Source organism: Lentzea sp. NBRC 102530, assembly GCF_030269365.1.
GTDB lineage: Bacteria > Actinomycetota > Actinomycetes > Mycobacteriales > Pseudonocardiaceae > Lentzea.
Genome location: NZ_BSTF01000004.1, coordinates 220,052 through 331,899 on the forward strand (window position 1 = coordinate 220,052; position 111,848 = coordinate 331,899).

108 protein-coding genes, 1 tRNA gene and 2 pseudogenes (2 of these 111 running past the window's edge) are annotated in these 111,848 nt (G+C 69.6%); 55 read left to right on the plus strand and 56 right to left on the minus strand.

Annotation, left to right across the window (positions count from 1 at the left end; all coding sequences use genetic code 11):
* Together QSK25_RS12520 and QSK25_RS12525 are read left to right on the plus strand one after the other, a co-directional pair.
* A protein-coding gene (locus QSK25_RS12520) for a MoaD/ThiS family protein (RefSeq protein WP_285638114.1) crosses the window boundary here: on the plus strand, positions 1–254 show its 3' portion. It extends 19 nt beyond the left edge of the window; 254 of the gene's 273 nt are visible here — the last part of the coding sequence; the start codon falls outside the window, past its left edge; it ends in the stop codon at positions 252–254.
* 8 nt (positions 255–262) lie between these two features.
* Positions 263–1,213, plus strand: coding sequence for a PLP-dependent cysteine synthase family protein (locus tag QSK25_RS12525; protein WP_285638116.1), 951 nt, complete (start codon positions 263–265; stop codon positions 1,211–1,213).
* 157 nt (positions 1,214–1,370) lie between these two features.
* On the opposite strand, the gene QSK25_RS12530 is transcribed toward QSK25_RS12525, so the two are convergent.
* Positions 1,371–3,443, minus strand: coding sequence for a helix-turn-helix transcriptional regulator (locus tag QSK25_RS12530; RefSeq protein WP_285638118.1), 2,073 nt, complete (start codon positions 3,441–3,443; stop codon positions 1,371–1,373).
* A gap of 12 nt (positions 3,444–3,455) precedes the next feature.
* Positions 3,456–4,316: an SMP-30/gluconolactonase/LRE family protein gene (locus QSK25_RS12535; RefSeq protein WP_285638121.1), complete on the minus strand. Its 861-nt coding sequence runs from the start codon at positions 4,314–4,316 to the stop codon at positions 3,456–3,458.
* 33 nt (positions 4,317–4,349) lie between these two features.
* Between QSK25_RS12535 and QSK25_RS12540 the strand changes: the two genes are divergently transcribed.
* From QSK25_RS12540 to QSK25_RS12555, 4 genes are read left to right on the plus strand one after another with little or no spacing between them, the layout of a single operon-like run.
* Positions 4,350–4,961 carry a rhomboid family intramembrane serine protease gene (locus tag QSK25_RS12540; RefSeq protein WP_285638123.1) on the plus strand — a complete coding sequence of 204 codons (612 nt, stop codon included), beginning with the start codon at positions 4,350–4,352 and terminating at the stop codon, positions 4,959–4,961.
* 11 nt (positions 4,962–4,972) lie between these two features.
* Positions 4,973–5,722 carry a glutamate racemase gene (murI, locus tag QSK25_RS12545; protein WP_285638695.1) on the plus strand — a complete coding sequence of 250 codons (750 nt, stop codon included), beginning with the start codon at positions 4,973–4,975 and terminating at the stop codon, positions 5,720–5,722.
* A gap of 1 nt (position 5,723) precedes the next feature.
* Positions 5,724–6,491 (plus strand): MBL fold metallo-hydrolase, encoded by a 768-nt coding sequence (locus tag QSK25_RS12550; RefSeq protein ID WP_285638125.1) that lies wholly within the window; start codon positions 5,724–5,726, stop codon positions 6,489–6,491.
* On the plus strand, positions 6,488–6,904 hold the full coding sequence (locus QSK25_RS12555; protein ID WP_285638127.1) for an OsmC family protein: 417 nt from the start codon (positions 6,488–6,490) through the stop codon (positions 6,902–6,904). Before QSK25_RS12550 ends, QSK25_RS12555 begins: the two co-directional genes overlap by 4 nt.
* On the opposite strand, the gene QSK25_RS12560 is transcribed toward QSK25_RS12555, so the two are convergent.
* Positions 6,862–7,356, minus strand: coding sequence for a DUF2231 domain-containing protein (locus tag QSK25_RS12560; protein ID WP_285638129.1), 495 nt, complete (start codon positions 7,354–7,356; stop codon positions 6,862–6,864). The genes QSK25_RS12555 and QSK25_RS12560 overlap by 43 nt on opposite strands.
* Positions 7,357–7,405: 49 nt before the next feature.
* Here QSK25_RS12560 and rph point away from each other — a divergent pair, with 49 nt between their 5' ends.
* Together rph and rdgB are read left to right on the plus strand one after the other, a co-directional pair.
* Positions 7,406–8,173, plus strand: a complete 768-nt coding sequence (gene rph / locus QSK25_RS12565; RefSeq protein ID WP_285638131.1) for a ribonuclease PH — start codon at positions 7,406–7,408, stop codon at positions 8,171–8,173.
* On the plus strand, positions 8,170–8,769 hold the full coding sequence (gene rdgB / locus QSK25_RS12570) for an RdgB/HAM1 family non-canonical purine NTP pyrophosphatase (protein ID WP_285638133.1): 600 nt from the start codon (positions 8,170–8,172) through the stop codon (positions 8,767–8,769). The genes rph and rdgB overlap by 4 nt, the downstream gene beginning before the upstream one ends.
* Here the strand turns inward: rdgB and QSK25_RS12575 are convergent.
* From QSK25_RS12575 to QSK25_RS12600, 6 genes are all read right to left on the minus strand, one after another.
* Positions 8,766–11,711: an NACHT domain-containing protein gene (locus tag QSK25_RS12575; RefSeq protein WP_285638135.1), complete on the minus strand. Its 2,946-nt coding sequence runs from the start codon at positions 11,709–11,711 to the stop codon at positions 8,766–8,768. The two genes, rdgB and QSK25_RS12575, sit on opposite strands and share 4 nt — an antisense overlap.
* A 10-nt stretch (positions 11,712–11,721) precedes the next feature.
* Positions 11,722–12,060, minus strand: a complete 339-nt coding sequence (locus tag QSK25_RS12580) for a DMT family transporter (protein ID WP_285638137.1) — start codon at positions 12,058–12,060, stop codon at positions 11,722–11,724.
* Positions 12,061–12,344: 284 nt separating this feature from the next.
* Positions 12,345–12,812, minus strand: coding sequence for a thioredoxin-dependent thiol peroxidase (gene bcp / locus QSK25_RS12585; protein ID WP_285638139.1), 468 nt, complete (start codon positions 12,810–12,812; stop codon positions 12,345–12,347).
* Positions 12,813–12,822: 10 nt separating this feature from the next.
* On the minus strand, positions 12,823–13,350 hold the full coding sequence (locus QSK25_RS12590) for a hypothetical protein (RefSeq protein WP_285638141.1): 528 nt from the start codon (positions 13,348–13,350) through the stop codon (positions 12,823–12,825).
* Between the two features lie 336 nt (positions 13,351–13,686).
* Positions 13,687–14,715, minus strand: coding sequence for an LLM class flavin-dependent oxidoreductase (locus QSK25_RS12595; protein WP_285638143.1), 1,029 nt, complete (start codon positions 14,713–14,715; stop codon positions 13,687–13,689).
* A gap of 7 nt (positions 14,716–14,722) precedes the next feature.
* Positions 14,723–15,457 (minus strand): hypothetical protein, encoded by a 735-nt coding sequence (locus tag QSK25_RS12600; protein ID WP_285638145.1) that lies wholly within the window; start codon positions 15,455–15,457, stop codon positions 14,723–14,725.
* Between the two features lie 89 nt (positions 15,458–15,546).
* Between QSK25_RS12600 and QSK25_RS12605 the strand changes: the two genes are divergently transcribed.
* Positions 15,547–16,596, plus strand: coding sequence for an FAD-dependent oxidoreductase (locus QSK25_RS12605; RefSeq protein WP_285638147.1), 1,050 nt, complete (start codon positions 15,547–15,549; stop codon positions 16,594–16,596).
* Positions 16,597–17,264: 668 nt separating this feature from the next.
* On the opposite strand, the gene QSK25_RS12610 is transcribed toward QSK25_RS12605, so the two are convergent.
* Positions 17,265–17,879, minus strand: coding sequence for a DedA family protein (locus QSK25_RS12610; protein WP_285638149.1), 615 nt, complete (start codon positions 17,877–17,879; stop codon positions 17,265–17,267).
* A 433-nt stretch (positions 17,880–18,312) separates the two neighbouring features.
* Between QSK25_RS12610 and QSK25_RS12615 the strand changes: the two genes are divergently transcribed.
* The gene (locus QSK25_RS12615) at positions 18,313–19,428 is read left to right on the plus strand and encodes an ATP-binding protein (protein ID WP_285638151.1); all 1,116 of its coding nucleotides are present in this window, start codon (positions 18,313–18,315) and stop codon (positions 19,426–19,428) included.
* 14 nt (positions 19,429–19,442) lie between these two features.
* Here the strand turns inward: QSK25_RS12615 and QSK25_RS12620 are convergent.
* Positions 19,443–19,516: transfer RNA gene (locus QSK25_RS12620), tRNA-Leu, on the minus strand.
* Between the two features lie 109 nt (positions 19,517–19,625).
* On the opposite strand from QSK25_RS12620, the gene QSK25_RS12625 reads away from it, so the two are divergent.
* Complete coding sequence (locus QSK25_RS12625) at positions 19,626–19,847, plus strand: DUF3618 domain-containing protein (protein ID WP_285638153.1); 222 nt, start codon at positions 19,626–19,628, stop codon at positions 19,845–19,847.
* Here QSK25_RS12625 and QSK25_RS12630 read toward each other — a convergent pair.
* From QSK25_RS12630 to QSK25_RS12640, 3 genes are all read right to left on the minus strand, one after another.
* On the minus strand, positions 19,844–20,458 hold the full coding sequence (locus QSK25_RS12630; RefSeq protein WP_285638155.1) for a TetR/AcrR family transcriptional regulator: 615 nt from the start codon (positions 20,456–20,458) through the stop codon (positions 19,844–19,846). The genes QSK25_RS12625 and QSK25_RS12630 overlap by 4 nt on opposite strands.
* Before the next feature lie 223 nt (positions 20,459–20,681).
* Positions 20,682–21,413 carry a class I SAM-dependent methyltransferase gene (locus QSK25_RS12635; RefSeq protein WP_285638157.1) on the minus strand — a complete coding sequence of 244 codons (732 nt, stop codon included), beginning with the start codon at positions 21,411–21,413 and terminating at the stop codon, positions 20,682–20,684.
* On the minus strand, positions 21,410–22,537 hold the full coding sequence (locus QSK25_RS12640; protein WP_285638159.1) for a carboxylesterase family protein: 1,128 nt from the start codon (positions 22,535–22,537) through the stop codon (positions 21,410–21,412). Before QSK25_RS12640 ends, QSK25_RS12635 begins: the two co-directional genes overlap by 4 nt.
* A gap of 111 nt (positions 22,538–22,648) precedes the next feature.
* On the opposite strand from QSK25_RS12640, the gene QSK25_RS12645 reads away from it, so the two are divergent.
* Positions 22,649–23,683: a zinc-dependent alcohol dehydrogenase family protein gene (locus QSK25_RS12645; RefSeq protein WP_285638161.1), complete on the plus strand. Its 1,035-nt coding sequence runs from the start codon at positions 22,649–22,651 to the stop codon at positions 23,681–23,683.
* Here the strand turns inward: QSK25_RS12645 and QSK25_RS12650 are convergent.
* Positions 23,667–25,154 carry a flavin-containing monooxygenase gene (locus tag QSK25_RS12650; protein ID WP_285638163.1) on the minus strand — a complete coding sequence of 496 codons (1,488 nt, stop codon included), beginning with the start codon at positions 25,152–25,154 and terminating at the stop codon, positions 23,667–23,669. The two genes, QSK25_RS12645 and QSK25_RS12650, sit on opposite strands and share 17 nt — an antisense overlap.
* A gap of 115 nt (positions 25,155–25,269) precedes the next feature.
* On the opposite strand from QSK25_RS12650, the gene QSK25_RS12655 reads away from it, so the two are divergent.
* Positions 25,270–25,845, plus strand: coding sequence for a TetR/AcrR family transcriptional regulator (locus QSK25_RS12655; protein WP_285638696.1), 576 nt, complete (start codon positions 25,270–25,272; stop codon positions 25,843–25,845).
* Here the strand turns inward: QSK25_RS12655 and QSK25_RS12660 are convergent.
* The 4 genes from QSK25_RS12660 to QSK25_RS12675 all read right to left on the minus strand — a co-directional run bounded on the left by QSK25_RS12660 (position 25,811) and on the right by QSK25_RS12675 (position 29,858).
* Positions 25,811–26,518 carry a type 1 glutamine amidotransferase gene (locus QSK25_RS12660; RefSeq protein WP_285638164.1) on the minus strand — a complete coding sequence of 236 codons (708 nt, stop codon included), beginning with the start codon at positions 26,516–26,518 and terminating at the stop codon, positions 25,811–25,813. The two genes, QSK25_RS12655 and QSK25_RS12660, sit on opposite strands and share 35 nt — an antisense overlap.
* Positions 26,511–27,758 carry a MurT ligase domain-containing protein gene (locus tag QSK25_RS12665; RefSeq protein WP_285638166.1) on the minus strand — a complete coding sequence of 416 codons (1,248 nt, stop codon included), beginning with the start codon at positions 27,756–27,758 and terminating at the stop codon, positions 26,511–26,513. Before QSK25_RS12665 ends, QSK25_RS12660 begins: the two co-directional genes overlap by 8 nt.
* Positions 27,759–27,835: 77 nt before the next feature.
* Positions 27,836–28,321 carry a helix-turn-helix domain-containing protein gene (locus tag QSK25_RS12670; RefSeq protein ID WP_285638168.1) on the minus strand — a complete coding sequence of 162 codons (486 nt, stop codon included), beginning with the start codon at positions 28,319–28,321 and terminating at the stop codon, positions 27,836–27,838.
* 115 nt (positions 28,322–28,436) lie between these two features.
* The gene (locus QSK25_RS12675) at positions 28,437–29,858 is read right to left on the minus strand and encodes an LCP family protein (protein WP_285638170.1); all 1,422 of its coding nucleotides are present in this window, start codon (positions 29,856–29,858) and stop codon (positions 28,437–28,439) included.
* On the opposite strand from QSK25_RS12675, the gene QSK25_RS12680 reads away from it, so the two are divergent.
* Positions 29,857–30,417 (plus strand): hypothetical protein, encoded by a 561-nt coding sequence (locus tag QSK25_RS12680; RefSeq protein WP_285638172.1) that lies wholly within the window; start codon positions 29,857–29,859, stop codon positions 30,415–30,417. The two genes, QSK25_RS12675 and QSK25_RS12680, sit on opposite strands and share 2 nt — an antisense overlap.
* 115 nt (positions 30,418–30,532) lie before the next feature.
* The gene (locus tag QSK25_RS12685; protein ID WP_285638697.1) at positions 30,533–33,463 is read left to right on the plus strand and encodes a glycine--tRNA ligase; all 2,931 of its coding nucleotides are present in this window, start codon (positions 30,533–30,535) and stop codon (positions 33,461–33,463) included.
* Positions 33,464–33,516: 53 nt separating this feature from the next.
* On the opposite strand, the gene QSK25_RS12690 is transcribed toward QSK25_RS12685, so the two are convergent.
* From QSK25_RS12690 to QSK25_RS12715, 6 genes are all read right to left on the minus strand, one after another.
* A complete protein-coding gene (locus QSK25_RS12690; protein ID WP_502881839.1) occupies positions 33,517–34,305 on the minus strand; it encodes a chitosanase in 789 nt (262 codons plus the stop codon).
* Positions 34,306–34,464: 159 nt separating this feature from the next.
* Entirely contained in the window at positions 34,465–35,253 is a 789-nt protein-coding gene (locus tag QSK25_RS12695) for a chitosanase (protein WP_285638174.1), read from the minus strand.
* Positions 35,254–35,428: 175 nt separating this feature from the next.
* Entirely contained in the window at positions 35,429–36,214 is a 786-nt protein-coding gene (locus QSK25_RS12700; protein ID WP_285638176.1) for a chitosanase, read from the minus strand.
* Positions 36,215–36,329: 115 nt separating this feature from the next.
* A complete protein-coding gene (locus QSK25_RS12705; RefSeq protein WP_285638182.1) occupies positions 36,330–37,790 on the minus strand; it encodes an alpha/beta hydrolase in 1,461 nt (486 codons plus the stop codon).
* Between the two features lie 53 nt (positions 37,791–37,843).
* Entirely contained in the window at positions 37,844–38,560 is a 717-nt protein-coding gene (locus tag QSK25_RS12710) for a helix-turn-helix domain-containing protein (RefSeq protein WP_285638184.1), read from the minus strand.
* A 170-nt stretch (positions 38,561–38,730) separates the two neighbouring features.
* Complete coding sequence (locus QSK25_RS12715; RefSeq protein WP_285638699.1) at positions 38,731–40,431, minus strand: S8 family serine peptidase; 1,701 nt, start codon at positions 40,429–40,431, stop codon at positions 38,731–38,733.
* A gap of 245 nt (positions 40,432–40,676) precedes the next feature.
* Between QSK25_RS12715 and QSK25_RS12720 the strand changes: the two genes are divergently transcribed.
* Positions 40,677–41,759: a sugar ABC transporter substrate-binding protein gene (locus tag QSK25_RS12720; protein WP_285638186.1), complete on the plus strand. Its 1,083-nt coding sequence runs from the start codon at positions 40,677–40,679 to the stop codon at positions 41,757–41,759.
* Between the two features lie 3 nt (positions 41,760–41,762).
* On the opposite strand, the gene QSK25_RS12725 is transcribed toward QSK25_RS12720, so the two are convergent.
* Together QSK25_RS12725 and QSK25_RS12730 are read right to left on the minus strand one after the other, a co-directional pair.
* The gene (locus tag QSK25_RS12725) at positions 41,763–42,467 is read right to left on the minus strand and encodes a hypothetical protein (protein WP_285638188.1); all 705 of its coding nucleotides are present in this window, start codon (positions 42,465–42,467) and stop codon (positions 41,763–41,765) included.
* A gap of 74 nt (positions 42,468–42,541) precedes the next feature.
* Positions 42,542–42,751, minus strand: coding sequence for a hypothetical protein (locus QSK25_RS12730; RefSeq protein ID WP_285638190.1), 210 nt, complete (start codon positions 42,749–42,751; stop codon positions 42,542–42,544).
* A gap of 239 nt (positions 42,752–42,990) precedes the next feature.
* Here QSK25_RS12730 and QSK25_RS12735 point away from each other — a divergent pair, with 239 nt between their 5' ends.
* The 5 genes from QSK25_RS12735 (at position 42,991) to QSK25_RS12755 (ending at position 46,444) form a co-directional block, all read left to right on the plus strand.
* Positions 42,991–43,197, plus strand: a complete 207-nt coding sequence (locus QSK25_RS12735; protein WP_030468404.1) for a cold-shock protein — start codon at positions 42,991–42,993, stop codon at positions 43,195–43,197.
* A 110-nt stretch (positions 43,198–43,307) separates the two neighbouring features.
* Positions 43,308–44,186, plus strand: a complete 879-nt coding sequence (locus tag QSK25_RS12740) for a glutamate ABC transporter substrate-binding protein (protein WP_285638200.1) — start codon at positions 43,308–43,310, stop codon at positions 44,184–44,186.
* On the plus strand, positions 44,183–44,797 hold the full coding sequence (locus QSK25_RS12745) for an amino acid ABC transporter permease (protein WP_285638202.1): 615 nt from the start codon (positions 44,183–44,185) through the stop codon (positions 44,795–44,797). The genes QSK25_RS12740 and QSK25_RS12745 overlap by 4 nt, the downstream gene beginning before the upstream one ends.
* On the plus strand, positions 44,797–45,564 hold the full coding sequence (locus tag QSK25_RS12750) for an amino acid ABC transporter permease (RefSeq protein WP_285638204.1): 768 nt from the start codon (positions 44,797–44,799) through the stop codon (positions 45,562–45,564). Before QSK25_RS12745 ends, QSK25_RS12750 begins: the two co-directional genes overlap by 1 nt.
* Positions 45,545–46,444 carry an asparaginase gene (locus tag QSK25_RS12755; RefSeq protein WP_285638206.1) on the plus strand — a complete coding sequence of 300 codons (900 nt, stop codon included), beginning with the start codon at positions 45,545–45,547 and terminating at the stop codon, positions 46,442–46,444. The genes QSK25_RS12750 and QSK25_RS12755 overlap by 20 nt, the downstream gene beginning before the upstream one ends.
* On the opposite strand, the gene QSK25_RS12760 is transcribed toward QSK25_RS12755, so the two are convergent.
* Positions 46,441–46,881, minus strand: a complete 441-nt coding sequence (locus QSK25_RS12760; protein WP_285638208.1) for an ester cyclase — start codon at positions 46,879–46,881, stop codon at positions 46,441–46,443. The genes QSK25_RS12755 and QSK25_RS12760 overlap by 4 nt on opposite strands.
* Before the next feature lie 68 nt (positions 46,882–46,949).
* Between QSK25_RS12760 and QSK25_RS12765 the strand changes: the two genes are divergently transcribed.
* A complete protein-coding gene (locus QSK25_RS12765) occupies positions 46,950–47,579 on the plus strand; it encodes a TetR/AcrR family transcriptional regulator C-terminal domain-containing protein (RefSeq protein ID WP_285638210.1) in 630 nt (209 codons plus the stop codon).
* Here QSK25_RS12765 and QSK25_RS12770 read toward each other — a convergent pair.
* Positions 47,576–49,264 carry an acyl-CoA dehydrogenase family protein gene (locus tag QSK25_RS12770; RefSeq protein WP_285638216.1) on the minus strand — a complete coding sequence of 563 codons (1,689 nt, stop codon included), beginning with the start codon at positions 49,262–49,264 and terminating at the stop codon, positions 47,576–47,578. The two genes, QSK25_RS12765 and QSK25_RS12770, sit on opposite strands and share 4 nt — an antisense overlap.
* A 147-nt stretch (positions 49,265–49,411) precedes the next feature.
* Here QSK25_RS12770 and QSK25_RS12775 point away from each other — a divergent pair, with 147 nt between their 5' ends.
* Together QSK25_RS12775 and QSK25_RS12780 are read left to right on the plus strand one after the other, a co-directional pair.
* Complete coding sequence (locus QSK25_RS12775) at positions 49,412–50,491, plus strand: WD40/YVTN/BNR-like repeat-containing protein (protein WP_285638223.1); 1,080 nt, start codon at positions 49,412–49,414, stop codon at positions 50,489–50,491.
* Positions 50,488–50,772 carry a MoaD/ThiS family protein gene (locus tag QSK25_RS12780; RefSeq protein ID WP_285638225.1) on the plus strand — a complete coding sequence of 95 codons (285 nt, stop codon included), beginning with the start codon at positions 50,488–50,490 and terminating at the stop codon, positions 50,770–50,772. Before QSK25_RS12775 ends, QSK25_RS12780 begins: the two co-directional genes overlap by 4 nt.
* Positions 50,773–50,996: 224 nt before the next feature.
* On the opposite strand, the gene QSK25_RS12785 is transcribed toward QSK25_RS12780, so the two are convergent.
* Together QSK25_RS12785 and QSK25_RS12790 are read right to left on the minus strand one after the other, a co-directional pair.
* Positions 50,997–51,956, minus strand: coding sequence for a zinc-binding dehydrogenase (locus QSK25_RS12785; RefSeq protein ID WP_285638227.1), 960 nt, complete (start codon positions 51,954–51,956; stop codon positions 50,997–50,999).
* 70 nt (positions 51,957–52,026) lie between these two features.
* Entirely contained in the window at positions 52,027–53,493 is a 1,467-nt protein-coding gene (locus tag QSK25_RS12790) for an aromatic amino acid ammonia-lyase (protein WP_285638229.1), read from the minus strand.
* Between the two features lie 30 nt (positions 53,494–53,523).
* On the opposite strand from QSK25_RS12790, the gene QSK25_RS12795 reads away from it, so the two are divergent.
* Complete coding sequence (locus QSK25_RS12795) at positions 53,524–56,496, plus strand: DEAD/DEAH box helicase (protein WP_285638231.1); 2,973 nt, start codon at positions 53,524–53,526, stop codon at positions 56,494–56,496.
* Positions 56,489–57,316 carry an SWIM zinc finger family protein gene (locus tag QSK25_RS12800; RefSeq protein WP_285638233.1) on the plus strand — a complete coding sequence of 276 codons (828 nt, stop codon included), beginning with the start codon at positions 56,489–56,491 and terminating at the stop codon, positions 57,314–57,316. Before QSK25_RS12795 ends, QSK25_RS12800 begins: the two co-directional genes overlap by 8 nt.
* Here the strand turns inward: QSK25_RS12800 and QSK25_RS12805 are convergent.
* From QSK25_RS12805 to QSK25_RS12820, 4 genes are all read right to left on the minus strand, one after another.
* Complete coding sequence (locus QSK25_RS12805) at positions 57,313–59,496, minus strand: esterase-like activity of phytase family protein (protein ID WP_285638235.1); 2,184 nt, start codon at positions 59,494–59,496, stop codon at positions 57,313–57,315. The two genes, QSK25_RS12800 and QSK25_RS12805, sit on opposite strands and share 4 nt — an antisense overlap.
* Positions 59,497–60,277: 781 nt before the next feature.
* Entirely contained in the window at positions 60,278–60,550 is a 273-nt protein-coding gene (locus tag QSK25_RS12810; RefSeq protein ID WP_285638237.1) for a GlsB/YeaQ/YmgE family stress response membrane protein, read from the minus strand.
* Positions 60,551–60,614: 64 nt separating this feature from the next.
* A complete protein-coding gene (locus tag QSK25_RS12815) occupies positions 60,615–61,097 on the minus strand; it encodes a hypothetical protein (protein WP_285638239.1) in 483 nt (160 codons plus the stop codon).
* Between the two features lie 95 nt (positions 61,098–61,192).
* Complete coding sequence (locus QSK25_RS12820) at positions 61,193–62,239, minus strand: DUF2786 domain-containing protein (RefSeq protein ID WP_285638241.1); 1,047 nt, start codon at positions 62,237–62,239, stop codon at positions 61,193–61,195.
* A 62-nt stretch (positions 62,240–62,301) separates the two neighbouring features.
* Between QSK25_RS12820 and folP the strand changes: the two genes are divergently transcribed.
* From folP to QSK25_RS12835, 3 genes are read left to right on the plus strand one after another with little or no spacing between them, the layout of a single operon-like run.
* Positions 62,302–63,126, plus strand: coding sequence for a dihydropteroate synthase (gene folP / locus QSK25_RS12825; protein ID WP_285638243.1), 825 nt, complete (start codon positions 62,302–62,304; stop codon positions 63,124–63,126).
* A 14-nt stretch (positions 63,127–63,140) separates the two neighbouring features.
* Positions 63,141–64,079 carry a hypothetical protein gene (locus QSK25_RS12830; protein WP_285638245.1) on the plus strand — a complete coding sequence of 313 codons (939 nt, stop codon included), beginning with the start codon at positions 63,141–63,143 and terminating at the stop codon, positions 64,077–64,079.
* A 48-nt stretch (positions 64,080–64,127) separates the two neighbouring features.
* A complete protein-coding gene (locus tag QSK25_RS12835; protein WP_285638247.1) occupies positions 64,128–64,412 on the plus strand; it encodes a hypothetical protein in 285 nt (94 codons plus the stop codon).
* Here QSK25_RS12835 and QSK25_RS12840 read toward each other — a convergent pair.
* Positions 64,369–65,421: a cytochrome P450 family protein gene (locus QSK25_RS12840; RefSeq protein ID WP_285638249.1), complete on the minus strand. Its 1,053-nt coding sequence runs from the start codon at positions 65,419–65,421 to the stop codon at positions 64,369–64,371. The genes QSK25_RS12835 and QSK25_RS12840 overlap by 44 nt on opposite strands.
* An 84-nt stretch (positions 65,422–65,505) precedes the next feature.
* On the opposite strand from QSK25_RS12840, the gene QSK25_RS12845 reads away from it, so the two are divergent.
* Genes QSK25_RS12845 through QSK25_RS12855 form a run of 3 tightly spaced genes read left to right on the plus strand, consistent with a single transcriptional unit; the run spans position 65,506 to position 69,484 of the window.
* Positions 65,506–67,788, plus strand: a complete 2,283-nt coding sequence (locus tag QSK25_RS12845) for a helix-turn-helix transcriptional regulator (RefSeq protein WP_285638251.1) — start codon at positions 65,506–65,508, stop codon at positions 67,786–67,788.
* An 8-nt stretch (positions 67,789–67,796) separates the two neighbouring features.
* On the plus strand, positions 67,797–68,969 hold the full coding sequence (locus QSK25_RS12850) for an exonuclease domain-containing protein (protein WP_285638253.1): 1,173 nt from the start codon (positions 67,797–67,799) through the stop codon (positions 68,967–68,969).
* Between the two features lie 17 nt (positions 68,970–68,986).
* The gene (locus QSK25_RS12855) at positions 68,987–69,484 is read left to right on the plus strand and encodes a hypothetical protein (protein WP_285638255.1); all 498 of its coding nucleotides are present in this window, start codon (positions 68,987–68,989) and stop codon (positions 69,482–69,484) included.
* Here the strand turns inward: QSK25_RS12855 and QSK25_RS12860 are convergent.
* The 7 genes and pseudogenes from QSK25_RS12860 to QSK25_RS12880 form a co-directional block, all read right to left on the minus strand.
* Positions 69,468–73,244: a TIGR02680 family protein gene (locus tag QSK25_RS12860; RefSeq protein WP_285638257.1), complete on the minus strand. Its 3,777-nt coding sequence runs from the start codon at positions 73,242–73,244 to the stop codon at positions 69,468–69,470. The genes QSK25_RS12855 and QSK25_RS12860 overlap by 17 nt on opposite strands.
* A complete protein-coding gene (locus QSK25_RS12865; protein WP_285638259.1) occupies positions 73,237–74,286 on the minus strand; it encodes a TIGR02678 family protein in 1,050 nt (349 codons plus the stop codon). The genes QSK25_RS12860 and QSK25_RS12865 overlap by 8 nt, the downstream gene beginning before the upstream one ends.
* A complete protein-coding gene (locus QSK25_RS12870; RefSeq protein ID WP_285638261.1) occupies positions 74,283–75,686 on the minus strand; it encodes a TIGR02677 family protein in 1,404 nt (467 codons plus the stop codon). Before QSK25_RS12870 ends, QSK25_RS12865 begins: the two co-directional genes overlap by 4 nt.
* Before the next feature lie 52 nt (positions 75,687–75,738).
* Positions 75,739–75,834 (minus strand): annotated as a pseudogene (locus QSK25_RS45365) (DUF2399 domain-containing protein); the annotation flags it as partial.
* A gap of 55 nt (positions 75,835–75,889) precedes the next feature.
* Positions 75,890–76,402: pseudogene (locus QSK25_RS45370) on the minus strand (DUF2399 domain-containing protein); the annotation flags it as partial.
* 435 nt (positions 76,403–76,837) lie between these two features.
* Positions 76,838–77,314, minus strand: a complete 477-nt coding sequence (locus QSK25_RS12875; RefSeq protein WP_285638263.1) for a DUF6346 domain-containing protein — start codon at positions 77,312–77,314, stop codon at positions 76,838–76,840.
* Positions 77,311–78,249 (minus strand): DUF6346 domain-containing protein, encoded by a 939-nt coding sequence (locus QSK25_RS12880; RefSeq protein ID WP_285638265.1) that lies wholly within the window; start codon positions 78,247–78,249, stop codon positions 77,311–77,313. Before QSK25_RS12880 ends, QSK25_RS12875 begins: the two co-directional genes overlap by 4 nt.
* A gap of 105 nt (positions 78,250–78,354) precedes the next feature.
* On the opposite strand from QSK25_RS12880, the gene QSK25_RS12885 reads away from it, so the two are divergent.
* On the plus strand, positions 78,355–78,522 hold the full coding sequence (locus tag QSK25_RS12885) for a hypothetical protein (protein WP_285638267.1): 168 nt from the start codon (positions 78,355–78,357) through the stop codon (positions 78,520–78,522).
* Between the two features lie 34 nt (positions 78,523–78,556).
* Here QSK25_RS12885 and QSK25_RS12890 read toward each other — a convergent pair whose 3' ends face one another.
* Genes QSK25_RS12890 through QSK25_RS12905 form a run of 4 tightly spaced genes read right to left on the minus strand, consistent with a single transcriptional unit; the run spans position 78,557 to position 81,099 of the window.
* Positions 78,557–79,858, minus strand: a complete 1,302-nt coding sequence (locus tag QSK25_RS12890) for a WXG100 family type VII secretion target (RefSeq protein WP_285638271.1) — start codon at positions 79,856–79,858, stop codon at positions 78,557–78,559.
* 43 nt (positions 79,859–79,901) lie between these two features.
* Positions 79,902–80,342 (minus strand): DUF6346 domain-containing protein, encoded by a 441-nt coding sequence (locus QSK25_RS12895; protein ID WP_285638273.1) that lies wholly within the window; start codon positions 80,340–80,342, stop codon positions 79,902–79,904.
* Positions 80,343–80,344: 2 nt separating this feature from the next.
* A complete protein-coding gene (locus tag QSK25_RS12900; protein ID WP_285638275.1) occupies positions 80,345–80,650 on the minus strand; it encodes a hypothetical protein in 306 nt (101 codons plus the stop codon).
* Positions 80,647–81,099 carry a YbaB/EbfC family nucleoid-associated protein gene (locus tag QSK25_RS12905; protein ID WP_285638277.1) on the minus strand — a complete coding sequence of 151 codons (453 nt, stop codon included), beginning with the start codon at positions 81,097–81,099 and terminating at the stop codon, positions 80,647–80,649. Before QSK25_RS12905 ends, QSK25_RS12900 begins: the two co-directional genes overlap by 4 nt.
* Positions 81,100–81,155: 56 nt before the next feature.
* Here QSK25_RS12905 and QSK25_RS12910 point away from each other — a divergent pair, with 56 nt between their 5' ends.
* The 8 genes from QSK25_RS12910 (at position 81,156) to QSK25_RS12945 (ending at position 89,401) form a co-directional block, all read left to right on the plus strand.
* Entirely contained in the window at positions 81,156–81,710 is a 555-nt protein-coding gene (locus QSK25_RS12910) for a type VII secretion system-associated protein (RefSeq protein WP_285638279.1), read from the plus strand.
* A 44-nt stretch (positions 81,711–81,754) separates the two neighbouring features.
* The gene (locus QSK25_RS12915; protein ID WP_285638281.1) at positions 81,755–82,675 is read left to right on the plus strand and encodes a DUF6346 domain-containing protein; all 921 of its coding nucleotides are present in this window, start codon (positions 81,755–81,757) and stop codon (positions 82,673–82,675) included.
* Between the two features lie 260 nt (positions 82,676–82,935).
* Positions 82,936–83,136 carry a hypothetical protein gene (locus tag QSK25_RS12920; protein ID WP_285638284.1) on the plus strand — a complete coding sequence of 67 codons (201 nt, stop codon included), beginning with the start codon at positions 82,936–82,938 and terminating at the stop codon, positions 83,134–83,136.
* Positions 83,137–83,219: 83 nt separating this feature from the next.
* Positions 83,220–83,831 (plus strand): hypothetical protein, encoded by a 612-nt coding sequence (locus QSK25_RS12925; protein ID WP_285638286.1) that lies wholly within the window; start codon positions 83,220–83,222, stop codon positions 83,829–83,831.
* A gap of 115 nt (positions 83,832–83,946) precedes the next feature.
* Positions 83,947–85,260: a purine-cytosine permease family protein gene (locus QSK25_RS12930; RefSeq protein ID WP_285638288.1), complete on the plus strand. Its 1,314-nt coding sequence runs from the start codon at positions 83,947–83,949 to the stop codon at positions 85,258–85,260.
* A gap of 1 nt (position 85,261) precedes the next feature.
* Positions 85,262–86,803, plus strand: coding sequence for a hydantoinase/oxoprolinase N-terminal domain-containing protein (locus QSK25_RS12935; protein ID WP_285638290.1), 1,542 nt, complete (start codon positions 85,262–85,264; stop codon positions 86,801–86,803).
* A 10-nt stretch (positions 86,804–86,813) separates the two neighbouring features.
* Positions 86,814–87,875: an S-methyl thiohydantoin desulfurase family protein gene (locus QSK25_RS12940; protein WP_285638291.1), complete on the plus strand. Its 1,062-nt coding sequence runs from the start codon at positions 86,814–86,816 to the stop codon at positions 87,873–87,875.
* Positions 87,872–89,401: a helix-turn-helix domain-containing protein gene (locus tag QSK25_RS12945; RefSeq protein WP_285638293.1), complete on the plus strand. Its 1,530-nt coding sequence runs from the start codon at positions 87,872–87,874 to the stop codon at positions 89,399–89,401. The genes QSK25_RS12940 and QSK25_RS12945 overlap by 4 nt, the downstream gene beginning before the upstream one ends.
* Here the strand turns inward: QSK25_RS12945 and QSK25_RS12950 are convergent, their stop codons facing one another.
* The gene (locus tag QSK25_RS12950) at positions 89,402–90,457 is read right to left on the minus strand and encodes a sensor histidine kinase (protein WP_285638295.1); all 1,056 of its coding nucleotides are present in this window, start codon (positions 90,455–90,457) and stop codon (positions 89,402–89,404) included.
* Positions 90,458–90,543: 86 nt separating this feature from the next.
* Positions 90,544–91,251 (minus strand): class I SAM-dependent methyltransferase, encoded by a 708-nt coding sequence (locus tag QSK25_RS12955; protein WP_285638297.1) that lies wholly within the window; start codon positions 91,249–91,251, stop codon positions 90,544–90,546.
* Between the two features lie 237 nt (positions 91,252–91,488).
* Here QSK25_RS12955 and QSK25_RS12960 point away from each other — a divergent pair, with 237 nt between their 5' ends.
* Positions 91,489–91,944: a MarR family winged helix-turn-helix transcriptional regulator gene (locus QSK25_RS12960; protein ID WP_285638299.1), complete on the plus strand. Its 456-nt coding sequence runs from the start codon at positions 91,489–91,491 to the stop codon at positions 91,942–91,944.
* Here QSK25_RS12960 and QSK25_RS12965 read toward each other — a convergent pair.
* Positions 91,941–92,774, minus strand: a complete 834-nt coding sequence (locus QSK25_RS12965; protein WP_285638302.1) for a DUF4082 domain-containing protein — start codon at positions 92,772–92,774, stop codon at positions 91,941–91,943. The genes QSK25_RS12960 and QSK25_RS12965 overlap by 4 nt on opposite strands.
* Positions 92,775–92,884: 110 nt before the next feature.
* On the opposite strand from QSK25_RS12965, the gene QSK25_RS12970 reads away from it, so the two are divergent.
* The 11 genes from QSK25_RS12970 (at position 92,885) to QSK25_RS13020 (ending at position 103,745) form a co-directional block, all read left to right on the plus strand.
* Entirely contained in the window at positions 92,885–95,098 is a 2,214-nt protein-coding gene (locus tag QSK25_RS12970; protein ID WP_285638304.1) for a xanthine dehydrogenase family protein molybdopterin-binding subunit, read from the plus strand.
* Positions 95,099–95,107: 9 nt separating this feature from the next.
* Positions 95,108–95,563: a (2Fe-2S)-binding protein gene (locus tag QSK25_RS12975; protein ID WP_285638306.1), complete on the plus strand. Its 456-nt coding sequence runs from the start codon at positions 95,108–95,110 to the stop codon at positions 95,561–95,563.
* A gap of 94 nt (positions 95,564–95,657) precedes the next feature.
* Positions 95,658–96,890 (plus strand): SLC13 family permease, encoded by a 1,233-nt coding sequence (locus QSK25_RS12980; RefSeq protein ID WP_502881844.1) that lies wholly within the window; start codon positions 95,658–95,660, stop codon positions 96,888–96,890.
* A gap of 2 nt (positions 96,891–96,892) precedes the next feature.
* On the plus strand, positions 96,893–97,324 hold the full coding sequence (locus QSK25_RS12985) for a universal stress protein (RefSeq protein WP_285638310.1): 432 nt from the start codon (positions 96,893–96,895) through the stop codon (positions 97,322–97,324).
* A gap of 55 nt (positions 97,325–97,379) precedes the next feature.
* Positions 97,380–98,366, plus strand: coding sequence for a glycoside hydrolase family 113 protein (locus QSK25_RS12990; RefSeq protein ID WP_285638312.1), 987 nt, complete (start codon positions 97,380–97,382; stop codon positions 98,364–98,366).
* Positions 98,367–98,409: 43 nt separating this feature from the next.
* The gene (locus tag QSK25_RS12995; RefSeq protein ID WP_285638314.1) at positions 98,410–99,195 is read left to right on the plus strand and encodes a TIGR02452 family protein; all 786 of its coding nucleotides are present in this window, start codon (positions 98,410–98,412) and stop codon (positions 99,193–99,195) included.
* Positions 99,196–99,387: 192 nt separating this feature from the next.
* Positions 99,388–99,909 carry a ribbon-helix-helix protein, CopG family gene (locus QSK25_RS13000; protein WP_285638316.1) on the plus strand — a complete coding sequence of 174 codons (522 nt, stop codon included), beginning with the start codon at positions 99,388–99,390 and terminating at the stop codon, positions 99,907–99,909.
* A gap of 69 nt (positions 99,910–99,978) precedes the next feature.
* Positions 99,979–100,821 carry a DUF4097 family beta strand repeat-containing protein gene (locus QSK25_RS13005; RefSeq protein ID WP_285638318.1) on the plus strand — a complete coding sequence of 281 codons (843 nt, stop codon included), beginning with the start codon at positions 99,979–99,981 and terminating at the stop codon, positions 100,819–100,821.
* Between the two features lie 10 nt (positions 100,822–100,831).
* The gene (locus tag QSK25_RS13010) at positions 100,832–101,758 is read left to right on the plus strand and encodes an ATP-binding cassette domain-containing protein (RefSeq protein ID WP_285638320.1); all 927 of its coding nucleotides are present in this window, start codon (positions 100,832–100,834) and stop codon (positions 101,756–101,758) included.
* Positions 101,755–102,537, plus strand: a complete 783-nt coding sequence (locus QSK25_RS13015; protein ID WP_285638322.1) for an ABC transporter permease — start codon at positions 101,755–101,757, stop codon at positions 102,535–102,537. The genes QSK25_RS13010 and QSK25_RS13015 overlap by 4 nt, the downstream gene beginning before the upstream one ends.
* 14 nt (positions 102,538–102,551) lie before the next feature.
* Entirely contained in the window at positions 102,552–103,745 is a 1,194-nt protein-coding gene (locus QSK25_RS13020; protein ID WP_285638324.1) for a cytochrome P450, read from the plus strand.
* A 3-nt stretch (positions 103,746–103,748) separates the two neighbouring features.
* On the opposite strand, the gene QSK25_RS13025 is transcribed toward QSK25_RS13020, so the two are convergent.
* From QSK25_RS13025 to QSK25_RS13035, 3 genes are all read right to left on the minus strand, one after another.
* Positions 103,749–104,450 (minus strand): SDR family oxidoreductase, encoded by a 702-nt coding sequence (locus QSK25_RS13025; RefSeq protein ID WP_285638330.1) that lies wholly within the window; start codon positions 104,448–104,450, stop codon positions 103,749–103,751.
* Between the two features lie 51 nt (positions 104,451–104,501).
* Complete coding sequence (locus QSK25_RS13030; RefSeq protein WP_285638333.1) at positions 104,502–106,343, minus strand: hypothetical protein; 1,842 nt, start codon at positions 106,341–106,343, stop codon at positions 104,502–104,504.
* Positions 106,344–106,415: 72 nt separating this feature from the next.
* The gene (locus QSK25_RS13035; RefSeq protein WP_285638335.1) at positions 106,416–107,420 is read right to left on the minus strand and encodes a fatty acid desaturase family protein; all 1,005 of its coding nucleotides are present in this window, start codon (positions 107,418–107,420) and stop codon (positions 106,416–106,418) included.
* 211 nt (positions 107,421–107,631) lie between these two features.
* Here QSK25_RS13035 and QSK25_RS13040 point away from each other — a divergent pair, with 211 nt between their 5' ends.
* On the plus strand, positions 107,632–108,780 hold the full coding sequence (locus tag QSK25_RS13040; RefSeq protein WP_285638337.1) for a 4-hydroxybenzoate 3-monooxygenase: 1,149 nt from the start codon (positions 107,632–107,634) through the stop codon (positions 108,778–108,780).
* Between the two features lie 19 nt (positions 108,781–108,799).
* Complete coding sequence (locus QSK25_RS13045; RefSeq protein WP_285638339.1) at positions 108,800–110,452, plus strand: methyltransferase; 1,653 nt, start codon at positions 108,800–108,802, stop codon at positions 110,450–110,452.
* Between the two features lies 1 nt (position 110,453).
* Here the strand turns inward: QSK25_RS13045 and QSK25_RS13050 are convergent, their stop codons facing one another.
* The 3 genes in view from QSK25_RS13050 to sigK are tightly spaced (at most 45 nt apart) and all read right to left on the minus strand, a layout consistent with a single transcriptional unit that may run on beyond the window.
* Positions 110,454–110,804, minus strand: a complete 351-nt coding sequence (locus tag QSK25_RS13050) for a VOC family protein (protein ID WP_285638341.1) — start codon at positions 110,802–110,804, stop codon at positions 110,454–110,456.
* A 45-nt stretch (positions 110,805–110,849) separates the two neighbouring features.
* Positions 110,850–111,569, minus strand: a complete 720-nt coding sequence (locus QSK25_RS13055; protein WP_285638343.1) for an anti-sigma factor — start codon at positions 111,567–111,569, stop codon at positions 110,850–110,852.
* Positions 111,566–111,848 carry the end of an ECF RNA polymerase sigma factor SigK gene (sigK, locus tag QSK25_RS13060; RefSeq protein ID WP_285638345.1) on the minus strand. The gene runs 317 nt beyond the window's last position, so only the last 283 of its 600 coding nucleotides appear in the window; its start codon lies off the right edge, out of view; its stop codon occupies positions 111,566–111,568. Before sigK ends, QSK25_RS13055 begins: the two co-directional genes overlap by 4 nt.

Genomic DNA, 111,848 nt, shown 5'->3' on the forward strand with positions numbered 1-111,848 from the left:
TCCCGACGATCCTGCGCACCCACACCGGGGGCGAGAAGTCGGTGTCCGCCAGCGGTACGACGCTCGCCGAGATCATCGACGACCTGGAGAACAACCACGGCGGCCTCAAGGCCCGCCTGGTCAAGGAGGGCACGCTGCACCGCTTCGTCAACGTCTACGTCAACGACGAGGACGTGCGCTTCTCCGGTGGCCTCGCGGCCGAGGTGAAGGACGGCGACAACGTCACCATCCTCCCGGCCGTCGCAGGCGGCTGATCTCCGACATGGCCCGCTACGACTCGCTGCTCGACGCGCTCGGCGGAACGCCGCTGGTGGGCCTGCCGCGCCTGGCGCCGTCCGAGAACGTGCGCATCTGGGCGAAGCTCGAGGACCGCAACCCGACCGGCTCGATCAAGGACCGGCCCGCGCTGGCCATGATCGAGGCGGCGGAGCGGGACGGCGTGCTGCGTCCCGGCGCGACGATCCTCGAGCCGACGTCCGGCAACACCGGCATCTCGCTCGCCATGGCCGCGAAGCTCAAGGGCTACGGCCTGGTGTGCGTGATGCCGGAGAACACCTCGACCGAACGCAAGCAGTTGCTGCAGGCGTACGGCGCGCGCATCGTGTTCTCGCCCGCCGCCGGCGGGTCGAACCAGGCTGTGGCCACGGCGAAGGAGCTCGCCAAGCAGAACCCGGACTGGATCATGCTCTACCAGTACGGGAACCCGGCGAACGCGGAGGCGCACTTCCGCGGCACGGGTCCGGAGATCCTGAAGGACCTGCCGGAGATCACGCACTTCGTCGCCGGTCTCGGCACGACGGGCACGCTGGTCGGCGTCGGCCGGTTCCTGCGCGAGGCCAAGCCGGACGTGCAGGTCATCGCCGCCGAACCCCGCTACGGCGAGCTGGTCTACGGGCTGCGCAACCTCGACGAGGGCTTCGTGCCGGAGCTGTACGACGAGTCGGTGCTGACCGGGCGGTACTCGGTCGGGTCCTACGACGCGTTGCGCCGCACCCGGCAGCTGCTGGAGACCGAGGGCATCTTCGCCGGCATCTCGACGGGCGCGATCCTGCACGCGGCACTGGCCGTGGCGCAGAAGGCCGAGGTGGCGGGGAAGTCCGCGGACATCGTGTTCATCGTGGCGGACGCGGGGTGGAAGTACCTGTCCACCGGCGCCTACGCCGGAACGCTGGACGAGGCGGCCGCCAGGCTCGACGGCCACCTCTGGGCGTGATGGAAGCCTGCTGACTCAGGCGCCCTTCCAGGCCAGATCTTCACTCATGTGCATCCCCCCAGATGCTCGTGCGGTCCGGTGAACTGCTTCTTTGTAGTTCACCGGCGTACGGGCGCACATCCGTATAAACCGCAAGACTGCCTACGTATGGCGCTCATCAACTCAGGTTGAGCCGTGCAGCGATCATAACGCGGTTCTTGACGCCCAGAGCTGCGAATATCTGCTGCACTTGGGTCTCGACAGTGCGCTGCGACTTGTGCAGCCGGACCGCGATCTCGCGGTTGGTGAGACCTTCGGCGACGAGTTTCGCCACCTCCAGCTGCGCCGGGGTGAGCGGACCGGTGTCCTCGCCGAGCGCGACCGCGAAGATCTCGTCGAACGACCTCAGCCCCACGCCCGCCGCGTGCTCCCGGCGGTACTCGGGGTCGCGTGCCCTCGCCACGGCCTGCGCGCGTTGCCGACGGAACGTCTCGTGGCTCGCGAGCGGACGGCCGGTCAGCCGTTGCGCGGCCTCCGCGGCGCCGAGCAACCGGGCGGCCCGCCGTGCCTGCCCGCTCGCCGCCGTCGCCCAGGCGAGCGCCTCGACGGCCCAGACCGGGCCCCACTGGTCACCGCTGTCACGTTGCCGGGCGAGGGCGGTGCGCAGCAGGTCGGCGGCCTCGTCGGGGGAGCCGAAGCGCAGTTCGGCGACGCCTCTGGCCATCAGCAGCCCGCCGACGGCGATCTCGTTGCCCTCGGCGGTCGCGGCGAGGTCGGCGATGTCCGCGCGCGCCTCCGGTTCGTCGGCGAGCAGCGCGGACGCCATCGCGACGTGCACGGAGAAGATCACCTGGCGCTCGGGCTCGAACCGGGCGCGTGCCTCGCGCATGGTGGCCAACGCCGCGTAGTCGCCGTGCAGCAGCCACTGGCGTTCGCCGCGCACGTAGAGCACGGCCGCGAACTCGCTGTCGAGCCGTTCGGCCTCGGCGAGCAGTTCGGCCGACTCGTCGTGGCGGCCGAGCGTGAGGGCGAGCGACGCGGCGAACGTGAGCGCTTCGAGGTGCCAGCGGTCGTGGGCGCCGCCTTCGAGCGCGCGCCGGAGCCTGCGGTACTGCGCGGGCCAGCCGCTCGCGAAGAACGCGCCGTGCATGCGGGCGAGCTGGAACTCGAGCTCCAGCGCCCGGCCGGGTTCGCGCAGGCTCGTCTCCAGCGCGGCCTCGACGTTCGCCATCTCCACCCGCAGCACGTCGACCAGCGCGGTGTCGGTGAGCCAGCCCGCCGAGACGTGCCGGACGAGCTCGCCGTAGTGGTCGAGGTGGCGCTTGCGCACGGCGTCGCGGTCGGCGCCGAGGCGTTCGGCGCCGTACTGCCGCAACGGTTCCAGCAGGTGGTAGCGGTCGTGCTCGAACGTGACGATCGACTTGGCGACGAGCCCGTCCAGGTCGTCCAGCACGGTGTCGGAGTCGCTCACGGCTTCCGCCGCGCCGAGGTCCCAGCCGCCCGCGAACACCGACACCTGCGCCCACAGCCGTTGCTCGTCCGGCGTGCAGAGGTCGTGGCTCCAGTCCATGACCGCGCGCAGGGTCCTGTGGTGCGGCAACGCCACCCGGTCGTTGCGGGTCAGCAGCTTCATCTCGTCGTCGAGCCGTTCGACGACCTCGGTGAGCGGCATGGCCCGCAGCCGCACGGCCGCGAGTTCGATGGCGAGTGGCAGGCCCGCGACCCGGTTGAGGAGCTTGACGACGTCGGGCCAGTTCTGCGGGGTGAGCCGCCAGTTCGGCGCGCGATCGGCCAGCAGCGCGACCGACTCGTAGGCCGTGCTCATCGGGGCGTCGGCGGGCGGGACGTCGAGCGGCGGCACGACGAGGACGCGTTCGCCGGGCACGCCGAGGCGTTCCCGGCTGGTGGCGAGGACCGTGAGGCCGGGAGCGCCGGTCAGCAGCTGCTGGGCGAGGTCGGCGGCGGCGTCCCTGAGGTGTTCGCAGTTGTCGAGCACCAGCACGGTCTTGCGGTCCGCGAGGTGGTCGGGCACCGCGCTGTCCTCGACCTCCAGCGCCTCGGCGACCCCGCGCAGGAGCATGTCCGGCCGGCTGATCGTCGCCAGCTCCACGAACACGGTGCCCGCGATCTCGCGCGCCAGCCTGGTCTTGCCCGCGCCACCCGCGCCGGTCAGCGTCACGAGGCGGTGATCGGCGAGCAGGTCGTGCAGGTCGGCGAGCAACTTCGTGCGGCCGATGAAGCGCGAGAGCATCTAGGCCTTGTCCTAGCCGTTGAACGCCACGCCCGGCACCCCCTGGCCGGCATTGGTCAGCACCAGCACGGAACCGTTGAGCTGGCGGTCCATCAACGCCTGGTCGGACAGCCCGGAGCGGGCCGAGGTGACGTAGAGGTCGGTGAAGTCCTGGCCGCCGAAGCAGCACGCCGTGGGGTTGTCGACGGGCACCTCGATCTCGCGGTCGAGTTCCCCGTCGGGCGTGTAGCGGCGCACGGCCCGGCCACCCCACAACGCGACCCAGACGCACCCGTCGGCGTCCACGGTCAGCCCGTCCGGCCAGCCGTCGGTGTTGCCGACGTGGGCGAGCGGGCGGCGGTTCGCGACGGTGCCGGAGGCGTTGTCGAAGTCGAGGACGTCGATGCGGCGGGTCGGCGTGTCGACGTAGTACATGAGGGTGGCGTCCGGGCTCCAGCCGACGCCGTTGCTCGTGTTCACCTTGTCCACCATGACCTTCGCGGCGCCGTCACCGCTGATCCTGGCGAGCCAGCCCTCGTCCGCGGCCTGGTCGTAGCGCATGGTGCCGGCCCAGAGCCGGCCCGAAGGGTCGACGCCCGCGTCGTTGCCGCGCACGCCCTCGCGCGCCCAGTAGACGAGCCAGGACTTGGTGCCGTCGCGGTCGACCAGCGCGATGCCGTCCCGCAGGTTGCAGACGATGCCACCGTGCGAGCGAGGCTTGGCGGCCCCGACGTGCTGGGGCATGACCAGCACCGCGTCGTCGTCGCGCGCCGGTGCGTACCGGTGCACTTCGGAGGAGAGGATGTCCACCCACAGCAACGTGGAGCTGCTGTGGTCCCAGGTCGGCCCCTCGCCGAGTTGGGCCGACGCGCGCACCGCTACTTCGATAGCCACCCAACCACCTTAAATGCCACGTACGCTGGTCATGTGGACCGCACCGCGCTAGCGAAACGGGTCATCCCGCCGCACCCTGTGCTGTCGTTGCTCGTCGTGGCCGGGTTCGTCGGCTTCCTCTACCTCGTCGAGGCCTTCGACGTGGCCACCGGCGGCTCGCTGGAGGACGACGGCGTGCTGCCGCGGAACTTCGGCGAGTGGGACAACCTGCTCTGGATGCCGTTGATCCACGGCGACTGGAGCCACCTCACCGGCAACGCCGTTCCGTTGCTGCTGCTCGGGTTCCTCGCGACCTCGGGCGGCCTGAAGCAGTTCTTCCAGATCACCGCCGTCATCTGGCTTTCGAGCGCTCTGGGCGTGTGGGTGTTCGGCAGCCCCGGCAGCCACATCGGCGCGTCCGGACTGGTGTTCGGGTTCCTCGCGTTCCTGCTGGTGCGCGGGATCTTCGCGCGCTCGTGGCTCCAGCTGCTGATCGCAGTCGGCGTGTTCGCGCTGTACGGCGCGGCGCTGTGGGGCGTGCTGCCCGGCCAGCCCGGTGTGTCGTGGGAAGGCCACCTGTTCGGCGCAATCGGCGGCGTTCTGGCTGCGTGGGGTGTGTCTCGTGACAACCGCCGCACGAGTGCACCGGCTACATTCACGGCGTGACGATCGGGATCATGGACTCGGGCGTCGGCGGCCTCACGGTCGCCCGCGCGATCATGGACCAGTTGCCGGGCGAGTCGATCCACTACATCGGCGACACGGCGCATGGTCCCTACGGGCCGCTGCCGATCGCGCAGGCCCGCAAGCACGCGCTGGAGGTCTGCGACCGGCTCGTGGACGAGGGCGCGAAGATGCTGGTCATCGCGTGCAACACCGCCTCTGCCGCGTGTTTCCGCGACGCCCGTGAGCGTTACGACGTGCCGGTGGTCGAGGTGATCCTCCCCGCCGTCCGGCGTGCGGTGATGACGACCCGTTCCGGCCGGGTCGGTGTCATCGCGACGGTCGGCACGATCAACTCGCACGCGTACCAGGACTCGTTTCAGGCGGCGCGCGACGTGACGGTGACCGCGGCGCCGTGCCCGCGGTTCGTCGACTTCGTGGAACGCGGCATCACGTCGGGGCGGCAGGTGCTCGGGCTCGCGCAGGCTTACCTGGAACCGTTGCAGCGCGCCGACGTCGACACCGTCGTGCTCGGCTGCACGCACTACCCGTTGCTGACCGGCGTGATCCAGATCGTCATGGGCGAGCACGTGACGCTGGTGTCGAGCGCCGAGGAGACGGTGAAGGACGTGGTCCGGCTGCTGACCGAGCGGGACGAGTTCGCCGTCGAACCCGCTGTGCACCGCGTGACGTGCACGGGTCCGCCCGAGCGGTTCGCGAAGCTCGCCGCCCGGTTCCTGCCGACCTTCGAACAGTGGGGCTGACGTGCTGCTGACCGTGCTCGGCTGCTCCGGCAGCATTCCCGGACCCGGCGCGGCCGCCTCCGGTTACCTGCTGGAGGCCGAGGGGTTCACGCTGGCGCTGGAGTTCGGCAACGGCGTGCTGTCGCGGTTCCAGGAGGAGCGGCCGCTGTTCTCGATGGACGCGCTGGTGCTCTCCCACCTGCACCCCGACCACTGCGTCGACGTGTCCTCCCTTTACGTGGCGAGGAAGTACCACCCGACGCCGCCCGCTGCCGCGTTGCCGGTGTACGCGCCCACCGAGGCCCCCTCGCGGTTCGTCGCCGCCTACGCGCCCAACGCCGCCGAGCGCTCTTCGCTGGACTTCGGCGACGTCTTCGCCTTCCACGGCCTGGGGTCGAAGGTCGAGATCGGACCGTTCACCGTGGAGTCCGCGGTGGTCGCCCATCCGTGCGAGGCCTACGGGTTCCGGATCTCGTACGGCGGCGTGACGCTCGCCTACACCGGGGACAGCGGGACCTGCGACGCCCTGGACTCGCTGGCCGACGGCGCGGACGTGCTGCTGAGCGAGGCGAGCTGGACGCACGCCCCGGACCGCGAGCCGGACCTGCACCTGTCCGGGCGCGAGGCCGGCGAGCTGGCCTCCCGGGCGGGCGCCGGCCGGCTGCTGATCACGCACGTGCCGCCGTGGACGTCGCGCGAGGACGTGCTGGAGGAGGCCCGGTCGGCGTTCGGCGGGCCGAGTGAGCTGGTCGTGCAGGGCGGCCGGTACGAGGTGGGGGAGCTGACATGATCGAGATCGAGCGGGTCGGCGAGCACGAGTTCGTCGCTTCCAACGGGCGCGGTGCGTCCGTGCGGATCGGGCGCAAGGGCCAGGAAGGCTCGTTCAGCCCGGTCGAACTTCTGGTCGCGGCCGCCGCCGGGTGCGCGGTGGTCACGTCGGAGACGTTGATCCTGCGCAGAACCGGAGGCGATCAGCTGACAGCCCAGGCGGACGCGGTCCAGTCCGAGAGCGGCAACGAGGTGATCTCCATCCCCGTGACGCTCTCGTACGACCTGTCCGCCGTCGAAGACCCGGAAGCCCTCGAGGTCGTCGTCCGGCGCGCCGTGGAGCAGTTCTGCACGGTGACGCGCACGTTGAAGCAGTCGGCGACCTCGCCGCTTCAGCTCCCGATGCCGCTCCAGACGGCCTCCGACCCGCTGTGACCCGCCCGCACGGTCTGCACCGTCGTGCCGACCGCGAGCAGCACCACCAGCACCGACACCACGACTGAGATCACCCGCCACGTCTTCGTGGTGGGTGCCTCGGCGTCCCGTTCGCGGTCCGCGAGCCGCCCGGCGACCAGCAGCGCGATCACCGCGACACCGAAGCCGAGCGCGATGGGCAGCAACATCGTGCCGAGGTCCGCGTGCGTCTGGATGAGGGGGTTCTGCACACCGTTGCGCTCGAGCGCCGCCTGGAAGTCCTCACCGGCCTGCTTGGCCACCGGAACAGCGGCGACACCGGCCAGCGTGACCCCGAGAACGGGCCACGCGTACTTGCGCCGCCACTTCGGGACCAGGGCGATCGCGATCGAACTGAGCGCCGCGAGGGGCAGCAGCACGACCACCGCGTGCACCAGCAACGGGTGAAGCGGAATACCGTCGATCGTCAGCATGTCTCTCCCTACGCCGTGGCGCTCCGCAGGGTTCATTAGGGTAGGGCCCGTGGTGCGAAGCGACGGCCGATACGACGACGTGTTGCGTGACATCCGGATCACGCGTGGATATCAGACCTGGCCCGCGGGCTCGGTCCTGATCGAGTTCGGGAACACCCGCGTGCTGTGCGCCGCGAGTGTCACCGAAGGCGTGCCCCGCTGGCGGCAGGGCTCCGGCCTCGGCTGGGTGACCGCCGAGTACGCGATGCTCCCGTCCGCAACGCACAGCCGCAGCGACCGCGAGTCCGTGAAGGGCCGCATCGGCGGCCGCACGCACGAGATCTCGCGCCTGATCGGCCGTTCTTTGAGGGCGTGCATCGACCTCAGGGCCCTGGGCGAGAACACGATCGTCATCGACTGCGACGTGATCCAGGCCGACGGCGGCACCCGCACGGCCGCCATCACCGGCGCCTACGTCGCGCTGGCCGACGCGGTGACCTATCTCGGTGCCGCGGGTAGGTTGGCCGACCCGGCGCCGCTGTCGTGCGCGGTGTCCGCCGTGTCCGTCGGCGTCGTGGACGGTCGTGTGCGGTTGGACCTCCCGTACGAGGAGGACTCGCGCGCCGAGGTCGACATGAACGTCGTCGCCACCGACGCGGGCACGTTGATCGAGGTCCAGGGCACCGGCGAGGGCGCGACGTTCGCCCGTTCCACTTTGGACCGCATGCTCGACATCGCCCTGCAGGGCTGCGCGGAACTCAACCGCATCCAGGCGGAGGCCCTTTCGGCGCCTTACCCCGGCGTGCTGCCCGAGCCGAAGCCCGGTGGCAAGCGATGAAGCTTTTGTTGGCTTCCCGCAACGCCAAGAAGCTCCGCGAACTCCAGCGCATCGTGGTGGCCGAGTCTCTCGACGGCATCGAGGTGCTGTCCCTTTCGGACGTGCCGTCGTTCCCCGAGGCCCCCGAGACCGCGCCGGACTTCGAGGGCAACGCGCTTGCGAAGGCCCGCGACGCCGCTGCCGCCACCGGCCTGGTGTCCGTCGCCGACGACTCCGGTCTCGCCGTTGATGAGCTGAACGGCATGCCCGGCGTGCTCTCCGCTCGGTGGTCCGGGCGTCACGGCGACGACGACGCGAACCTGGACCTGTTGCTGGGGCAGATGGGCGACGTGCCGGACGAGCGCCGTGGTGCCGCCTTCGTTTCGGTGGTGGCGATGGTGGTTCCTGGTGGCGACGAGGTCGTCGTTCGTGGGGAGTGGCGGGGGACTTTGCTGCGCGCCCGTCGTGGGACCAACGGCTTCGGCTACGACCCGATCTTCGTGCCTGAGGGGTCTGCGGTCACCTCAGCCGAGATGACGGCGGAGGAGAAGGACGCGGAGTCCCACCGGGGCCGCGCCCTCAAGCTCCTCGTCCCGCACCTGCGCAAGCTCGCCTAATCGACCCAGTTGATCGTCACGCCGGGCCCGAGCTCATCGCGCCCGACGTGACGCTGCCTCCTGCGTAATTCGAGACGCAGCGTTTTTCCCGCGAGCCCTCGCAGGTCGATCTGAGCGCCACTTCTTACGATGAGAGTGTCGATCTCAGGGAGTTCCGGTAGGTCACCGAGATTGACGGGAGCCCTCGGGCTGTCAATCTGAAGCGTCGCCACGTGCGCCAGGCTGGAGAGAGCTCGGTAGTCGGTCCAGCCCCTGCAACTGAACGTGTCTAGCCGCGTCATTCCCGACAGAACGCTGAGATCGCAGTTTGCGGCGACCTGGCTGAGATCGAGCCTGAAGAGATCGAGCCGTCTCAGGAAGTTGAGATCGTCCCACTGCGCCCGTTGGAAGAGCGCCAGGTTCAACAACCCGAGGGGCAACTGTTCCAGGTTGAGATATCTGTCGGCCCCATTCAGCGCCAGCATGCTGAGCCTGCAGGTGGAGAGCTGGCTGAGGGAAACCTCACCGGCGACGGGCACACCCAAGAATCGTAGTCCGGTGACGGCCTGCGCGAACGAAAGATCTTGGTGGACCTCATGCTCGGGCAGGGCGAGGTCCACCGTTCTGAGGTGTTGGAGCGCCGTGAGATGAGGAAGCAAGCGTACGGACGCGACACTGATCGAGCCTTTAATCAGCGGTGCGTGAGCTAGGACCTCCTCAGCGAAGCGCCTTGGCTCGAAGTGAACCCACGCTTCCTGGAGTTCGCGTTGGACACCGCCGCGCGGATCTTGCGCGTAAAGTGTTAGCTGGCTTATCGCTTCCGGAGAACCAATCAGTCTTGCGGCGCGAACTGTTGCTTTTGCGACTTTGTCCGGTAGCCGTGTCAGGTCTTGTGGCAAGTAACGCAGGATGCGCTGCCCAACCATGGCGAGCGATGCCGCTTCTTCCAGATCGCGTGGTGGGACCAGCTGTTCTTCGATCATTCGGTTGACCCGGTCGTAGACGGTGGCGTCGAGGTCCCGCGCCGTCTCCAGGCAGGTGGCGGCGAGCAGGCGCAGTTTCCGGGAGTTCACCGGTTCGCGGTCGGCTCGGTCGAGGACCTCCGTGAGCAACTCGTTGACCTGGGTGCGCTGGCCGTGTCCGCACGCGAGCACGATCGTTTCCGCCCACGAGTCCTGATGTGCGTGCGCGACAAGGGTTTCGACCTGGCCGTCATGCATCGCCTCCGCGCCGGCCAGGTACTCCTGGAACGTGCGGTGCACGAAGTCCACCCGGCCCGGTACGGGTTCGCGGATGACGCCGCTGCGTTCGAGGAGGTGGGTGGTGATCGTGTCCGGGTCGTCGTGCACGTTGGGCATCGAGCAGACCTTGCGCGCGATGTGCTCGCGGACCCTCGCCGTCGGCAGCTGGCTGCGGTCGCCGAGGGTCAGTCGCCACGCCAGGTCGCCCAACAGCACGGTCTTGTCCGAGGTGGTCAGCATGCGGGCGAGGCCTCGTTCGGCGTCGCGCAGGTCGAGCAGCATCGTGAGCGCGGCGGCGTAGAGCTCCATGCGGGTGTGCGGTAGTTCCGACACCCGGCTGAGGTTGAGTGCGCACAGCATCGCGCAGAGGAGCGGCGAGGAGGCAAGCGCGCGCAGGTGCTGCCGGCCCGCCAGCTGGTTCGAAAGCCGGCGGTGCACTTCGTCGGGCGCTCCTGCGGCTTCGTGCCAACGTTGCAGGAAGACCTTCACGTCGGAAGGTCGCATCTGCTCCAGCTCGACTGTGCGGAAGTCCAGTTCGGACAACCATTCCCGGTCTGCGGCGGCAGGTCGCGCGGTCACCACGACCTGGGTGCTGGGGAAGGTGTTCAAGAAGGTGCGCAGCCACCGGTGCACTTTGTGGCGTTTCTCCGGCGGTACCTCATCGACACCGTCCACCAGCAGCAGGCCTCTGCCCGCGCGCAACACCCGAAGCGCCCAGCCAGCAGGCATGATTCCGGTGAGCCACCCGGTGATCAGCTCCTCCGGTCGCTCCGGCAGCGGACCGTCGGCGTACGCCCGCAGCCGGACCGGGAGAGGGACAAGGCCGTTCCACCGCTGCAGTTCGCCCGTGAATCCGCTCCTCGCGGCGGTGACCGCGAGCCAGTCCAGCAATGTCGTCTTGCCTGAGCCCGCGTCGCCGAGGACGAGGGTGCGGTCGACGAGTGCCGACTCGACTCTCACACTGGCGACCGCGCGGTGTTCGGCGTCGGAGAACCAGTTGCGCCGTTGGTCCTCCTGCCGGGCGTGACCGGAGACGGTGAGGCTCAAGTAGGCGACGCTCAGGGGCAGCCGGGACTTCTCCTTGCCGGACAGGCCGAGCAGCTCCAGGAAGTCGAGGTTCGTCGCCAGGTGACGCAGGTACTCGTCGCGGAACTCCTCGTCCGTGTCGGTGCCCTGTGGTGCGTAGAGCGAGGTGCGGGGGAGCCGGGCGAGCACCTCGTCGAGCAGCGCGGCCTGGGCGGTGGCGCGGGACAGGACCTCGGCCAGGGCTCGCGGCTGGAACGACGGCAGCTGCCTGATGATCTGCACGAGGTAGCGGCACGACTGGTCGAGTGCGACCTCGTAGCAGCGGCTGGAGTCGCTGCGCGGCAACGAGTGGCGGATGCGTTGGGCCAGGGCTTCCGGGTCCGCGTCGTCCGTCAGCAGGGCGGTGTCGGACAGGTCGACGGACGACATCGCCTCCTCCACCGCTTGCAGGGAGGAGGCGATCTCGTTGTCGGGGAAGCGTTCCAGGGCCGATTCGAGTTGTTCGGTCACCTGGTGGCCGATGTGTTGGATCAGGGTGTCGAGCTTGGCTCGTTGGGTGGGCTTGGTCAGTTCGGCTGCGGCCAGTTCGGTCAGGGACGCGGTGCGCTCGTCGGTGTGGACGGCCAGCCACTCGGTGGCGGCGCGCATCGCTACTGACTGGCCGAGACGGGAGACGGCCTGGATTTCTAAGCCCACCCAAACGAGATTAGACGGCTGCCTGGGCGTGCGAGGCCACCGACACGACGCAGACGCCCGCGGCGATCAGGGCCATGCCCGCCAGCATGGCGAGGTTCAGCGGGTCGGCGAAGAGGACGCGGCTCGTGATGGCCACCAGGGCGATGCCGGCGCCTGCCCAGATCGCGTAGGTGATGGCCACCGGGATGCCCATTCTGATCACCAGGGATTCCAGGTAGAGGGCGGTGAGGAAGCCGGTTGCGAGGCCGGCGACCGGCCAGGGTTTGGTGAAGCCGTCGGAGTATTTGAGGCAGAGGGTCGCGAAAACTTCCGCGCCCACGGCGAGGGCCAGCAGGATCCACTTGAGCATTGAATTTTCCAGCACGAAATGCACGCAGCGCTAGGCGTGCGTGTTGAAGAGAACGGTTGACTTGTGGGCGAAAAGCCCTGGTCAGCCGCCGCGCGTGGGGAAGTGGACTCGCAAGACGAAATCAGACGGGATGTCGGGGCCGCTAGGTGCCGTCAAGCGACACACGGTGTATCACCCTCACCGGAACAGGGGCGGCTTTGTTGCACGCCCTCGTCTCGACCATACCTCAGAAAGATGCCGCCGTCGCAACCAAAACGACGGCGGCAGCGCAGCTGTGGGGAAGATCAGGCGGGGAGTTCGCGCAGGAGCTTGGCCACGTGGCCGGTGGCGCGGACGTTGTACATGGCCTTGACGATCTTGCCGTCGGGGCCGACGAGGAACGTCGAGCGGATCACGCCCTGGACGGTGCGGCCGTAGTTCTGCTTCTCGCCGAACGCTCCCCACTCGGTGAGGACCGTCTTGTCCGGGTCGCCGAGCAGCGGGAAGGTCAGGCCCTCCTCGTCGCGGAACTTCGCGAGCTTCTCCTGCTTGTCGGGGGAGATGCCGACGACCTCGTAGCCGGACTCGGCGAGGACGCCGAGGTTGTCGCGGAAGTCGCAGGCCTGCTTGGTGCAGCCCGGGGTGCTCGCGGCCGGGTAGAAGTACACGACCACGGACTTGCCGAGGTAGTCGGACAGGGACACCGGCTTGCCCTCGCTGTCGGGCAGCGTGAACGCGGGCGCGGTGTCTCCAGGTTCGAGACGACTGGTCATGCCCCAGAGACTATGCCTGGCCCTCGAAGAGGGTCGGCGTGTTCTGGTCGTGGCCACCCGGCTGGATCGTCAGCTTCATCCGCACCGGTGTCTCCGGCACGGCGAACGCCAGCTGGAACTGCGTGTCGCGGCCCGGTGGGAGTTCGGCGATGGCCGAGGCGAGGCCGTTGAGGCCCTGCACGGAGTCGAGGAGCTCCGCGGCCTGCTGGTCGTCCGCTGTCGCCTTCACGGCGAGCTGGGAGGGCCGGTAGGGCGTCTTGGAGCCGTTGTAGACGGTGATCGTGAAGACCGCGGTGCGCTTGGCCGGTGGGATGGCCGTCTCGGACGGTGAGAGCGAACGCGGAGCGGACACGACGACGGAGAGGCCCGAGGTCCACACGCGTTGCGTGCCGAAAGCAGCGGCGGCGGACGCGTTGGGCGTCTCGGCGCGTTGCTCGACCGTCAGGTTCTCGTCGGGGGTGACGGCGACACCGGGGCCCGCACATCCCGCCACGGCCAGCAGCAGGCACAGGCCCGCGGCCGTTTTGGCGAACTTCACGAACTCCCCTTTCCCACCCGGCGGTGGGTGTGAGCGACTCACGTCAACTGTGACGGTGCCGAAGGGAGTAGTGCGAATGAAAGTGGCCTCTGAAGCGGACCTGGTGCCGGGCCGTGGCCGAAGTGTGATGGGCGGCGTGGGCGGCGCCACAAGTGCGCCGGCCCCACGCCGTCCTAGTGGTCGAGACCACTGGGTGAAGCTAGGGAGCGCGTCGGGGGGCGTGCGCGCTCACACCGATCATCGCCCACTGTGTGCCACGCGCTACAAGCGGAGCCGTTTATCACCCGTTCAGAGCAGCGTCAGTCGTACAAAACGTGAAGGTCACGCGTGACCGACTCACGTATGTGCGGCTGAACGGCCCATCGCAGGCGTCCGTTCGGCGATCTCGCTGAGGAGTTCGAACGAACGCAGACGGTCATCGTGCCCGTGCACGATCGTCGTGACCATGAGCTCGTCGGCCGCCGTCGACTCCAGCAACTCGTCCAGCCCGGAGCGGACCGTTGAGGGGGATCCGATGATCTGGTTGGCCATCCGGTCCTCGATCACGAGCTGGTCGATCTCGGTGTACGGGTAGTCCGCGGCCTCCTGCGGAGTCGCCAGCGGCTCTGGCCGGCCCTGCCGCAACTTCACGAATGAGAGCGCTCCCGGGCCGGCGATGTAACGGGCCTGCTCGTCGGTGTCGGCGACGACGACGGACGCGCACACCATCGCGTACGGCTCGTCGAGCACCTCGGACGGCCGGAAGTGCCGCCGGTACAGCGCGAGCGCGGGCAACGTGTTCTGGGCGCTGAAGTGGTGGGCGAACGCGAACGGCAGACCGAGCAGCCCGGCGGCCTGCGCGCTGTAACCGGACGAGCCCAGCAGCCAGATCGGCGGCTTGTTGCCCGCGGCGGGCACGGCGTTGAGCTCGGCGGTGCCCTCGAAGTACTTGATCAGCTCGGTGAGCTCCTGCGGGAAGTTCTCCGCGGAGAGCCCGGCCTCGGTGCGCCGCAACGCCCGCGCCGTCTTCTGGTCGGTGCCGGGCGCGCGCCCGATGCCGAGGTCGATGCGACCGGGGTGCAGCGCCTCCAGCAGGCCGAACTGCTCCGCGACCACGAGCGGCGGGTGGTTGGGCAGCATCACGCCGCCCGAACCGACGCGGATCGTCTCGGTGGAGTCCGCGATGTGCCCGATCAGCACGGCGGGCGCGGACGAAGCGATGCCCGGCATGTTGTGGTGCTCGGCGAACCAGATGCGCTGGTAGCCGAGGCGTTCTGCCTGCTGGGCGAGTTCCCGCGAGTTGCGCAGGGCGGTCGTGGCGTCCGACCCCGACGCGATGGGCGCGAGGTCGAGAACGGACAGCGGGATCTCACTCAGACGGCTCATACATCGATCAACACCGATACTTCGTGACTTCTTCCGTGAGCCGGGTAACTCGTTTCGAGGCCTTCTCGTAGGACGTGCCCTCGGGGTGCAGCGTCAGCACCACGACGATGCTGAACAGGCACGTCCCGGACGTGTGCAGAGCGGGCGACTTGGTGTCGAGGTCCCACTGGACCCGCGGCCGGGGCCTGTCCACGCACGGCTTCGCCGGGTCACCGAACCCCGACCAGCCCTGCTTGAACGCGGGGTGCCACGTCGCCGACGGCAACCCGAACGACTGGTCGAACCCGTCCGACGCGCACTTCTCGGCCCGCTGCAGGTGCCCCATGATCGTGTGCCGCACCTTCGGCTTCGCGTCCTCCAGCAGGTACCGGTAGACCTTCACCACGTCGTAGGCGCTCACGGCCGTGTAACCCCACATGCCGCGCTTCTCCGGTGGCCGCGTGTCCTTGAGCTCCAGCCGCTCGGCCACCCGAACGACCAGCTGCTCCCAGCCGTTCTCGACCCACAGCTCACTGGCCGCGTTGTCGTCGCTGACCCGCAACATGGGCTCGATGCGCGGATCGTCCCCACGCGTCTCCAACTGCTCGATGGCAATGAGGATCTTCACGAGCGAGGCGGATCTGATCTTCTTGTGCACGTCTCGTCCGGTCAACGTGTGCGTGATCCGGTCGTAGACCGCGTAGGAGGCTGTCGTGGTGGGGACAGGGGCCGCGAGCAACGCCATCGTCAGAAGTAGGTGCACGCCCCTGGAAGCTAGCGGTGGTCCTGACCTTTCGCCTGATGTTTCGTCGCTCACAGGGGGAGAAGGAGTGAGGCCCTCCCTCCGTTGACGTGGATGTGACGGACGTGGTGGTGATCGGCGCGGGACAGGCGGGCCTGTCCGCCTCCTACTTCTTGCAGCGACGCGGTGTCGACCACGTGGTGCTCGACGCCAACCCCGCTCCCGGCGGTGCCTGGTTGCACCGGTGGCCGAGCTTGCGGATGCGGACCGTGCACGGCATCCACGAACTGCCCGGCATGCCGTTCGAGCAGCCCTCACCCGATGAACGGGCCAACGAGGCGATCCCGTCCTACTTCGCGCGGTACGAGCAGCTCTTCGACCTGCCCGTGGTCCGACCGGTCGACGTCGCGTCTGTCGTTGACGACGGGGCTTCGTTGAAGGTCGAGACCTCCGCTGGGGTGTGGACGGCGCGTGGGCTGATCAACGCGACCGGTACCTGGCGTCGGCCGTTCTGGCCCTACTACCCGGGGCAGGAGAGTTTTGCCGGCCGCCAGCTGCACACCGCCGACTACCAGGGGCCGTCCGACTTCGCCGGCAAGCGGGTGGTCGTGGTCGGTGGCGGGGCTTCGGCCACCCAGCTCCTGATGGAGATCGCTCCGGTTGCTGCCGCGACCCGGTGGGTCACGCGTCACGAGCCGGTGTGGCGCGAGGGGCCGTTCACCGAGGACTACGGGCGGTGGGTCGTCGGGATGGTCGAGGAGCGGGTGCGGGCCGGGTTGATCCCGCGCAGCGTGGTCAGCGTTACCGGGCTGTCGTTGAACGACGAGACTCGTGCCGCCCGTGAGGCCGGGGTGTTGGAGCGCTGGCCCATGTTTTCCGAGGTCACTCCTTCTGGGGTGGTGTGGGCTTCCGGCGAGCGGTTCGACGCTGACGTGATCTTGTGGGCCACTGGGTTCCGGCATGACCTGGAGCATCTTGCGCCGTTGCGGTTGCGAGGGGCTGGGGGCGGGATTCAGGTGGAGGGGACTCGGGTGGTTTCGGATCCTCGGATCCATTTGGTGGGGTATGGGCCTTCGGCCAGCACTATCGGGGCCAATCGGGCTGGGCGGGCGGCTGTTCGGGAGTTGGTCGGGTATTTGGACGGGGTGAAGGTGGGGTAGCTGCGCTTCGTCCGTGGGGGAGTGGGGCGTGGGGTGCGGGCTCGTGGATTCTGGGGTGCGGGTTGGGTGCGGTTTTGTGGGTGGTTGCGTTGGGGTGCAAAGACAACTGCGGACGAGCCGGGTCATTTCATCGCCGCTGCGCGACGATAGGGGTTGGGGCTTGACTTCGGGGCCCTTGCGAGGTGCTGGTCGTCCGGAAAAGCCGGGCTGAAAAGCGCCCGGCCGATCCGCTAGGGGTAGCACCTCGCACCCAAATTCAAGCCCCACTCCCACGCGTACGTGGGCACGTTGAGTGGGCACGTCACCGATACCGGCTGGACGGTGTAGCCAAGACTGACGGCTCGCCTTCGGCATCGCGTTGGGCGGGAGTGTTGAGAGCCAAGAGCTCAGGACGCCTCGCCTTCGGTATTGCGCCTGGGTCTTGGCGGGCTCGGCTGCGCCATCGCGGTGCTTGCGCTCGGTCGGCCTCGCCTGCGGCTTCGTTCCCCTCAAGCCATTGGTTGCTTAGCTCTTGGCTGCCCAGCTCTTGGGCTGCCTTGCGCTTGGCCGCCCAACTTTTGGATTGCCTTGCGCTCGGTCGCCTTGCGCTCGGCTGCCTTGCCCATGCCGCTGCATTTCACGTAGCACGCCTGGGCTGATGCCTGGAGTGTGTTGGGTGAGTGGGCTGGTCAGGTGTGGGACTTGGTGCGGCGTTTGGTCAGGCGGGTGGTTATGAAGATGACCACGGCTACTGCGGCCAGGACCAGGACCACCTTGGAACCGATGCCCACGTATTGCTCCACCAGGTGCCAGTTGTCGCCCAGTAAGTAGCCCGCCAGGATCAGGATCGTGTTCCACAGGAGGCTGCCTGCGGCTGTGTAGGCGAGGAACGGGGCTAAGCGCATGCGTTCGATGCCCGCTGGGATCGAGATCAGGCTGCGGAAGACCGGGATCATGCGGCCGAAGAAGACGGCCTTGTAGCCGTTGCGGAGGAACCAGGCCTCGGTTTTGTCCACATCGGACACCCGGACCAAGGGCATCTTGGCGGCGATCGCCCGTACTCGGTCCCGGCCCAGCAGGGCGCCTATCCAGTACAGGAGGATGGCGCCTGCCACTGAGCCGAAGGTGGTCCAGAGGATGGCGTCCAGCAGGGACATCTTGCCCTGGGCGGCGGTGAAGCCCGCCAGGGGGAGGAAGACCTCGCTCGGCAGTGGCGGGAAGAGGTTTTCCAGTGCGATCGCCAAGGCCGCTCCGGGTGCACCGGCCGTGTGCATCAGGTCGGTGACCCAGTCGACGAGGTTCATGGCATCCAAGTTACGGATCAGGCGCCGGCGGGACATTGGGGTAAACCGCAGAGGTGAGGTGGGGAAAACCCCACCCCGCTCTCTAGGGTGTGGCCCTGGGCGGAGCTAATCCTTGCGTCTGAGCAGGAAGCGCGGTCGTTCTGGTTGCTGTCGTCGCTGTTCGGAACTCGTGGGGTGAGAGTCCTCACGCCGGTCACGCCGGTCACGCCGGTGGTCAGGTCGGTCGTCGAGAGCGTTCCGTTCCTCCACAGAGGACTTGGTGGGCAGCGTGCACACGTCGTTCGGCTCGAATGGTGCGGGGCGGAGGTGCTCGGCCACGTGCCGTTCGGCGGCGTGGCGACGCGCCCGGTGCGTGCGCGGTCGTGGGCCATTGGTCCACAACTCCGGGGAAAGGCCTTTCCGGCAGGTAATCGTTTGACTACGATCGGGTTCGATGGCTGACCTGGTGGGGACGTGTGCGATCTGCGGCACCGCGACCGCCACCTCCCGGCGCAGACACGCGAGGTACTGCTCGAACGCCTGCCGGCAACGGGCCTACCGGCAGCGCGTCCACGAACCCGTTACGGCACTGGACAGTTTCATCGGCCGGGGTGTGGAACTGGTCCGTCTCGAAAGGATCAGGGCGCGCGTGCTGACGCTCGTCGGGCCCGCGGGTGTCGGCAAGAGCCGGCTGCTCCGGGAGTTCGCCGGGGACGGTGTGACGTGGGTCGAGCTCGACGAGGCCGAGGACGTCGCGCGGGCGTGTGCGGAGGCGTTGGGCGAGTCGACCTCCGAACCGGTGTTGAGCACGCTCGTGGGTGCGCTGGCGACCCGCAGCACCGTGCTGGTGCTGGACAACTGCGAGCACGTCGCGCGGGAGTGCGCGGCGCTGCTGGAGCCGCTGCTGCTCGGCTGCCCCGGCCTCACCGTGATCGCGACCAGCCGCGAGCCGCTGCGGGTGCCGGGTGAGGTCCTGTTCGCCGTGCAGCCGCTGTCGATCACGGACGCCGTCGACCTGTTCACGGATCGGGCCCGCGCCAACCAGGTGGGGCTGCGGCTCGGCGACCGGAACGTCATCGCCGCCCTCTGCGCCCGGCTGGACCGCCTGCCGCTCGCGATCGAACTCGCCGCGCGCCTCGTGACCGTCCTGCCGGTGCAGGAACTGCTGGCGCGCCTGGACGACCGCCTGGAGTTGCTGACCCGCGGCAACCGCACGGCGGCCGTGCGCCACCAGAGCCTGCGCGCCGCGATCGGCTGGAGCTACGACCGGCTGAGCGCCGACGAGCAGCACGTCCTGAGGTGCATCTCGCAGAAACCGGGCGGGTTCGGCCTGGACGGCGCGGTGCAGGCGTGCGACCTGCCGTCGGACCGGGTGCTGGTGCTGCTGTCGGCGCTGGTGGCGAAGTCGTTGCTGACGTTCACGGGAGCGGGCCGGTTCGAGCAGTTGGAGTCCGTGCGGCTCTACGGCCGCGAACGCCTCGCGGAGCAGTTCGCTGGTGATACACCCGGTACCACCGCGGCTAACCTGAGGGCGGTTCGCCGCGGGCCAGCCCCCGCGGCGAATCACTGAAAATCGCTGATCAATGAGGTCGGGGGGACTCGAACCCCCACTGGCTGGGACCTAAACCCAGTGCCTCTGCCAATTGGGCTACGACCCCTCGCGGAGAAGCCTATAGGCCCTCCGCGGACCCGCTCTCGCGGGTCGCGCGAAGCCGCTGTCCTGGCCGTCCACTACGGTTGCGGGCAGAACCGCTGCTAGGAGGACATGTGGCTCGCGATCCCGACACCATCCAGCGCGAGATCGAGCAGGCTCGCGCCGCGCTGGCCGCCACCCTGGACGAGCTCAGCGAGCGCGCCAACCCGCAGAAGCTCGTCGAGCAGGGCAAGTCGTCCGTGCTCGACGTGCTGAGCCAGCCCAAGGTCAAGTACACGCTGATCGCGGTCGGCGCGGTGGTCGGCTTCGCGCTCGTGCGCAAGCTCTTCCGCTAGGAGATCCGCACCAACGGCAGGAGCACCTGCTCGACGACCTTCTCCACGAACGGCTCGTCGAGCGGGTCCCCGGTCAGCATCAGCCGGTAGATCAACGCGGCGCCCGCGATCTCGACGGCCATGCCGCGCGGCGCGTCCGCCCTGAGCTCACCGCGTTCGGCGGCCCGGTCGAGGATTCCGCGCAGCACGTCGCGTTGCGAGATCAGGAAGGTCTCCCGGAACGCCGCCGCCAGCTCCGGCTCGTGCGGGAGTTCGCCGACGAGCGCCTGGGCCGCCTTGCCGATCGGTCCCGAGAGGAACGCGGCGAACGACGAGAGGAACTCGCGGAGGTCGCCGGCCAGCGAACCGGTGTCCGGTGCCGCGAGGTTCTGCGTGGCGAGCTGGGTGCACGTGTCGATCACGAGATCGAGCTTCGACTCCCACCGCCGGTAGATCGTCGCCTTGCCCGCCCTGGCCCTGGCGGCCACGGCGTCCATGGTGAGCGCCCGGTACCCGACCTCGGCCATCACCTCCAGCGCTGCCTGACGTAAAGCGTCGTCCCTGCTGGCGTCGCGAGGACGACCCCGCTGCGGGGTCCTTCCCTCGTTGAACGCCGTTGTCGACACGGCCATGCCACCTCCTCGTACCAGGGCACGGCTCGTGCGTGTCTCCCCGCCCCTTTGGCGGGACATCCTAGGCGTCTTGCCCATCTTGCAGGGTGAGCAGCACCCGGTTGTTGTTTCATGTTGTTGTCGGTGGAGTCTTGATTGGCACGATTCAGAAGTCCTACCTTTGGTTCCGGCCCAGGCCAGGCCGTCCCGGAACGCGGTGGTGCCGTGCCGGAGAGAGGTCCGATCACCTGCGTGTCGCGGTGGCGAGCTGGGTCAGGTACGGCTTCACGACCCGGCCCCCGTAGCGGGTGTCTATCAACGACCTGATGTCCTCGATCAGCCGGTCGCGGGCCGGCAGGACGACGTGGTTCGAGTACGTGAGCAGCAGGTCGGCGTAGGCCTCGGTGTCGTAGGCCAGCTCCCACTCGAAGCGGTGGAACTCGGGGGCGTCGAAGAGATCGCTCTCATCGAACTCCCTCGGGACCGCTGCGGCGGGGGAGAGACGCAGATCCGGTGGCGTGGAGGGGTCCCAGCGCTCGTAGCACCGCTGCACGTCCACGAAGAACTGCTCGGTGCCGCCCGCCACGTGGTGGGTCGAGATCACCGCCAGCGTCCCTCCCGGACGCAACGCCGCGGCGCAGCGGGACATCCGGGTGGCCGGGTCGAGCCAGTGGAACGCCGTCGCGCACACCACGAGGTCGAACGGGTCGTCCGGCAACGGCCAGTGGTCGAAGTCCGCCACGACCACCTCGGCGGCCGGGGCGTGCTCGCGGGCCAGGGCGGCCAGCGCCGGGCTCAGCTCCACGGCCGTGACGTGGCCCAGGGCGGTCAACGGCAGCGTGGCCTGACCGGTGCCCGGCGCGATCTCCAGGACGCGCGGACCGGCCAGGTGGGCGAAGAGTTCGGGAGGGTAGGTCGGACGGGCCCGCCGGTAGCGGGCCGCGTCCCGGCCGAAGGTGGTCCGGAGGTCGGTCACCCGCCGAATTCAAGCGCGCGGGACGGGAGGGCCGCCAGGCCGTCGCGGGCGAAACCCGCCCACGTGCTCCGGATGGTCCGCCCCAGTTCGGGGTCCGGCTTGGTGCCCGCGAGCATGCCCGCGCCCAGCCACGGTTCCGGGTCGAACAGGAACGGCAGCTCCATGCAGTGGCAGGAGCCCCAAGGGCCACCCTCGGGCGCCCACCTGAACAGGTAGGTCGCCACCTCGCCACCCGCGGCCGTCCAGTCCGCCGCGAACGAGCGCGCGCCGCCGGCGAAGATCAGCTCGGTGACGGCCTCCCAGTGCTCGCGGCTCGGCACGTACGGGCTGCCGTCGTCCGCGGTGTGGCCGATGAGCAGTTCGACGCGCGACGCGGCCGCGCCCAGATCACCTTCGACGACGGGGGCGAACGGCATGCCGCCGGACGGCCCGAACTGCGGGCCCACCGACGCGACAGCGGCCGTCTGGGCCTCCAGCACGGCCGCGACGGGCGTCGAGGCGTCGACGGCGATGGCGGCCTGCAGGGCCGCGGTCATCTCGGCACGTTCCGGGCCGCGGGTGCCGAGCGGCGCGCTCTGCATGATCGCGCGGTGGAACAGGGACTCGGTGTCGGTCAGCACCAGCGCGTACACGGAGTCGCCGCCCGCGGACTGGCCGAAGATCGTGACGTTCGCCGGGTCACCGCCGAACGACGCGATGTTGTCGCGCACCCAGCGCAACGCGACGAACTGGTCCTGCAGACCGAGGTCGTCGCGCAGGTAGCCGAAGACGCCGAGGCGGTAGCTGACGCTGACGACGACCACGCCTTCCGAGGCGAGCAGCGACGCCTCGTACTTGACCGACTCCCCGCTGCCCGTCACGTAGGCGCCGCCGTGGAACCAGACCATCACCGGCAGGCCGTCGGCGCCGGCGGGCGCGGTGACCGAGAGCACCTGGCAGTCCTCGGAGAACTCCAGGCCCTCGACCGAGTTCCCGACGACGGCCACCAGTGCGGACGGCGGCTGCGGGCAGGCGGGGCCGCGCTCGTCGCCACGAACGCCGTCCCACGCGACGGGAGTCGGTGGGGCGAACCGGGAAGACGTCGCATAACGGATTCCGCGCGCCCGCACGAGGTCAGTGATCACGCCTCGATACTAAGCATGAGTAAGCAATTCCACAGTGTCTCGATTCGGCGGAAACCCGAGGACAGGAGGACGATGTAACGGTTGGGCAACGAGACACGAGGAGGGCTCGGAGTGCGGGCTACGACGATCTACGGCACCAAGGACATCCGCGTCGAGGAGGTGCCGGACGCGGCCGTCCAGGAGGCCACCGACGTCGTCGTCCGGGTCGAGCTGGCGTGCATCTGCGGCAGCGACCTGTGGGCGTACCGCGGGGTGGCGAAGCGCCAGGAGGGGCAGCGGATCGGGCACGAGTTCCTCGGCATCGTCGAGGAGGTCGGCGGCGCGGTGAAGTCCGTCAACGTCGGCGACCGCGTCATCGCGCCGTTCGTGTGGAGCGACGGCACGTGCGCGTACTGCCAGGCCGGCCTGCAGACGTCGTGCCGTGCCGGTGGTTTCTGGGGCAGCAAGGGCAGCGACGGCGGGCAGGGCGAGGCCGTGCGGGTGCCGCAGGCCGACGGCACGCTCGTCCGGGTGCCCGCGGACGCCCCGGCGGAGCTGCTGCCCGCGTTCCTGAGCCTCAGCGACGTCATGGGCACCGGCCACCACGCGGCCATGGGCGCTGGTGTCGTGCCCGGCAGCACGGTCGCGGTCGTCGGTGACGGCGCGGTCGGCCTGTGCGGTGTGCTCGCGGCCAAGCGCCTCGGCGCCGAGCGGATCATCGCGATGGGCCGCCACGAGGACCGCGCGAAGATCGCCCGGCTCTTCGGTGCCACGGACCAGGTCGCCGAACGCGGAGAGGCCGCCGTCGAGCGGATCAAGGAGATGACCGACGGGCTCGGCGCGTCCGCGGTGCTCGAATGCGTTGGCACGGAACAGTCCTGGGAGACCGCGATGGGCATCGTGCGCGACGGCGGCCGGATCGGCTACGTCGGCGTGCCGCACGAGATGCCGGGGCTGCCGTTGAACAAGCTCTTCGGCCGCAACATCGCCATCGGTGGCGGTGTCGCCCCGGCCCGCGCGTACCTGCCCGAGCTGCTCGCGGACGTCCTCGCCGGACGCATCGACCCCGGCCCCGTGTTCGACCGGACGGTCTCGCTCGACGACGTCGCCCTGGGCTACCAGGCGATGGACGAGCGGACCGCCCTCAAGGTCATCGTGCAGCCGTAGTCTTCTTCGCCGACGTCAGCACGTAGTCCTCGGCGCGCACGCGCTTGGTCCGCATCCAGTACCGCCAGGTGAATCCCGGCCACACGGTGCGGTTCACGCCCTGCGCGTCGAGGTACCAGCTCTTGCAGCCGCCCTGGGTCCACACGCCCTTGGTGAGCTTGCGCTGGAGCTCGCGGTTGAACTCCTGCTGGGCCTCCACCCGCACGTCCAGCTCCGCTGCGCGGTGCCGGTCGAGGAGCCGGAGGCACTGGGAGATGTACCGGATCTGGGACTCGATCATGAACACGACCGAGTTGTGCCCGAGTCCGGTGTTGGGGCCCAGCAGGAAGAACAGGTTGGGGAAGCCCGAGACCGTGATGCCGAAGTAGGTCTCGATCCCCGTCTCGCGCCACTTCTTCGCGAGGTCGGCACCGCCCTTGCCCTGGATGTCCAGGTAGTCGAACGAGTCGACGACGTGGAACCCGGTGCCGTAGATGATGACGTCGACCTCGTGCTCGACGCCCGCACTGTCCACGATGGACTTCTCGCGCACCTCGGAGACCTTGTCCGTCACCAGGTCCACGCTCGGGTAGCCGAGCGCCGGGTAGAAGTCGTTGGAGATCAGCACGCGCTTGCAGCCCATCGTGTAGTCGGGCTTGAGCTTGCGGCGCAGCTCCGGGTCCGGCACCTGCTTCTTCAGGTGCCGCAACGCGATTCCCTGCGCGAACTGCATGATCTTCGGGTTCACCGCGAACCCCAGCGCGGACGACTCGCGGGTCCAGTACACGAAGTTGCGGTACGCCCGCTGCGTGAACGGCAGGGCGCGGAACAGCTTCTGCTCCCAGCCGTTGATCGACCGGTCGGCCTTGGGCATGATCCACGGCGGCGTGCGCTGGAAGATCTTCATCGACGCGACCTGGCCCGCGATCTTCGGCACGAACTGGATCGCCGACGCGCCCGTGCCGATCACGGCCACGCGCTTGCCGGTCAGGTCGTGGTCGTGGTCCCACTGCGCCGAGTGGAACGCCTTCCCGGCGAAGTTCTCGATGCCCGGCAGTTCGGGGACGTTCGGGATGTGCAACGCGCCGACGCCCGCGACCAACGCCTGGGCGGTGTAGGTGTCACCCTGCTCGGTCGTCACGGTCCAGTGCTTGGCGTCCTCGTCCCACCGCGCGCCGGACACCTTGGTGTTGAAGCGGATGTGCGGCCGCAGCCGGTACTTCTCGGTGACGCCCAGCAGGTAGTCCTGGATCTCGCCCTGCCGCGCGAACATCCGCGACCACTTCGGGTTCATCTCGAACGAGAACGAGTACATGTGCGAGGGCACGTCGCACGCGCAGCCCGGGTAGGAGTTGTCCCGCCAGGTGCCGCCGATGTCGGCCGCCTTCTCCAGCACCACGAAGTCGTGCTCACCGCGGCGCTTCAGCTCGATGGCCATGCCGAGGCCGGAGAAGCCGGTGCCGATGACGAGCACTTTCGTCGTCCGGTGCATGGGGGATTCCCTCCGCTCGCGGTGCCTACTTCGCAGTAGGTTACTCGAAGTAAGTTACGAGCGGTAGACTCCGTTCGTGACTGCTCCGCGGCGCCGCATGCCCAAGGCCCAGCGCATGGCTCAAATGCTCACGGTCGCGGAGGAGATCTTCGCCGAGCAGGGGTACCTGGCCACGTCGATGGACGAGATCGCCGAACGCGTCGGCGTCTCGAAACCGATGCTGTACGAGTACTTCGGCTCGAAGGAAGGCCTGCTCATCGGGTGCATCCACCGGGCGCGCACCGAACTGCGGGAGAAGACCGCGGCGGCGATCTCGGGCGCGCGGAACCCCGAGGAGTTCCTCCGGCTGGGGCTGCTGGCGTTCTTCGAGTTCATCGACGAGCACCGCAGGTCGTGGGCGCTGCTGCGGCAGGAGGCGGCCGTGGCCGTGCCGTCGGCCCAGGAAGAGGTGGAAGGCATCCGTCAGCAACAGACGGACATGATCGGGGCCGTCCTGGCGTCGTTCACGCCGGACATCGACCCGCTGGAGGCGGAGGCGTTCGCGGAGATCGTCGTCGGGGCGACGGAACGGCTCGCGGTGTGGATGGAGCGCAGGCCCAAGGTCGGACCCGCGCTCGCAACCGACTACGTGATGAACGTGGTCTGGCCGGGTGTCGCTATGAAGCTGCCCGAACCCGCTCCGCACGCATAGCGGCGACGGCGGGCAGGTCGATCGGCGCGAGCTTCGTGCCCGTCGCCCACTCGATCAGCATGTCCGCCAGAGCGGGGTTGCGCGGCAGCACCGGGCCGTGCAGGTAGGTGCAGACGATCCGGCCCTGCACGGCGCCCTCGACGCTGCCGTCGTTGCCGGTACCGACCTTGACGTGCGCCAGCGGCCGTGCGGCCGGGCCCAGCGTGGTGCGGCCCTGGTGGTTCTCGAAGCCGATCAACGGGCCCGCGAACAGGCCGTCCGCCGGCTCGGCCACGACCTCGCCGATGGCACGGCTGCCACCCGCGTGCGAGGAAGAGTCGATCAGGCCCATGCCGGGGTGCGTGACGTTGTCGGCACGGGTGAAGCTCTCGCCGAAGATCTGGATGCCGGCGCAGACGCCCAGCACCACGGCGTTCTTCGTGACGGCGCGCTGCAGACCGGGGTGCTCGCGCAGGTGCTTGACCGCCAGGGTCTGCGCGGTGTCCTCACCGCCGCCGACGACGTAGATGTCGCACGAGTCCGGCACCGGCTGGCCGTAGTTGATCGGCACGATCTCGGCCTTGATGCCGCGCCACTTCATGCGCTTCTCGAGGACCACGGCGTTACCGAAGTCGCCGTACGTGCCGAGGAGATCCGGCAGCACGAGCGCGATCTGGATTGTCGACTCACTCATCAGCGGCAGCCCTGGCATTCAAGTCGCGGAACGCGGTGTAGTTGGCGATGACCTCGACCGCGCCCTGGGGCATCTGGTCGATGGCCTTCAACGGGTCCGGCACGATCGTGTGCTGGACCTCGGCGTACGTGAGACGCACGGCCAGGTCGGTGGCGCGTTCGCCGGCGGCGATGACCGTGCGGCCCTGCAGGCGTTCGAACGGGACGTCCCACAGCCACGACAGGTCGCGGCCGTCGGCCTCCTGGGCGTTGATCACCAGGACGGCCGGGTGGTTGGCCTCCTTGACGACCGTGAGCGTCTCGCTCCAGCCCGCGGGGTTCTTCGACAGCAACAAGCGCGCGCTGCGGCCGTTGCGCTGGATCGTGCGGTAGCGGCCGCTGACGTTGGAGACGCCGCGCAGGCGCCGCACCGCCTCGTCCGCGGGCACGCCCATCGCGTGCGCCGCCGCGGCCGCCATGACGGCGTTGGCCTGGTTGAACTTGCCCGGCAGCGTGAGGCGCAGCTCCAGCTTGCGGTGCTCCGGCGTGATCATGGCCTCGTCGGCGGTGATCCAGCTCGGGTGCGGGCGCGCCAGGTCGCAGCCGGTGCAGTGCCAGTGCTCGCCCTGCCAGCGGATCGGGTTGCCGCAACGGGGGCAGCTCGCCGAGTCGTGGTGCCAGCCGGTGCCGGTCGCGACCCAGACGACCTTGGCGGCGTTCCACGCGGCGCTCGTCACCATCACGTCGTCGCAGTTGGCGACGATCGTGCAGTTCTGCAGCTTGTTCACGGCGTCGCGCAGCGAGCGTTCGATCGTGCGGACCTCGCCCACCCGGTCGAGCTGGTCGCGCGACAGGTTCAGGATCACCGCGACCGACGGGTTGCTGGCGCCCGCGACGGCCGGGAAGTAGGCCTCGTCGCACTCCAGCACGGCGTACGGCGCGTCCGGCTGCTTCGAGAGCGCCGTGACGTGGCCGTCGGGCATGTTCGCGCCGCTGTGGTTCGTGGCGACCTCGCCCAGCGCGCCCACGGCCCTCGCCAGCATCATCGTGCTGGTGGTCTTGCCGTTGGTGCCCGTGACGACGGCGACGTTGCGGCCCTGCGTGAGGCGGCCCAGCGCCTGCGGGTCGAGCTTCAGCGCGACCCGGCCGCCGATCATGCCACCGGCGCCGAGGCCCATCTTCTGCGACAACGTGGAGCTCAGGTTGCCCAGCTTCACGGCGGCTGCGGTCCGCAGAGGGAGGCGGGCGGGGGAATCGTTCACCCCAAAGACTCTACCGGCGTTGGACTTTGCCCCTTTCCGCACGGTCGTTTCGTTGCTGTGAACCGGGTTCGGTACAACTACCGGCTCAGCCCGCGCAGGATCCTGATGAGCTCCACAGTGGGCAACTGGCACAGCTGAGCCATGTTCTCCAGCGCCGGCAGGTCGAGGTGGATCTCCGGGGACGCACCGGGCGGCAACGCGTGCAACCGTCCGGCCGCCCACCGCTTCAACGGCAGGATGCGCGGGTTGTCGCTCGCGGCGATCGCGGTGAGGCTCAGCGACAGGTGCCCGGCAGGGGTGTCGCCGAAGAAGCGTTCGTGCACACGAGCGAGGACTTCGTGCGCCGGAACGTCCAGGGCGTGGCAGATCTCCACCAGGCGCACGACGGAACACTGCCGCGTGCCCAGCTCGTACGTCGCGAGCGTCTGCAGCGAGATCTCGGTCTGCAACCGCTTGTTCAGTTCCTTGCGGGTCCATCCGCGCTGCTTGCGAAGGCTGCGGATCTCATCACCGAGCACGCGCTGGTACGCCGCTGTGTCGATTTGGCCGTTCGCAGTCTGCACTGGTCCCTCCACCCCGTGAGCGGGTCTCACGGTGATGGAAGGCGCTCGTGCTTCGTCGCTTACGCAACTTACTGGCAGAATCCCCCGAACGGGCTATACATCTCTACTCTCAGTATCAGTTCACGCAGCGCACGCCGTCTGCGGAGATGGGCGGAGGGGCCGCGGGGTCAGCCGGTTGCTGACGAGCACCATCCAGGGCGAGCACTCCGGACCCGGCGAAACCCTGCGATCCGGGACCCGAGTAGTCCGAGCCGAGGAACACGCGGGCCGCGCCGGCGGGCACGTTCACGTCCTCCTCGACCTTCACGCCGCCGAGCGCCTCGGAGACCGCGTTCGCGCCCGCCTCGCCGCCCTTGCCGTACCGGACGACGGACTTCGACAGGGCGTCTGCGTTGCCGGTCTGGCCGCCGGTGAAGCCCTTCGCGACGAGCGACTCGAGCACCGTGGCCGCGAGACCCGCCTGGCCGGAGGCGTTGCGGACGTCGACGGTGACCGAGGCCTTGTTGAACGCCGGGTCGGCGGGGGCGTTCGACGCGGGCGCCTTGCCGAGGTTCTTGACGAACGTCTTGACCTCGGCGGCGTCCACCTCGACCGCCGAGCCGTCCTCGGGCGTCTCCAGGTCCGGCCTGCCGGTCGGGATCGTCTGGAACGTCATGTTGCCGCCCGTCATGTCCTTCATCTGCAGGGCGAACTTGGTGATGTCCCAGCCGTCGTCGAGCACGATCGCGCCGCTGACGGCCTTGATCATGTCGTTGCGCTTGGTGCTGTCGGTGAGCACGCCCGCCGACAGCATCTTCTTGGCCAGGCCCGCCATGAAGACCTGCTGGCGCACGACGCGGTCGAGGTCGCCCATCGGCAGGCCGTGGCGCTGCCGGACGAACGCGAGCGCGTTCTTGCCCTCGATGGTCTGCTGGCCCGCCGGGAAGTTCGCGCCGGAGAAGCTGTCGCGCACCTTGGTGTTGAGGCAGACGTCGATGCCGCCGATGGCCTTGGTGATCTCGTAGAAGCCGACCAGGTTGACCTCGGCGTAGTGGTCGATCGTCGCGCCGGTCAGGTCCTGGATGGTCTCGATGAGGTTGTTCGCGCCCGCCTTGCGCGACTCCATCTCGATCTCCGGCCCCTGCTTGCCGCTGCCCTGGAGCTTCTCGGCCGCCTGGTTCTTGGCGTAGCCGTAGGCGGAGTTGATCTTGTGCCGCCCGAACCCGCCCGCGATCTTCACGTAGGAGTCGCGCGGGAACGAGACGGCGTACGCCTTGCCGCTGTCGTTCGGGATGTGCAGCAGGATCAGCGTGTCGGTGTTGAAACCGCCGTCGTCGCTGCCGCCCGCCTGCAGTTCGTTGAGGATCTCCTGCGGCAGCGGGTTGCCCTTGGAGTCGGTGCGGCTGTCCATGCCGACGAGCAGGATGTCGATCGCGCCGTCGGCGGGCTTCTCGCCGGCGTCGGCGAGGTTCAGGTCCTGCTTGGTGAGACCGTCGGTCAGCGCCGTCAGGTTCTGCCACGCGATGCCGGTGACCAGCAGGATCGTGGCGGACAGCATGCTCAGGAAGATCTTGGCGCCGGTGGACGCGCCGCGCTGGGCGCCGCTCGGCCTGCGGGCGGGCGCGGGCCTGGGGCGCGGACGGGGCGCGGCGGCGGCTTTCGCCTTCGCGGGCGTGGTGCGGACCGTCGGGCGGTCGGCGACCGGACGCGGGCGCGGTGCGGACGACGTGGCACGGGGAGGGTCGGTGCGGCCGACGGACGCCCGGCGCGGCGGCTCGGCGGGCGTGCGGCGGGGCGGTTCGCTCCGCGCGGCCGGGTCACGGCGCGGGGGTTCGCGGCGGGGCGGCTCGCTCCGGCTCGCGGACGTGCGGCGCGGGGGCTCGGAACGGGGCGGCTCCGACCGCTTCGGAGGCTCCCGGCGCGGTGGTTCCGCCCGGCCCGGCTGCCGGCTCGGAGGCTGGTCAGAGGCACGCGGAGGCGTCTGCGGGTGGCGTGGCCGGCCCCCCTGGGGGCGCGGGGTGGCGGAGGGTCGCCTGGGATTCCCGTTCGGGTCTCCCGGCCGCGGCGGCCGGTTGTCCACACCCACTCCTCTCAGCGAAATCGGGTACTCCAAGTAGACGTGCGGGAGGTCCACTCGGTTGTGCACAGGGTGACACAGTGGCGAAGACCACCCGATTCAGGCCCCCTGACCAGCGGTTTTGTCTGTTTCGTAGACTCGTCGCCGTGTTGACGATGCAGGACGCGCTGCTCGCGCTGACCAAGTACTGGACCGACCGAGGTTGCATCGTGGTGCAGCCGTTCAACACCGAGGTCGGGGCGGGAACGCTGAACCCCGCCACCGTGCTGCGGGTGCTCGGTCCCGAGCCGTGGCGCGTCGCGTACGTGGAGCCGTCCGTGCGGCCCGACGACGCCCGTTACGGCGAGAACCCGAACCGGCTGCAGACGCACACCCAGTTCCAGGTCATCCTCAAGCCCGACCCGGGCGACCCGCAGGAGCTCTACCTCGGTTCGCTGGAGGCGCTGGGCATCGACGTGCGCGCGCACGACGTCCGGTTCGTCGAGGACAACTGGGCCTCCCCGGCGCTCGGTGCCTGGGGCCTCGGCTGGGAGGTCTGGCTCGACGGGCTGGAGATCACCCAGTTCACGTACTTCCAGCAGGCCGGCGGCATGACGCTCGACCCCGTGTCGGTGGAGATCACCTACGGCATCGAGCGCATCATGATGGCGCTGCAGGGCGTCGACCACTTCAAGAAGATCGCCTACGCACCCGGCATCTCCTACGGCGAGGCGTTCGGCCAGGCCGAGTACGAGATGTCCCGCTACTACCTCGACGACGCCGACGTCGAGGCCAACAAGCGCCTGTTCGAGGAGTTCGCCGCCGAGGCGCGGCGGATGCTGGACGCGCGGCTGCCCGTGCCCGCGCACAGCTTCGTCCTGAAGTGCTCGCACATCTTCAACGTGCTGGACGCCCGCGGCTCGATCTCGACCACCGAGCGCGCGCGTGCGTTCGGCCGGATGCGCGGGCTGGCCCGCGAGGTCGCCACGCTGTGGGCCGAACGCCGTGCCGAGCTCGGGCACCCGCTGGGTGTCGCCGCTCTGCCGGCCGCCGTTCCCCCGCCCTCGTCCTTCGAGGACGTCGTGGCGCCTTCGACGTTGCTGTTCGAGATCGGTACCGAGGAACTGCCGCCCGCCGAGGTGCTGCGGACCGTTGCCGCGGTGCGGGAAGCCGTCTCCGCGAAGCTCGCCGCGACCCGGCTGACGCACGGCGAGGTCGCCGTGCACGGCACGCCGCGGCGCATCGTCGTCGTGGTGCCCGCTGTGTCGCCGCGCGAGCCCGATGCCGAACGGACCGTGCGCGGGCCGCGGGTCTCGGCCGCGTTCGACGCGGACGGGAACCCGACCAAGGCCGTGCAGGGCTTCGCCCGCGGCCAGGGCGTCGAGGTGTCCGCCCTGGGCCGCGTGGTCGAGAACGACGTCGAGTTCGTGGCGTTGACGAAGACCGACGCCGGGCGCGGTGCCGTCGAGGTGCTGAGCGGGCTGCTGGCCGAGGTCGTCGGGGACCTGCGGGCCGAGAAGAACATGAAGTGGAACGACCCGAAGCTGTCGTTCACCCGGCCGATCCGGTGGCTGCTCGCGTTGCTGGGGCAGACGCCGGTGCCGGTCTCCGTGTCGTCGTTGTCCGCCGGTACCTCCACGCGGGTGCACCGGACCGCTGACGCGCCGGTCGTCCCGGTGGCCGCCGCCGACGGGTACCTGGAGTTCCTCGTCTCGCACGGGATCCAGGCCGATGCCTCGGTGCGCGCCGCTGCCATCGTCGAGGCCGCGCAGGAACTGGCCGCTTCGGTCGGCGGCGTGGTCGAGGTCGACGGGTTGCTGGACGAGGTCACGAACCTCGTGGAGTGGCCGACGCCGATCCTCGGGTCGTTCGAGGAGCGGTACCTGGAGCTGCCCGCGCAGATCCTGACCACGGTGATGCGCAAGCACCAGCGGTACCTGCCGGTCCGTGCGGCCGACGGGTCGTTGCTGCCGCACTTCGTGGCCGTGGCCAACGGGTCTGTGGACGCCGACCTGGTGCGGGCGGGCAACGAGGCCGTGCTGCGGGCTCGGTACGAGGACGCGGCCTTCTTCTGGCGGGCCGATCTGAAGACGCCGCTGGAGGAGATGAAGGCCGGGCTGGCGAAGCTGACGTTCGCGGACAAGCTCGGGTCGATGGCGGACCGGGCCGCGCGGATCGCTGCGCTCGCCGGTCGGTTCGCCTCGGTGGTCGAGGTGGACCGGGAGACGTTGGACCGGGCCGGTGCGCTGGCCAAGTTCGACCTCGGCTCGCAGATGGTGATCGAGCTGTCCTCGCTCGCCGGTGTGATGGCGCGCGAGTACGCGGCTCGCGCGGGCGAGACGCCTGAGGTCGCCGTGGCGTTGTGGGAGATGGAACTTCCCCGGTCGGCCGGTGACGCGCTGCCCTCGTCGGTGCCCGGCGCGTTGCTGTCGCTGGCCGACCGGTTCGACCTGCTGGCCGGGTTGTTCGGGATCGGTGCCCAGCCGACCGGGTCGTCCGACCCGTTCGGGTTGCGGCGGGCGGCGCTGGGTGCGGTGACCGTGCTGCGGGCGTTCCCCGACCTGCGGGCGATCACGCTGCCGGTGGCGCTTTCGCTTGCCGCCGAGGGGCTCGACGTGTCCGCCGAGGCGTTGGAGACCGCACGGGAGTTCGCGGTCCGGCGGTACGAGCAGGCGTTGCTGGACGCGGGTCACGAGCACCGGTTCGTGCAGGCGGTGCTGCCGCTGGCCGACTCGCCGGTGCTGGCCGACGAGACGCTCGCGCAGCTGGAGGCGTTGGCGGGCAACGAGTCCTTCGACGCGTTGGCGGCCGCGTTGCAGCGGGTCCGGCGGATCGTGCCCGGGAACGTCGAGGCTTCCTACGACGCCTCGGTGTTGTCGGAACCGGCCGAGGTGGCGTTGCACAAGGCGTTCGACGGGGTTTCCCGCGACGTCGTCGGGCTGGCGGCGTTCGTCGGTGCGGCCGAGGGGCTGACCGGGCCGATCAACACCTTCTTCGAGGAGGTGCTGGTGATGGCCGAGGACGAGGAGGTCAAGGCCGCCCGGCTCGGGTTGCTGGCGTCGATCCGGGACTTCGCGGCACCGGTGCTCGACTGGACCCAGCTGTAGTTCTGGCAGCGGAGGAGGGGCGTCCCGGTGCGGGACGCCCCTTTTTCGTGCGGTTACTTGATTTCGAAGCTCTGGCCGTAGACCTTCCACTTCAGCGGGGTGGTGAGGTCGAGGTTGCCCGCCCTGAGCCACACGCGTTGTGCGGTGTCGACGCGGGTGGTGTCCTCGTGCGCGGGCTCCTGCTTCATCGTCCACACGCGAGCGTCCAGGAAGGCGTTGAGCCACGTGGTCTCGTTACCGCCCTGCGACGGCGGCTTCGCCTTGGCCAGCGCGCGTGTGCGGATGCCGCTGAAGTCCAGGCTGCCCCAGCCGTCTCCGTGCATCACGATCGCGTCGTAGTAAGCGAACTGGCCGAGCGCCCGGACGCCGTCGGCCTTGGCCTGGCGCACGGCGGGGTTGAAGTAGACGCGGTCGCGTTCGGACTCCTGTGCCGCTTTGAACACCGGGTCACCGGCCGCGGTCCTCCAGTCCCTGGTGTAGTTCGGATCCAGGCCGGCGTGGGAGTCGGTGCCGTTGACCCGGCGCAGTGCCGGCAGGTACTTCGCCAGCACGTTGCCGGGTTTGCGCTGCTGGTAGAGCTCGACGAGGTCCAGCATGTCGCCGGTGCCGCTGCAGAAGCCGATGATGCCGGCGGTGTAGCCGCGGCCGTCGTCGATGTCCTCGATGTAGCCGAACTGGGCACGCCAGTTCGTGGACGAGTTCTCCGCGCTGGACACGATCTGCATCGCGATGTCCTTCATGCGCGGATCGGTGAGATCGGCTGCCTGAGCGGAGCCGGTGGTCACGGTGGCGAGCGTGACGCAGGTCAGAACCAAGGCCGCGATGCGGCCGCAGATCCTCACGCGTTCCTCCCGGGTTGTCCCGGGCGGCGGTGCGGCAACGGTAAGGGCTCCCCGCCGTCGGCGGCAAGGATGTTCCGCGGATTACAAACTGGTTGCCGCAGAACGAGAAGAGGGCGCTCCCGGCAGGGAACGCCCTCGGTTTCTCATGCGTGAACGGCTTCAGTTGATGCTGAAGCTGTCGCCGTAGACCTTCCACTTCAGCGGGGTCTTGAGATCGAAGTTGCCCGCCTTCAGCCAGACGCGCTGCGCCGTTTCGATGCGGGAGACGTCCTCGTGCGCCGCTTCCTGCTTCATGGCCCACACGCGAGCGTCCAGGAAGGCGTTGAGCCACGTGGTCTCGTTGCCGCCCTGCGACGGCGGCTTGGCCTTGCCGAGGGCACGCTTGCGGATGTTGCTGAAGCTCGTCTTGTCGCCGCCGTCGCCGTGCACGACGATCGCGTCGTAGTAGGCGAACTGGCCCAGGGCGCGCACGCCGTCGGCCTTGCCCTGGGCGACGGCCGGGTTGAAGTAGACGCGGTCGCGTTCGGACTCCTGTGCCGCCTTGAAGGTGGAGTCCTTGGCCGCGGTCTTCCAGTCCTTGGTGAAGTTGGGGTCGAGGCCCGAGTGCGAGTCGGTGCCGTTCACCTTGCGCAACGCCGGGAGGTACTTCTCCAGGACGTTGCCGGGCTTGCGGGTCTTGTACAGCTCGACCAGGTCGAGCATGTCGCCGGTGCCGCTGCAGAAGCCGATGATGCCCGCCGTGTAGCCGCGGCCGTCGTCGATGTCCTCGATGTAGCCGAACTGCGCCTTCCAGTCCGTGGAGGAGTTCTCCGCGCTGGACACGATCTGCATCGCGATGTCCTTGAGGCGCGGTTCGTCGAGGTTGGCCGCCGAGGCGGTGCCAACGGTGGTGGTGAAGAGCGCGGCGCACGTCAGCAGTGCGGCCGCGATGCGACCAGTGATTTTCACGAAGTTCCCTCCGGGGCAGGGATTGTGGGGGCCCGGGCGGCGTGGGAGCAACGGTAAGGGGTCCAGACCTTTATTGGCAAGAGTCTTTACTAATTCGCGAAACGGACAATTGCCCATGCGGTCGACAATCCGGCGGAAACGCTTGTCCCGCACACGCTTCCGCCGGATCTTCAGGTCACCTGATGTCGAACTGCTCGCCGTAGACGTGCCACTGGAGCGGGCGTTCGAGGTTCAACTTGCCCTCGTTGAGGAAACGGCGCTGAGCTGTGTCGACGCGGCTGGTGTCCTCGTGGGCCGGTTCCTGCTTCATGGTCCACGCGCGGGCGTCCAGGAACGCGTGCAGCCACCGGGTTTCGTCGCCGCCCTGGGCCGGTGGGCGGGCGCCCGAGCCGAGTGCGCGCCGGCGGATGGACGAAAAGTCCAGATCGCCCCAACCATCACCGTGCATCACGATCGCGTCGTAATAGATGAACTGACCCAGAGCCTGGACGCCGTCCTGCTTCGCGCGGTTGACGGCCGGGTCGAAGTAGACGCGGTCGCGTTCGTGTTCCTGGGCGCCCTGGAACGTGCCGTCCTGCGCCGCCTGCCGCCAGTCGTTCTGGAAGCCGGGGTCCAGGCCGTCGTGCGACGGGGTGCCGTTCACGCGTTCCAGTGCCGGGAGGTACTTCTCCAGGACGTTGCCGGGGGACCAGTCGCGGTAGAGGCGGACCAGGTCGAGCATGTCGCCGGTGCCGCTGCAGAAGCCGATGATGCCGGCGGTGTAGCCGCGGCCGTCGTCGATGTCCTCGACGTAACCGAACTGTGCGCGCCAGTCCAAAGAGGAGTTCTCCGCGCTGGACACCAGCTGCATCGCGATGTCCTTGAGTGCCGGATCGTTCAGGTCGGCCGCCTGGGCGGTGCCGGGCGTGATCAACGCCGCCGCGCAGGCGAGCGTCGCGGTGAGCCTTGCAAACGTCTTCATGCCACTCCGTTCCACAATGGACTCGGCGGCGACGTTCGTGCGGGAGTCAAGCTAGCGTGGGAGCGCTCGCACGACAAGGGCCGGCCCGCGGGAAGCGGACCGGCCCGGTCGCACATCAGCCGGTTTCAGCTGCGCACTTCGTGTCGTTCGGACGTTCGCCACCGAGCAGGTACGCGGTGACCTTGTCGTTGGCGCACTTGTTCTTGCCGAGCGCGTAGGCGCCGTGACCACCCTGGTCGATGGTGATCAGCGCGGCCCGGTCGCCGAACGCGCGACGCGTCGACTGCGCACCGGCCAGCGGCGTCGCCGGGTCGCGCTCGTTCTGCACCAGCAGCACGTTGCGCGGGCCCTTGCCGGACGGCAGGACCTGCTTCTCGACCGGCTTCGGCCAGAACGCGCACGGCTGGATGTTCGCGGCCGCCGCACCGAACATGGGGTGCTTGATCCGGTCGATCGCGACGTTGCGCTCGTACGTGGCGACCGAGGTCGGCCAGGCCGAGTCACCGCAGATCACGTGCAGGCGTCCGGCCAGCAGGGCCTGCACGCGCGGGACCTCCGGGAACTCCTCCGGCGGCTGCGGCTGGCCGGTGTCGAAGGCCTGCCAGGACGTGGCCATCTTCTTGAACGTCGCCTCGCTGGTGGAGTAGAGGCGGGTGAAGACGGTGAAGCGGAACAGCTTGCCGTCGATGCCCTCGACCGACGGCTTCTCGTCGAGGCGTGCGGCCAGGTCGAAGAACTTGGCCTTCACCTGCGCGGGCGTCGTGCCCAGGCCGTACTCGGGGTGCGCCGCCGCCCACTTCGCGAAGTCCGGGAACGTGTCCTCGACGCCGCGGCCCATCAGCCGGCCGCCCTCGACGTCCCAGCCGGTCTTCGGCAGGTTGCTGTCGAGCACGACGCGGTCGGAGGTCTTCGGGAACAGCGTGGCGTACACCGAACCCAGGTACGAACCGTACGAGTACCCGAGGAACGACGCCTTCTTCTCGCCGAGCGCCGCACGGGCCGTGTCCAGGTCACGCGCGATGTTCTGCGTCGTGTTGTACGGCAGTTCGTCGGCCGTGGACGACTTCAGGCACTGCTCGGCGATCTTCTTCACCTCGGCGGCGCGCTGCCGCACGTCGGCGGAGCTGTCGGCGTACGGCGGGACGCTGCCGTCCGCCATCTGCTCGTCGGTCATGTCGCACGTCGACGGCGAGCTGTAGCCGATGCCGCGCGGGTCCATGCCGATCACGTCGTACGCGTCGAGCACGCTCTGCGGCAGCCCCAGTGCCTTGAGCAGCACCGGGAACGTCAGGCCCTCGCTCGGCCCGCCCGGGTTGGTCAGCAGGATCCCCCTGCGCTTCTGCGGGTTCTGGCTGGCGAGGCGCGAGATCATCACCTCGGTCTTGCGGCCCGACGGCTTGCGGTAGTCGAGCGGCACCTGCATCGTCCCGCACTCGAGACCCGGCGCCGCCACGTCGGACGGGCACGCGGCCCACTTGACCTCGGTGACCGGTGTGGTCGCCGACGACACCCCCGGCGTGATCACCAGCGCGGCCGCCGCGGTCACCACCGCGGCCAGCGACATCGATTTTCGCATTAGCAAATACCTCCCCGACGACGCGCCCTCTCGGCGCGCCAAACCAATGAAAGTCAGCCGTTCATGCGGACGAGAACGTCCAGCTGGGCCTTGTTGTAGAGCTCGACGATGACCTTGACGACGGTCCGTCTCGCGTGATCGGCGCCGCGCGGCGCGTCGCTGTACAGACCGGCCGGATCCGGGAACGCCGCCCGCATCTCGGCCATGTACGGCATCGCTCTCATGCCGTCCGCCACGCGCTGCCGGGTCTCCTCGTCCGCGTCCTCCGGCAGGGTGTCGAACGCCACCACCGCCGGATCCCGTGAGTAGTCCTTCAGCGTGCTCGCGTACTTCGCCAGCGTCTCCGGCGAGAGCAACTGGGCCAGCACCACCGTGAACGACCGGTCCTGCGGCGACAGGTTCGCGTCCGCGATCATCGCCGCGACGTCCGCGGGCAGATCGGTCGGCGTCTCCTGCCGCAGGACCAGTGCGAGGTCCGCGCGGATCTGTTGCAGGCGTTCGATCTGCGCGGCCAGTTCCGCGTCGAGCTCGTGCAACGCCTCGCGGGGGTGCTCGTCGCCGTCACCGAGTTCGGCGATCTGCGCGAGCGACAACCCGAGGTCGTTGAGCCGCTTGATCCTCAGCACCCGCACGAGGTGGTCGACGCCGTAGCTCTTGTAGCCGTTGGCGCGGCGTTCCGGCTCGGCCAGCAGCCCCACGTCGTGGTAGTGCCGGATCGTGCGCAACGTCGTGCCGGCGAGATCGGCCAGCTGACTGGTGCTCCACGCCACGACGTTCCTCCTCTCCGGCTCGCTGACAGGACCCAGTTGAAACCATGCCGCTACGGCACGGTCAAGGCAGAACGGATCTTTCCGACGAAGGTGTCAGGGGCAGTCCACTTTCGTCGCACGCAAAAGGCCCCCGGCAAGACACCGGGGGCCTTTTGTTGCGTCACAAGGACTTACAGGAACTGGCCACCACGGGTGACAGCGCCGTAAGCGTCCACGATGCCGTGGCCGTAGAAGCCGTTGAACTTCGCGTCACCCTCACAGGTGGCGTCGAACTCGGCCGGACGACCCACGTTGACGTACGACACGGTGCGCGGGTTCGGGCAGGCGCGCTGCGTCGCGGTCTTGAGCAGGACCTTCTCGACCTTGTCGGGGTCGAGGGTGAGGCCCGGGTTCTTCTTGTCCTTCTTGCCGTACTGGCTGACGATCAGCGCGGCGACACCAGCGGCGTGCGGGGCGGCCATCGAGGTGCCCTGCAGGAACTGGTAGTAGCCGACCTTGTCGCCCTGCACGGCCTTCTTGACGCCCGCGGCGAGGCCGTCGGGGGTGACGTTGCCGGCCTCGTCGATCGCGCCTTCGGCGAGAGCGACGTTGCGCGGGTAGGTGGACAGGATCATGTTCTCGTTGGTGCGGTACCACGGCGTGCCGAGGCCGTCGCGGAAGTAACCACCGGGAGCCGAGACCGCGGTCTGCTCGAGGCCGTAGTTCGAGTAGTCGGCCTTGGCGGTCGACGGGCCGAGCGACGACACCGAGATGACGTGGTTGCCCTCGGTCGGGAGGTTGAGGCAGGTCGCGTTGTCGACCGGACGCGGACGGGCGTGGCCCGGCGGGTAGTTCGGGCTCACGACGTCCTGGCGCGGCTTGCCCAGGTCCTCGTGGTTGTTGCCGCCGGCGCCGATCAGCGTGACGCCCTTCTTGTGCGCGTAGTTCAACGCGCGCTGGACGGACTTGATGATCGTGCGCTGCTCCAGCTGCTCCTCGGCCGTGGCCGTGGGGTCGTTGGCGCAGTTCATGTACCACGGGTCGACGTAGAACGACATGTTGATGACGTCCAGGCCGATGTCGGCGCCGTAGGTGAGCGCGTCGACGACGGGCTGCAGGAAGAACGAGCCCGCGTCCTGGCCGCCGCGGATGTTGACGAGCGACACGTTCGGCGCGACACCGGAGATGCCGAAGCCGTTGGCGGCGGCACCGATGGTGCCGGCGACGTGCGTGCCGTGGCCGCCGTCGTCCCAGTTGGCCGGGTCCACGCAACCGCGGAACTCACACGGGCCGTCGAACACGCCACCGTCGGAGTCGTTCGGGATGTCGACGGTGAAGTTGCGCGAGAGCTCGTTGTTGAAGTTCGGCGCGATGTCCGGGTGGGAACCGTCCACACCGGTGTCGAGGATGCCGACGTACACGCGCTTGTCGCCGGCCTGCTTGGCCCGCGCGATGTTGGAGCGCACCAGGTTCAGACCCCACAGGTCCCCGTCGAGCGGGTCCATGCCGGCGGTCGAGCCCTGCTGGGCGGGAGCCTTGTTCGGCTTCTCGCCCTTGTTCTCCTTCTCGACGTTGTCCTGCTTGATCTTCGCGGCCTTCGCCGCGGGCGCGTGCCCGATCGGCGTGGTCCGCGCGGCGCCGACGATCTCCTTCGAAGCGGAGACCTTCTCCACGAAGCCGTTCGCGGGCGCCTTGACCGTCAGCAGGCCGACGGCGTCGTTGCTCCGCAGGACCTCACCACCGGCCGCTTCCACGGCGTCGATCGCGAAGTCGCGGTTACCGGGTTGTTCCAGAAGGACGGTGTACTCCGTCGCCGGCCCGGTCGTGGCCGGCGCGGCCCCCGCCGCCGAAGTGCCCGCGGCGATCAGCGACACCGTTGCCGCCACCGCCATCACGGTTCTGCGCGTTCTCACCTAGCTGTCTCCTCACACCCGGTCAGGGCTGGATCCAACAACATCGGTGCGGCCCCCGATTGCCGCCCGAGTTGGACACACTGACACGAAAATTCGCCCCGCATCAGCACCTTTCGTACGGAATCGAACTGTAGCCGATCGGAAGCGGAGCGTGATGTTATGAGAAGAAATCTTGACTTAACAAGATTCAAGCGCTGGACTTCGCGATTATGCGAAGACGGGTAATGGCATCGTCGGCGTGCCTGCTCTTTCTCCTCTCTGCCTGCGGTGGTGCTGGTCAGGGTTCTCCGACGCTGCCCACGCGTGGTCCCAAACCAATCGTCGGGGTAATCCTTCCCGACCGAACGACATCCACGCGTTGGGAAGAGCAGGACCGGCCGCTGCTCACGCAGGCGTTCAACTACGCGGACATCGAACCGTTCATGGAGAACGCCGAGGGCGACGAGGCGAAGTTCGCGCAGATCGCCGACGAGATGATCCGGCGCAAGGTGAAGGTCCTGATGATCACGCCGTTGTCGGCGGCCGGCGGACTCGCGGTGCAGAAGAAGGCGAAAGCCGCGAACATCCCGGTCATCGACTACGACCGGGTGACGCTCGGCGGCCAGGCGGAGTACCACGTCGGGTTCGACAGCGTGAACGTCGGCCAGCTCCAGGCCGACGGACTGCTCGAGTGCCTCGGCAGCAAGCCGGGCGCGCAGATCATCGAGATCGAGGGCGCGCCGACCGACCACAACGCCACGCTCTTCACCCAGGGCCAGAAGTCGCGGCTGTCCTCGAAGTACGACAGCGGCGCGCTCAAGCTCGTGAAGTCGCAGCCGGTCGCCGACTGGAACAACGAACTCGGCGGGCAGCTGTTCGAGCAGATCCTGAACGAGAACGGCGGCAAGGTCGACGGCGTCGTCGCGGCGAACGACGGCCTCGCGGGCGCGGTCATCGCGGTGCTCAAGAAGAAGAACCTCAGGGTGCCGGTCACGGGCCAGGACGCCACGATCGACGGTCTGCGGGCGGTGCTCGCGGGCGATCAGTGCGTCACGGTCTACAAACCGGTGCGCGACGAGGCGGAGGCGGCCGCCCGGCTCGCCATCGCCATCGCGAAGGGCGACCTGGACGGTGCCGATGACCTCGCCACCGGCAACCTCCGGGACCCCGTGTCGCGGCGAGACGTGAAGTCCGTGCTGCTCGGCGCCACGTTGATCAAGAAGGACTCGGTGCGCGGACTGGTCACCGAGGGGGTCGTGAAGGCGGCTGAACTGTGCGCCGGCGACCTCGGACCGGTGTGCGCGCAGCAGGACATCGTCGGAGGGTGAGTCTCAGGACCTGTCCTGGTCGGGCAGGTCGTGACGGCCCGAGATGAACTCCTGCACGGCGATCTTCGCCCGGATGATCGGCTGTCTGATCCGCGCCTCCCGGCGGTAGGCGCGGGTCAGCTTCCGCGAGCCCTCCGGATACCGCCAGCGCGCCCACGGCGACCCCGGCCGCGCCAGCCGCACGGCCCCCACCGCGGGCACCACGGGGACGAGCAGCCCGAGCAGGCCCGTCCAGATCTTTCCCTTGAGCAGCGCCACGATCGCGAGGCAGAGGTTCACCCCGATCGCGATCACCCGCAGCGTGAACGTCGACGCGGGCGTCGTCTCCGGGTTGAGCTGGAGCACCTCGTCGTAGCCGAGCGGGCGCGCGCCCAGCAGGAACGTGCCGGTGAGGCCGATGGCGAGGAACACGGCGTCCACGGACAGCCTGCCCGCCTTGGTCCAGTACACGTCCCGCAGGTGCAGGATGAGCGCGAACTCGTCCAGCACCAGCGCGGCACCCACGCCGAGCCCGGCCGCGGCGGCCAGCCTGGCGCCGTACAGGTCGTCCGGGATCACCAGGCCCGTGACGCTCGACAGGAGCATCAGCACGGTGCCGAACACGACGTGGTGCACGTGCGTGTCGCCGTGCACGACGTTCCCGGGCCACCAGCGCACCTTCGCCCTGATCATGCGCACGCTGATGCGGATGAACACGAAGGTGGTCACCAAACCGATGAAGAAGAAGAGCAGTCTCTCGCTGCCGGTCACACCACGGCCCCCTGGGTCAACGACCCTCCAGGTTACCGGTTGTCGTAGTTGTTCAAGTCGCCGTGGAGGTTCGAGATCTGGATCACCGTGCCCACGACCTGGCTCTCGAGGCTGTTCTCCACGCGGTCGCGGGGGCGCTTCACCGGCCGGGCGGGGAGGTGCTTCGCGACGAGAGCGGTGAGGGTTCCGCGGACGTGGGGAGCGACGGCGACGGTGACCGACATCGTCGTCAGCTCGGACACGGGGACCTCCGCGCGATCGTTCGGGGTCTCACGGTAGCAGTGAGATTGATGGCTCGACTGCGACCAGGGAGGCGTGGTTGACTGTCCAAGGTCGTACGTTTCGTGTTCGTGGACAAACCCCGCTCGCGGAACGAGGTCGCGAGTTGTGCGGTTTCTCCAGGTTCCGGAGAAGGCGCTCTTTCGACTTGACCCGGTGGTCGCGAGCGCGATCCGGCACCTGTTAGAGGAGAAGTAGCAAGATGGCAGTACAGGGCACCGTCAAGTGGTTCAACGCGGAGAAGGGCTTCGGCTTCATCTCCCCCGACAACGGTGGCGCCGACGTGTTCGTCCACTACTCCGAGATCCAGATGAACGGCTACAAGGCTCTCGAGGAGAACCAGCGGGTCGAGTTCGAGATCGGTCAGGGCCAGAAGGGCCCGCAGGCCCAGGGCGTTCGCGCCGTCTGAGTCTGATCGATCAGCACAGCTGATCTCACGGTGAAGCCGTCTGTCCTGTATTGGACAGACGGCTTCGCTGCGTCTTGTGCCCGTTCGAACGCGATCAGTAGCTTCGGGGCATGGGGAGACTGTTCGTAGCCGCGCTGTTGCTCTTCGTGGCCGGGTGCTCCGGCGGTGCCGAGTCGGTGCCAGGGGGCTCCAAGATCGACGCCCTGCTGGCCAAGGCGCCCGTCTACGCAGGTCAGGTGACCCCTGGCTCGGCGGTGGACCGGATCAGGAAGCGGGGCGAACTGCTCATCGGTGGCTCCCAGGACGCTCCGCTGCTGTCCCAGCTCGACCCGATCAGCGGTGAGCTCACGGGCTTCGACGCCTACCTGGGCAAGCTGCTCGCGCAGTACATCGTCGGCAAGCCCTCGACGGAACTGCTCACCGCGACGTCCGAGACGCGCGAACCGTTGCTGGCCAACGGCACCGTGGACGTCATCCTCCAGACCTACACGATCACACCCGCCCGGCGGGAGCGCGTGTCGTTCGCCGGGCCGTACTACCGGTCGGGGCAGGCCATCGCGGTCCGCAAGGGCACGTCCGGTGTTTCGAAACCCGCTGACCTGGCGGGAAAGACCGTGATCGTCGGCGCGAACACCCCTGGGGTGACAGCGGTTCAGGACGCCGCGCCCACCGCGAAGATCGTCGAGTTCGGCTCCGACCCCGAGTGCGTGACGGCGCTCAAGCAGGGCCGCGGCGACGCTTACGTGCAGGACCAGGCGATTCTGGTGGCGGACGCGTCGAAGGACCCCGAGCTCGAACTCGTCGGCGAGCCGTTCACCGAGGACCCGTACGGCATCGGCATCAAGCACGGGGACACCGAGTTCACGGCGTTCGTCGACGGCTGGCTGCGCGAGATCGGCAAGTCCGGGCTGTGGCAGGAGGTCTGGCGGCAGACGATCGGCACCGTGGTCACCGGCGAGGCGCCGGCACCACCCGCGATCGCCTCATGAGCCTGGTCCTCGAAGGGTTTCTGAACACCGTCGCGCTGACCCTGCTGTCGTTCTGCGGCGCTCTCGTCGTCGGAGGGCTGGTCGCGGTGCTGCGGATCGTGCCGGTTCCGGTGTTGCGCGGGGCCGGCGCGGTCTACGTCGAGGTGTGGCGCAACGTGCCACTGCTCGCGTGGCTGGTGCTGTTCGTGTTCGGGCTGCCCGAGGTGGGCGTCACGATGCCCTTGTTCTGGACGGCTTTCACGGCGATCGCGCTGTACGAGGCGGCGTTCGTGGCGGAGGCGCTGCGGTCGGGCGTGCACGCCGTGGCGTCGGGGCAGGGCGAGGCCGCGCGGGCGTTGGGGCTCACGGTCCGGCAGTCGTTGCGGCACGTCATCCTGCCGCAGGCGGTGAAGAACGTCGTGCAGCCGCTGGCGAACATCGCGATCGCGCTGACGATGGCCACGGCACTGGCCGGTGTCGTCGGCGTGGTGGACATGACCCGTGCGGCGCAACGGATCAACCTGGAGATCGCCCAGCCGCTGCTGGTGTTCACCGGCGTCGGACTCTGCTACCTGGTGATGGCGGCGGGCATCGGGTTCGGTGCGCGCGTGCTGGAACGGCGGCTGGCCTGATGTTCGACGCTCCCGGTCCCCGGTTCCGCCGCCGGGTCTTCTGGATCTCCGCGGTGTCCGCCGCCGTGCTGGCCGGGCTGGTGGCGCTGGGGTTGTGGCGGTTCGCGGCCGGAGGCCAGCTGGAGCTGGTTCGGTGGAAGCCGTATCTGACCTGGCCGGTGTGGCGTTATCTGCTTGAAGGCCTGGGTTCGACGGTGGTGGCGGCGTGTGCGACTGGTGTGCTGGCGATGGCGGGTGGGCTGCTGCTCGCGTTGCGGCCCAACCGGTTCACGCGCGCGTACGCCGAGGTCATGCGCACTGTTCCGGTGCTGCTGCTCGTGTACGTGATGCTGTTCGTGCTGCCGTCGTTCGGCGTGAACCTGCCGTTGTTCTGGAAGCTCGTGGTGCCGCTGGCCCTGTCGCACGCGGCGTCCTACGCGGTGATCTTCCGGGCGGGCGTCGAGGCGGTCGACCCCGGGCAACGGGAGGCGGGGCTCTCGCTCGGCATGCCGGACGGGGTCGTGACACGGGTCGTGGTGCTGCCACAGGCCGTGCGGCACATGACACCGTTGCTCGTGACGCAAGCTGTCAGCCTGTTGAAGGACACCTCGCTGGGATATGTCGTGTCCTACACCGAGTTGCTGTTCAACGGCCGGGTGCTCGCGAACCACAACGGGCTGCTGATCCAGACCTTCCTCGTCGTCGCGTTCGTCTACCTCGTGGTCAACCTGGCGCTGTCCAGGCTGGCCCACCGGCTGGAGGCATCCCGTGCCCGCACTGCTCGCTGAGGTCACCCGGTCCGGGTTCGTGGAGAGCCTGCACCACGGCAGCGTCGTCGGGCTGCTGCCGTCCGGTGCCGTGGGCGTGTCGGTCGGCGCCGTGCAGGACGCGGTGCTGCCCCGGTCGTGCATGAAACCGTTCCAGGCGCTGGCGTGCCTGGCCGCGGGAGCACCGCTGGCCGGACCGTCACTGGCGATCGCCGCCGGGTCGCACACGGGGGAGAACCGGCACGTCGAGCTCGTCATGCAGCTGCTCGGCGGGTTGCCGGTGGGGTTGTTGCGCTGCCCGCCGTCGTGGCCCGAGGACGAGGACACGCGGCAACGGGTGTCGGAGCCGTCGCGGGTGCGGATGAACTGCTCCGGCAAGCACGCGGCGATGCTGGCGGCGTGCGTGGCGGCGCGGTGGCCCACGCAGACCTACCTGGAGCCCACGCACCCGTTGCAGCAGCTGGTGTTGCGCACGGTCGAGGAGTTGGCAGGGGAGTCCGTCGTGCACACGGCGATCGACGGCTGTGGAGCGCCGGTGTTCGCGTTGTCGTTGCACGGCTTGGCGCGCGCGATGCAGGGGCTCGTGCGCACGCCCGTCGCCGACGCCATGCGCGGGTTTCCCGAGTACGTCGGGGGAACCGGGCACGTGAACACCGTGGTCATGCAGCAGTTGCCGGGCGTGGTGGCCAAGGGTGGTGCGGAGGGCGTGCTGGTGCTCGCGACCGCGGCCGGGCACGCCGTGGCGGTGAAGGTGCTCGACGGCAATCCCCGCGCCACCACGGCGATCGGGCTCACGGCGTTGGCGGCCATGGGGTTCGACGTGTCGCCGGCGAAGGAATCGCTGTCCGTACCCGTGACAGGAGGTGGACAGGTCGTCGGGGAGGTCCGGGTGGTCTTCTAGAACTCCTCCGGCACGTCCAGCATCCCGAGCTGGGCCATCACCGTCGCCGTGTCGCCGTAGACCCGCTGGCAGACCAGGACGTCCTTGTCGAACAGGAAGAAACCGACCATCCTGACCTTGAACGACCGTCCGGTCACCTCCTCGCCGGTGAGACTGCCGAGGTGCGTGCCCTGCAGCTCGAACTCGAGGATCACGGCGTTGTCCGCGTGGTGGACGTCGATGACCTTGTTGCGCTGGTCGGGGAAGGCGGCGCGGGTGCGCTGCCAGTAGTCCCAGACCGCGTCCACGCCGTCGAGGACCTGCCCGGACGCCATGATCTCGTAGCGGGGGTGGGGGAACGTGTTCAGGGAAGTGTCGAAGTCGAACTGGTTCTGCGACTCCATGTGCTCCAAGACGATCGCTTCACGCAGCGCTCTGAGCGCCTTGGACTCGGTCATGCCGGCCGACCCTCCTACGTACGCCGTACGTCGCAGGGAAGCTACTCCACGTCGTATGGTCTCCGCCAGTGTCCTCCACTCGTGAACCGTTGACCCGCGACCGCATCGTCGATGCGGCCGTGCGGCTGATCGAACGCGAGGGCGTCGAGGCCGTGTCGATGCGGCGGCTCGCCTCCGAGCTCGGCGCGGGCACGATGTCGCTGTACAACCACGTGCCGAACAAGGCGGTGCTGGTCGACCTCGCGGCCGAGCGGATCATGGCGGACGCGCGGCCGTACCACGTGGACAGCGACGACTGGCGTGATCACATCCGCGCGCACGCCCGTGCGGTGCGCGAACTGGCACGGCGGCACCCCCGCGCGTTCGTGCTGCTGGCGACCCGGCGGCTGAGCTCCGAGGCGGGGTTCCGGACGATCGAGGCGGCGCTGCTGAACTTCGACCGCGCGGGTTTCCGCGGCAGGATCGCCGTCGGGATGATGCGGGCGATGGTGTCGTACCTGCTGGGGACGTTGATGCGGGAGGTCGCGACGTCGCCGGAGCTCGGCGGGATCGCGTTGTCGCAGTACGCGGACGTCGACGTGTCGGCGTTCCCGCTGTCCGCCGGGGTGATCGGCGAGCTGGCGACCTACGACCACGACCAGGAGTTCGAGTGCGGGCTCGAACTCCTGATCGCGGGTTTGGAGCGCTACCAGTCCTAGGGGCGCATCTCGTACTGCCCGGAGAGCGCTTCCACCTGCTGCCAGACGGCGTCGAAGCGGGCCTGGTCGACGTGCGGCTTGCGGATCTGGCCGACGGCCCACCGCTGCTGGGCCTCGGTGCTGCTGGCCTTGCCGTGCAGGGCGGTCGCGTAGCCCGAGAAGTCGCGGACCAGGACGTCGAAGACCTGGTCCAGCACGTGCTGGTCGGTGCCCGTGATCTTGGCCTGCTCCAGGACGAGCTGGCCGTAGACGACCAGGGTGAAGAGGTGGCCGAGGTTCAGCAGGAAGTCGAGGTCCTTCTGCTGGGCCTCGTCCGGCGCGGCCGTGGTGAGCAGGGTCTTGATGGCCTTGGCCTGCTCGTGGAACAGCGCCACGTTGGGCAGGTGGGCGTGCTCGGCGTAGATCGGCTCCCAGTCGTGGAACTGGACCTTGCCGAGGCCGCGCGCCGGGCCCTGGTGCCAGAAGAAGTCGTCGTCGCTCGCGTCGTGGCGGGTCGGGACCTCCTCGTACCGCGCGGGGTTGAAGAGGTAGTTCGGCATGAACTTGAGCACCAGGGCCAGGTTCACGTGCACGGTGCCCTCGAGCTTGGGCAGCGCGCGGATGTCGGCCGTGGCGCGGGTGAAGTAGGTGTCCTTCTCGAAGCCCTTGGCCGCGATGACGTCCCACAGCAGGTCGATGACGTGCTCGCCCTCGCTCGTGACCTTCATCTTGGTGATGGGGTTGAAGAGGAGGTAGCGGCGGTCGTTCTCGTTCGCCGACCGGAAGTAGTCGACCGACCTGTCCGCGAAGAGCTTCATGGCGGTGAGGCGGGCGTAGGCGTCCACGAAGTTCTGGCGCACGTGCGGGAAGTCCGTGACCGGGTTGCCGTAGAGGATCCGGTTGTGGGCGTGGGTGATCGCCTCGTAGAACGAGTGCTCGCAGATGCCGATGCTCGCCGTGCAGAGGTTGAACTTGCCGACGTTGACGGTGTTGAGCGCGGCGGAGAACGCGTCCGGTCCGCGGTGCAGGATGTCCGCGTCGGTGAGGGGGTAGCCGTCGAGCTTGAACTCGCTCACGAACATCTGGCTGTCGACGACGTTCTTGACCAGCTCGAACTTCTCGTGCTGGCTGTCGACCGCGAAGAAGACGTACTCGTCGGAGTCGGCGAGCTTGCCGAAGACGCTGACCATGCCGGCGACGTTGCCGTTGCCGATGTAGTACTTGCCGCCGGTGGCCTCGTAGCCGGTGCCGGTCTTCGTGACGATCATGTCGGTGCTGTAGACGTCGGCGCCGTGCTCCTTCTCGGAGAGGCCGAACGCGAAGACGGCGCCGGAGTCGAGCAGCGCGGCGGCCTTCTGCTTGGCCTCTTCGTTGCCGCTCATCCAGATCGGGCCGAGGCCCAGCACCGTGACCTGCCAGGCGTACCAGTACTGCAGGCCGTAGAAGCCGAGCACCTCGCTGAACGCGGCGTTGCGGGCGGCGTCCCAGCGCTTGGTCCCGTCGACGCTGCTCGGCGTGCAGAAGGTGGCGAAGAGCTTCTCGCGCTTCACGAAGTCGAGGAACTCGGTGTACCAGACCTTGTCCTGCGCGTCCGCGATGAGCTGCCGCTTGCCGCGGGCCTCGAACCAGTCGACGGTCGCCCTGAGCAGGCGGCGGGTCTCGTCGTCGAGGTGGGCCGGGTCGTAATGGTTCGGGTCGAGCAGCACTGTGCGCCTCCTTGCGTCTCTGCGTTCGGACGCTACCAGTGAGTAACTTGTGGGTCTACGTGGGGTTTCCCTCTCGCTCAGAAATTGTCGGACCCCCGGCGTAGCGTGCTCCGCATCACATCTTCTGCCGAGGAGGCGAGCGTTGCGATGACGGTGGTGGTGGCGATCGGTACGCGCAAGGGGCTGTGGCTCGCCCGCAGCGAGGATCGGGTCTCGTGGCAGGTCGACGGCCCGCACCACGCGATGCAGGAGGTGTACGCCGTCGCGTTCGACTCCCGCGAGGGCCTGCGCCTGCTGGCCGGCGTCTCCTCCCCGCACTTCGGTCCGGGCGTCTCCCTCTCGGACGACCTGGGCGCCTCCTGGGAGGAGTCCTCGACACCGCCGATCGCGTTCCCGGTGCAGGACGCGTCGCTGGAACGCGTCTGGCAACTCCAGCCGGCCCCCGCCTCGCAACCGGGCGTCGTCTGGGCGGGCACCCAGCCGTCCGCCCTGTTCAAGTCCACCGACGGCGGCCGCTCGTTCGAGTTCGTCGAGGGCCTCTGGAACCACCCGCACCGCCCGGACTGGGGCGAGGGCTTCGGCGGCCAGGCGGTCCACACGATCGTCCCCGACCCGGCCGACCCGGACCGCGTGCTCGTGGCGATGTCGACCGGCGGCGTCTACCGCACCGCGGACGGCGGCAAGTCGTGGGAAGCCCGCAACAAGGGCATCAAGGCCTACTTCTACCCGGACCCCTGGCCGGAGTTCGGCCAGTGCGTCCACAAGGTGGCCCAGCACCCGGCCCTGGCTTCTCGTTTCTACGCCCAGAACCACCACGGCGTCTACCGCAGCGACGACGGAGGCGACACCTGGCAGTCCATCGCCGCCGGGCTCCCCACCGACTTCGGCTTCGCGATGGTCGTCCACCCCCACGACCCGGACACGATCTTCACCTTCCCGATCGAGGCGGACGGCCGCCGCTTCCCGCCGGAGGGCAAGTGCCGCGTCTACCGCTCGACGGACGCGGGCGCCACCTGGACAGCGCTGGGAGCCGGCCTGCCGGACACCTTCTACTCCGCCGTCATGCGCGACGCGATGTGCACCGACGACGCACCGGTCTCCGGCGTCTACTTCGGCTCCCGCTCGGGCGAGGTCTACGCGAGCCCCGACGAGGGCGAGACCTGGCACCAGGTGGCGGCCCACCTGCCGGACGTGATGGCGGTGCGGGCGGTGGTGGTCCCGTCGTGAAGGTGACGGTCCTGATCCCCGGCGTGCTGCGAGGCGTGGTGGACGGCGCCGCCTCCGTGGAGGTCGACGTGCCGCCCCCGGCCACCCTGGGCGCGGCCCTGGACGTGCTCGCCGCCAGCTATCCGGGCCTGGACCGCAGGCTGCGGGACGAGCGGGCGGGGCTGCGGCGGTACGTGAACTTCTACGTCAACGGGGAGGAGTGCCGCCGGCTGGAGGGCCCGGGCACGCCGCTGCCGGAGGGGACGGAGGTGCAGATCCTGCCGAGCGTGGCAGGAGGCTGACCGCCACCGCGCCCGCCACGCTGCCGTCGGCGCACGCCACACCGCATCTCGACCGCCGACCCTCCACCTTCTAGCCTGCTCGCGGCGCTCTGTCCGCCGTCCTGACCCGCCCACCTGCCGTCAGCTCCACCTACCCCGCCGTCCCCAACCTCTTTGCCCACCAGCCGCCCCGCGAAGCCCGAGCCCGCATCCAGCCGTGCCACCAAACCCAAGTCCCGCCGCGGCTAGATCAGCAGGAGCGACTTGCCGAGCGTCGTGCGTTCCTCCAGCGCCCGATGCGCCTTTTCCGCCTCTGCCAACGGATACGTAGCACTGATCACCGGCCGGATGCGCCCCTCCAGCGCGAGGGCGAGCGCGTCAGAAAGGAGCCCCCGCACGACGTCAGCCGCCGGCGCCCCCGCCGCCAGCACGTCGTCGACGTGCACCCGCCGCCGCGAGGCTTCGGCCGGATCGATGGTGGTGAGCCCGTCCGACGACCCGTACGTGACGAACCGCCCGCCCTCGGCCACGGCGTCGAACGTGGCCTTGCCGAGCGCGCCACCCGCTCCGTCGTAGGCGAGGCCGACGCCACCGGACACCTCGCGGACCTGGTGCTGCCAGCCGTCCACCGAGTAGTCGACGGTCACCTCGGCGCCCAGTTCGCGGGCCAGGTCCAGCTTGCGCTGCCCGCGAGCGGCGGCGATGACGCGCGCCCCGGCGCCGGACAGGAGCTGAACCAGCAGTGACCCCGCACCGCCTGCCGCCGCCGACACCAGGACCCACGCGCCCGGCACGATCTCCGCCCGGCGCACCAGCAGCAGGGCGGTCGCGCCGTCGTGGATCAACGAAGCGGCCGTCGTGGACGGCAGGTCGGCCGGTACGGCGACGAGGTTCTCGGCCGCGAAGGCGACCCGTTCGGCGTAGGCCCCCGCGCCTCGGGCGATGACGCGCCTGCCCACCCACGCCGGGTCGACGTCGGACCCGACGGAGAGCACCACGCCCACACCGCCGAGGCCCGGCACGTACGGCAGCGTCAGCGGGAAGTACTCCTGGCCCCAGCCGCCGCGCAGCAGGGTGTCCAGGAAGATCACGTCGGCGACCTCCAGGGCGACCACGGCCTGTCCCGGGCCCGCCGAAGGCGCCGGGACCTCTTCCACGCGGAGCACCGAGGCCCCGCCGAACTCGTGCACGCGCACAGCCCGCATCTGCAACCCCCACCTCGAACAACCTGGTCGCAGCCCACCGTAAAAGCTCCAGATTGGTCGAGATCAAGGGTCAGACGGCGGCGAAGTCGTCGAGCAGGGCCGACGCCACCTCCACGTCCGGGCTGAGCTGGCGGTCGGACATGTCGGGGTTGAGCTTCGACTCCGCCGCCTCGAAGGCGGCCCGCAGACCCGGCGACGGGGGAACGATGCCGCGCAGGCGCAGCGCCCGGACGGCGGCCACCACCTCGCAGGCGAGCACCAGGCGGAACGCGCCCAGCGAGCGCAGGGCCTGGGACGCCGACTGGAACGCGAAGCTCGAGTTCTCCTCCTGGCCGCGCGACACCACGGCGTTGCCGATGCTCGCGGGCTCGGCGAGGGTGCGGACCTCGGCGAGCGCCGAGTTGGCGCTGTACTCGAGGATCATCACGCCCGAACTGCCGCGCACACCTTCGGCGAGGAACGGGCGCAGGCCGGTGAAGTTCGGCTCGACCAACGTGGCGAGGCGCGCGGTCGAGAGGTGGCCGGTGTGCAGCATCGCCAGGCGCAGGCGGTCCAGCGCCTGGCCGAGGTATGCGCTGTGGAACGCGCCGTGGTGGTACGCCGCGTCGTCCTCGGGACCGAAGTGGTCGGCGACGATCAGCGGGTTCTCGGCGGCGGCGTTGAACTCGACGTCCAGCACGCGGCTGAGGTCGGTCGCGGCGTCGACGGCCGGGCCGTGGATCTGCGGGAAGCAGCGGTAGCCGAACGGGTCCTGGATGCGGGCCGGTGGGAGCGGCGGTTCGCCGATCAGGCGGCGCATCTCGGCGGCGACCGCGACCTGGCCGGGGTGCGGGCGGCCGAGGTGGACGCGTTCGTCGTAGGCCTCGACGGCGCCGTCGACCGCGAGGAACGACAGCGCGGCCACGACCTGGGTCGCCTTCAGCAACTGGTGCGCGTCCTGCCAGGCCAGGCCCGCCATGCCGATCGTAAGGGCGTTGCTGCTGATCAACGCCAGCGCGTCGCCCGAGTCGAGCTCGATCGGGTCCGGGGTCTGGGTGGACCCGAGCCAGTAGCGTTCGCCGAGCAACGTCAGGCCCGTCTCGGCCAGCGCGGTCAGGTCGCCGGTGCCGATCGCGCCGTATTCGTGGACGCCGGGGTAGCAGCTGCTGTTCAACGCGGCCAGCAGCGCGTCGGCCACGGCCATCCGCACGCCTGCACCACCCGCCAGCAGCTGGTTCAACCGGACGACCATCATCGCGCGCACCTGCTCCTCGGGCAGCATGCCGCCGAGGCCTCCCGCGTGGCTGCGCAGCAGGCGCAGACCGTGCTCGGCCCACCCCTCGGTGCTGACGATCTGGTCGCGGTTCGCGCCCACGCCGGTCGTGCGGCCGTACACCTGTCGTCGCACCACAAGACGCTGGCTGGCGTGCCAGGACGCGTCGAGCCGTGCGAGTCCGTCAGCGTGGAGGGTCACCGGGGCGTGGTACCGCGCGACGCGCACCACGTCGTCGGCGTTCAGGGACTGACCGTCCAGCACGACAGGGGAGTCTTCGACCATGGCCCCAATGTGAGCACATAGGGTTCAAGGGTGCTCGTACTGCATGGCCTCTGCACGACCGACGGCGTCCTCGCGCTGTGGGCCGAGGACTCCGGGCTGCCCGCCCGCAGCGAGAGCACGAGACGGGACGCGCCCCACCCGTTCGCCGCGACGACCGAGACGCTGGCCGCCGTGCTCGGGCTGGAACCGCTCAAGGCGACCACCCGTGCGTTGCTGCTGCCGTCGTTCTCGTCCGGTCCGATGGCGTCGCCGGAACTGGTGCGCGACCCGCTCACCGCCGGACGTGCCCAGCGAGGCAAGGTGCAACTGCGGCAGTGGGGCGTGCCCACGGTCCGGCTGCACGGCACCCCGGAACGTCCCGCCGAGATGCGGCTGAGCGACTCGGCGCGGTTCGTGTTCGACGTGGCCGGATTTGCCGCTGACCTGGTCGAACGTGGCCGCGTGCTGCCCGCCGTCGCACCGGATCAGCCCCGTGCGCGGTGGGTTCCGGTGCTGTCGGGAACGGACTCGGCGCGCTTCGCCTCGTTGCAGGCCGCGATGCCGCCCGCATGCCGCTGCGAGGAGATCGCCGGCGACCCGGGCGAACTGGTCCGTGCGGCGCTCACGACCGCGGTGGACGAACAGGTGCGCGCCCGTCTCGAAGGCGTGGCACTCGCACCACAACGACGCAGGACCACCGCTGAGGCGTGGCTCGCCGCGCTCACCGGCGAGCCCACGTTCGACGCGGACCCCGTCGAGCTCTACGAACTGCGCGAGCAGCTCGACCGGTGGCGGACCAGCGCGGGCACCGAGAGCCCGGTGCGCACGTGCTTCCGGTTGCGCTCGCCCGAGCAGCGCAACGAGGAGGAGTGGGCCGTCGAGTTCCTGCTCCAGGCCGTCGACGAACCGAGCGTGCTCGTGCCCGCGCAGCAGGTGTGGTTCGCCGACGACGGTGTGCTGAGGCGCTGGATCCCCGCACCGCAGGAACACCTGCTCGCCGACCTCGGGCGCGCGAGCAAGCTGCACCCCGACCTCGACGAGGCGTTGCGCGGCCAGCACCCCTCCGAGCTGGAGGTCGGCGCGGAGGGCGCGTACCGGTTCCTGACCGCGGCGCCCGCACTGGCGCAGGCCGGGTTCGGCGTGCTGCTGCCGTCCTGGTGGCAGCAGACGACGAAGCTCGGCCTGAAGCTCACGACCAAGAGCCGCGGCACGGCCGGGACCGTCGCGAAGGAGAGCGAGATCGGCCTGAAGTCCATCGTGGACTACAAGTGGGAACTCGCGCTGGGCGCGGACACGCTGACCGACGCGGAGCTCGCCGAGCTGGCCAGGGCGAAGGTCCCGCTGGTCAAGGTGCGCGGACAGTGGGTGCAGGTCGACCAGAAGCGGCTCGCGGCCGGGCTCGCGTTCCTCAAACGCGGTGGTGGCCAGATGACCGCAGCGGAGGTCATGCTCCACAGTGGACTGACGGAGGCGGACGAGAGCCTGCCGCTGCCGCTGGTGGACGTCGAGGCGGACGGCTGGCTCGGCGACCTGCTCACCGGCAAGGCCGACGAGCAGTTGGAACCCGTCGACCCGCCGGAGAACTTCGGCGCGCGGCTGCGCCCGTACCAGCAACGCGGCCTGGCGTGGCTCGCGTTCCTCGACAAGATCGGCCTGGGTGCGTGCCTGGCCGACGACATGGGGCTCGGCAAGACCGTGCAGCTGCTGGCGTTGGAGGCGCTGAACCGCGCCAACGGCAAGCGGCCGCCGACGTTGCTGATCTGCCCGATGTCGGTCGTCGGCAACTGGCAGCGCGAGGCCGCGCGGTTCACGCCGGAGCTCAAGGTGCACGTGCACCACGGCGCGGACCGGCTGGACGGTGACGCGTTGCGCGAGGCCGTGGAGAGCAACGACCTGGTCCTCACCACGTACTCGCTGGCCGCGCGCGACGCGGACGCGTTGGCAGACCTCACCTTCGACCGCGTGGTGCTGGACGAGGCGCAGAACATCAAGAACAGCGCGACCCGCCAGTCGCAGGCCGTGCGGCAGCTCAAGGCACGGCACCGCGTCGCCCTCACCGGCACGCCCGTCGAGAACCGGCTGGCCGAACTGTGGTCGATCATGGACTTCGCGAATCCCGGTGTGCTCGGCACGGTCAACACGTTCCGCGCCCGCTTCGCCGTTCCCGTGGAGCGCCACAACGACCAGGACGCCGCCGCCCGCCTGCGCAAGATCACGAACCCGTTCGTGCTGCGGCGCGTGAAGACCGACCCGCGCATCATCAGCGACCTGCCGGACAAGGTCGAGATGCGCCAGCTCTGCAACCTCACCCCCGAGCAGGCGTCGCTGTACCAGGCCGTCGTCAACGACATGCTGGAGAAGATCGAGGAGGCGGACGAGGGCATCGAGCGGCGCGGACTCGTGCTCGCGACCATGTCGAAGCTCAAGCAGGTCTGCAACCACCCGGCCCACTTCCTGGGCGACGGCTCCCGCGTCGCGGGACGGTCCGGCAAGCTCGCGCGGCTGGAGGAGGTGCTGGAGGAGGTGCTCGCCGAGGGCGACAAGGCGTTGTGCTTCACGCAGTTCACCGAGTTCGGCAGCATGCTCGTGCCGTACCTGGCCGCGCGCTTCGACACCGAGGTGCTGTTCCTGCACGGCGGCACCTCCAAGGCTGCGCGTGACCGCATGGTCGAGCGCTTCCAGGACAAGCGCGGGCCGTCGTTGTTCCTGTTGTCGCTCAAAGCGGGCGGGACCGGGCTCAACCTCACCGCCGCGAACCACGTGATCCACCTGGACCGCTGGTGGAACCCCGCCGTCGAGGACCAGGCGACCGACCGCGCGTTCCGGATCGGGCAGCAGCGCAACGTGCAGGTGCGCAAGTTCGTGTGCATCGGCACGCTGGAGGAGCGCATCGACGCCATGATCGAGGAGAAGCGCGCGCTGGCGCAGTTGGTGGTCGGAGCCGGTGAGAACTGGCTGACCGAGCTGTCGACGGCCCAGTTGCGCGACCTGCTGTCGTTGTCGGGGGAGGCCGTCGGTGAGTGAGCACTGGTCGGGGGAGTGGCCCCGGTACGGCAGGACCATCAAGGCGGACAACGGGATCAAGGCGCGCAGCCAGCGCGGTGACATCGGCGCGACGTGGTGGTCGCGGCGGTTCATCGAGGTGCTGGAGTCGTTCGGGATGGGCGGGCGACTGGCCCGCGGGCGCAACTACGCGCGGCAGGGCCAGGTCCTGTCGCTGTCGTTGTCCACGAGCATGGTCATCGCCCTGGTACAGGGATCGCGGCCGACGCCGTACAAGGCGCGGATCGCGATCAAGTCGTTCACCGGTGCCGAGTGGCAGCGCATCGAGCACGCGCTGGCCGGGAAGGCCCTGTACGCGGCCAAGTTGCTGGCGGGCGAGATGCCGACGGACATCGAGTCGCTGTTCGCGTCGCTCGGGCTGCAACTGTTTCCCGCCACGCAGCGTGAGCTGACGATGGACTGCACGTGCCCGGACTGGGAGGTGCCGTGCAAACACCTCGCCGCGACCTGCTACCTGCTCGCGGAGTCGTTCGACAACGACCCGTTCGAGATCCTCGCGTGGCGCGGGCGCGGCCGTGAGGAACTGCTGGAACGGCTGCGGACGTTGCGCGGCACCACGCTGGCGGCCCCGGCGCGCGAGGAGGCGCCGCCGCTGACGAGGTGCCTGGACACGTTCTGGCACAAGCAGACCACGACGAGCCTGAACCTCGGTGACCCGACCGCGGAGGTGCGGCCGGACGCGGTGCTCGACCAGCTCGACTCCGTGCCCATCACCGTGGGCGGGGCCTCGCTGGCCGAGCTGGTGCGCCCGGCCTACCTGGCGTTGAAGCCCGCCGACTAGCGGACCCAGCCGAGCCGGAGGAAGACCGACTCGCCCGGCGCGTCGTCGAGGCCGTCGTTGTCGACGACGCCGACGAGGCGTTGCAGCGGCCAGGTGCCGATCACGGCGAGTCCTTCCGGCTTGTCGTGCGTGGCGGCACCGCCTGCCTCGAGCGCGGGGACGAGGTCCTCGGCGAGCTTCTTCGTGACCACCGGCTTCCCGGCACCCGCCGCGACCGGCGCGACGCGGCTGATGTCGACGCGGAAGACCTTCTTGGTCCTGGCCGCGTCACCGCGCTGGTTGTCGCGTTCGAGGACGAGCAGCGTGCGGTCGTTCAACGCCGTGATCTCGGACAGGCCGATCCACGCACCGGCCTGCGGCGCGTCGAGCGGGTACGCGGCGAACGCCCACTCGCCGGTCGCCGGCGTGTACCGGGCCAGCGTGGCCTGACCGGGCTCGTCGGCCTTCCACTCGCGCTGCACGGCCAGCCACACCTGCTCGTTCCCGCCGCTGCCGATCACCGTGACGCCCTCGAACCCGTTGCCGGTGGCCGTCTTCGCGACCGCCTCGGGCAGCGGGACCTCCCTGGTGACTGCGCCGTTCGCGGCGACCTCGAGCAGCAGGTTCGGCTTCTGCTTGCCGTCACCCTCGACCGCGATCCAGTACCCGCCGTTCTTGCGCGCGGCGATGCCCTCGCCGTCGTAGCTCGCCGGCTTGCCGTCCTTGGTGAGCGTCAGCTCCTCGCGCACCTTCGCCGGCGCCTGAACCGTGTCGATGGTCAGGACGCGGGTCGGCGTGTAGGCGGCGTCCGTGACGGACACGACGTCGCGGTGGTTGCCGGGGATGCCCGAAAGCCCGGACAGCGCACCGAAGTCGATGCCGTCCGACACGATCGACGGCGTGCCCTGGTTGCGCTGCAACGACACCGCGAGCGGCGTGCGCGTGAGCTGGTAGCCGCTCAGCGACGAGCGGATGCCGTCCTCGGCCGAGTCCTCCTCCGCCGCGACGACGAGCGTCCGGGTGGCCGGGATCGGCAGCAGACCCTCCGGCCCCACCCCGGTCGGCAACGCCTGCAGGAACTGCGGCCTGCGCGGGTTGTTCACGTCGTAGACGGCGACGAGGTTCGCGCGCTCCAGGCCGACGAACGCGTACCTGTCCCTGCCGAACGTCGCGACCGCCAGCCCCTCGGGCTCGACGCCCTTGTTGTCCGACCGCCCGTCCGGGTACTGCCCCTGCTCCACCGCGATCCGCTGCAGCTCGTTGCCCGAGGAGAACACGACCCTGCCGGAGTCGGCGTCGAACACGGTCCACGTGCGCGACCCGCCCAGGTAGTCCCCTTCGTCGGCGGTGCCGAGCGTGTGGTCGTCGAGCCACGCGACGGCGTCGGGCTCCCGCGCGGCTGTGATGGTCTCGCTCGGGTCGAACCTGCCGTCGTCCTCGGTGTCGACGTTGTGCACCGTCGCCGAGCCCGCCGGGAAGTGCTTGGTGATCCGGCCCGACTCGAGGTCCACGATCGCGATGTGGTTGTTCTCCTGCAACGTGACCGCCACCTGGTTGCGGCCGTTGATGCTCACGTACTCGGGCTCGGGGTCACGCGGAGCCACCTCGGCGATGCCGGTCAGCTCGACCTTGCGCAGCTGCCACTTCTCCGGGTCCTGCTTGATGTCCACGATGGTGAGGAACCCACCCGGCGCCTGCGGAATGGCGCCGTCGTCGACGTCCTCGTCCCGCTCGTTCTCGATGGCGATGGCCGCGTACCGGCCGTCCTTCGAGACGTCGATGGAGTCGGGCTGCCCGCCGAGCTCGTGACGCGCCACGACCCGGCGGCTCCCCAGGTCCACCACCAGCAGCGAGCCGGACGGCTCGGTGAACGACTCCGACGTGTTCACCGCCACCAGCGCGAGGTCGCCGACGACGTCCACCGACGTCGGCTCACCCGGCATCGCCAGCACCCCGTCGGGCGTCAGCTTCGACCCGGTCCTCGCGAACCCGATCCGTCTGCCCGGCGAGTCGGTGTAGACGACCAGCCTGCCGTCCGCCGTGGCGGCGGCGATCTCGGACGCCGTGTGCTCACCCGCGGAGGTGTTCCGGAACACCGACATCGTGTCGAACCGCTGGAACCGCGACGGCGCCGACGCCTGGGCGGGCGCGGCGGACGCGAGCAACACCACGGCCACCAGGCCTGTGCACAACCGGACCACTGGTCCTCCTCATCACGCTGTCGGAGGCGCGCATTGTGGCTGACGGAGTGGTCTGGGGGATGAACGTTCGCTGATCATCCGGGGTGGGCGGCCTCCTGGGGGTCGGGGCGCAACGGCCGGCGGCTCGTCACACGTGGGGTGGGCGGGCGGGAGCGGTTCGGGGTAGGGATGGTTCGAGGGCAGGATGGTGTGAGGGGTGCGGCCGGCACCTGCCCCCGAGACTGCGGAACCTTTGAGCCACCGGGCTTTCGGTGCTTCGGGTAGGAGGAGGCAGCTCGGCTCAGCCGCGCTCTACGAACGTGAAGGCAGCTCGGCTCGGCCGCGCTCTACGAACGTGAAGGCAGCACAGCTCAATCGAGCGGAGGCGGTGAGGCTGCGCCGCGTGCGAGCGGCGCGACTCTGCCTTGCTTTGGGTTGCGAAGGCGGTGGGGCCGCGCCGCGTGCGAGCGGCGTGACTCTGCCGTGCTCTTGGGTTGTGGAGGCGGCGGGACTGCGGCGCGTGCGGGTGGCGTGACTCTGCCTTGCTCTTGGGGTGTGGCAGCGGGACTCTGCCGCATGCAGGCAGAGCGACCCCGCCGTGCGAGGGCGGTGACTTCCCGCGCGCGGGCGGTACGGGCGGCGGGAAGGCGGCCGCCTCGACCCGATGAGGGCCGGCGGGCCGGGCGCTGTGGCTTGGGTGCGCTCGGCGGGTCTGGCGGCTCGGGTCTGGCGGCTCGGGTCTGGCGGCGGTGCGGTGAGGTGCGGGCGTGGGTGGGCGGCGCGGGCCGCCCTCGCCCGGTGGTCAGCGGGGGAGCTTTTGCCTGGAGCGGTTGGCCCAGAGGGTCACGCCGGCGCCGGCGAGGCCCACCTGGAGGGCCAGTTCGATCCAGTCGATCCCCGAGGTGTCGGAGACGCCCAGGACCGTGGCGGCTGCTGTGCCCAGCAGGGCGGCGACGATGCCCACGAGGATCGTCGCCGGCAGTGAGACGTGTTGCCTGCCCGGGACCACCAGACGGCCCAGGCCGCCGATGATGGCTCCGAAGAGCAGGGCTGTGAACAGGCCGCCGATTTCCACTGCGTACCCCCTGAGGCTCTGGTGCTTGCTTACTCCAGCCTCCGCCGGGGGCGTGGGCGGCGGATCAGGTCTTTCCCTGACTTTGCCCTGAGGTCGCCCCCAGCAGGGTGGCCGCCGCGGGGGAGAGTTCGCGGCCGGGCACGTCCGGGTCGCAGCCCACTCTGGCCAGGCGGGCCCTGATGGCCGTGGCGGAGCGGGCCATGTCGTCGGCGATCGACCTGATCAGTTTCGCCGCGTCCGGTTCCGGGGCGGTGAGCCACTCGGTGCGCAGCGTCGAGTCGAGGGTGTCGGTCCAGGGCTGGTTGGCGTTGGCGTGGCGGGACGGGCGGGAGCGCAGGCGGGTGTGGGCCGTGAGGACCCGCGCCAGCAGCTTGCCGACGGTGGCGCCGCCCTCCACCGGGAGGCGCAGGCGGCCGTCGGCCACCACCTCGCCGGAGTCGAGGGAGCCGAGCAGGTCGAGGACCATCGCGTCGGTCGTGTCGGTGGTCGCGCTCAGGCGGTAGTTGACTTCGCCGAGCTTGGTTTCGTTGTGGAAGGTGGATGTCATGGGGTCGACGTTAGGGAGGGGGTCTGACGGGAAATCGGGGGTGGAGGCCTCCGGACGCCCTTGGACGGCGGGAGTTCACTCGAAGGGGTGGCCGGTCAGCTCGAGGTCACCGCGTTGCGACCGGTGCCGATGTCCGCGACGTCCGCGGCGGCACGGCCCGCGCCCCACCCGGCGGCCGAGCGGACCGTCACGCGCGAGGTGCGCGTCCGCGTGAACATCTGCTCGAACAACGTGTCCACGGCCTGCTTGCGCTCGGCCAGCACCGGCAGCAACCGCTCGTCCTCGACCACCGGCGACTCCTCCACCGCCGTCAGCCGCTCGCCGATCCGGGACGCGTAGGCCACCAGGAACGACTTCCGGAACGGCCGCGAACGCGCCTCGCTGCCCTTCCCGGACTTGCCGCCGGCGGCGACCATCGCCCGGGTGGCCTGCACGAGCAGGGACGTCGACAACAGCTCCACGCTCTCCAGATCCACCTCGTCGCCCACCAGCGCGACGAACCCGAAGCCGTCGTAGGCCACCGCGCGCGACCGGAACGCCCCGGCCACCACGTGCACGAGCTGCGACTTCTCCTTGAAGTAGCTCTTGTCTAGCCACATCCGCCGCGAGGTCGCCTGCGCCGGCAGGTCCGCGTCGAGCATCGCCCGCTCCAGCGCGTGCCGGTTCATCAGCTCCTGCGCCTTGGCCGACAGCGCCTCGGCCTCCTCCGGGAACGCCGTGGACTCGGCCTTCGCCAGCAGGCCGCGCACGCGGTTGAGCACCTTCGGGTCGAGCCCCGCGCGCACGGCGGACATCAGCGCGTCACCCGGCAACGGCAGGATCAACGGCAACGACGGCAAACGACCGATGAACTTCAACAGCTCGGCAGCGGTGCGTTCGGCGTACGAACCAGTCTCGATGTGCCGCGACGCCCACGCCTCCAGCAACGGACCCTCCCACCACACGGAGGCGCCGATCTCGTCCAGCTGACGCTGCCACCGCGGGTGCACGGTGCTCGCCGCATGCGGCGAACAGGACAAAGCGATCACGTCCACCACGAGAGAGGTGGCGGACTCATCGAGAGAACGCGACACGATCTCGCGCACGTCGTACGGCAGCCAACCGCGCTCCCACAGCGCATCGACCGCTTTCACCAGTTCCACGCCATGCAGTATGAGACGTCCGCCATGTGCCAAGGTCGGGGACCACCTGGTAGACACGGGATGTGATCGAGCTCCAGTTCCGCGGCCGGACGGTCGTCCGCGACCGTGCACTGGTGATGGCGATCATCAACCGCACCCCCGACTCGTTCTACGACAGGGGCGCCACCTACGCCGAGGACGTGGCCATGGAGGCCGTGCACCGCGTCGTGGACGAGGGCGCGGACATCGTGGACATCGGTGGCGTGAAGGCCGGTCCGGGCGATCTGGTCGATTCCGGCGAGGAAGTGCGTCGCGTCGTGCCGTTCATCGCACGCGTGCGCGCCGCGTACCCGGATCTCATCATCAGCAGCGACACCTGGCGTGCGGACGTCGGCAGGCTCGTCTGCGAGGCAGGTGCCGACCTGCTCAACGACACGTGGGCGGGCGCGGACCCGCAGCTCGCCGAGGTCGCCGCGGAGTACGGCGCCGGCTACGTCTGCTCGCACACGGGCGGTGCGCGGCCCCGCACGCGTCCGCATAGGGTGAGCTACCCGAACCTCGTCGCGGACGTCGTCGCGGAGACCACGACGCGCGCGGAACGGGTGGTCGCACTCGGTGTGCCTCGCAAGAGCGTGCTGATCGATCCCACACACGACTTCGGCAAGAACACGTGGCACAGCCTCGCGCTGGTGCGCCACACGGACGCCTTGGTGGCGACGGGGTGGCCGGTGCTGATGGCGTTGTCCAACAAGGACTTCGTCGGGGAGACCCTCGGCGTGGAACTGCACGAGCGCGTCGAGGGCACCCTCGTCGCGACCGCGATCGCGGCGTTGGCGGGCGCCGCGGTCTTTCGCGCGCACGAGGTGGCGCGCACCAGACGAGTAATCGAGTCCGTCGCTCGACTGTGAGCTGGAGGTATCAGGTGGACGACGTCTTCGCCCGGTTTTCGGACGACCGGTGGGACGACTTCCTCGACGAACTCGACAAGATCCGCGTGAGCGTGGTGGATCCCGCGGAACGGCAGCAGCTGAAGGCGACCGCGCGCCGCGACGCGCGGGAGGCGGCCGCTCAGCCGTTGCTCGTGCGGATGGCGCTCGCGGACCACTACCTGAACCTGCTCGCCGTCGGCGTGTGGGCGGGCGACGAGAGCTGGCGTGCCGAACTGCGCGACCTGGTCGTCTCTCTCGTGCCCGAGGACGACGAGACGCGTGACGACGCCCTGCTGAGCTCTGTCATCGCCGTGGTGCTCGCACAGCTGCTCCAGGACGCACGGCTGCGTGGCGGTTCCGAGGCCGATGTCATCGCACGGTCGGCGTGGGAGAAGGCCCAGGAGTGGGCGGCCTACGCGGAGGACCGGCACGTCGAACGCCTCCTGCACCACTCCACGGAGGCCGGTGCGCGCGTGGTGACGGCTTCTGAGGTCCAGGAGGTCGTGGAACTCGCCACGGCCGCCGCGGACGACCAGCACGCCGAGACGATCGCCGCGCTGGAGACCGAGGGCTTCACGGCGGAGTTCATGAACGGCGTGTGGGTCGTGGAGGGTGAGTTCCGCAACGCGGTACGGGCCGCCGCGCGCGCGATCACGCTCACGGGCCACGGTTGCGTCCTCGCGCGCAACATCAAGCAGTCCACCGTGATGCTGTGGCACGAGAACACGCTCGCCATGGCGGACTCGAAGGTGCCGCGCTGGCGCGTCTACCCGATCCTCGCGCCCGTCACGCCGCAATCGAAGTTTTCCGGCGGTGAAGGCCTGCCGTTCACCCGCGAGACACACCCGTTGGCACCCGCTCCGGAAGTCGTGCGCCGGTTGGCCGACGCCGTGGGCGTCAACCTGTCTCATCTGCTGGCTGCATTGCGGTAAAGGGGTGATCTTTGCCTTTCCGCTACCTCGACTCGTTATCTTGGTGTCATGCCCAGATTTGCCGAGTTCGATGTGGAAGGCCTGCGCAAATCCAGCGCTGTTGCCGACTTTCCCTGGTCAGAGACGTGGGTCACGCTGATCCGCGTGGACTCCAAGGGAGTTGTCCGGCAGGCCAAGTCGTTGACCGAGAAAGTTTCTTTGCTGACCGTCGCGTCAGACAAGGACCTCGTCATCGCGTCCTGCCCGGAGATTTACGCTGTCGACGACCTGTCGGCCGCCCGTGCCGCCGTCAAGGCTTCGGTCGCACGCGAAATGATCCCAAGCCTCGGATGAATGACTCCCTCCACTCGGGCTCAGCGGCGAGCGCGAGTTCCGGGAAACGCCGAAGGAGCGTTGCGAAGGCGATCTCACCCTCGACACGAGCGAGCCGCGCCCCCACGCAGTAGTGGACGCCGTGACCGAACGCGACGTGTGGGTCCCGCCCCAGCTGCACCACGTCCGGATCGGAATACCGGGAAGGATCCCGGTTCGCCGCCCCCAGTGAGACGGTGACCTGCGAAGATCTCGGAATCGTGACCCCTCCGACCACCACGTCGGCAGTGGCGACACGACCCACGCCCAGTGACAACGGCCCGTCGAGGCGCAGGAACTCCTCGACGGCGTCCGGAACCAGGGCCGGCTCCTCGATCAGCGCCCGCTTCAGCGCAGGATCGCGGAGCAGCGCGAACAGACCGTTGCCGATGAGCTGCACGGTCGTCTCATGCCCTGCTGTGATGAGCAACACGAGCGTCATCACCAGGTTCGGTTCGTCGCGGAGCTCGGTGATGACGTCGTCACCGGGCTCCTTGGACGCCAGCAGCCGCTCGACGTAGGCGGTGAACCTCCCGAACGCCTCGGTCATCGTTGCGGGCTCGATCAGCTCCGCGGAGAGCGTTCGGACCTCGTTTCTGTCCTCTTCGGGCACACCTAGGAGTTCACAGATGACGGTGATCGGCAGGGGATGGGCGAACGTCTCGATGACGTCCACCTCCTCCGCGCCCTGCCACGCGTCGAGGAGTTCGTTGGCGATCTCCTCGATGCTCGGCCGAAGGGCTTCCATGCGCCGTGTGGTGAACGCGCGCGCGATGGGCTTGCGCAGCTGCGTGTGTTCCGGCGGATCGGTGTGGTTGAGCATGCCGCCGGGGATGACCGCGCTGCTGAGTCCGGGGTGGCCGAGCGCCTGCACGACGTCGTCGTAGCGGCTGATCACCCAGGACCGCCGGCCGTCCGGGGTCTCGGTCAACGCGGGCCCCTGCTCGCGCCACCGGTCGAAGTACGGGGTCGGGTCGGTGAAGAAGCTCATGCCCTCATCGTGGTGTTCGTGCTGGTCAGGGGCATGAGTAGGTGATCACCCATCTTGGCGTCGCCCATCACCTAGCCTGAGCCCATGGGGTGGCCGTTCGTGGGGAGGGACGCCGAACTGACCGCGGTCCGGCGTGCCGTGCGGGGTGCCGGGCTGATCGTGGCGGGCCCGGCGGGCGTGGGCAAGACGCGGCTGTTGGACGAGGTGGCGTGCGACGTCCGGCTGCGTGCCACGGCGGCGATGTCGGAGATTCCACTCGGGGTGATGGCGCCCTTCCTGCCGTCGGTGAACTCCTCTCCGTTGGCGATGCTGACCAGCGCACGGACCGCGTTGCGTGGACGCGTCGTGGTGGTGGACGACGTCCATCTGCTCGATGACGCGTCAGCAGGACTGCTGCACCAACTCGTGCAACACCGCGAATCCGTTGTGGTGGCGACGTTGCGGTCGGGCGAACGCGCACCCGACCCGGTGGTGGCGCTCTGGAAGGACGAACTGCTGCCGCGCATCGAACTCGACCCGCTCGGCCGTGCGGCGGTGGTCGAGGTGTTGGAGACCGTGCTCGGCGGAGTGCTGGACAGCGTCACGGCCGATCGGCTGTGGACGGCGTCGGCCGGGAACATGTTGCTGCTGCGAGAGATGCACTTCGCTGCGCAGTGGGTGTCGCACGGCGGTGTGTGGTCCTTGGACGGTCCGCTGCCGTTGTCGCCACGGCTGGTCGAGCTGATCGAGGCACACCTCGCCGTCGTGCCCGCCGAGGAACGCCGCGTGCTCGAACTGCTGGCGTTCGGTGAGCCGCTGGACCTCGCCGCGTCCGAGGCGCTGGACGGCCTCGTGACCGTGACGGACGAGGGGCTGCGGCTCGCGCATCCGTTGTACGGCGAGGTGTTGCGCGCGCAGTGCCCTCCTCTGCGCAAGCGCAACCATCAACGACACCTGGCTTCGTTGCTGGACGATCCGCTGCGGGTAGCGGTGTTGAAGCTCGACAGCGGTACGGCGGATGATCCCGAGCTCTTGCTGAAGGCCGCGCATCTCGCCAGCGCAACGGGTGGTGTTGTTCTGGCGGAACGACTCGCACGCGCCGCATGGTCCGTCGGTGGTGGTGTGGAGGCCGGTCGGGTGCTGGCCGAGGTACTGCTGTTCACCGACCGCCCGGAGGAGGCCGAGGAGGTCTTCTCGATGGTCGCCACGGACGACGACCCGATCGAGGTGCGCACGATGCGCGCTCTGAACCTGGGCTGGGGACTAGGCCGCAGCGAGGAAGCCGCCGCGATGCTGGAGATGGACCTCGCACGATCCGTGCTTCTGTTCCACGCGGGCAAGTACGACGAGGTGCGCGCGCTGCTCTCGTACGACAAGCCGGACGAAGCGGCGGTCCTCGCGATGGCCGACGTCGTACAGGGCAGCTACACGAGACCGTTCCCGGTCGTCCCGCCGACTCCCGAGGCAGGGCTCGGCCTGGAGACGATCGTGTTCGCCGAGGTGTTCGTGCACTCCATGCACGGCGATCTGGCACAAGCGGAACGTCTTGCCGTGCAGGCCTACAAGAAGAAGACCGAGTGGGATTCCATGCGGTCGACCTGGGCGGTGGCGCTCGCCGGGCTGGCGAGGGCGGGCGGACGGCTGCTGGAGGCGCGGCGGTTGCTGCTGGAGGCCCGGCCCGCGCAACCGTTCGCGCGCTTGTGCGAGCTGGCGCTGACCGAGGCGATGCTCGGCAACGACGCGCGGTCGTTGCTGGCGGAGGCGGAAGAGCGGACGCCGCAGGGGATGCGCCCGTACAGCCACGGGGTGTGGCTGGCGCGGATCTGGGCGGGCGGCGTGTCGCCGTTCGACGCGGTGGCGGACGCCCGTGCGCACGGTGAGTTCGCCTTCGAGGCGTTGCTGCTGCACGAGGCCGTGCGTCTGGGACACGCCGCCGAGTCTCACGAACGCCTGCGCGAACTCGCCGAGACGATCACGGGTCTGCTCGTACCGGTCTTCGCCGAACACGCCGAGGCGTTGGTGCGCAACGACTCCGCCGGGCTCGTGCGGGTGGCCGGGCGGTTCGAGGCAGGCGGCTTCGCGTTGCTGGCGGCCGAGGCCGCAGCGGAGTCGGGCGACCGTGCGCTGTTCACGAGACTGATGGCGCGGTGCGAGGGGGCGCGAACACCGGCGTTGGCACGGATGACGCTGACCCCGCTGACGAGTCGCGAACGTGAAGTGGCCGTGCTCGCCGCGCGGGGACTCACGAACAAAGAGATCGCGTCGTCGTTGGTGATCTCCGTACGGACCGTGGACAACCATCTGTCCAATGCGTACTCGAAGCTCGGCATCACGACCCGCGGCGAGCTCGCGTTGGTCCTATCGGATGACGCGGGCGGTCAGGGATAACGTCCGGCATGGGTCCGAACGACAGGCCGGACATGAGCAACGGGTACGCGGTCGTCGACGTCGAGACCACCGGGCTTTCACCAGGTCAGCACCACCGGGTGATAGAGGTCGCCGTCGTGCACCTCGACGGGGCCGGGCGCCGGACCGACGAGTGGTGCACGCTCGTCAACCCCCGCCGCGACCTCGGCGCCCAGCGCGTGCACGGCATCAGCGCCGCGGACGCCCGGCGCGCACCCGAATTCGCCGGCATCGCCGGTGAGCTCGCCGCACGACTGTCGGGACGGGTGCTCGTCGCGCACAACCTGTCGTTCGACCTGCGGTTCTTGCAGGCCGAGTTCGCACGGCTCGGCCACGAACTCGGCGCGCTGACAGGGCTGTGCACGATGAACCTCGCCGGCCGCTACCTCGGCGCATCGTCGCGGTCCCTCGCCGCGTGCTGTGAGGTGGCCGGAGTGCCGATGGGAACCGCGCACTCGGCACTGCACGACGCACGGGCATCGGCGGGACTGCTCGCCCTGTGCCTGGACCGCGTCGGGCACGTGGAGCCGGTGCAGCTCACCGTGCCGCGGACCGTCAACGCGTTCGCTGTCCAACGCGGCCACGCACATGGAGCCGAACAGCACTTCCTGGCGAAGCTCGTGCGACTGCTGCCACGCGTGGAGATGTCGTCGGGTGACGAGTACCTCGACGTGCTCGACCGCGCGCTGGTCGACCGGCACCTGTCGCTGGAGGAGCAGGAGGAGCTGCTCGAAGTGGCGCGCGCACTCGACTTCGGCCTGCCACAGGTGATGGAACTGCACCGCGGCTACCTCGCTGCCCTGGCCGACGCCGCGTGGGCGGACGGCCGGCTGACCGCGGCCGAGGAGGCCGACCTGCGGCTGGTCGCGTCGTTGCTCGGCGTCGAGGTCGCCGGTGCGCTGCGCAGATCGGTTCGGCTCTCGCTGGGCGACCTCGTCGTGTTCACCGGCGAGATGCGCGAGAGCCGGGACGTGTGGGAGAGCCGGGCGTCGTCCGCCGGGCTCACCGTGAAGGCGGGCGTGACGAAGAAGACCGCGGTGGTGATCGCGGCAGACCCAGATTCCCTGTCCGGCAAGGCGGACAAGGCGCGCGCGTACGGAATCCCGATCGTGTCCGAGGACCTGTTCGCCGGGCTGCTCGGTCAGTTGAGCGGGTCTCGATGACGGAGGACGTGAGGCGCGTGGCGAAGCTGATCGGGGCGCGCAACAGCATCGACGCGGCGCTGGCGGCGTGCATCCGGCGCCCCGCCACGACGGGACACCTCGGCGACTGGATCGCGGCACGGATCCTCGGCATCGCCCTGGAACCGCAGGCCAACGCGAGCATCGACGGACGGCTGCCGGACGGCCGCACGGTGACCATCCGCTGGTACCCGAAGCGGGAGAACATCCTCGACCTGAAGGAAGAGGGCGGGCCTGAGGTCTACCTCGTGCTGACCGGTCCGAAGTCAGCCCCGGACAGCTCCGTCGGCACCACACGGCCGTTGGTCATCGACGCCGTGTACCTGTTCGAGGCCAAGGACCTCATGGACGACCTGCGCGCGCGTGGGCGCAGGATCGGTACGGCGTCCAGCGTGCGTGAGGAGTTGTGGGAGGCCGCGGAAATCTACCCGCGGCCCCACTCAGCGCTCAACGACGATCAGCGAGAACTGTTGGCGTTGTTCAGTCATCGGCCGTGAGGCTGTGTCCGTCCCAGGTGAAGCGCACGGTCGTGACGGCGTCGTCTCCGTCCGTGCCGGTCGTGAGCTGGTGGATGGCGATGCCGGTCAGCTCCCGGTAGTCGCACCACTCGTGGTCCGAGGTGAGCACCAGGTCGAGGTCGAAGTTGACCAGCAGCTCCAGCAGTTGGCCGCGGTTGGTCGCGTCGACGCCGACGAACACCTCGTCCAGCAGGATCAGCCGGGGCGCGGTCGGGGTCGCGTGGTAGTGCGCTGCTGCTGCGGCGAACAACGGCAGGTGCAGCACGATGGCCTTCTCACCGCCGGACAACGCGCCGTGCACGCGTTTGGTCACCGGGACCCAGCCCTCGCCCCTGTCGACCTTCACGACGAACTGGTGCCACGTCGTGTAGTCGAGCACCTGGGCGAGTTGTTGTTCCCAGCCCGTTGCGGAGTCGTGTGCGCGTGCTTCTTCCACGCGCTCACGGAAGAACTGGTGCAGCAACGCGCGTTCGTCGTCGTTCAGGTCTGAGCGCAGCAGCAGGTCGCGCGCCTCGCGGGTGCCCGGCGGCAGCTGCGGATCGACCTGCCAGTCGAGCTGCACGCGGATGCCCGACGCGGTCTGCACGCGTGCCAGGTGGTGGTTCATCGTGCCGACCAGCGCGGTCGCGCCCTGGATGCGCTGCGCGATGTGCCGGCGGGTGTCGCCGGTGAGGGTCTGGTCGAAGAGGTCGCGCTCGACGTCCGTGATGTGCGTGCGCACGCGGTCGCGTTCGGCCTTCAACGTCTGCAGCAGGGCGTGCGCACCCATGCGCGTCCCGTCCAGCGTCGCGGTCAGCACCGTGACGTCGTCGTCGGGGTCGAGCGACAGTTCGATGCGTCCGCCCAGCTGCTGCTGCGCCTCGTGCACGGCCATGCCGAGCTTCGACTCCGACTCGCGGATCAGGCGCGGGTCGACGATGACGTCGGGCACCTCCCCGGCGTCGGCGGGCAGGTGGGCGCTGGTCAGGTGGCGATGACGAGCTTCGGCAGCCTGGTGCACCACAGTGGCTTCCGCGGCACGTGCGGTGTCGTTCTTGCGCTTCTCCTCCAACGTGCCGAGTGTGCGCGCCAAGCCCGTTTGCTTGTCTTGCAGCAGTTCGCGTCGTTCGGCGATGTCGAGTGCCTTGGCGCGCAACGTGATGAGCTGCTGGTCGAGGGCGTGGAACTCCGCGCCCGCCGCCCGTTCGACGGTTTCCAGCGTGATGGCGAGGTCGGTGGCCTCCTGCTGACGGGCGGCCGACGTCTCCTCGGCCTCGTCGGCCAGCGTGTTGGACAGCGACGCGCGCGTGCCGGCCTCGACCGACAGCGCCTCGGTGGTGAACGCGTCGTGCCGGTCGTCGAGCCAGCGGTGGCAGGCGCTGCCGAACGCCGTGAGCTCCTCGGTGTCGGGGACCTCCGTGCCGACCGTGTGGCGGGCGACGGCGGCCTCCGCCTCGGCCACCTGCCGCGTTGCCGCCGCAACGGCGTCGTTGCGCGCCGCACACCGCAGCTGGGCCTTGTCGCGCTGCTCCTCGGCGACCTCCATGGGGTCCTTCGAGGGCTGCCGCGCGAGTTCGCCCGCGAGCGTCGCGCGGCGCACGGAGATCTGGTTGCGCGCGGCGTCCACCCCGGACAGATCGGTCGCGAGCTGTTCGATCAGGCCGGTGAGCTCGGCGATCCGGCCGCTGCGAGCGCGTTTGCGGGCGTCGGCGCCGATGTAGGTGGGCACGGGCTTGGCCCAGCTGCCGTGCGCGTTCGCAAGCCGCCACGTGCCGTCCGCGCCGATCGCGGCCGCGTGCCCGGACGCCGTGTCGCCGAACGCGATGGTCTCCAGGAACCGGTGGCACCGCTCGTCCTCGGTGACCAGCACCTCCAGCAGCGTCGTGCCGGCGGCGGGGCCGACCAGCAGTGGTTCGCCGAAGCGGTCGTGGGCGGACACGTCGAACGAGGCGTCCTGCGTGATCCACGCGTCGAGCAGGCCGGACGCCTCCAGCGCGGCCTCGACCGCGGCGCACACGGCCGGCGGGGTGCCCGGGCGGAAGTCGACCAGACGCCACAACGGAGCGCCCGCGGCGGATGCGCGATAGGCGCCGTCCCGCGTGTAAGGCGCCGGTGGTGGCACATCGACCTGGTTGGCGAGCTTCTCGCGGATGGACCGGTACTGCGTGAGCTGGCTGTTCAACGCCGCGCGCGTCTCGTCCAGCCGCGCCTCGATGCGGCTGAACTCCTCCCGCGCCATCGCGGCGGCCTCGACGATCTGGCCGTGCTCGTGGATGTTCAGCTCGGCGCAGCCGCGCGACCACGTGTCGAAGTCCGCGAGGAACTTCGCAAACGCTTGCTCGAACGCCTTCTGCGCCACGGCCTCCGCTTCGTTGGCCTGCTCCAGCTCGTCGCGGGTCTCGTCGAGCCGTCGGCGTGCGGCGTCCCGTGCGTCGACAGCTCTCTTGTGCGCGGCAACGGTGCGCGTGATCGAGTTGATCTCGGCCGACCGGGCCTCGACGGCCGCCGTGAGCAGCTGTCGGCCCGTGCGCGCGTCACCGCCCGACTCGATCTCGTCGAACACCGACGCCATGCCGGCCCGCGCGGCGGCCTCCCGTGCGACTGCGGCGGACCGTCGCAGTTCATCAGCGCGTGCGGCCGCATCGGACTTGGCCTGCCCGGCCTGTTCCTCGTCCGCCACGGCCCGTGCGCGCAGTTTCGCGGCGTGTGCGGCCGCCTCCGACGCACGCAGGCTCGCGGCGGAAAGCTGCTGCCGCAACAGGTCGAGCTGCTTGCCCTCCTGGTAGGCGGGCAGGTCGGAGATGCCGGAGATCTCCGCCTCGACCGCGCTCGCCTCCCGTCCCAGCGCCGCGAGCTGGTCGAACGCCTCGTCGGTCAGCGTGATCTGCCGCTGGTAGCGGCGCTCGCTCATGCGGGCGGCCCTGGTCAGGTCCTCGAGCTGCTCGGTCGACGACTCCAGCGCCCGCGTGGCCACGGCGAGCACCCGCTGGGCGTAGACGCGCTGCACGTCCGCCAGCCGTTCGGCGGTGGCGATCTCGTCGTCGAGCCGCCGCAGCCCCTCGCGCCGCCGGTCGAGCCGTTCGAACCCCTCGGCGATCTCGGTCAGGTCGGACTGGTCGAGCGGCGGAAGTGCCTTGGACAGCAACGACGACAGCACGCTCGGGTCGAGCCGTTCGGACAGCTTCGGCGTGCGCAGTTGCAGCAGCGCGGTGATCAGTGAGTCGTACCGTTGCTCGGTCACGCCGGGGAACAACGTCGTCCGCACCGTGTTGCGGTAATCGGCCGGAGAGGTGTGCACGACACCGTGCTCGCCGATGGCCGCCGTGAGGTCGGTGGTGGTCAGCGGGCGCCCGGACTCGTTCACCAGCGCCAGGTCGCCGATGCGCTGCGACGTCGTGAAGTAGGTGGCTCCGACGTTCGACGTGTTCGTGGTGGCCTGCAGACGCGCGCCGCACGTGAACCACTGCTCGCCCTGCTGGAACTCGAGCCACACGTACCCGACGCGCGTGCTGTTGCCCTGGGCACCCTCGCCCATGAGGTTCCAGTGCATCGTGCGGTCCGCACTGCCGAACGTCGACAGGCGGTGCGGACGCAGGTTCGCGTCGAACAGGTATGGCAGCAGCAGCTCGAGCGCCTTGGACTTGCCCGTGCCGTTGGGGCCTCTGAGCAGCAATCTGCCCTGGTAGAACGAGAAGATCTCGTCGTAGTAGCGCCAGACGTTGATGATGCCGGCGCGGCTGGGTTGCCACCGGTCAGTCATGCAGCTCCTCGACCGCGTACCTGGCTGCGGCGGGCAGCCTGTGAACGGTGCCGTTCTCCGTGCGCGCGAGCCCGAACGCCTCCAGCAGTTCGATCCCGTCCGCCGCGAGCCTGCCGGCGCCACCGTCCGACTGGTAGGCCTTCGCCCACGTGCGGAACTTGGTGAGCAGCTCGCGTGATTCCTCGACCAGATCTTCTGTCGTGGCAGGCCCTCGTGCCAACCGGTCGAGCAACAACAACGCGGCGACTTTCGCGTTGTTGTCGTCGTCCGGGAACCTCGTGTCCGTGGCGATCGCGTCGGCGTCCACCACCACGTACCCCTCTTTGCGCTCTTCCAGCGTGCAGCCGGCGAGCGTGATGCCCGTCTGGACGACCTTGCGCCCGGCCGGCGAACTGAGGAACGCGAGTTGCGTGGCGCTCAGGTCGTCCTTGTAGACCACCGGGTCGTCGATGAGCCTGCGCATCACCGAGTGCCGCTGCCACAGGCTGCGGTGCGCGGTGTCGTAGCGGGTCTCGGTGGTGAGGGCCTCGACCGTGTCCACGGTGGACGGCGGCACCGGCGCGGCCAGCAGGCGCGTGATCAGCGTCGGATCCGCGTGGACCTGCTCGTTCAGCTCCACCGCCCCGTGCTCTTCGAGGAACGTCAGCACGTCGTTGAACGCGTTGCGGTCACTGCGCCGCGCCGAGTCGAAGTCCGGCAGACGCGCCGTCAGCTCGTCGAGCGTCGTCGTCGGTGTGGTCAGCAACTCCGCACACACCAGACACAGCAGGACGTACCGCCTGCGGTCGAACGCCGGACGCGTGCGATCAGGCCGTGACGTCGTTTTGAACAACCGCGCGTATCCGGCCCGTGGCTCGACCACGACCCGCCAGCCGCAGTAGTAGTCGAACCACTTCGTGATCGGTTCGCGGCGCCTTCTGATGAGGTCGAACCCGTCGTGGTCCTGCCGTGCGGTCAGCAACGGCCGTGCGAGCAGCAGCCGCACACCACGCGCGACCTCCTCGCTCTCCAACCGTGCGAGCTGGTTTCCCGTGCGGCTCATCGGCTCTGCACGTCGATCACGTAGTCGGGCCCGCTCAAGGTGCCCTTCTGGGTGGTCATGGTCGCCCAGCCCCGGGCGTTGCGGAGGTTGATCTGCATCCGCCCGTCACTCGTTCCCGCCGAGCGCGTGCCGGTGCTGTCCGGATCGCTGCCGAGCGCCCGCCCCACCAGGTCGATGAGCCGGTGGAACGTGTCGTGGTCGAGGTTCGTGAGCGTGGAGATGCGGATCGCGCCGTCCGTCTGGATCTGCGACCACGCGTACTCGAGCTCCGCGCGTTCCCGTTCCGCCTGCTCCCGGCGGTTCCGGCGCACCTCGCCGACGTCGCGGACCTTCCCGGTCGCCCCGATGTGCTCCTGCTTGCCGGTGGCCCGCAGCTGCGGCGACACGGGCACCGGCGGCGTGTTCTCCCACGCCTCGGAGGTGGACAGCAACTCGCCGTCCTCGTGCGCGAGATGAGCGTGCCGCGACGAGTAGAGCCCGAACGCGGCGTTGAACAACTCGTGCGCCTCGTCCTCCGTCTCGGTCCGCGCGAACCACTGGGCCAACGCCCGGAAATCAGCAGCGGTGTTCGTGGGCTTCTTGCGCTGCTCACTGATGCGATCGAGCACGCGCAGCAGCTGCACGATCGCTTTGCGCGACACGTCCTGCAACTCGTCCACGCGCGGAGGGTTGTCCACGAACCACGCCTTGAGGTTCCTCCACCGCTCCTTGCGCTCGTACAACCACGTCTCGTCGTGCAACACCCCCGCCCCGTTGAGCGCCTTCGCGTGCAACTCCCCGGGATCGAGCTTCTCGACCGCCTCGCGAATCCGCGCCTTGCGCCCGTCCAGGTCCGCGATGAAGTCCCGCAGGTAGGTGACCGTCGTCCGCTTGACGTCCTGGAACGTGGCGAGGTCGGCCTGCTCGTCCCGCAGCAGCCGCTGCAACTCGGCGTTGAACCGCGTGGTCCCACCGGTGAGCGCGTCGAGGTGCCCTTCGAGCTCCATCAACGAGCTGAACACCCGCCCGTCGCTCAGCGGCTCCGCGAGGTCGTCGAGCCGGCCCGCGATCGCGTCCAGCACGGCCGTCTGCAGCGACCCGTTGGTGGCGAGCGTCGAGAGCGCGTGCCGCAACCCCTCGTACGCCGCCTCGCCGAGTTTCGTCAGCCCGTACCGGTGCTGACCCGCGTCCACGAGCCCCCACTGACGCAGAGCGTTGAGGGACGCCTGCAGCTCGTCGTCCGTCACCTGCTCGGCCCAGCCGACGCTCCTGAGCCGTTGCTGCACGTCATCGGCGGTGAGGACGGTCTCCAGGCGCTCGTTCGCCACCCCGAACACGCGCATCACCGCAGTGTGCAGCTCCGCGTGCGGGGCCGTGGTGAACCGGAACAGGTCCGCGGGCACCCGTGGAAACGTCGTCACCTGTGCCACCGTAGCTTGTCGGAGTAGGGCTTTCGGGTGACACCTTGAGCCGTCACCCCGCCAGGTCGCCCAGCAGGTCGTCGAGCACGAGTTCCTCCTCGATGCGGCGGCCGGTGTGCTGCATCGTGGTCGTCAGCACGGGATCCCAGTGAGCTGCTGGCCGACGTCACCGGCGGCGCGGTAGGACGCGGTGTCGAAGCGCGCCACGCGGTGAAAGGCCCGCGACCGTGCAGCACGTTCGCTATGCGAATCCCACCCGGTCGAAGTCGCCGTGGTAGCGCAGGGTGCCGCGTGGAGACGATCAGGCGGAGCAGGTGCATGACAGCGGCGCCGAGCTGACCGCTCGTGCAGACCAGCGGCGGGCACGAAGGTCCGAGGTGGTCGGCCGCGGCCGCCACGAGGACGGGGTTCTCGCAGACGAAGACGGCGGGCGGGGCAAAGCGCGGGGGATCACGGACGAGCTGGTGCAGCGGGGCCTGTTCAGCAGTTGCCTGAACACCTGCTCCGCCTTCGCGGGATCGCGGTCGGCCAGACGTCGGAACACCGCCGGCGGGACGGAGTCGTCCTTCAGGTAGGGGCTCACCCGGTTGCGGTGGGCGCGGTCGCGGATGACTGTGGCCTGGCCGGCTCCACGCTCCCCGGCGGCCTGCCGGGCCTTGTCGAGGCGGCAGTCCCCAGTACTCCGGCATCCGCTTCGCATACTCCGCGCCGGTCATGACGACCTGGTCGGTGCCGAAGAACGACAGGAGGTGCTCGCGGTCCTCGCGCTGCAGGTTTCCAGCCGAGCTCCAGGTTCTCCTTGTCGCGGAAGACAGATGCCTTGTCGGTCGCAAACGAGCGCAGGACGGTTTCGCACACCTCGCCCCGCATCGACGCGGGTGGCGGGCTGCATACGCCGCTGACCATCCACTCGTCGGCCACCGGCACGACAAGACCGGCCAGGAACGACCGTTCAGGCATCTGGTCGAACAGCGAGGACCCCGTGTCGGAGCGGATCCGGTGGCTCTCCGGCTCGCTCGGTCGCCTTCCGGTTACCTGACGGGGAGGAACCTCGGCGGCAGGTCCGAGTCCTCCGAATCCTCGCCAGGTCGTAAGCCGGTTCGACCAGCAACGCGATGCCGCTGGCGTCCCTGCATGACGACCTGCTCCGGTCATCGCTGGAACTTGGAAGCCGGCTTGTCTCTCGGCTGTGTGGCGGTGGCAGACCGGCGGTTGCGGTGCAGGAGGTAGGTCGTGGCCGCGGCGACGACTGGTATGCCCAGACCTCCGAGGAGGTGGCCGGTCTTGTTGGCCTCCACGTTCACGGCAAGGCCCCATTCCTCACTCGACGTCCTGCTCCGGCGGACGCGCTTGGTGGTCATCGGTACCTGCGTGCCGATGTCGGCGGGAGTCAGCATCGAGTTGTCGCTGTGGTAGTGATCGCGCCTGCCGTCATTGGCCACGACGGTCGCCGTGCAGTCCCAGAGCAGGCCGAACGCCCACCAGTTGCGATGGCACGAGATGTCCTGCGCGTAGCCCATGACGGGCCCACCCGATGCTGCGTCACCGTTGAAGGCCAGAATGGCGGCCCCTGTGCTGTACAGGGCAACCAGCCACATGATCACGGTGACGACGCTCTTCCGGCTCACGAGAGGAAGTTCCGGTTGAGGGCGTCGCGCGCCGGGTTCGTGTTCTCCAGGCGTCGGGCCATCTGAAGGTTGGACAGAGGCTTGGCGATGACGGTGCCCATGAGGACCAGCAGAACCACCACGACCTTCGCGAACCTGCTCTCATAGGGCTGGTCGACCGCCTCCCAGTCACCCGAGAACAACGTCACTGGGGCGGGCTTGCCGATGTCGTCCGGCGTGAACTGTGACTGGCTCATGGTCTGCGTGACCTTGGTGCCCGTCTGCGGGGCCACTTCCACGGTGCACCTCCAGACGACGCCGAGGTAGCGCCAGTCCCGGCCGCAGGACTGAGCCACACCGGTGCCTTGTGTTCGCAGCGCGACGATTCCGTCGTCGTCGATGTGTGCTACGACGAACACGCCGTGCACGAAGTAGGCGCCGTACAACGCCAGAACACCGATGGCTGTGTTCCACGGCCATTGGGCGCGGAGGCGTTGTGCTTCCGCGCGTCGTTTCGCTGGATCGGCCGGCCATCCGAAACGGTCGCGCGGCCAGAGCGCGAAGGCACCGGTAAAGGCCAGGATGATCAGGGCGAACATGCCGATCACGTGCCACGGCATCGGGCTGAACGACGCGCGTGCGGGGCTGAACGTCGGCGGCGACTTCTTGTAGGTGAACTTCTCCATCGGAACCTTGGTGCCGATGTCGGCCGGGGTCAGCACCGAGGAGTCGTTGGTATACCTGTACTGCTTGCCGTCGGTGTCAGTCACGACCGCTGAGCAGCTCCACCGGGTGCCCAGCAGGAACCAGTTGCGTGAGCACTGGATTTCCTCCGCGGTCGCTACTGCTGGGCCGCCGTCGCCCCGGTCCGCCCAGAAGGCGCCGACGAAGGCCGCGAGGTACAAGCCCAGCACCAGGCAGGCGACGGCGTTGCGGCGTTTGCGGTACTTCGTCACGTGCCGTCCTTTTCTTCCCGCTTCTGCCGGTCGGTGGCGCAGAAGGCGTTGTTCGCTTCCTTTCTGCCCTCCTTGACCGGTGAGATCAGGTCTCCCCAGTTCGGCATGAGGTGGCTGATGTCGCGGCTGGCCGCCGTGCGGATCGACACAGAAGCGGGCCGCTACCTGAACACGCCGGGCCGCACGCCGGAGTGGACCACCGCGGCACCGGCTGACCACAACGGTCTCGTCTGCCAACTGGGCCAAGTCCTCCCACTCGTCGGCCAGCGTTGACATGTACACGGGGAGCAGCCGGTCGCGTTCGCAGTCATGAGCGTTCCTTGGGGTCCTGGTGACCGCCGTTGCCCACGGACTTGTTCAGCTCCTTCCCCAGTTCCTTCGCGGGATGGACCAGATCGCCGTAGTTCGGCATCAGGTGGCTGACGTCCTTGCTGGCCACGGCACGCACCCAGTTCTGGCCGTCGAGCACCCCCTTGCTCATGGGCGAGTCCACACGGTCCGCCGCACGCCCGGCCGCGTAGCCGGGGTCGCCCATGTCCTCCCTGCGCGTGGTGAGCGGCGGTTGGTTCATCTTCTCGTAGAGCTCCTTGACCTTCTGCTTTCGCGCAGGCCCGCTCTCCTTCACACGGTTCGCCCAGTCGTCGACCTTCCGGCTCGTCCGCTGCGCGAAGTCGTCGACCTTGTTCATCGCGTTGTCGACGCCGTCCTGGATCCGCCTGTTCGCGTTGCCGAGTCCCTCACCGATGTTGTCCAGCGTGTCTGCTCTGGACACCCTGGTCGCCGAGTCGGACGCCAGTTCCGCCGCGCGCTGGTTGCCATGGCGGCTGTTGGGCATCTGCCTGCTCAGCGCGGCCAGGTCGTCGGCCTGCCTGCGCATCGCCTCGCCGGCCCGCTTCGCCAGGGAGCCGAGCTTGTCGAGTGCCTTGAACAGCTTGGCGACGAACCTCGCGATCTTGGTACCGATCTCGACGGCCTTGGTGATCGCGCGGGTGATGAAGGCCGCGATCGAGGCGCCGGCGGTGGGAACGGCCGACGCGGCGGCCGGGATGCCCCACATCAGCAGGGTTCCCGCGAGGTCGGCGAGCAGGTCGCGGATCAACGCCCTGGTGGCGGCGACGACAGCACCGGCCACCTTGACCTTGTTCGCCGCCGAGGAGGCCGCGGCGGCAGAGCCCTGCAGTTGTGCGACCAGGGTGCCGCACCGGGTTCGGTACGCGTCGGCGGCGTCGCCGGTCCAGTCCGCGAGCGCCTTCGCCTGGTTCTGGTAGGCGGTGGCCTCCTCGTTCAGGCGTTTGGCGATGTTGTCCCAGGTCTTGCCGACCGCCTCGATGGCCGGCGGGTCGCCCGCGAGTTTGTCGAAGGCATCGCGGACGAAGCCCACGTTCTCGATGATCCAGCCGACGACGGACGAGGCGAGAGTGCCGAGCGGGTCGGTGAGGAGACCGGCGACGTCGAGCACCATCGCGGCGCCGTCGATGCCGAGCGCGACCGGGTCGATGTCGTTGCCCTCGAGGAACGGCCTGACCAGATCCTCGCCGGTGTCGGCGAAGCCGGCGCCCGCGAGCCACTTCGGGTCTTCCTTCTTCTGCACGATCAACGGGTTGCTCATCGGTTCCTCCGCCACCGGGTCAGCGGATGCTGGTAGCGGGCTGTCACGTCGCTGTCTTCCTGGTGCGGAACATTCGGAAGGTGATGAAGAGCGCTACTGCGGGAACGCCCAGGAGACTGAGGACCGCGAGGCCCTTGCGCGGCTCATGGTTTTCGGCCAGTCCCCACTCCCAGCTTCCGCTGGACATCCCCGATCCGACGCGGGTTCTGGTCATCGGCACCTGCTTGCCGATGTCGTCGGGCGTCAAACCGGAGTCGTCGCTGACGTAGGAGTGGCGTCGGCCGTCATCGTCGGCGACGACGGTCGCCTTGCAGGTCCAGAGCAGTCCGAACACCCACCAGTTGCGGGCACAGGAAATGTCCTCGGCGTACCCCTTGCGTTCGCCACCGGACGCCACCTCGCCGCTGAACGTGACCGCTCCAGCGTGCGCGGTGTAGAGAGCCACGATCCACAGGACCACGGCGATCGCGATGCGCTTGATCATGATCAGCCGTCCAGTCCCCGGAAGGAGGCGCGGTTGCCGTCGTCGCTCTGCTGGTAGGTCTCCGCAGTCGAACAGAGGCTGTCACCGGTTGCCTCGAACGCCCTGGGCAGTTCGGCGAGCAGCGACTTCGCTTTGTCGAGTTCGTCGTTGAAGATGAAAGACCACACCTGGCAGAGTTCGCCCATCACGTTGGGGCCCAGACTCACCTGAGAGGCGGAGGCGACCTCCTGCAACGAAGGGGCGAGTCGGCCGACGAGTTGCTTGCCGTGGGCCGTGATGGCCTCGGACCGCGCCGCGAAGCCGCTCATCGCAGCACCGAGTTTCCGCCGAAGTCGTCGTCATCACCCTGGGGCGGAGCGGGGCGGCGTGGCGCGGGCTTTGGCTCCTCGATCGTGCCGGCCGGGTCGATCACGGCGATGCCCTGTTCTACCTGTTCGCGCAGGAAAGCCATGCCCTCGCCGTCGCCGAGCAGTGGCCGCATCGTGTCCTCGATCTTGCGCGCGGCTTCGACCTGGGCACGGCGGATGGTGTCCATGATCGTGCGGCCCAGGGCGGTGTGGCCCAGGTCGTCGGCCCTGGGAGTGAGCTGGAGCGACTCGATGCGGCCGCCGGAACCAACAGTGACGATGACGGAGCCGTCCGGGCTCTGGGCCTCGGTGCGGGACTCCCGGAACGCGGTCTGGATGGCGTTCGCCTGCTCCTGGACCTGCTGGAGTCGCTGCTCGAAGTCGGCGAGGTACTGGTGCGGATCGATCACGACCGGATGATCCCATTCAACCGAACTCTCCGCGCACGATTCGGCACAATGCGTGCATGGTCAAGCCGCTTGTGACGGGGGAGATGAGGGAACACGCCCGGCGCGTGCCCAACAACTGGCTGCACGTGATCGACCCCGCGCACGACATGGCCGGCGGCGTTCCCGCCGAGGCTGTGATCGGCCGGTATCTCGTCGACGCTCGGGGTGAGATCACCGACCAGTACGTGCCGAATCCTCGGTACCAGCCGTGTGAGATCACCTTCGAGAACGACCTCGAGTCGGTGATGTACCTAGTGCAACGCGGATACGAGGACAAGCAGGCGCTCGTGGACACGGTGCTGGCGGCCGAACTGGTGCTGCCCGCCGATCCGGCTCGCGAGCCGCGTGGACATCTGGTGATGCGCGGCGACATCGTGGACGTCTTCGCCTCGGAACAGGCCCGGCCGCGTGACTGGCCGCCGCACTGGCACCGCTTTCACGGGGTGGAGCTGGCCGTTGTCGTCGACGGGCTGGAGCGGCCGGTCACGTTGCTGCTGACAGCGCAGGGCGGGGTTCAGTTCGAGATTCCCGGCGACCTGCTCGTCGACGGTCTGCGCGCCGTGATCTCGTGACAACGGGAGCGCAGCCGGCCAGACGCAAGGGGGGCCAACGGCGGATGAAAGCCGTCCGCATCCTGCACCAGATCTTCGGCTTCCTGATCATTCCCGTTCTCGGGTACCTGCTCGGCGCGACGATCTTCAACTACTTCTCGAACAAGGTCGAGACCGAAGACCTGAGCGAAGCCAGCCACATCATCGTCGCTACCTCGTGCGACCGGCACGGTCCGGTGACCTTGCGTGGCTTCGGCTGGGTGTACGAGTGCCGGGCCACGGTCACGAACAAAGTCAACGGCAACGTCGTGACGGCGACCGCGCGAGGGTTTCTCCGTCCCGAGCTCATCGGCAAGCAGGTGGTGGGTGAAGGGTTCAACCGCGGGGACCTGTATCCCGTGCGTCCCTACGCGGGATGGGGCATGGTCCTGCTCCTGCCGTTCGGCGTTCTTTGGTTGTACGTGTACATCGCCGCGGTCTGGCCGCTGCTGCCCGAACGGCGCGAGCCCCGCCCCCTGCCCGTTCGCTATCAACGGCCTGAGAACTTGTCAGCGCCCAGTCGTGCGGTGCGCGTCTTTGGCGGACATCGGCGCACGTGGCTGTTTTACGTCTTCGTCGTCGGATGTCTGTGGCTGCTCGTGTCGTACACGTTCGAGGACGATGTGATCGCCTCCGGTGTCAGGACCGCGTCCTGGACGGTGATAGCCCTCGTGATCATCGCTGTCGCCTGGCGGGCGTTCCGGGAACCGATGGTCGCGATCTCCCCGGAGGGAATGGAGTGGCGCGGAATGAACCTCGGCTGGGCCGAGATCCAGGATGTGCGCCTGACTCGTCGTCACGTCCTGATCATCCAGCCACGCAACGGCAAGGCCGCGCGGATCGGCAGATTCGGCACCGAGCAGGCAACCCGCGTCCACGTGGCCATGGGGCACTTCAGCCAGGCCACCTACGTCCGCGAGGGTGCTGACGGACGAGCGTCGACATGATCGTCGGCTCGACATCCGGACTGGAGACGACTGCAGACGTTGAACTGTCAGGGTGTCGCGCTGCCCTCGTGACCGGGATCGTCCCAAATGGATCGACCGGGGATGACGCGGACGCTTCGATCGACGTGCTGATCAACTTCTTGTCCGGGCAGGTGAATCCCGGCAGGGGCGCAGCCTGCTCGCAGTAGGTGTTCTCGCTGCCGTCGGCGCTGCCTCGATCCCACGTCGGAAGATCGGGGTAGGTGATGCGGAGGTTGTCGATGAGCTCCGCGAGCCCGCCCCTGAGCTGTTGCCTCGGATTTGCCGATGCCGTCCCGCTCGCCCAGGCCGTCGCGGCGTTGGGCGAGCTCGAACTCGCGCGCAAGCGCTTCAGGCTCGGCTGCGCGGCACGGGTGATCAGGAAGTCGACGTGGCCGTACGACAGCCCGGTGCGGCTGCGTGCGGTGATCACGATGGGGTGATCCCCGTGGTGGCGTCGATCGACGAACGCCCCGCGTTGCGCCGATCGGCCTAATCTCCCGCCATGCGGACGAGGCTGACCCCCATGCAGCAGGCGGTGGTGGACGCCGGTCGCCCGCTGCCCCAGCTCACCGATCCGCTGGAGGTCGAGCTCCAGGTGAGCGCGGTCGCGGGACCCTTCGCCGACAACGAGGAACTGTGGGAAGTCGTCGTGAGGCACCTGGGCGAGGTGCCGAGTCGGCGTAGCGCCGCGCTCCTCACCGCGCTCGGGCACGTGCTGCCCGGCAGGCCCGGCAACTGGGCCAGGGAGGCGGCCAAGCACCAGCCCGGGCCGCAGTGGGATCTGGGAGCGCTTTCATTCGGGGAGTGCTGGATCGGGGACCGGTCGATCGATGCCGGATATTTGGCACTGTTGTGCAGTTATGCGTACGGGGATGTGCCTCACGCGATGGTTTTCATGATCGACGAAATCAGCGGGAGTCTCACTCGGCACGCCTTTCTCACACGGCAGGTCGAGGAGGCGCTGGCTCGGCTGAGGGACGAGATGCGGTTGGAGTTGATCACTCCTGAGGCGGCTCATTGGCTGCTCAGCCGCAGTTACGACCGGTTCGAGCGGCGGCCCGGGCTCGGGGTGAGCCTGGACGTGCACCAGACCCGGTTGGTGGCGCGGCGGCGTATTGCCCTTGCGATGAATTGACGTGGGTGTGCGCATCGCAACGTGGCGATTCAGCCGACTGTGCAGATTGTCTGTAGCTCGATCGGGGGTGGGCTATTACTGTCCGGGTTGTCGATCACAGGGCGGAGGGATGGTCGTGGCCGCTCTTCTCGGGCGTGATGATCAGGCCCTGAGTCGGGTGCCGGATCAGGCGCGGCACGGGTGGGTGTCCGTTGCCACGCAGCGGTTCGGGCAGACGACGGCGCTCAGCCAGTTGCTGCTGGGGGCGACGCTCGGGTTCGGGATGTCCTTCTGGGACGCGGTGCTGGCGTTGACGGCCGGGGCCGTGCTGCTCAACGTCGTCGCGGTGGGCGTGGGGGTCATCGGGCAGCGGGAAGGGCTTTCCACCGCGCTGCTCAGCCGGTGGACCGGGTTCGGGCACGCCGGGTCGGCGGTGCTGGGGTTGATCATCGCCCTGTCCTGCACCGGGTGGTTCGGGGTGCAGACCGGGTTGGCGGGGGCGGCGCTCGCCACGACGGCCGGGGTGCTGCCGGCGCCTGTGTGGGCCTTGTTGTTCGGGATCGTGGTCACGGTCATCGCGGCCTACGGGTTCCGGTGGATGGCGTGGACCTCGTACGTGGCGGTGCCCGCGTTCCTGGTGTTGCTGGGGTGGGTGTTGCTCACCCACGTCAACGCTGTCGGGGCCGCGTTCAGCGCGCCACCGGGCAACTCGATCGGCATGCTCACGGCCATCACGCTGGTGACCGGCAGCTTCATCGTCGGGGCGGCGATCGCGCCGGACATGACGCGCTTCCACCGCAACGGGTGGGACGTCGTCAAGCAGACGGTTCTCGGGATCACGGCCGGCGAGTGGGTCATCAGTCTCGTGGGGGTGCTGCTGGCGCGGGGGCTCGGCACCACGGACGTCCTGGGGGTCGTGACCGGAACCGGTGGGTGGATCGGGGCGCTGATCGTCGTCACGGCGGTGCTGAAGATCAACGACTGGAACCTCTACTCCGCCTCGCTCGGGCTCGTGAACTTCTTCGACGCCGTGTTCCGCGTCCGGATCAGCCGCGCGCAGGTGACGGTCATGGTCGGGTGCGCGGGCAGCTTCCTCGCGGCGGCCGGGATCGTGCAGCAGTTCAGCCACTTCCTGGTGCTGCTCGGGGTGGTGTTCCCGCCGGTCGCGGGGATCATGATGGCCGAGTACCACGTGGTGCGGAGGTGGCGGCACGAGATGATCTCGACGCGCCCGTTCGTGCCCCGGTCGGCGCCGTCGTGGGTGCCCGCGACGGTGGTCATCTGGCCCGTCTCGGCGATCCTCGGCGAGGTGCTGCCGTTCGGGCAGTCCAGTGTGAACTCGCTCGTGCTCGCGTTCGGCCTGTACGTGGTCGCCGGGCGCTTCGACCTGCTGCAGATGCGGACGCGCCGGGCCACCACCCGCAAGATCGGCGAAGCGAAGGCCGCCTGACGTGCACATCGGGATCGACGTCGGCGGCACCAACACCGATGCCGTGCTGGTACGGGGACGGACGGTGCTGGCCTCGTGCAAGGCGACGACGACGGCCGACGTGACGGGCGGGATCGTCGCGGCGATCAGCGGGCTGCGGCACGCGTTCGAACCGCGGCAGGTCACCGCCGTCATGATCGGCACCACGCACTTCGTCAACGCCGTCGTCGAGGGACGCGACCTCGCGCGCACGGCGGCGGTTCGGCTCGGACTTCCCGCCACCACGGCACTTCCGCCGTTCGTCGACTGGCCGGACCGGCTGCGGCAGGCGATCGGCGGCCACGCGTACCTCTGCCACGGCGGGCACGAGTACGACGGCCGGGTCATCTCACCGCTGCGGGAGGACGAGCTCGAAGCGGTGGCCGAGGACCTCGCCGCCAAGAACGTCGAGTCCGTCGCCATCTCCTCGGTGTTCTCCTTGGTCAGCAACGAGTTCGAGCGCCAGGCCGCGGAGGTCCTCACCGCGCGCGTGCCGGGACTGCTGGTCAGCTTCAGCCACGAGATCGGGCGGCTCGGCCTGCTGGAGCGGGAGAACGCGACGATCATCAACGCCGCCCTGCGCGTGCTGGCCGGGCAGATCGCCGACGGCCTCGCGGACTCCCTCCGGGCCCAGGGCGTCGACGCGCCGCTCTACCTCAGCCAGAACGACGGCACGCTGATGGACCTGGACCACGCGCGCCGCCACCCGGTCGCCACGTTCGCGTCCGGGCCCACGAACTCCATGCGCGGCGGCGCCTTCCTGGCCGGCGCGGACGACTGCGCGGTGATCGACGTCGGCGGCACCACGACGGACATCGGCGTGCTGCACCGCGGTTTCCCGCGCGAGGCGTCGTCCGAGGTGCTGATCAGCGGCGTGCGCACCAACTTCCGGATGCCCGACGTGCTGTCGGTGGGCATCGGCGGCGGCAGCGTGATCAGGGACGACGGGGGCACCGTCCGGATCGGCCCTGACAGCGTCGGCTTCCGGCTGGCGGACGAGGCCCTGGTCTTCGGCGGCGACACGCTCACCGCCACCGACGTCGCGGTCGCCGCGGGCCTCGCCGACATCGGGGACCGCGCACGCACCCGCCACCTCGGCCGCGCGTTCGTCCAGGCCGCGCTCGACCAGATCCAGCACCGCGTCGACCACCGCCTCGACCGCACGCGCACGAGCCCCGAGCCGATGCCCGTCGTGCTGGTCGGTGGTGGCAGCGCGCTCGTGCAACGGCTCGAGGGCGCGAGCAAGATCGTCCGGCCGGAGCACCACGCCTTCGCGGGCGCCATCGGGGCCGCGATCGCCCAGGTCGGCGGCGAGGTCGACCGGGTGTTCACGATGGCGCCCGGCACCAGGGACGAGGTGCTCGACGGGGCCAGGCAGGAGGCCGTCGACCGGGCCGTCGCGGCGGGTGCCAGGGCGGGCAGCGTGCGGATCGTCGAGGTCGAGGAGATCCCGCTCGCCTACCTCCCGGGAAACGCGAGCCGGGTGCGGGCGCGTGCGGTGGGTGATCTGCTGCCGGGCCACTAGTGTCTCGCCCATGCACCTGCTCGGGCCCGACGAGGTGGACCAGCTCGCCCTGGGCGTGGTCGTGCTCGGCAGCGGGGGCGGAGGCGGCGAGCACGAGACCCACGCGTTCGCGGCGATGCTGCGGCACGAGATCCGCCAGAGCGGCCCGGTCACGGTCCTCACGCCCGAGGAGGCCGACCCCGAGGGGCACGGCATCCGGGTGGGGCTGATCGGCGCGCCGACCGTGATGATCGAGAAGCTGCCCAGCGGCCGGGAGGCCGAGGAGGCGCTGAAGGCGTTGCAGGCGCACGACTCCACGCCCGTCACGGCCGTCATCGGGTGGGAGATCGGCGGGTGCAACGGCCTGTTGCCGCTGATCCTGGCCGCGCGGCTGGGCCTGCCCTACGTCGACGTGGACGGCATGGGGAGAGCGTTCCCGCGCATCGACCAGACGACGTACGCGGCGGCCGGACTGCCCACGACCCCGCTCGCCATCACCGAACCCGGCGGCAACCGCGCGGTGCTCGACGCGACCGGCATCGAGAAGCTCGCCCGCACCGTCATGGTCGACTTCGGCGGCTGGGCGATGATGGTGGCGAAGCCGCTCAAGCTCGCCGACGCGATCGAGTCGGGCATCGCGGGCTCACTTGAGAGAGCGCTCTCACTCGGCGAGATCTGGTCGCGCGAGGAACTCACCGTCGAGCAGCGGGCCCAGGAATCCGGCGGTTTCCACCTCGCTCGCGGGAAGGTCGTCGAGGTCTGGCGGGAATCTGTCGGCGACTTTCCGCGGGGAACGGTGGCGCTGCGCCGCCTGGACGCCGACGATGCGTACGTGCGCCTGGAGATGCAGGGGGAGTACCTCGTCGCGCTCGTGGACGGCGAACCGCTGGTCACGACGCCCGACCTGCTGTGCTGCCTGGACGCGGAGACCGGTCACCCGCTGACCACCGAACGACTCGGGTTCGGTGCGGTGATCGATGTGGTAGCGCTCCCATCGCCACCCGAATGGGTGCCTGCGGCGATGCGGTCCAGAGTGGACCCGAGGGCGTTCGGCTACGACCTCGGCTACGTGCCGTTCCGGGGCGCCGAGTGATCGAGGACGCCGGCTCCCTCACCGTCAGGGACCTGCTGGAGATCGGCGTGCTCGGCGAGGCGGCGCTGCTCGCGGGCGAACGCGGCGTCGACACCGAGGTCGGCGACGTGCGGCTGGCGGCGGACCTCACCGCCGTCGAGGCGTGCGCGGCGGGCGACCTGGTGATCCTCACCGGGCACCAGCCGTACCTCGTCGAGGTGGCGCTGCGCCGGGCCTACAGCGCGGACGTCCGCGCGGTCGTGCTGTGCAAGCCCGCGACCGGCGTCTACCAGACCCCTTCCGCCGCCACGACCTCGTTCGCGAACCGCCTCGGCGTGCCGTTGCTGGAGATCACCGCAGACGACCCGCTGCTGGTCGCCGACGCCCTCAGGACGGCCGTGCGGCGTCCGGAGGTGAGTGCGGCCAGGCTGCTCAACGCCGTCACCGCACGCCTGGGCCGCAGCCGGACCGACCCGCGTTCGGTGACCACGATCCTGGCCGGCGAACTGCACGTCAGCTGCGCGGTGATCAGCGCGGACGGCACGGCGATCGAGGGCGTCGCCCCGCCCGGCCTGCCGCCGGAGGTGCTGGCGGGCTCCGTCGCCGCCACGACCGAGCTCGAGGAGGGCTTCGCCGTCGCGGTGCCGGTGGAGACCGACCGGACCGGGCACGTGCACCTGTGGCTCGTCTCGCACGGCCGCGGCCGCAACAAGCGGTGGGCCGAGACGGTGCTGCAGATCAGCCAGGTCGCGTCGTGGGCGCTCGGGAACTGGGTCGCCGCCGAACGCCTCGAAGCCGAACGCCAGGCCCGCTCGCGCGGCTCGCTGCTGACGGAACTCCTCGCGTCCGGCGACGACGTGCCGCCTCAGCTCGTGCAGCAGGCCGTGCTGGCCGGCTGGCGCCTCGACGGCTGGCACACCGGCATCTACGCGATGTCGGCCACGCCCGGCATGCTCGACACCGCGGGCACCGAACGGCTGCGCGTCGAACTCACCCGGCGCGGCCTGCACGGCCAGCTGGTCGAGAGCGCGGACGGCTGGAGCTTCTGGCTCACCAACGACTCCGAGCCGCCCCAGTCGCAGCACCGCGAGCTGACCACGAAGATCGCCCAGGCGCTCGGCTGCTGCCCGCTCGTCGCCGGCATCGGCCGTCCGCACCACGGGGTCGCCGGCGTGGGCAAGACCCTGGCCGAAGCGCGCGAGGCCGCCGGGATGACCGGCACGGCCAAGGTCGTGCACATCGACGAACTGGGCGTGCGCCGGTTGCTGTCGATGGCGGCCGAGACGCCGGCGCTGGTCGAGCAGGCCACCCGGCTGCTCGAACCGCTGGCGGGCACCGAGGACGGGCAGCTGCTCCGCACCCTCGCGATCTACCTGGACGAGGAGTCCGTGACGTCCTCGGCTGCGGTGCGGCTCAAGGTCCACCGCAACACCGTGGCGCAGCGCATCAACCGTGCCGAGCAACTGCTCGGCGTCAGCCTGCTGAACCCGGACGAACGCCTCGCCGTGCACCTCGCCTGCCGGGCGGTGCGCGCCGGCGACGAGTGATCAGGTCGGCACGAACGCGGGCAGCACGGCGTCCACCTCGAACCCGCCGTCGTCGGTGGGGCCGGCCGTGAGGGTGCCGCCGACCATCTCGACGCGGCCGCGCAGCCCCAGCAGACCGGAGCCGGTGCCGGGCAGCGCGAGGCCGGGCGCGGTGGACGGCCTGGTGTTGCGGATGACCGCGCGGACCGTGCTCGGTCCACTGTGGATCGTGATCTCCGTGTGCGCGCCGGGCGCGTGCTTGTGCACGTTCGTCAGGGACTCCTGGACGACCCGGTACATCGTGCGGCGCACGGCGGGGGAGACGGTGTCGGCGTCACCGTGCTCGGTCAGCGTGACCTCCAGCGCGGAGTCGGCGACGAGCCGGGACAACCGGTCGGGCAGCACGTCGGGGATCCGCGCGGCCCGGCCGGACCGCAGCACCCCGACCAGGTCGCGCGTCTCGGCCAACGCCTGGCAGGCCGCCGTGCGCAACTCCTCGGCGGCGTGCCGCGTGCCGTCGTCCTGCGCGGCCATCCGCAACGCCCCGGCGTGCAGGATCATCAGGTTCAGCCGGTGCGTCACGACGTCGTGCATCTCGCTGGCGAGCCGCGTGCGCTGATCCGCGCGGACCTTCTCGGTCAGCAGCTCCCGTTCCCGTTCGGCGAGCGCCTGCCCGAGGCTGCGCCGGGTGCCGAGGTAGAGGCCGAGGAGCCCGGCGATCACGATCAGGCCGGGCCCGGCGAGGTTCGGCACCACCCACGCCCCGGCGCCGACCGCCCACGTCACGGGGTGCGCGAACATGAGCCAGCGGTGCCTCGGCGCGTGCGCGGCGACCGAGTACGCCGACACCAGCGAGGCGTAGGTCGGGGTGAGCAACGAGAGGAACGCGATCACCAGGCTCGACTCGGCGGGACGCGTGCGCCGCCACCACAGCGCCGCCGCCGAGAGCAGGTGGACCGCCACGTAGAAGGAGAGCGGCGCGACCACGAGCCGCGACGGCAGGTCCAGGGTGAACTCGCGCGAGAGCCCCAGCGCTGCCACGAGCAGCGCCGGCGCCACATCGGCGGCTCGCCTCACGCGGGTGACGATACTGGCGGTTTTGTGCCTTGGATCACCTACTGGAGCAGGGGGATGACCCTACTTTCGCAGGTGGCGACACCCGATCATTCCGCCTGCCGGACGCGCACGTCCGGTGGCTGCAACTGGGCTTTTCGGAACAGCGCCGTCCACAGGAAGTCCTTGCCGAACCGCGGCGAGTCCGGGGGCTCCTCCGTCATGCGGCGCACCTCCACCTCGGTCAGGTCCTGGAAGATCCACCGCAGCTCGTCGGGCGTGTAGCCGACACCGCCGCCGAGGTCTGCCCGGTACAGGTCGCCGTCCGGTGCGGCGGTGCCCTCCTCTGCGGTGAAGCAGGTGAGGGCGAAGTGGCCGCCGGGGACGAGCACGCGGTCGAGCAGGGCGAGGTAGCCGACGCGGCGGTGCGGCGGCAGGTGGTGGAAGCAGCCGGAGTCGTAGACCAGGTCGTACGAGCCTTCGGTCGTGAACGCGTCCCCGTGCCGGAAGTCGATGGCGAGGTCCTCGGCGCGTTCGCGGGCCCACGTGATCGCGGTGGCCGAGATGTCCACGGCGTCGACCTGGAAGCCGTTGCGCGCCAGGAAGAGCGCGTTGCGGCCGGGGCCGCAGCCGACGTCGAGCGCGCGGCCGGGTTGGAGCACGCCGCTCTCGACGTGCGCGACCAGGTTCTCGTCCGGTTTCGCGACGAAGAACGGGACCTCGCGGGTGCGGTCCGCGTAGAAGCGGTCCCACCAGTCACCGGGCTGCGCGGGCAGCAGTTCGTCGAGCAAAGTCATGACGTCGTCGATCGTGCGCACGTGCCGATTCAACAGCAAACCCCCAGGTAGATGCCTGTTTCAGGATATCAGGGGCGGCGGTCTCGTGAGGCGTGCGGCAGCGTCAGGTGACGATCGGGGACGTCACCGGGAATCACGCGGTCGAGCGCGTGCCCGGCGCCGTCTCGCCGGCGGCCCGGTGTCCTTCGCGGAGGTGGCGGGGCCGACTGGATCCATATTCACAACCATAGTTGTACAACCTTGGTGGTCAATGTCAGGATGCGGGCTGTGGACCTGATGGGCATCGATATCGCCACCCTCGCGTACCTCGCGGGCAGCTCCGCGAACGACGAGATCATCAAGCGGCTGCACGAGATCGGGCACAAGGGCGTGCGGATGTCGCACGGCTACGTGATCCAGCACCTCGTCGACGAGGAGCCGAAGGTGGGCGAACTGGGCGACCTGCTCGGCGTCACGCAGCAGGCCGCCTCGAAGCAGTTGCTGGAGCTCGAACGTTTCGGGTACGTGCGGCGCGTGCCGGACCGCGCGGACGCCCGGATCCGGCGCGCGCAGCTGACCGACAAGGGCCGGCGGCTGGTCGACGACAGCCGGCGGCTCCGGCGCGAACTCGACGTGCACGGCGACGAGGAGACCAAACGCGCGCTGGTCCGGCTCCTGGTGGCGACCGGCGGCGCCGAGAAGGTGCTGAAACGCCGGGTCGTCGAGGCGGACTAGGGGCGGAAGACCGGCTGGATCCAGTAGCTGCTGGCGTTCCACGTCCGGGTCGGGAACCCGCCGCCGTAGCTGTACACGCCGGCGTTCACGGGGATGCGGAACGGTGTCTGCGCCAGGTTGCCGACGAAGTAGTCCTCCGTCGAGAGGTAACCACCGGCCGGGGTGTAGTACGAGACGACGTACTCCTCGCCCGGTACGACCGGGACCGGTGTGGTGAACGTGATCCGCTGCCCGACGGTGGCGGCGGGCCCCTCCTGCTCGGTCAGCACGGTGCCGTCGGAGGACCAGACCCGCGCGGTCACGGGGCCGGTGTAGTTGCCGCGCCGGAGGTAGACGCCGACGAGCGAACCGGGGCGGTCGACGGTGGTGCGCAGGCCGAGTTCGACGGGCTGGTCGTCGAGGTCCTTCACGGTGGGGCTGCGGACGTCGTTGAGGAAGAGCGTGGTGTCACTGGTGACCGGGGGCAGCGTCGTGCCGCCGACGTGGATGGTGCGGGTGACGTTGTACGGGCCGACGGTCGACTCGGTGTGGGCGCGGACGCTGATCGTCAACGGGCCGGGGGTGTCGGGCACGATCACGAGTGCCCACCGCTCGCCGCGCGCGTCCGTCGTCGTGAAGGTGGCGCCGTCGTCGGTGGAGACGTCGACGTCGGTGATGCCGCCCGTCTCGCCGTTGAAGGCGCCGCCGATGACGAGCAACGGCTCGCCCAGCGGGACCGAGGCCTCGGCGGTGGGGGAGAAGAGGGTGGCGCGCGGGTTGTCCGCCGCGTGCGCGGGAGCGTTGGGAGAGAACAGGAAGAGTGCCAGCAGCAGTACTGCTAATCGTCTCATGTACGGCAGATCGTCCTCTGCGGAGACGCAGTTACGGTGATCGGCTGTTCGGCCTGAACTCGATCGGCTGACAGTCGTACCCGTCTGAGCCGGATGTCGTTGACGAGTACATGACCTGTGACAACGAAGTCCCGGTCCCCGAGACGCGGGTCCCGGTTCGTCGTCGGCAGTTCCTCACCTTCCTGGTGGCCGCGCCGGTGCTCACCGTCGCGGTTCCCGGTACGGCCGAGGCCGTCATCCCGACGCTGCCGCAACCGGCCGAGATCCTGGATCTCGGCGACGTTCTGATCCTGGCCGGAACTCCGACAGCGGGCGCGCTCGCGGTGCTCAGCGTCGGCGAGGACGGCGTCGTGACCCTCGACCTGCCGCGCGCGGAGGTCGGTCAGGGCATCACCACGGCGTGCGCGATGCTCGTCGCCGAGGAACTCGACCTGCCGCTCGACAAGGTCCGCGTGACCCTGGCCGACGCGCGGCCCGAGCTGCTGATGAACCAGCTCACCGGCGGTTCCAACACGATGCGGTCGGTCTACGGGCCGGTCCGCCAGGCGGCGGCCGCGGCCCGCGCCAGACTGCTCGCGGCGGCGGCGGAGCAGCACGGCGTGGCGGTCGAACGACTGTCCACCCGCGACGGTGCGGTGATCCTGCCGGACGGGCGGCCGATCCTCTACGGCCTGCTCACGTCGGCGGCGGCGCAACTCACCGGGGTCTTCGCCGCGCAACCGAAACCGGCCTCGGAACACCGGATCGTCGGCACCCCGCAGTCGCGCATCGATGCCCGTGCGATGGTCACCGGTCAGTTCGAGTACACGCTCGACCAGGACGTGCCCGGCGCCATGCCGACGGTCGTGCGGCGCCCGCCGACGATCAACGGGTCGGTGAGGTCGGTCGACTCGGCGGCGGCGCGGGCGATGCCCGGCGTGCTCGCGATCGGGGTCGTGCCGACGGGCGTCGCGGTGGTCGCCGAGACGTTCGGGCAGGCGATGGCCGCCCGGGACGCGTTGAAGGTCACCTGGAACCCCGGCACCATCGACGCGTTGTCGGACAAGGAGATCCGCGACAAGCTGAAGGCCGCCGCACTGCCGTTCGTGGTGCCGCCGCTGCTGACCCAGCACGTCGACATGGAGTTCGACTTCGCGTTCGTCAGCCACGCGCCGATGGAGACGAACTCGGCGATCGCGGACGTCCGCGAGGACAGGGCCGAGATCTGGGCGGGGCTGAAGTCGCCGATCGTGGCGAAGCAGACCATCGCGGCGGCCATCGGACTGCCGGAGTCCGCGGTGACCGTGCACGTCGTGCAGGGCGGCGGCTCGTTCGGGCGCAGGCTGTTCTTCGACGCCGCGATCGAGGCCGCGCAGATCTCGAAGGCGTTGCAGCGGCCCGTGAAGCTGATGTGGGACCGCAAGGACGACATGCGGCACGGCCGGGCCCGTGCGGCCAGCCACCACAAGCTGCGGGCGACGTACGCGCTCGGCAACGTGCTGACGTTCGAGCACCGCGTCGCGTCCGTGGAGACCGACTTCCGGCACGGCCTCGGCGAGATCCTCACCGCCACCGCCGCGAAGCTGCCGGTAGCGGGCAACCTGTCGTTCGCGCAGACGGTGTTCCTCACGACGTGCAAGGTGCCGTACAACTTCGGCGTCGTCACGTCGTTGCTCAACGAGGTGCCGCTGCGCATGCACACCGGCTCGTGGCGGTCGGTCTACTCGGCGAACACCCGTGGCGCCGAGGAGATCCTGGTCGACCAGCTCGCCGCGAAGATGGGCAAGGACCCCGTGGCGTTCCGCCGCGAGTTCCTGAAGAGCGCCCGGCAACGCGCGGTGCTCAACAAGGTCGTCGAAGAAGGCCAGTGGGGCAAGGCGATGCCCAAGGGCTTCGCGCAGGGCATCGGGTTCCACGACGAGTACAAGTCGTGCACCGCCTGCCTGGTCGAGATCGACGCCCGCGACCCGAAGAACCCGCGCGTGGTCAGGGCGACGATCGCGGTCGACGTCGGCCGGCCGATCAACCCGCGCGGCCTCGAGGCGCAGATGCTCGGCGGCCTGACCGACGCCATCTCCACCACGCTGCGCGCCGGTCTGCACATCGACAGGGGCCTGCCGCTCGAAGGGTCCTTCTCGCAGTTCCACTACGCGCGGCAGAAGGACGCCCCGCTCGACGTCAAGATCCACGTGATGCCGGCGACCGGCGAACCGGGCGGCGCGGGGGAGTTGGGCGTGCCGGCCGCGGTCGGTGCCATCGCCAACGCCTACGCCCGCGCGACGGGTGTGGTGCCGCGCAGCTTCCCGATCATCTTCCCGGTCGACTTCGAACCGTTCCCGCGCTGAAGGAGCGTCATGCCTGACTACACGTTCGTCGTCAACGGGAAGCCGGTCACGGTCAACGCTCCCGGTGAGCTGGCGCTGCTCTGGGTGCTGCGCGACAAGCTCGGGGTGCGCGGCCCGAAGTTCGGCTGCGGCATCGGTGTCTGCCGCGCCTGCACGTCCCACCTCAACGGCGCGGAGATCCAGCCGTGCGTGACCCCCGTCGCGGAGTGCGCGGGGCAGGAGGTCACCACGATCGAGGGGCTCGCGTCCGGGGACGACCTGCACCCCGTCCAGGAGGCCTGGCTGGAGCAGGACGTCGCGCAGTGCGGGTACTGCCAGCCGGGGCAGATCATGGCCGCGGCCGCGTTGCTCCGGACGAAGAAGGAGATAACGGACGCGGACATCGACAAGATCGCCAACGTCTGCCGGTGCGGGACGTACTTCCGGATCCGGCAGGCGATCAAGAGCGCGGCGGCCAGGATGTGAGGTGAGTCCGGTCGCGCGGCCGGCGCGGTGACCAGGACCTAGAGTCAGCGCGGCCGGGAATCCCTTCCGGCGCAGGAGGATTCCCGTGCTCGCGCTGTCCGTTTTGTTGCTGGTGGCCGTTCTGGTCTGCGCGGTCGTCCGGCCGTGGGGCTGGCCCGAGGCCGTCGTCGCGGTGCCCGCCGCGATCGTGGTCGTGGTGGCCGGGGTGCTGCCGGTCGAGCACGCCGTGGACGAGGCGGTGCGGCTGGGGCCCGTGATCGGGTTCCTGGCCGCGATCCTCGTGCTCGCCCAGCTCTGCGACGACGAGGGGCTCTTCCACGCCTGCGGCACGTGGATGGCGCGGGCGTCCGGCGGCCGGCCCCGGACGTTGCTCGGCGGGGTGTTCGTCACGGCCTCGGTGACGACGGCGGTGCTCAGCCTGGACGCGACGGTCGTGCTGCTGACGCCCGTCGTGTTCGCGACGGCCGCACAGCTCGGTGTCCGGCCGAAGCCGCACGTCTACGCGTGCACGCACCTGTCCAACAGCGCGTCGCTGCTGCTGCCGGTGTCGAACCTGACGAACCTGCTGGCGTTCGCGTCCAGCGGGCTGAGCTTCACCCGGTTCGCGGCGCTGATGGCGTTGCCGTGGGTGGTGGCGATCGGCGTGGAGTACCTGGTGTTCCGGCGGTTCTTCCGCACCGACCTGGACGCGCCGGTGCACGCGCCGTTGGCACAGCCTGCGCCCGAACTGCCGGTGTTCGCGCTGACCGTCGTCGGGCTCACGCTGGTCGGGTTCGTGGTCGCGTCCGCCACCGGCGTCGACCCGGCGTGGGCGGCCTGCGCGGGTGCGGTCGTGATGGCGGTCCGGGCGCTGGCGCTGCGGAGGACGACGGTCACCAAGGTCGTGAAGGCGACGTCGTTGCCGTTCCTCGCGTTCGTGCTCGGGCTGGGGATCGTGGTGCGGGCGGTGGTCGACAACGGCCTCGACGACCTGCTGCGGCACGCGATCCCGGACGGCACCGGGCTGCTCGCGCTGCTCGGGGTGGCCGCGGTCGCCGCCGTGCTCGCCAACGTGATCAACAACCTGCCCGCCGTGCTGGTGCTGCTGCCGCTGGTCGCGCCGTTCGGGCCGGGGGTGGTGCTCGCGGTGCTGCTCGGCGTGAACCTCGGGCCGAACCTCACCTACGCGGGGTCGCTGGCGACGTTGCTGTGGCGGCGGATCGTGCACGACCACGACACCGAGGTGAACCTGGGCGAGTTCACCAAGCTCGGACTGCTCGCCGTGCCTGCCACCCTGGTCGGCGCGGTCGTGGCACTGTGGGCGTCCCTGCGGCTGATCGGAGGATGACCATGGCGGTGGTCGTGTGGATCGCCGACGACACCTGGCAGGACTGCGTCGACGCGGCCCGCGGGTGTCCCGGCTCGGACTTCCTGTTGCTGCACGTCCGCGACCACGACGTGCCGGGCGCGGCGCACGGTGCGTTCGCCGGGTTGTTCGGGCGTTCGTCGCTGGACCCCGGCACGAGGATGGACGACCTCTCCGCCGACCACTCGACGCGCCTGCTCGAAGCCGCCGCCGCACGCCTCGGGGTGCCGTGCGAGACGCGGACGCTGGCCGGGCGGGTGGAGCACGAGGTCGTCGCGGCGGCGGAAGGCGCGTCGTTGCTGGTGCTGTGCCGCGACGGAGACGTGAGCCACGCCGGTCCGCGCAGCCTCGGCCCGGCGACGCGGTTCGTGGTCGACCACGCGACGTGCCCGGTGCTGCTGGTCTGGCCCAGCTGATATTGCCTAAGCGCAAACTTGCGCGTACGCACTTTTCGCGCCTACCCTCTGGGGCATGCGCGCCAAAGGCATTGCGTACGACACGGGTTTCGTGCGCCACGGGGAGAACTCCGTTCCGACGTTCGACCTCGACGCGGTCCGGCGGGACCTGACCGTGATCAGGGACGACCTGCACTGCACCGCCGTCCACCTCGTGGGCGGTGATCCCGGACGGCTGGAGCGGGCCGCCGGGATCGCGGCGGGTCTGGGGCTGGAGGTCTGGTTCTCGCCGTACCCGCTGGAACTGACGCCCGCCGAGATCCTGTCGCTGTTCACCGACTGCGCCGTCCGGGCCGAGCGGGTGCGGGCGGCCGGCGCCGAGGTGGTGTTCGTGACGGGCGTCGAGCTCAGCGTCATGAACTCCGGTTTCCTGCCCGGCGACGACGTGATGGACCGGGTGGGGCAGCTGCTCGGGCACCCGGAACGGATGCGGGACGTCGGTGAGCGGTTGCGCGAGTTCCTGGCGTCGGCCGTGCCCGTCGTGCGGCAGCACTTCGGCGGCAAGCTCACCTACGCCTGCATCCCGTTCGAGAACCCCGACTGGGACCTGTTCGACGTCAAGTCGTTCGAGCTGATCCGCTCGGCCGAGGTCGCCGACGTGTACGAGGAGAGCATCAGGACCGTGGTGGCGGAGGGAAAGCCGGTCGCGATCACCGGCTTCGGCACGGCCGCGTGGCGTGGTTCGGGAGCCGTCGCGCCGCGCAGCATGGAGATCGTCGAGAACGACGCCTCCGGCCGTGCGGTGCGCGTCCTGCCCGGCCACGTCCGCGACGAGACCGAGCAGGCCACGTACCTGCGCGAGGTGCTGGAGACGTTCGAGGCGGCGGGTGTCGACGCGGCCTTCGTCCACCTGTTCGCGCTGGCCAGCCACCCGCACCGCCCCGGAGACCCGAGCCGCGACCTCGACGTGGCGAGCCCCGGCATCGTGAAGGTGTACGACGACGGCACCTGGGAACCGAAGGAGGCCTTCGCCGCCGTCGCCGAGGTCTACTCCCGGATTTAACCCGCTCGACCACCGCCGCACCGCCCGTCACACTCGGGACATCATGAGCAGCAGGTTGCGAGCCATCGCCCACGACACGGTCGCCATCTCGGAGCGGGGCTCCTACTCCACCCCGGCGGGCGAGGTGCCCGTCGCCGTCGCCCCGGCCGTCGCCGGAACCCGCCTGCACCTGCCGGACGAGGTGCTCTCCCTGCCGCCGCAGGTGTCCGGCGTGCGGGTCGACGTCACCAAGGAGTCCACTTTGGACGCCACCCGCCGGCTCGGCGGTGACGTGGCCGCGCTGGTGTTCGCCTCGGCGCGCAACCCCGGCGGGGGTTTCCTGAACGGCGCGCAGGCGCAGGAGGAGAGCGTCGCCAGGGGATCGGCGCTCTACCTCAGCCTGCGCGCGGCCGGTGACTTCTACGCGTACCACCGCGCCCACGAGGACCTCACCTACAGCGACCGGGTGATCTACTCGCCGCAGGTCCCCGTCTTCAAGGACGACAGGGGAAACCTCCTGCCGCAGCCGTACGCCGTCTCGTTCCTGACGGCCGCGGCGCCGAACCGGTCGGCGATCCTGCGCACCCAGCCGGACCGGACCGGGGGCATCGAGACCGCGCTGCTGCGGCGGGCGATCCGCGTGCTGCACGTGGCGGCGTCGCACGGGCACCGGCGGCTGGTGCTGGGGGCGTGGGGGTGCGGGGTGTTCGGGAACGAGCCCGAGGCGGTGGCGCGGATCTTCGCGCTGGCGTTGCGGGACAACCGGTACTTCGAGCACGTGGTGTTCGCGGTGCTGGACCGCGCCAAGGGGGCGCCGACGTTCGCGGCGTTCGAAGCCGCCCTCGCCTGAGCCACCGCTGCGTCACCTGAGCCATCGCGGCATCATCACTGAGCCGCGATGGCTCTTCGCTGTCCCGGCGACCGGGCTGCACCCACCCTCGGAGATGCGGTCACACCCGTCCTGACCTGCTGTGAGCCAAAATGATGCCACGTTGAGCCAGAATTGCTTGCTGGTGGTGCCACCGTGTGCCATAGTGGTGCCATGGATCTGACCCCGTATGTGGCTTCCCTCGGTCGCGAGCTGCTGACCGCCGTCGAAACCGGCGGTGACGAAGCGAACGCGCTGGTCGAGCGGTTGACCGTGACGATGGAGTCGGCGATCCGGCTGGCGCTGCTCGAAGCGTTGTCCGCGGCCGCTGACGAGATCACCGCGGACCTGGCACCGGACTCGGTGCAGGTGCTGCTGCGGGGCCGTGATCCGAAGTTCGTCGTGACGCGTCAGGTGCCGGCGGCACCCGCCGCGGCCCCCGAACCCACTCCCGCCGCGCCCGCCGAGGACGTCGCCGCCAGCTTCGACGACGGCAGCACGGTGCGCATCAACGTTCGGCTGCCCGAACCGCTCAAGGCCGCGATCGACGAGGCCGCGGCCAAGGAGGGGCGTTCGGTCAACGCGTGGCTCGTGCGGGCCGCGACCGCCCAGCTGAGCCCGAAGCGCGAGTCCATCGCCGAGGCCATCACGTCGGAGATCACCGGCTCGACGCGTTTCGTCGGCTGGGTCCGCTAACACCGGCTTTCGCACCACTTCGCCCCGACCTGCGGGGATGTTCCACCCACACCTTCTGAGGGGACAGCCATGCCTTCTTACGACACGCCGGAACCGATTTCCGTACTGCTCGACGTCTACACGGCCCACGTCCAGGTCGTCGCGACCGACCGCACCACCACGACGGTCGAGGTGCGGCCGTCCGACGCGCACGACTCGTCGGACGCCGAGGCCGCGCGCAAGACCACCGTCGACTACGCGGACGGCACGCTGATGGTGCGCGGGCCGAAGCGGACGTTCGACTTCTCCAAGAAGTCCAGGTCCGTCGACATCACGATCGAGCTGCCGGCCGGGTCCAAGGCGGACCTCGACGTGACGGCGGGCAGCGTGCGCACCAGCGGCGTGCTCGGCGTGACCGAGGTCGACCTGTCCGCGGGCAACATCCACCTCGACCGGACGGGCGCGCTGAAGGCCGACACCGGCGCCGGCCAGGTCAAGGTCGGCGCGGTCACCGGTAACGCCGAGGTCAAGACCGGTAGCGGCCACCTCCGGATCGGCCTGGTGCGCGGTTCGCTGGTCGTCAAGAACTCCAACGGCCACATCGACGTCGGCACGGTCGAGGGGGAGCTGCGGGCCCGTTCGGCCAACGGCGACATCACCATCGAGCGCGCCGGGGCGTTGGTCGAGGCCCGGACCGCGATGGGCTCCATCGAGGTCGGCGAGGTCGTCCGCGACACCGTCACGCTCAACACCGCGATGGGCGGCATCGAGCTCGGCATCGCCGAGGGCACCGCCGCGTGGATCGACGCCAAGACCTCGTTCGGCCGCGTCAGCAACACGCTCGAGGGGAGCGACGGTCCCGGCGGCGCCGCGCAGACCGTCAAGGTCACCGCCCACACCGCCTTCGGCGACATCTCCGTCCGCCGTGCCTGAGGGGAACTCCATGAACGCGATCACGGCCAACGGCCTGCGCCGCTCTTACGGCGACACCGAGGTGCTCAAGGGCGTCGACCTGTTCGTCCAGCGCGGCACCGTCTTCTCCTTGCTCGGCGCGAACGGCGCCGGCAAGACCACCACCGTCAAGATCCTCTCCACGCTGATCGCGGCGCACGGCGGCAGCGCGTCCGTCGCCGGCCACGACGTGACCAGCAACCCCGACGGCGTGCGCGCCGCGATCGGTGTCACCGGCCAGTTCTCCGCCGTCGACAACCTGATGACGGGCCGCGAGAACCTCAAGCTCATGGCCGACCTGCACCACCTGGGCAAGGCAGAGGGCAGGCGCAGGGCCGAGCAGCTGCTGGAGCAGTTCGACCTGGTGGACGCGGCCGACAGGTCCGCGAGCACCTACTCGGGCGGCATGCGGCGCCGGCTCGACCTCGCCATGACGCTGGTCGGGACGCCGCAGGTGATCTTCCTCGACGAACCGACCACGGGCCTCGACCCGCGCAGCCGCCGCACCATGTGGGGCATCGTGCGCGGGCTGGTCGCGAGCGGCATCACGATCTTCCTGACCACCCAGTACCTGGAGGAGGCCGACGAGCTCGCCGACCGGATCGCGGTGCTGGACGGCGGGAAGGTCGTCGCCGAGGGCACCGCGGACGAGCTCAAGCGCCGCATCCCCGGCGGGCACGTGCTGCTGCAGTTCCACGACCCGAGGCACCTCGACGCCGCACTCCGGGTCGTCCGCGGCGCCAGCCGCGACGGCGACGCACTCGCCGTGCGCGTCCCGAGCGACGGCAGCGTCAGCTCGCTCAAGGCGTTGCTCGACCACCTCGACTCCCACGCCGTGCTGGTCGACTCGCTCAGCACCCACACCCCCGACCTCGACGACGTCTTCCTCGCCCTGACCGAGAAGGTGAACCAGCCATGACCCACGTCCTCACCGACTCGGCGACGATGATCCGCCGCAACCTCAAGCGGATGGTCCGCTACCCGTCGCTCACGTTCCAGCTGCTGATCATGCCCGTCGTGTTCCTGCTGCTGTTCGTCTACGTCTTCGGCGGCACGCTCGGCGCGGGTCTCGGCGGTCCGAGCGGCGGCAGGGCCGAGTACCTGAACTACGTCACGCCGACGATCATCCTCATGTCGATCACCGCGGCCGTGCAGGGCACGAGCATCTCGATCGCGATGGACATGACCGAGGGCATCGTCGACCGCTTCCGCACCATGAAGATCGCGCGGGTGTCCGTCCTCACCGGACACGTCGTGGGCAGCCTGCTGCAGACCTTGCTCGCCATGACGTTCGTGTTCGGCATCGCCGTCGCGATCGGCTTCCGGCCGCGGGCGAACGCGCTGGAGTGGCTCGTGATCGCCGGCCTGCTCGTCGGCATGTCGTTCGCGCTGATCTGGTTCTCGGCCGCGCTCGGGCTCGTCAGCAAGTCCGTCGAGTCGTCCAGCAACGTCGGCCTGCCGCTGATCCTGCTCCCGTTCTTCGGCAACGGGTTCGTGCCCACCGACTCGATGCCGACCGTGCTGCGCTGGTTCGCCGAGTACCAGCCGTTCACCCCGTTCATCGACGCGCTGCGCGGTTTGCTGATGGGCACGTCGATCGGCAACAGCGGCTACATCGCTTTCGCCTGGTGCGTCGTCATCGGTGCCGGCGGTTTCCTCTGGTCCAAGAAGCTCTTCAACCGCGAATCCACCCGCTGAAGGAGAAACCCCTGATGTTGCACGGTCTTCCGATGGAGCGCGACGTCACGCCGTTCGACCCGCCCAGCGAGATCACCGGGGTGCGCGCGTCGCGTCCGGTCAGCCCGATGCTCTTCCCCGACGGCCACGAGGGCTGGTTGGTCACCGGCTACGACGCCGTCCGGCAGGCCCTGTCCGACACCAGGTTCAGCAGCCGGCAGGACCTCGGCATCATCCACGTGCCGTTCCCGACGCCGGGCATGCCGGAGATGACGGAGCCGGTCCCGCAGACGCCCGGCCTGTTCATCAGCATGGACCCGCCGGACCACACCCGGTTGCGCCGCAAGCTCACCGGGGCGTTCACGGTCAAGCGGATGAAGGCGCTCGAAGAGGGCATCCACGAGATCGCCGAACGGCAGCTCGACGCGCTGGCGAAGCTCACCCCGCCGGTCGACCTCGTCAAGGAGTTCGCGCTGCCGGTGCCGTCCCAGGTGATCTGCGAGATCCTCGGCGTGCGGTACGCGGACCGCGACACGTTCCAGCACAACTCCTCGAAGTTCATGGAGAGGCAGGTGACCCTGGAAGACAAGATGGCCGCGTACATGGCGATGAACACCTACCTGTACGAGCTGGTCAGCGCGAAGCGAGCGGAACCCGGCGACGACCTGCTGTCCGACCTGGCCCGTGACGAGGACCTGAGCCTCGAGGAACTGACCGGCATGTCGTTCCTGCTGCTCCTCGCCGGCTTCGAGACGACCGCGAACATGTTGTCGCTCGGCACTTTCGCGCTGCTGGAGCACCCGGACCAGCTCGCCGCGCTGCGGGAGAACCCGGAGCTGATCCCCGACGCCGTCGAGGAACTGCTGCGCTACCTCGCGGTCGCCGACGTCTTCTTCCGCTACGCGGCGGAGGACATCGAGTTCCACGGGGAGACGATCCGCGAGGGATCGATGGTGGTGCTGTCGCTGCTGGCGGGCAACCACGACCCCGCGCGGTACGAGGACGCCGACTCGTTGGACGTGCACCGCAACGCCCGCGGCCACCTGGCGTTCGGGCACGGCGTGCACCAGTGCCTCGGCCAGCAGCTGGCTCGCATCGAGATGCGCGCCGGGTTCGGGGGACTGCTGCGCCGGTTCCCGGGCCTGCACCTCGCGGTCCCGGCCCGCGAGGTGAAGCTCAGGACCGACATGAACATCTACGGCGTGCACGCCCTGCCAGTCAGCTGGTGACCATCAGACGGTGAACCCGCCGTCGACGTTGATACCGGCACCGGTGACGTACGCACCGGCCTCGCCGGCCAGGGCCGCGACCACAGCGGCGATCTCTTCTGCTTCCCCGTAACGCCCCAGCGCGGTCAGGCCGCGGATCGTGTCCGCCATCGGGCCGTCCGCGGGGTTCATGTCCGTGTCCGTCGGGCCCGGGTTGACGACGTTCGCGGTGATGCCCGCCGGGCCCAGGTCCCGCGCGAGCCCCTTCGTCATCCCGATCAACGCCGTCTTGCTCGCCGAGTACAGGGCGAAGCCGGGGAACGGCGCGTGCACGGCGACGTTGCTGCCGATGCTGATGATCCTGCCACCGCGCGTCATGTGCCTGGCCGCGGCGCGCGCCGCGAGATAGGGCGCGCGCACGTTCACGGCCATGGTGTGGTCGAACTCTTCTCTGCCGAGTTCGTCCAGGGGTCCCACCCGGAAGACCCCGGCGTTGTTCACGAGCACGTCCAACCGTCCGAAGTGGACGGCGGTCTGGTCGACCGCCGCCACCACCGCGTCCGGGTCGGCGCTGTCGGCCTGGATGGCGAAACCGTTGTCCGGCTTGGTGTTCTGGTACGTCACCGCGACCTGAGCACCGAGCTCGGACAGCTTCCGCGCCACCGCGGCCCCGATGCCGCGGCTCCCGCCGGTGACGAGAGCCGCTTTCCCCTCAAGTGATCCCATGCCGTCGAGCATGCTCGTTCGACGGCCGGGAATCTGGCGGGAATCGGACCGTCAGTTGTTGCCCTTGGTGTAACCCCACGCCGTGCGGTTGAGGGTGTCCTCCACGCCGGTGAAGCCCTCGTTGGGGTTGAGCACGTCCTCGTGGAAGTCCACGTCGACGTCGTCCGCCGTGCCGCCGACCGCGTCCGGGCCCACGCCGAACATGCCCTTCGGGTTGCCGCCCTGGTCCATGATCGCGTCGAGGGCGTTGAACTGGTCGGTGTGCCAGCTGCCGGACATGTGGCCGGCCTCGTGCGCGACGATGTTGCCGATCGCGCGGCCGATGAACGTGACCTTGTCGCTGGCGGGCGTGATGTAGCGGTTCAGCGAGGTGCCGGTCTGGGCGGCCGGGGCGCTCAGGATGTCCAGCAGCACCAGCGCGGTCTCCTCCTTGCCGAAGTTGCCCGCGTCGATCGACTGCGCGATGCCGACGGTCCCGATGCCGGACTCGGCGATCGAGCCACCGACGACGACCCGGCTCACGTTCGGCTGACCCCACGGGTCGGCGTGGTCGCGGCTGTTCAGGATCCGCACGCCGAACCGCCTGTTGGTGCCCTTGGCGGCCAGGTCCTTCTCGATGTTCTCGCGCACGGTGGCCACCACGCCGTCGATCACCTCGTTCTCGTCGGCGTCGGTGAGGCCCCAGCCGGGCAGGAACTTCTTCAACGGCGAGAGGTCCTTGTTGCCCGCCGTCGGGTCACCGGTGAACACCCGCGTGTTGACCCTGGCGCCGTTGAAGTCGAGGAAGACCGTGAGCACCTCGGGCCGCGGGTTCAGTTCGGAACCGGGGCGGTAGGCCTCGACCGTGACGTCGTAGCGGCCGTCGCCGTTCTCGGCACCGACGGTGTAGCGGCCGTCCTTCGGCGCCACGAAGTCCGCGACGGCGTTGCCCCCGGCGGGCAGCGGCGAGGTGTCGGCGTACAGGAAGCTGAAGTCCTGCGACGACCCGAACACCTCGCGCCCGGCCGGGTCGTGGACGACGACCCTGGTCGCCTTGCCCGCCGCCGACGCGCCGAGCACGTCACCGGCCCTGAGGTCGACCGAGAAGTAGTCCTTGTCCGGCTGGCTCTCGGCGAACGTGACGTCGTAGGCGCCCTCGGTGAGGACCTGCTTGCCGGTGCCGGGCTTCATCGGGTCGGACGGGATGCCGCCAGGACCGGCCGACGTGACCAGCACGTAGACGTCCTGGCCTGCCGGCACGCCGACGACGAGCCTGCTGTCGGTCGTTCCGGCGAGGTTGTCGTTGTCCTGCAGGAGCAGGCCGTTCGCGTCGAACGTGACGAGCAGCGTGTCCAGGTCACCGGACGGCGTGTCGGTCGTGACGACGACGGTCCTGCCCGTCGCGCCACCGGACAGCCTGTAGAAGTCGTGGTCACCGGTTTTGGCGCCGCTGCCGGTGCTGCCGTGCGGGCCGTCACCGATCTTGCCGCTGGTCTTCAACGGCGAGGTGACCACGCTCGCGAGCGGGATGGCGTCGTTCGTCTCGGCGAACGGCTGCGCGACCGGGATGGCCGGGTCGCCCGCGAGGCCGCCGGTGATCGTGAGCTTCGGGTTCTTGCCCCGGCCGGTGCCGAAGCCCGCCACGTGCTCGGCCTTCGAGGGCGCGTCGTTCGCGCCCTGCCCGGTCTCCTTCTCGGTGTAGCTCAACGGCTGGCTCGCGCTCTTCGCCGCCGCCCGCGACTGCGCGCGGTTCTGCTTGCGCACGTCCCTGCCGCGCTGCACGGTGGCCCAGTCGACCTGCGCCTCGGCGGGCAGGAACGCGAGCATCGGATCGGGCTGGAACGGTGCTGCCACCGGCTCGGCCGCAGACTGCCCGCCGGCCACCAGAGTCAGGGCCACACCGGCCGTGAGCACGCCAAATAGCCTTCTGCGCATCTGAACTCCCCAGTTCGGACTCTCCCGACCGAGGGAACCAGTGCCGAGGGGTCAGGCGGGCGTTTTGAGCGACCTTTGTCCACTTTCGGACAACGTGGCCCCGATCTCGTGCAGGTGCTGCAGCACGTACCCGTACGAGCGGAAAAGGCCGCATTGGGCGTACGAGATGCCCCGTTGTGCGCAGAAGTTCTGCACGATCGACTGCGCGTGCCGCAGTGCCGGCCGGGGCATGCTCGGGAACAGGTGGTGCTCGATCTGGTAGTTCAGCCCGCCGAGCAGGACGTCGGTGAACCAGCCGCCGCGGATGTTGCGCGAGGTGAGCACCTGCTTGCGCAGGAAGTCGAGCGTGTGCCCGGCCGACAGCACCGGCATGCCCTTGTGGTTGGGGGCGAAGGAACAACCCATGTAGAAGCCCCACAACGCCTGGTGCACCAGGACGAACGCGACGGCGTAGACGGGGGAGAGCACCCAGAACACCACCGCGAGGTACACCACGACGTTCGCGATCATCACGGCCCGCTCGCGGCCGGAGTGCCGGATCGAGTGCCAGTGCAGCGCGAAGCCTTCGAGCAACAGCAACGGGAAGAACAGCACGGCCTGCTTCGAGGCGATCCAGCGCAGTGCGCCGCTCTTCGCCTCGCCCTGCCGTTGCGTGAACGCCAGCACCGAGATGTCGACGTCCGGGTCCTCGTCCTCGTGGTTCGGGTTGGCGTGGTGGCGGCTGTGCTTGCCGACCCACCAGTCGTAGCTGACGCCCACGATGCCGCTGTGGACGTAGCCGACGACCTCGTTCCACCGCCGGGAGGCGAAGATCTGCTTGTGGCCCGCGTCGTGGCCGATGAACGCGAGCTGCGTCGTCATCGCCGCCAGCACGGCCGCCACCAGGAGCTGCCACCACGAGTCGCCCAGCAGGGCGAACGCCACCCAGGCCGCCGCGTAGACGGCGAGGTTCACCCCGATCCGCACGTAGTAGTGACCACGTCGTCGTTCGAGGAGTCCCGCCTGTTTGATCAGGGCGGACAACTGGGCGAAGTCGCTCGCCGGCCGAAGCACCATTTGCGCAGAATGCCGGATGGCGGCGACGAAGTCATGCACGGCCGATGAAGTTGTTACGAACCACGTGGGGCGCCGTGAAACCGGTACCGCGTCGTTCCGCACGGACACGATGGAGTGATCATGATCTTCATCTCCGGCGAGCCGCGCGCACGCGCATGCGGCGTTGAGGTCCAGTGCTGCCGAAATTGATCGGTAGAGAGGACCAACAGGCGTGGTCGACCACACCACCGTGCTCATCGCGGGCGCGGGGCCGGCGGGGCTCGTGTTAGGTAATTTGTTGCAGGCGCAAGGGATTCGCACCCTCGTCGTCGAGCGGGCGAGCCGGGAACAGGTGCAAACCCGCGCCAGGGCAGGATTTTTGGGGCCGAACAGCGCACGTGTGCTGACCGAGCACGGGCTCGGCGCCGGGATGCTCCACAAAGGACGGTCGCACGGCGTCTGCGCCTTCCGGGGCGAGGACGGGGAGTTCGAGCTCGACTACTCCGCTCTCGGGCGCGGTGAGGTGCACACCGTCTACCCGCAGCAGGACCTCGTCACGGACCTGGTCGCGGAGTACCTCGACCGCGGCGGCGAGATCCGGTTCGGCGCCACCGTCACCGGCGTCGATTCCGGTACCGCGACGATCCGTTACCGCGACGAACAGGGTGAAAGCGTTGTCAGCGGCCGTTTTCTGGCCGGGTGCGACGGCGGCAACGGGATCTCGCGCACGGCGGTTCCCGGCCGGCGCTACAGCCAGGACCACGGCGTCAGCTGGCTCGCCGTGCTCGCCGAGGCACCGCAGAGCATGGCCGCCGTGACGTACGCGATCCACGACGACGGCTTCGCGGGCCACATGGCGCGCAGCCCCGAGGTGACCCGCTACTACCTCCAGGTCCCTCCCGGCGACGCCCCGGAGGCCTGGACCGACGACCGGATCTGGGCCGCGTTGCGCACGCGGATGCGCGTGGACGACTTCGGGCAGCTCAAGGAGGGCCCGATCGTCGAACGCCGGATCGTGCGCCTGCGGTCCGAGGTCGTCGATCCCATCCAGCACGACAGGCTGTTCCTCGTCGGTGACGCGGCGAGCCACATCAGCCCGTCCGCCGCCAAGGGCGCCAACCTGGCGATCATGGAGGCCGAGGTGCTGGCGTCCGCGCTCACCTCGGCTCTGCTGCGCGACGACGAACGGCCGTTGGCCGAGTACTCGCGCACCTGCCTGCCCCGCGTCTGGCGGGCGCAGGAGTTCTCTCGCTGGATGATCGACCTCCTGCACGCGCCGGACGACGACTTCCACCGCGCTCTGCGGCGCGCGCGGCTGCACAGCCTGCGCGACGGCCGTGCCCACCAGAACTTCTTCGCCGAGCACTACGTCGGCATCTGAGCCACCAGGAACCGTCACCATGATCTCGACCACGACACCCGTCATCGCCGCCGCCGACCTCGGCAGGTTGACCGCCGCGATCTCCCTCATCGGCAGGCACGACACGCACACCGCGCTCGCCGCCGCCGTTCCCTCGCTGCCGAAGGACCAGCGCGTGGCCGTGACGCGGCACGCCTCCCTGGACCACGCCGCGTTGCTGATCTTCCCGGAAACCCTGGTGGGGCTCACGGACGAGCTCGCCCGCCTCGGGCTCCAGGTCGGCACGATGACCCCGAGCGTCGTCGTCCGCGAACGCCTGAGCGCCCGCTACTCCGTGCCGATCGCCGACCTGAACGTCGGCATCCTGCGCGCGCCCGTCCCCGACCGCAACGGCTGGCCGTGCGAGCTGGAGATCTTCGTGATGGTGACGCCGCCGGAACTGGCGCACATCGCCGAGGACGAACGCCGCCACCAGCACGAGAACCACGTCGCGCTGGCCGTGCGCAGGCCGGATCCGGTGCTGCTGCGCGGGTTGCGCACGATGATCGCCGGCGTGATGCGCCCGGACGGCGGCGGTTACAACGGCTACGAGAACAACTCGGTCCTCTACTTCCGCGACGAGCACAGCACCGACTTCGCGTTCCGCCGCCTGGAGCTGATCGCGGCCGGGCGGTTCCCGCAGCTGCAGGCCGTGCACCAGCGCGAGTCCTGCGCGGGCACGGAGTTGCTGCGCCTGCTGACCGGCGCGTGGGCGACGCAGGCCATCGCGACCGCGGCCGAACTGCGGTTGCTCGACCACCTCGGCACGATCGAGGACCTGCCCGGACTCGCGGCCGCCACCGGCACCGAACCCCAGGCCCTCGCCCGGCTGCTGCGGTACCTGGACTCGCTCGGCGTCGTGCGCGTGGCCGGTGACCGGTACCGCCTCACCGACCTCGGGGCGTTGCTGCGCTCGGACCTCGCCGGGTCGATGCGCCCGCTCGCTTTGATGTACGGCGGCCCGTTCTACCGGTCGTTCGCGGAACTCACCGAGTCCGTGCGCAGCGGTGAGGAGTCGTACGCGAAAGCCTTCGGCGCGCACCACTTCGTGCACATGGCGGGTGACCCGGCGCTGGCCGAGCTGTTCCACGGTTCCATGGCCGCGAGCAACGCGATGTTCACCGGCGTCACCAAGGTCGTGGACTTCTCCCGCGCCCGCACCGTCGTGGACGTGGCCGGCGGCAACGGTGAGCTGCTCTCCCGCGTGCTGCACGCCAACCCGGCGTTGCGCGGCGTGCTGCTCGACCTGCCGAACGCGCTGGCGGCCGCCGAACCGCGGCTCGCCGATCTCGCGGACCGAGTGACGCTGGTGCCCGGCGACTTCACCCGCGCGATCCCCGGCGTCGGTGACGTCTACCTGCTGTCGCGCGTGCTGCACGACTGGGACGACGAGCAGTGCCGCACGATCCTGGCGACGTGCGCGCGCAACATGCCCGCGCACGCCGAACTCCTGGTCATCGAACGGCTCCTGCCCGAGACGGGCGAAGCCGACTCGCTCGCGATCCCGTGGGACATCCACATGATGTGCAACACCGGTGGCCGTGAACGCACCGAGTCGCACTACCGAGCGTTGCTCGCCGAGGCCGGTTTCGAGCTCGTCGAGACGAACGCACTGCCGTTGGACGCGCACGTCATGCGCTTCCGCCTGACGTAGGTCACCAGGCCACGAGGCAGAACGGGTGCCCGGCGGGGTCGGCGTAGACGTCGAACGACTCGCCACCGCCGGGCAGCCTGCGCGCACCCAGTTCCAGCACCTGTGCGCCCGCGACCTCCCGGTCCTCCACCCGGACGTCGAAGTGCACGCGGGCGGTTTCGTCCGGCCAGTTCGGCGGTACCCACCCCTCGACCCGCGCGAACGCGACGCCGGGCCGGTCCGGGGCGTCACCGATGACGACGAACCCGTCGTCCTCCTGCACCCGGACCATGCCGAGCAACTTCTCGTAGAACTCCGCGAGGCCCCGCGGGTCAGGGCAGTCGATCACCAGTCCGTGCCAACGTCCGATCATGCGGAGCATGATGCGGTCGAATGCGGACAACGACCGCCCTGATTGCTATACGATGCTCATCGACATCACCGGGACCGTCGTGGGCTTCTCCGAGCCGCCCGCCGGCTCGACGGTCAGCGCGACCCGTTCCGTGCCGGCCAGCCCCGTCACCACCGACGGCCCCGACCCCGGCACGACGAGCCCCGCCGAGCGTTCGCCGTCCGCGCCGATCAGCCACAGCTGGTAGGTCTTGCCGTCCGCCGGCTGCGGCAGGTTCTTGGCGAGGAACAACGCCTCGTCCCGGCTGGCCGAGACGACGGCCGTGCCGGTGGCGCCGTTCGGTGCCGTGCCGCTGATCAGCTTCGCGTCCGGAGTGGACAGCAGGTCCGAGAACCGGCTGTACTCGCTGGAGAGCTGTGCCAGCCTGCGTTCGTCGGACGTCTCGACGTTCTGGACGGTCACGACGACCACGGCGGCGAGGCAGGCGGCCGCGAGCAGCCCACCCGCCCAGCGGAGTCTCCTGCGGTCGGCGATCTTGGGGACGTGCGGGGAGACCTGTCGCGTCTCGGCCGCGGCGGCGAGCACGCGGGCCCGCAGCTGCGGCGGGGGCGGCGACTCGACGGCGGCACCCAGCCGTGCGGCGGTCGCGGCGAGCTCGGCGACCTCCTGCGAGCACGACCCGCACCCGCCCAGGTGTGCCTCGAACGCGGCGCGTTCGGTGTCGGACAACGCGTTCACGGCGTAGGCGCCGGTGAGCGTGTGCAGATCAGCGGATGTGGTCCTCATCCGGTCACCCCCATGCAGTCCCGCAGTCTGATCAGGCCGTCGCGCATCCTGGTCTTGACCGTGCCGAGCGGGATGCCCAGCAGGCTCGCGACCTCCGGATAGGAGTAGCCCTGGTAGTAGGCGAGCAGCACGGACTCGCGCTGCAGGTCGGTCAGGAAGCTCAGGCAGCGGCGCACCTGGCGTTGCTCGAGCTTGCCGTCGACCTGTTCGCTCACCTCGTCGAACGGCCTGCCCGGGTCGAGCCGCGCGGCGCGGTCCTCGCGGTGCGTCGCCGCCTGC

Bases quoted from the DNA above. Each gene is read 5' to 3' on its own strand.
- QSK25_RS12525 (WP_285638116.1), top strand. From the start codon at position 263: ATGGCCCGCTACGACTCGCTGCTCGACGCGCTCGGCGGAACGCCGCTG.
- QSK25_RS12530 (WP_285638118.1), bottom strand. From the start codon at position 3,443: ATGCTCTCGCGCTTCATCGGCCGCACGAAGTTGCTCGCCGACCTGCAC.
- murI (WP_285638695.1), top strand. From the start codon at position 4,973: ATGGACTCGGGCGTCGGCGGCCTCACGGTCGCCCGCGCGATCATGGAC.
- QSK25_RS12555 (WP_285638127.1), top strand. From the start codon at position 6,488: ATGATCGAGATCGAGCGGGTCGGCGAGCACGAGTTCGTCGCTTCCAAC.
- QSK25_RS12560 (WP_285638129.1), bottom strand. From the start codon at position 7,356: ATGCTGACGATCGACGGTATTCCGCTTCACCCGTTGCTGGTGCACGCG.
- rdgB (WP_285638133.1), top strand. From the start codon at position 8,170: ATGAAGCTTTTGTTGGCTTCCCGCAACGCCAAGAAGCTCCGCGAACTC.
- QSK25_RS12580 (WP_285638137.1), bottom strand. From the start codon at position 12,060: ATGCTCAAGTGGATCCTGCTGGCCCTCGCCGTGGGCGCGGAAGTTTTC.
- bcp (WP_285638139.1), bottom strand. From the start codon at position 12,812: ATGACCAGTCGTCTCGAACCTGGAGACACCGCGCCCGCGTTCACGCTG.
- QSK25_RS12595 (WP_285638143.1), bottom strand. From the start codon at position 14,715: ATGAGCCGTCTGAGTGAGATCCCGCTGTCCGTTCTCGACCTCGCGCCC.
- QSK25_RS12610 (WP_285638149.1), bottom strand. From the start codon at position 17,879: ATGAACCTCGTCGACTGGGTCACCGACCTGATGCACACGGCCGGTGCA.
- QSK25_RS12615 (WP_285638151.1), top strand. From the start codon at position 18,313: ATGGCTGACCTGGTGGGGACGTGTGCGATCTGCGGCACCGCGACCGCC.
- QSK25_RS12630 (WP_285638155.1), bottom strand. From the start codon at position 20,458: ATGGCCGTGTCGACAACGGCGTTCAACGAGGGAAGGACCCCGCAGCGG.
- QSK25_RS12650 (WP_285638163.1), bottom strand. From the start codon at position 25,154: ATGCACCGGACGACGAAAGTGCTCGTCATCGGCACCGGCTTCTCCGGC.
- QSK25_RS12655 (WP_285638696.1), top strand. From the start codon at position 25,270: ATGGCTCAAATGCTCACGGTCGCGGAGGAGATCTTCGCCGAGCAGGGG.
- QSK25_RS12660 (WP_285638164.1), bottom strand. From the start codon at position 26,518: ATGAGTGAGTCGACAATCCAGATCGCGCTCGTGCTGCCGGATCTCCTC.
- QSK25_RS12680 (WP_285638172.1), top strand. From the start codon at position 29,857: ATGCTCAGGAAGATCTTGGCGCCGGTGGACGCGCCGCGCTGGGCGCCG.
- QSK25_RS12675 (WP_285638170.1), bottom strand. From the start codon at position 29,858: ATGCTGTCCGCCACGATCCTGCTGGTCACCGGCATCGCGTGGCAGAAC.
- QSK25_RS12685 (WP_285638697.1), top strand. From the start codon at position 30,533: ATGCAGGACGCGCTGCTCGCGCTGACCAAGTACTGGACCGACCGAGGT.
- QSK25_RS12700 (WP_285638176.1), bottom strand. From the start codon at position 36,214: ATGAAGACGTTTGCAAGGCTCACCGCGACGCTCGCCTGCGCGGCGGCG.
- QSK25_RS12705 (WP_285638182.1), bottom strand. From the start codon at position 37,790: ATGCGAAAATCGATGTCGCTGGCCGCGGTGGTGACCGCGGCGGCCGCG.
- QSK25_RS12715 (WP_285638699.1), bottom strand. From the start codon at position 40,431: ATGGCGGTGGCGGCAACGGTGTCGCTGATCGCCGCGGGCACTTCGGCG.
- QSK25_RS12720 (WP_285638186.1), top strand. From the start codon at position 40,677: ATGGCATCGTCGGCGTGCCTGCTCTTTCTCCTCTCTGCCTGCGGTGGT.
- QSK25_RS12735 (WP_030468404.1), top strand. From the start codon at position 42,991: ATGGCAGTACAGGGCACCGTCAAGTGGTTCAACGCGGAGAAGGGCTTC.
- QSK25_RS12740 (WP_285638200.1), top strand. From the start codon at position 43,308: ATGGGGAGACTGTTCGTAGCCGCGCTGTTGCTCTTCGTGGCCGGGTGC.
- QSK25_RS12745 (WP_285638202.1), top strand. From the start codon at position 44,183: ATGAGCCTGGTCCTCGAAGGGTTTCTGAACACCGTCGCGCTGACCCTG.
- QSK25_RS12750 (WP_285638204.1), top strand. From the start codon at position 44,797: ATGTTCGACGCTCCCGGTCCCCGGTTCCGCCGCCGGGTCTTCTGGATC.
- QSK25_RS12760 (WP_285638208.1), bottom strand. From the start codon at position 46,881: ATGACCGAGTCCAAGGCGCTCAGAGCGCTGCGTGAAGCGATCGTCTTG.
- QSK25_RS12775 (WP_285638223.1), top strand. From the start codon at position 49,412: ATGACGGTGGTGGTGGCGATCGGTACGCGCAAGGGGCTGTGGCTCGCC.
- QSK25_RS12785 (WP_285638227.1), bottom strand. From the start codon at position 51,956: ATGCGGGCTGTGCGCGTGCACGAGTTCGGCGGGGCCTCGGTGCTCCGC.
- QSK25_RS12790 (WP_285638229.1), bottom strand. From the start codon at position 53,493: ATGGTCGAAGACTCCCCTGTCGTGCTGGACGGTCAGTCCCTGAACGCC.
- QSK25_RS12815 (WP_285638239.1), bottom strand. From the start codon at position 61,097: ATGACATCCACCTTCCACAACGAAACCAAGCTCGGCGAAGTCAACTAC.
- QSK25_RS12835 (WP_285638247.1), top strand. From the start codon at position 64,128: ATGCCCAGATTTGCCGAGTTCGATGTGGAAGGCCTGCGCAAATCCAGC.
- QSK25_RS12840 (WP_285638249.1), bottom strand. From the start codon at position 65,421: ATGAGCTTCTTCACCGACCCGACCCCGTACTTCGACCGGTGGCGCGAG.
- QSK25_RS12845 (WP_285638251.1), top strand. From the start codon at position 65,506: ATGGGGTGGCCGTTCGTGGGGAGGGACGCCGAACTGACCGCGGTCCGG.
- QSK25_RS12850 (WP_285638253.1), top strand. From the start codon at position 67,797: ATGGGTCCGAACGACAGGCCGGACATGAGCAACGGGTACGCGGTCGTC.
- QSK25_RS12860 (WP_285638257.1), bottom strand. From the start codon at position 73,244: ATGACTGACCGGTGGCAACCCAGCCGCGCCGGCATCATCAACGTCTGG.
- QSK25_RS12865 (WP_285638259.1), bottom strand. From the start codon at position 74,286: ATGAGCCGCACGGGAAACCAGCTCGCACGGTTGGAGAGCGAGGAGGTC.
- QSK25_RS12885 (WP_285638267.1), top strand. From the start codon at position 78,355: ATGAGGTGGCTGATGTCGCGGCTGGCCGCCGTGCGGATCGACACAGAA.
- QSK25_RS12890 (WP_285638271.1), bottom strand. From the start codon at position 79,858: ATGAGCAACCCGTTGATCGTGCAGAAGAAGGAAGACCCGAAGTGGCTC.
- QSK25_RS12895 (WP_285638273.1), bottom strand. From the start codon at position 80,342: ATGATCAAGCGCATCGCGATCGCCGTGGTCCTGTGGATCGTGGCTCTC.
- QSK25_RS12900 (WP_285638275.1), bottom strand. From the start codon at position 80,650: ATGAGCGGCTTCGCGGCGCGGTCCGAGGCCATCACGGCCCACGGCAAG.
- QSK25_RS12910 (WP_285638279.1), top strand. From the start codon at position 81,156: ATGGTCAAGCCGCTTGTGACGGGGGAGATGAGGGAACACGCCCGGCGC.
- QSK25_RS12915 (WP_285638281.1), top strand. From the start codon at position 81,755: ATGAAAGCCGTCCGCATCCTGCACCAGATCTTCGGCTTCCTGATCATT.
- QSK25_RS12920 (WP_285638284.1), top strand. From the start codon at position 82,936: ATGAGCTCCGCGAGCCCGCCCCTGAGCTGTTGCCTCGGATTTGCCGAT.
- QSK25_RS12925 (WP_285638286.1), top strand. From the start codon at position 83,220: ATGCAGCAGGCGGTGGTGGACGCCGGTCGCCCGCTGCCCCAGCTCACC.
- QSK25_RS12940 (WP_285638291.1), top strand. From the start codon at position 86,814: ATGCACCTGCTCGGGCCCGACGAGGTGGACCAGCTCGCCCTGGGCGTG.
- QSK25_RS12960 (WP_285638299.1), top strand. From the start codon at position 91,489: ATGCGGGCTGTGGACCTGATGGGCATCGATATCGCCACCCTCGCGTAC.
- QSK25_RS12965 (WP_285638302.1), bottom strand. From the start codon at position 92,774: ATGAGACGATTAGCAGTACTGCTGCTGGCACTCTTCCTGTTCTCTCCC.
- QSK25_RS12970 (WP_285638304.1), top strand. From the start codon at position 92,885: ATGACCTGTGACAACGAAGTCCCGGTCCCCGAGACGCGGGTCCCGGTT.
- QSK25_RS12975 (WP_285638306.1), top strand. From the start codon at position 95,108: ATGCCTGACTACACGTTCGTCGTCAACGGGAAGCCGGTCACGGTCAAC.
- QSK25_RS12985 (WP_285638310.1), top strand. From the start codon at position 96,893: ATGGCGGTGGTCGTGTGGATCGCCGACGACACCTGGCAGGACTGCGTC.
- QSK25_RS12990 (WP_285638312.1), top strand. From the start codon at position 97,380: ATGCGCGCCAAAGGCATTGCGTACGACACGGGTTTCGTGCGCCACGGG.
- QSK25_RS12995 (WP_285638314.1), top strand. From the start codon at position 98,410: ATGAGCAGCAGGTTGCGAGCCATCGCCCACGACACGGTCGCCATCTCG.
- QSK25_RS13000 (WP_285638316.1), top strand. From the start codon at position 99,388: ATGGATCTGACCCCGTATGTGGCTTCCCTCGGTCGCGAGCTGCTGACC.
- QSK25_RS13005 (WP_285638318.1), top strand. From the start codon at position 99,979: ATGCCTTCTTACGACACGCCGGAACCGATTTCCGTACTGCTCGACGTC.
- QSK25_RS13010 (WP_285638320.1), top strand. From the start codon at position 100,832: ATGAACGCGATCACGGCCAACGGCCTGCGCCGCTCTTACGGCGACACC.
- QSK25_RS13015 (WP_285638322.1), top strand. From the start codon at position 101,755: ATGACCCACGTCCTCACCGACTCGGCGACGATGATCCGCCGCAACCTC.
- QSK25_RS13020 (WP_285638324.1), top strand. From the start codon at position 102,552: ATGTTGCACGGTCTTCCGATGGAGCGCGACGTCACGCCGTTCGACCCG.
- QSK25_RS13025 (WP_285638330.1), bottom strand. From the start codon at position 104,450: ATGGGATCACTTGAGGGGAAAGCGGCTCTCGTCACCGGCGGGAGCCGC.
- QSK25_RS13035 (WP_285638335.1), bottom strand. From the start codon at position 107,420: ATGGTGCTTCGGCCGGCGAGCGACTTCGCCCAGTTGTCCGCCCTGATC.
- QSK25_RS13045 (WP_285638339.1), top strand. From the start codon at position 108,800: ATGATCTCGACCACGACACCCGTCATCGCCGCCGCCGACCTCGGCAGG.
- QSK25_RS13050 (WP_285638341.1), bottom strand. From the start codon at position 110,804: ATGATCGGACGTTGGCACGGACTGGTGATCGACTGCCCTGACCCGCGG.
- QSK25_RS13055 (WP_285638343.1), bottom strand. From the start codon at position 111,569: ATGAGGACCACATCCGCTGATCTGCACACGCTCACCGGCGCCTACGCC.